Genomic DNA, 111,914 nt, shown 5'->3' on the forward strand with positions numbered 1-111,914 from the left:
GAACACCGCGAACACCTGAGCCAGTTCCTGGGCGTGCGCGGCTTCCTGCGCGACACCGTACCGCTGGCTGACTGGACCGGGGACTGACCGACCGTCAATCCGGCTTCCGGGCAGCCCTGTCGGGCGTCAGCCTCCGATGGCCGACATCGGCCGCTCGGGCTGGTGGAACTCTGGGTCGTCGATCCCGGCCCCGGCCTTCTTGCCCCACATCGCCGCCCGCCACAGCGCGGCCAGCTCGGCGTCGTCGGCGCCATCGCGCAGCGCCGTGCGCAGGTCGGTCTCGCCGGTCGCGAACAGGCAGTCGCGCACCTGGCCGTCGGCGGTCAGCCGGGTGCGATCGCAGGCCCGGCAGAACGGCCGGGTGACCGAGGCGATCACCCCGACGGTTCCCGGTCCGCCGTCCACCACCCAGCGTTCGGCCGGGGCGGCCCCGCGCGCGGCGGACTGCTCGGGGGTGAGGGTGAAGCGTTCGCCGAGCCGCTCCAGGATCTCGGCGGCGGTGACCATCCCGTCCCTGGTCCAGCCGTGCTGGGCGTCCAGCGGCATCTGCTCGATGAAGCGCAGCTGGTAGCCGTGGTCCAGGGTCCAGGCCAGCAGGTCGGCGGCCTCGTGGTCGTTGACCCCGCGCATCAGCACGGTGTTGATCTTCACGGGGGTGAGCCCGGCGGACTCGGCGGCGGCCAGGCCGTCCAGCACGTCCTGGTGGCGCTGCCGGCGGGTCAGGGTGTGGAAGGTCTCGGCGTCCAGGGTGTCCAGGGAGACGTTGACCCGGTCCAGGCCGGCCGCCTTCAGCGCCTCGGCGGTGCGGGCCAGGCCGACGCCGTTGGTGGTCAGCGACAGTTCGGGGCGCGGCTCCAACTCGGCGCAGGCGGCCACGATCGACACCAGTCCGGGGCGCAGCAGCGGCTCGCCGCCGGTGAACCGCACCTCGCGGATCCCCAGCTCGCGCACCGCCAGGCCGACCAGCCGGACGATCTCCTCGTCGGTCAGCAGGGTCGGCTTGGCCAGCCACTGCAGACCCTGCTCCGGCATGCAGTAGGTGCAGCGCAGATTGCACCGGTCGGTCAGTGAGACCCGCAGGTCCACGGCCTGGCGGCCGAACGTGTCGAGGAGCACGGTGCGCACCTTCCCCAGTCGCAAGTGGCGCCCGGCCCACCGTCGGGATGGACCGGGCGCCAGCTTAGACCAGGTGGATCTTCAGACCAGCTGGAGCTTTGGACCATGGCCACCTTTGGACCAGCATGATCTTTGGACCAGTGGCATCTTGAGACCTCGGCTCAGCGGGCCGCGATCAGTGCGCACCGATCCCCGTGAGGGAGCGGACTTCCAGTTCAGCGTACTTCCCCCGGTCGGCCGGACGGCGGGAGAGCACGGTGCCCAGCCAGCCGGCCAGGAAGCCCACCGGGATCGAGACCAGGCCGGGGTTCTCCAACGGGAACCACTGGAAGTCGCTGTGCGGGAAGAGTGAGGCGGGCCCGCCGGAGACCACCGGGGAGAACACCACCAGCACCACCGAGCTGACCAGCCCGGCGTAGATCGAGCTGACCGCCCCGGCGGTGGTGAACCGCTTCCAGTAGAGCGAGTAGAGCATGGTGGGCAGGTTGGCCGAGGCGGCGACCGCGAAGGCCAGCGCCACCAGGGCGGCGGTGTTCAGCTTGTCGGCGTAGATGCTCAAGCCGATGGCGATCGCGCCGATCACCACGGCGGCCAGCTTGGCCGAGCGCACCTCCTCGCGTTCGCCCACCTTGCCGCGGCGGATCACGTTGGCGTAGAGGTCATGGGCGAACGAGGCCGAGGAGGCCAGGGTGAGGCCGGCGACCACGGCCAGGATGGTGGCGAAGGCCACCGCCGAGACCACCGCCAGCAGGATCGCGCCGCCGGTGGTGCCGGCGCCGCCGCCGAGCGACTGGGCGAGCAGCGGGGCGGCGGTGTTGCCGGCCGCGTTGGAGGCCTTGATGGTCTTCGGGCCGACCAGGGCCGCCGCGCCGAAGCCGAGCGCCAGCGTCATCAGGTAGAACACGCCGATGATCCCGATCGCCCACAGCACCGACTTCCGGGCCGCCTTGGCGGTGGGCACGGTGTAGAAGCGGACCAGGATGTGCGGCAGGCCGGCGGTGCCGAACACCAGGGCCAGGCCGAGGCTGATGAAGTCCAGCTTGGTGGTGCCGCTCTCGCCGTACTTGAGCCCCGGCTGCAGGAAGGCGGAGCCCTTGCCGCTGGCGTGCGCGGCGGCGCCCAGCAGGGTGGACGGATTGAAGTGGTACTTGGCCAGCACCATCACGGTCATCAGCGCGGCGCCCAGGATGAGCAGCACCGCCTTGACGATCTGCACCCAGGTGGTGCCCTTCATCCCGCCGACCGTGACGTAGAGCACCATCAGCGCGCCGACCGCCACCACGGTCCAGGTCTTGGCGGCGCTGCCCTCGATGCCGAGTAGTAACGCGACCAGCGAACCGGCGCCGACCATCTGGGCCAGCAGGTAGAAGACCGAAACGACGATGGTGGAGATCCCGGCGGCGGTGCGGACCGGCCGCTGGCGCATCCGGAAGGCCAGCACGTCGGCCATGGTGTAGCGGCCGGAGTTGCGCAGCGGTTCGGCGATCAGCAGCAGGGCGACCAGCCAGGCCACCAGGAAGCCGATCGAGTAGAGGAAGCCGTCGTAGCCGGAGAGGGCGATGGCACCGGCGATCCCGAGGAAGGAGGCCGCGGACATGTAGTCGCCGGAGATCGCCAGGCCGTTCTGCAGACCGGAGAAGCCGCGGCCACCGGCGTAGAAGTCGGTGGCGGTCCTGGTCTGGCGGCCGGCCCAGACCGTGATGCCCAGGGTGACCAGGACGAAGAACGCGAACAGCGCCAGGGTCAGGTCGCGGTGGCCGGCGGCCGGGTTGGCCGCGAGGTCGGTCGCGGCCGGGTGGGTCGCGGCCAGGCGGGTTGCCGTGAGCTGAGTCCAGGTGGTCATTCGCCGGCCTCCTGCGGGGTCGCGTTGCGGGGTGCCTGCTCGGCTGCGGTGGGCGCGGCGTACCGGTGCCGCAGCTCCTCGGCGATCGGGTCCAGCCGGCGGTTCGCGAAGCGCGCGTACCAGGCGGCGATGGCGAAGGTGCTGACGAACTGCAGCAGGCCCATCAGCAGTGCCACGTTGATGCTGCCGAACAGCGTGGCGGCCATGAAGCCGTGCGCATAGCTGGAGAGCAGCACGTAGAGCAGGTACCAGAGCAGGAAGCCGACGGTCACCGGGAAGGCGAAACCGCGGGTGGTGCTGCGCAGGGTGCGTAGGGCGGGGTCCTGGGTGATCTGGTCCGCGAGGGCGGGGGCGGGGGCGGTTGCCGTGAGGTCGCCGCCGGCCTGGGGCTCGGGTTGAGCGGGATGGTCCACTCCATCTCTCCTGACGTCGTGATTCATCCAATCGGTTCTTCGGATCGATGTACCCAAACTCTGGCCGAAATACATCGTTTGGCGAATTTACGTACGCCAAAAGTCCACAGGGGCGGTGTCGACCCACGACACCGCCCCCGCTGGGGAGTTGAGCGCCCGTCAGGCGCTTCAGATTATCTGCTGGTCCGTTTAATAATGCCCATTAGTCGAGACCGGCAATCGAACCTGAATTCGATCCTCGAATGAGAATGCGAACGGAAGCGCGAATCAGAACGCGATCCGCACCTTGAGCGCCGAGCGGTCGTCCATCGCGCGGTAGCCGTCCGGCACGCCGTCCAGGTCCACCGTGCGGTCGAAGACCAGGCCGGGCTCGATCCGGCCATTCAGCACGTCGACGAGCAGCTCCGGGATGTAGGCGCGAGCCGGCGCGACGCCGCCGCCGAGCGCGACGTTCCGGCCGAACATCTGGCCGATGTCGACACCGGCGCTGCCGCCGTGCGGCACCCCGACGTAGCCGACCGCGCCGCCGTCCCGGGCGATCGAGATCGCGGTCCGCATCGACTCCTCGGTCCCGACCGCCTCCAGCACCGCGTGCGCGCCATGACCGCCGGTCAGCTCGCGCACCGCCTCGATGGCCGCCTCGCCGCGCTCGGCCACCACATCGGTGGCCCCGAACCGCCGGGCGATCGCGGTGCGCACCTCGTGCCGGCCCAGCGCGATGATCCGCTCGGCACCCAGCCGCTGCGCGGCCAGCACCCCGCACAGCCCCACCGCGCCGTCGCCGACCACGGCGACCGTGGCCCCCGGGCGCACCTTGGCCGCCACCGCCGCGTGGTGACCGGTGGCCATCACATCGGAGAGCGCCAGCAGGCTCGGCAGCAGCGCCTGGTCGGTGGCCGCCTCCTTGGGCAGCTGCACCAGGGTGCCGTCGGCGAACGGCACCCGGACCGCCTCGCCCTGCCCGCCGTCCGAACCCACGCTGCCCCAGAAGCCACCGTGCGGGCAGGAGGTCTGCAGGCCCTCGCGGCAGTAGTCGCAGACGCCGTCGGACCACACGAACGGAGCAACCACGAAGTCGCCCGGCTTGACGCCGTTCACCTCACTGCCGACCGCTTCGACGATGCCGAGGAACTCGTGTCCGATCCGCTGGCCGGCCTCACGGGCCGCGACCCCGCGATAGGCCCACAGGTCGCTGCCGCAGATACAGGCGTTGACCACCCGCACCACCGCGTCGGTGGGCTGCTGGACCACCGGGTCGGGGACCTCCTCGATCCGGATGTCGTTCGGGCCGTGGATCACGGTGGCGCGCATAAGTGCTGTTCCTCACATCGACAAAGAGATTGTGCCGCTTGTACGACTGATCCCATTGGTCACTTTATTCCCGAAGTCGGTAGCCCCCGCACTGCACCGAGCGCGCCAAAGCAACAGGGATTGGACATGAATTCACTCGATCGAGTGCAGGGAACGGGTCCTGCCGGATCGGATCCGCTCCACCGCGGCGCCACCCCCGGAGACGTCGACGACCAGCACCCCTGACGCATCCGCCTGCGCGGCTCCGATGTGACCGGTGGCCGTGCCGCCGCCCGGGCCGCCCGGCAACAGCACCGCGAGCGGCCCGTGATCGGCCCGTGAGCGCGAGGTTAAGCTGTTGCACCATGCATGCGCTCCAGCCGCCGGCCGGCCCGATCCCGTTCCAGCGCACCGGCCCGGCCGAGGCCACCGGTGCGGCGGTCGGCGCACCCTCGGAAGACCTTGCGGCTGCCGGCTACGTGGTGGTCGACGTCGAGACCACCGGCCTGGGCCGCACCGACCGGGTGATCTCGATCGGCCTCTACCGGCTGGACGCCGACGGCAACGAGATCGACCACTGGTACACCCTGGTCAACCCGCAGCGCGATCCAGGGCCGGTCTGGATCCACGGCCTGACCAGCGCGATGCTGGCCGACGCCCCGACCTTCCCGGAGATCGCCGAGGAGTTCGCGCAGCGGCTGCACGGCCGGGTGATGGTGGCGCACAACGCACTCTTCGACTGGAACATGATCTCGCGCGAGTTCGCCCGCGCCGGATCCCGCGCGCCGGTGGAGCAGCGGGTCTGCACCATGGTGCTCTCCCGCGACCTCGGCCTGCCGCTGCCCAACGGCCGACTCGCCACCCTCGCCGAGTACTTCGGCGTGCAGCAGCGCCACGCGCACAACGCGCTGGACGACGCCCGGGTGCTCGCCGAGGCGTTCCGCCCCAGCCTGCACCTGGCCCGCAGCGGCGGCGTGCCGCTCCCGCTGACCACCTGCGTGGCCGTCACCGACCTCGGCGAGGACACCGCCGCGGCGCCGCTCGCCCCGGCGCGCGGCTCCTGGTCCTCCTCCTACCGCCAGGTCCGCAAGCGGCCGCCGTGCCCGTACCCCAACCCGGGCCGCTGGCAGGAGGGCGGGCCGCTCGTCCAGGGCATGCGGGTGGCGATCACCGGCGACACCGCCACCGACCGCGAACTCCTTGAGGACCGGGCGATCGCCGCCGGGCTGCACATCGCCGCCTCGGTGAGCCGGCTCACCAGCCTGCTGGTCACCAACGAACCCGGCAGCTGGAGCGGCAAGGCCCGCAAGGCCCGCGAGGTCGGCACCCCGGTGATCGGCGAGGACGCCTTCCTCCAGCTCCTGTCCGACGTCGCACCCCACCCGGCCCGGGCCCCGGCCGCCGCTAGGCCCGGGCCGCACCCCACCCCCGTCGTCGGACGCAGCCACTCCGCCACCGTCCCCGTCGTCGGACGCAGCCCCTCCGCCACCTCCGCCGCCCCCTGCGGCAGGATGAGCACCATGGATCTCGGACTGCAGGACAAGGTGTACGTGCTCACCGGCGCCAGCCGCGGCCTCGGCTTCGCCGCCGCCCGCGAGCTGGTGGCCGACGGCGCCCGGGTGGTCCTGACGGGCCGTCACAAGGACCGCCTCGACGCCGCCGTCTCCGTGCTGGGCGGCCCCGACCACGCGCACGGCGTGGTGGCCGACAACGCCGACCCGGCCGCTGCCGGGCAGGTGATCGCCGCCGCCACCGACCGGTTCGGGCGCTTCGACGGCGTCCTGATCAGCGTCGGCGGCCCGACCGCCGGCCCCGTCCTCACGGCCGCCGACGACGACTGGCGCAGCGCCTTCGAGTCCGTCTTCCTCGGCGCCCTGCGCCTGGCCCGCACCGCCGCCGATTCCCTCACCGACGGCGGCGTGATCGGCTTCGTGCTCTCCAGCTCGGTGCGCCAGCCGATCCCGGGCCTGGGCATCTCCAACGGCCTGCGCCCGGGCCTGGCGATGGCCGCCAAGTCGCTCGCCAACGAGCTCGGCCCGCGCGGCATCCGGGTCCTCGGCCTGCTGCCCGCCCGCATCGACACCGACCGGGTGCGCGAACTCGACGCCCTCGCCCCGGACCCCGCCGCCGCCCGCGCCGCCGCCAGTGCCGCGATCCCGCTGGGCCGCTACGGCACCCCCGAGGAGTTCGGCAAGGTCGCCGCCTTCGCCCTCTCCCCGGCCGCCTCCTACCTCACCGGCGTGATGATCCCGGTCGACGGCGGCGCCCTGACGGCGCTGTAACCTGCCGCAACGGCGCCTCACTCAGCCCGGAGCGAGGAGCCACCGCAGCGCAGGGGGTACTTGATGGGCATGAACGACGCAGCCAGGGCCGAGTGGTGGGAGAGCCTGCCGGCCGGGATCCGCGACCAGGTCGACGGGTACGTCCTCCAGGACTCCGTCATGCGGGCGGTGCAACTGGTCTTCAAGGTCGGCCGCGCTTCCCACGGCATCGGCCTCAACACCGCCCAGGGAATCGTCGCCGACCGCTACGAGCACTACGGCGACCGCATCGCCCGCACCCCGGACAGCCCGCTCGACCTGGATTCCCTGGCTTACCGCGCCGCCGGCTTTCCCGGCCGCATCCTGGCGATCGAGGCGGTCTGGGACGGCGACACCGTCCACGACTGGTTCGTGGAGCTGCTGGCCGTCACCGACGAGCCCGCGAATGACCACCACCTCGCCACCGTCTACTTCTCCACGGCCAGGAACTACCTTGCCGCGCAGCACACTTCCGACCCCCGCCCGCTCCCCGCCATCGCCGCCGACCGGGCCGGCCGCGCCCTGGCCGCCCACCTCGCGGTCCCCTTCCACTTCGCCAGCCCGGACACCCCGGACGACGAAGCCCCCGCTGGCGGCCGTAGCCCTCCTACTTGTTCAGGTAGGCCAGTACCGCCCGCACCCGCCGGTTGCCGTCCTCGTCATCGGTGATGCCCAACTTGCCGAACAGCGAGGTGGTGTACTTGCCGATCGCGCTCTCGCTCAGGAAGAGCCGCCGCCCGATCGCCTGGTTGGACAGTCCCTCGGCCATCAGCCCCAGCACCGCGAACTCGCGGTCGGTGAGCCGCTTGAACGCCCGATCCGGGGAGCCGCTGGACAGCAGCTTCGCGATCACGGCCGGGTCCATGGCGGTTCCGCCCGCGGCAACGCGTTCCAGCGCCCCGACGAACTGGTCGGCGTCGAACACGCTCTCCTTGAGCAGGTAGCCGATCCCGCCGGAACCGTCGGCCAGCAACTCCCGTGCGTACAGCTGCTCGACATGCTGGGAGAGGATCAGCACCGGCAGCCCGGGCACCTCCGCCCGGGCGGTGAGGGCTGCGCGCAGGCCCTCGTCCGACTGGGTCGGCGGCATCCGCACGTCGATGACGGAGACGTCCGGGCGCCAGGTCCGCAGCGCGTCGAGCGTCTCGGGCCCGGTGGCGGCCGTCGCCACCACCTGGTGCCCGCAGGCCTCGATCAGGCGGACCATGCCGTCGCGGAGCAGGTAGAGGTCTTCGGCTACAAGGATTCGCATGGCACCGCCATCCTGGCACGGGTCGGGCCGCCCGGCGGGCTGGTGATCTCCAAGGTGCCGTCGAAGACCGCGAGTCGGCGGCGCAGGCCTTCGAGTCCGCCGCCGGCCCGTTCGCCGGCCCCGCCCCGGCCGTCGTCCTCGACCTCGGCGACGATGCCCAGGTCATCCCTCGTCAGGCAGACCCGCGCCCGCGAAGCCCCGGCGTGCCGGACGGCGTTGGTGAGCAGTTCGGCGAGGCCGAAGTAGACGGCGGACTCGATCGGCGGGTCCAGGCGCAGTGCGGTGTCGTCGGCGCTGACGGACACATCGAGCGGGATGTCCAGGGCGAGGGCCCGGACGGCGTCGGCGAGCCCTCGCTCGCTCAGTACGGGCGGGCTGATCCCCCTGATGAGTTCGCGCAGTTCGGCCAGCGAGGCGGTGGCGCCGGCCTGCGCGTCCCGCATCAGCGCCTTGGCCTGGTCGGGGTCGGTCTCCATCAGTCGCCGGGCGGTGGCCAGCGAGAGTCCCAGCGCGACCAACCGGGCCTGCGCACCGTCGTGCAAGTCCCGTTCGATGCGCCGGATTTCGGCAGCCTGCGCGACGGTGGTGTCCGCGCGCTGGGCGGTCAGCTCCGTCACCCGGTCCGCCAGCGCCATCGCGGGCGACGGGCGCAGGAAGCGGACGGCCACCGGCTCGATGGGTCGCCAGGCGTACGGGGCGGCGGCGACGGCCAGCACCGCGCCGAGCACCCCGACCAGGCGCGCGACGGACTCAGACCGCCCGAGCCCGAGCACCGCCGCAACCACGCCGGCCGGCGGGGCGCAGGCGACCAGGCCCGCGGTGAACGGGACGATCGCGATGAACCGCAGATCGCGCCAGTTGGCGGGATCGTGCCGGCGGGTCCGCCACTTCTGGTCCATCAGGGCGTCCCGGCGGGTGCGTTCATAGGAGAAGCCGTTCCACCAGAAGCCGGTGGACAGCCGCGTCAGCTGCCCGGGCTGCCGGTACCCGTCGGGGATGACGGTGGCGGTCCACCGCGCGACCAGGAGGCGGACGATCCGGCAGACCGGCCGGGACAGTGCCACCGTGCCCACGCACACCAGCACCACCGGCAGCAGCCACGACCACGGGTTCTCCGCACCCCACCAGATCCCCAGCGCGACGGCGGCGGCCCACACGGCGGGAACCAGCAGGCTCACCGCCACCACGACGCACGCCCGCCCGAACCCCACTGCGGCGCGCACCACCCACAAGCCGAGCTGTCCCACCCTGTCCCCCTCGCCATCCGTCCCGTCCGGTACTCCCACTCTGCACCGCCCGACACCCACCGCCACCATGATCAGCCCGGGAGTGGGGCTAGCCCCACCCACCCGTACGTCCAGGCCCATACCGGCCGGCTCGCCTGCTCCGTAGCGTCAATGACCATGGACACCAACGCGAACACCACCTCCGACTCCGCTCGCGGCTCCGCCCTCGCCTTCGGCTTCGGCAGGACGAAGAACAGCATCACCGTCTTCGGTGCACTCAGCGCCGCCGCCCTCGTCGCGGTCATCGCGCTGGCGAGCAGCGGCCATTCGGCGAACACCTTCATGTGGGTCCGGGCCGTGCTGCTGCCCGTGGTCGCCGTCCTGATCCACCGTCTGGCGGTCTCCGCCGCCCGGGGCTCCCGCCGCGCCTTCGACCGCCTGCGCGCCCTCGCCGTCATCATGCCGATCGCCATCGTCGGCGTCGACCTGATCCCCGGCGTCTGCCCGCCCTGGTACGCGGCGATGCAGGCAGTGTGCGTGCTGCCCGTCGTCCGGGTCGCCCTGCTGCTGCGCGCCGCCCGAGTTGCCCGGTGATCGTCAGGGCGTCAGGGCGTCAGGGCGTCAGGGCGTCAGGGCGTCAGGGCGTCAGGATGATCTTGCCGGTGACGGTCCCGGACTCCGCCAGCCGCAACGCCTCGCCCGCCTTGGCGAGCGGCAGCCGGGCGGCGACGGGGGCGGAGATGTCGCCACGGCGCAGGGCCGCGAAGACCTCGGCCAGGTCGGTGTGCAGCCGGGCGCGGAAGCGGTCCTGCTGGAGCTTCTTGCCGGCCCAGATGTTGAAGAAGTGGGCTCGGCGGCCGTTGGGCAGGGCGTTCCACAGCCAGGTGCGGGCGAGGATCTTCAGCACGGGCCACTGCTTGGAGCCGGTGTCGTCGCGGGTCGAGGCGCTGCCGTAGGCGACCAGGGTGCCGCCGGCGGCGAGCAGGTGCCAGGAGTCGATGACGCTGCGCCCGCCGACGTGGTCGAACACGGCGTCCACTCCGCCGGGGGCCAGCGCGCGGACCTGGGCCGGCACGTTCCCGGTGCGGTAGTCGATGGGGGTGACGTCCAGTGCCCGCAGCGCGTCGTGGTGCCGGGCGGAAGCCGTCCCGATCACCTTCACGCCTGCCGCGCGGGCGAGTTGGACCAGAACCAGGCCCACACCGCCGCCGGCGCCGTGCACCAGCACGGTCTGGCCGGCCCGTACCCGCGCTGTGCGGTGCAGCATCTGCCAGGCGGTGACGCCATTGAGCACCACGGTCTCGGCCTCGTCCGCGGTGAGGCCCTCGGGGACCTCGACCGCGTCCCGGGCGTCCACGAGCACGTGGCTGGCCCAGCCGCCGACCTTGGTCAGCGCGGCCACCCGCCGTCCGGTCAGGCCCGGATCGACTCCCGGGCCGGTCGACTGCACCCGGCCCACCAGGTCGTAGCCGGGCACGAACGGGAACGGGGGCTGGTCGTAGTACCGCCCGCGGCGCATCTGCTGCTCGGCGAACGAGACGCCGGTCGCCTCCATGGCGATCACGAGCTGGCCCGGGCCGGGCTGCGGCACGGAAGCGTGCCTGACCTGCAGGCCTTCCGGCTCCACGATGCCCGGCAGAAGCACCTCGACGAGGGTGTGGTCGGTCATGGCGACTCCTCTTTCCCTGGAAGACCTAGAGGGTCTTGCGTTCGTTAGAAGTTATAACACCTTTCGTCGGCGATGGGCAATCGCGCTGGTGATACCTTCTAACTGAACTGGTCGAGACGTCGGGAGAAGGTGGAGACGGTCGTGAACGAGTCGGAGGCGGCGACACCCAGGCAGCGCTACCGCGCCCAGGTGCGGGACGAAGTCAAGAAGCACGCCTGGGAGCAGATCGCCACCGCCGGAGCGTCTGCCCTGTCCCTGAACGCCATCGCCAAGCAGATGGGCATGAGCGGGCCCGCCCTGTACCGCTACTTCGCCAACCGCGACGAGCTGATCACCGAGCTCATCAGGGACGCCTACCAGAGCCTGGCCGACACCTTCCACGCCCGTGCCGCCACCGGCGCCGACCTCGCCGACCTGGCCCACGCCCTGCGCGCCTGGGCGCTGGCCGACCCCCAGCGCTACCTGCTGATCTACGGCACCCCCGTGCCCGGCTACCAGGCCCCCGAGGACACCGCCCGCACCGCCGACGAGGTCATGTCCGTCCTCCTCGACGCCTGCGCCGCCGACGGGCTCCCCGAGCTGCCGCAGTCGATGTTCCAGCCGCACCTGGCCGACCAGCCGGCCTGGGGCGGTCAAGGCTCCGCCGCATCATCGGCACGGCACCGCGCCCTCGTCTTCTGGACCCGCCTCCACGGCGTGCTCTCGCTCGAACTCGCCGGCCATTTCAGCGGCATGGGGTTCGACCCGGCCCAGCTCTACGCCGCCGAGGCAGCAGCCATCACGGGCCGCTGACCGCTGACCCTTCTGACACAACGGCAGAACGCCGGTCTCCAAGGCAAGCCTCGGAGACCGGCGTCGAGTTCGAGCCGCTCAGCGATCCGCTCGGTCAGCGGAAGGTACTCCCCGTGCCGAGCAGGCGGGCGGCGTTCCGCTCCCACGCACCGCGGAATGCTCCCGCGTGATGCGGGTGGCTGATCAGCCCTGCTGGGCGGTGTGCAGCTTGTCGAGCTGCTTCTTGACCAGCGCCTGGTCCGGCAGACCAGGGTCCGCGAGGGCCGAGTCGGCCATCATCGTGACCGTGTCACCGGTGCGGATGAAGACGTAGGCCTTGGTCTCCATCACCGAATGGTCACTGCCGTCCTGGTCGTACTCGGCCTGGAGGGCCACGGTGGCGTCGCCGAGGGCCTGGTAGGTGGCCTTGCTGAACTTGACCGCGGCCTTCGGCACGGGGGCGCCCGGGGTGGTGGTCTTGAAGCTCGCGCAGCCGGCGAGCGCGGACTCGGCGGCCGCCATGGCCTTCTCCGCCTGCCCGGGCGCGTACTGGGCGAGCTGGATCTCCTGGTACTCGCGGCCGTTGGTGGCGTAGTAGAAGCCCGTCGCGGCGCCGGTCGGCGCCGGCGAGGCGTTCGCGGCGTCGGTCAGGTCCACCAAGGGCTGGCAGGCGGGCTTGTCCGCGGTCGACTTGTGCTGCTTGCCGGCCGGGCCGAGGGTGGAGCGGTTCGCGTCCGCACCCATGTCCTGCACGGTGAGCAGCGCCTTGACGAGCTGGTCCTGGGTCAGCGCCTTGCCCGTCTTGCCCGCTCCGGACGCCCCGGACGCCCCCGACGTGGCGGGCGCGGCGCCCGTCGGGGCCTGTGACGCGGCACTGGTGGCGGCGGGCGTGGTCGAGCCGGACGCGGAGCCGGAAGAGCTGGTGTCATCGGGACCGCAGGCCGTCAGCGCCAGGGCGAGCGGAGCGACGGCGGCCATGGCAAAGGCAATGCGCAAAGAGTGCACGTAGGAATCCCCCGATTCAGAGCATAACTTGATTCGTTTCGCTGCTTAATGATCAAGCTACCGCATGATTCTCACACTCCGCACACGCCGCCTGCCCGCGTGGTGGCTTGGCCAGTCCGGCATGCTCGGCCTGGGGAGCATGCATCAGACGACGGCGAATCTGCTGCGTGAGCGCGAGTGCGTGCTCAACCTGCCGTCATCGTCGATGGTCGATGCCGTTGACCGGATCGCGCTCACTACGGGAACGCCCGTCCTTTCGGATTTCAAGCTGGAACGCGGCTACCGTTATGAGCCGGACAAGTTCTCGGTGGCGCAACTCACCGCGCAGGCATCGGAACTGGTCGCGCCGCCCCGGGTCGCGGAGTGCCCGATCCAGTTGGAGTGCAAGGTCGTCGCGGTGCACTCGCTCGCCGGCTCCTCCGATGTCACCGCATTCGAGGTCGAGGTGCTGCGCGCCCACGTCGAGGAGCAGCTGATCATCCCGGGGACGCACTACATCGACCCGCTCGGCTGGGACCCGCTGATCATGAAGTTCTGCGAGTACTTCGGCGGTGGGCACAACGTTCATCCGTCAAGCCTCGCCGAAGGCTGGAAGATGCCGCATCAGCTCGACCCAACCGCTGTGTGAGCTGGTATTCCTACCGCCGACGTGGCCCGGGCAGTTGTGCGGGCGCCGAGCCCGTGTCCGCCGTCAAAGCGTCAATAATGGCTCTGTAGAACGGAGTTGGACTGAAATTCGGACCAGGCGAGTGTTGACCGCACGTGGTCGCACACTTTAGATTCCAGGAGCCATCGTCATCTCGTCACGACCGGACCCGCTGCTTCCGCCCAACTAGCCTCACCTGGGCCCCGGTTGGTTCGTTGACTTCTTGACGTGGACTTTTCCGGGGGATCACCGACGCCCTTTGTGGCAGTCGGGCGAAGTATCAGGAGCAATCAGCCACATGCGCAGCTTCAGATTCGGCTTCACGCTGGCCAGCCACCGCACGCCCGCCGCACTGGCCGAGACCGTCCGCACCGCCGAGTCGTACGGTTACGACAGGGCGGTGACGGTCGACCACCTCGGCGCCAACCGCAGCTCGCCCTTCCTCAACCTGCTGGCCGCGGCCCATGCCGGCCAGCAGCTGCAGCTGGGCACCTACGTGCTCAACTGCGGTTTCTGGAACGCGTCGATCCTCGCCCGAGAGGTGGCCACGCTCTCCCGGCTGACCGAGCGCAGGATCGAACTCGGCATCGGCGCGGGCGTGGTGAAGGCCGAGTTCGACAACGCCGGCATCCCCTTCGCGCCCTTCCGGCAGCGAATGGACCGACTGGAGTCGACCCTGGACGAGTTGGACCGGCTCTTCGCCCTGGAGACCGACCTGACCCCGCCGTCGCTGCTGCTCGGCGGCACCAGCGACCGACTGCTGCGGATCGCCGCCGAACGGGCCGACACAGTCAGCTTCAGCGGCTGGGTGCAGGTCCCCGGCCAGCCGACCGGGACGCTCGGCGTCATCCCCGCCGAACACGCCGACGAGCGGGTGGGGTTCTTCCGCAAGATGGCCGGCGATCGGCTGCCGGCGATCGAGCATGACGTCTTCGTCCTGGACGTCCGGGTGACCGACGACCGTTGGGCCGAGGCCGAAGCGGTGGCCGCCGAAGAGCCGTTCCTGACGCCGGAGCAGGCGCTGGAGAGCCCGTTCATCCTGATCGGCACGGTGGAGGAGATCGCCGAGCAAGTCCTGCGCCACCGCGAGCGCTACGGCTTCACCTCGTTCACCGTGCAGCGCCCGGCGATGGAGGCGTTCGGCCCGGTGATCGAACTGGTCCGGAAAGCGGAACGCGCCGCCTCCTGCTGACCCCTCCCATCGCGCTCCAGGAGCGCGATGTACTCACGGCCGGTGCGGCAGGATCGTCACTCGACGGTCCTGCCGCACCGGCCGTTCGTGTTGCGCGCCCACAGCAACGCTTTCACGATGCCGAGGGATAGTACGGGGTGAAGTGTCCCCACTTGTACGAGGCGAGGAAGACCGTGAGCATCACCGACTGGATCGCTGAGACCACCCGTGACGCGAAGTCCCGGACGCTGTCGGGCGCCCCGGGGTACGCCGCAGTGGCGCGGCGTACGTATGCCGCGAGTCCCGCGGAGGTATGGGCGGCCGTCACCACCCCGGAAGGGATCGCGCAGTGGTTCCTCCCGGTCTCCGGGGACCTGCGGCAGGGCGGCACCTTCCAGCTGGAGGGCCACGCCGGCGGCGACATCCTGGAGTGCGCTCCGCTGCGCCGGCTGCACCTGACCTGGGTGTTCGGGGACGCGCCGGCCAACGAGGTCGTGGTGACCCTCTCCCCCGCCGGGGACGGGCAGACCACCTTGGAGCTGGAGCACGCGGCACCCGTGGAGGGCGACGAGGTCCCCGGGTTCGTCCTGGCGGTGGGCGCGGGGTGGGACCCCGCCCTGGTGGCGCTCGGACAGCTCCTGGCGGGTGACGCTCCCGACAAGCAGTGGTGGTTCGAGTCCGAAGAGGCCAGGCTGTTCACCCGGGAGTCGGTCCGCGCCTGGGCCGATGTGCTCAACCACCACCAGATCGCCAACCCGGCTGCGGTGGCCAAGGACGCCGACGAGACCCTCGCGTTCTACCTCGGCGAGTAATTACCGCAACCAAAACTGCTCAACCCTTGATAGCGGCCGGAAGTACGGCGAGCCCGCGCACCCGCAGGGTCAGTCGGTACTTCCGGCCGCCCTTTCTCGCGGCGGTCATTCGTAGCACCTTCGAGTTCGATCCCGCTGCGTTTGCTGGCCACTACCGCGCATTCCGTTGACGCCGACCCTGCACAGTCACAGGACTCAGGGCCCGGACCCGCCGTAGCCCGGCCGCGCCCGGCGTACTCACTCCCGCCACGGATCCTGCTCATACGGCGGATCACCGCCCTCCTGGGGCTGGCCACCTGCTCGGATCCGCCCGCCATATCTGGCGGGTCCGTGGCGTGGCGCGCTGACCAGCCGAAACGTCAACCTGATCCCAGGCGACGCCGCCAACAGCACTCCCTGGTGGGTGACGGAGTCACAGGCGCACCAGCAGCGCGGCGGCTCTGGTGGTCGCATCATCCGCCTCCCTCGCCGGCGCAAACCAGGCGGGCTTACACATCGCGAACCGAACGACTTTGACCATGGTGGCCACCAGCAAGCGTGGCCGCTGAACGAGACAGGGGTGGGAATTCATGAAGTCCATGCGCAGGGCGACCAAGATACTCATTGCGGGCGCGGCCGCGGTGGCAGCCGTTGTCGGTGTGTCCGGCAGCGCCTCGGCGACCGACATGACCGAGTTGCCGAGGGGTCAGTCCCTCTATCCCGGGGACTCGATCTGGAGCACGGACGTCGGCAGCGGGATTACCTTCCAGCTGATCCTGCAGACGGACGGCAACCTCGTCGAGTACAAGCACGTCGCCGGGGTCTCGGGCGCCGGAGTGTGCTGGGCAACGGGTACAAACGGGTCCGGTGCCACCAATGCGACGTACCAGACGGATGGCAACTTCGTCCTCTACAACGGCAACTGGGCGCTGTGGTCGTCGAACACCAAGGGGCAGCCGGGGAATACCGTCGACATCAGCTCGAACGGCGTCATGTGGGTCGGTCAAACAATGAAGCTCAGTGTGTGCTGACTGATCTCCTGGGCTGACCGGCGAGTCCCGCGAACAACTCGCCACTCAAAGCCATCGGGCCTCGGTGTGAAGTCTCACACCCGATGAGCCTTCAACTGCATGTACGCACGATCAATTCGATCCTGCTGACCACCGACAATCGTGGCAGCTGAACCAAGCAGGGGTGGGAGTCATGAAGTCCATGCGCAAGGCGACCAAGGTGCTCATCGCGGGCGCCGCGGCGGTGGCAGCCGTCGTCGGTCTCTCCGGAACCGCCTCGGCGAACACCACGAATGCCTTGTCCCGGGGCCAGAGCCTCTATCCCGGGGACTCGATCATCAACTACTACGACTCCAACATCAAGTTCGAGCTGACCCTGCAGACGGACGGCAACCTCGTCGAGTACCACGAGCAGCTCAACTTGAATACCGGCAACTGGGATCGTTACCCGTGCTGGGCAACGGGTACGAACGGGTCCGGTGCCACCAACGCGACGTATCAATCGGACGGCAACTTCGTCCTCTACAACGGCAACTCGGCGCTGTGGGCGTCGAACACCCAGTGGAAGGCGGGTTCGACCGTCGACATCAACACGTCTGGCGCCATATACGTCGGGGTCACGAAGGTCATCGACCAGTGCCAGCCCTGATTGACTAGATTGCGCGTCTCATCCGGGATCGCGATCGGATCGTGACCGGAAAAGCGAAAGTGCCTTCTGAGCTGCAGCTCAGAAGGCACTTTTTGCTTGGCTGATGACGGCTGGCCAGCCCACCTCGTGAAAGCGCGAGACCAACCGGCCACCGACCTGCACCGACACCTGGTCCCGCACGCCGCCGCTGCAGATGGGGACCGATCACCAGCATGGTGACCTGCGCCCGGTCGTCGCCGCGTCGGCCTGACCCGCCATACATGGCGGGTGCTCGCAACGACCCCACTACAGTGGTCATCCGCCGTAGGCGGATGACCAAGACGGGAGCGAGTTCGTCGAAGTGAGCAGTCAGATCGGTCCCCTGCTTCGTGGGTTACGGCTGGAGGTGGGGCTGACGCAGGAGCAGTTGGCTCAGCAGGCCGGGCTGGGAGTGCGCACTGTCCAGAGGTTGGAGACCGGCAAGCCCACGGACGTCCGGATGGGAACGGTGCGGCAGGTCGCCCACGCCCTGGCCGACACCTTGGGACGTGATCGCGACGAGGTCTGGCAGGAGCTGCTGACCGCGCACCGCGGCCAGGGTGAAGTCTCCGTCCCTGCTTCCCCCCGGCCTGCCCCCGAGGAGATTCACCGCCCCTCGACCGGACCGGTACCCGAGCCGGTCAGGCCAGGTGGGCGGCCGACCGGGGGCATGCTGGCCGAGGTCGCCGACACGCTGGCCCATGACGTGCGCAGCCGCTGGATACGTGAGGAGGAGCAGCGCCGGATCCATGACCCGTTCCCGCTGCCGGTGCGGTGGCGGTCGGCGCCTGAGGGGCTGTTGGACCACTGGGACAACATCAGCGGCGTTGCGCCGGGGCCCTCGTCGGGCCCGCTGTCCCTGGACGGCGACCTGGCCCAGATCACGGACATCTACCGGCGCATTGGGTCCAGGCGACTTGTAGTGCTCGGCCGAGCCGGTTCCGGCAAGACCATGCTGATGCTGCGGTTCGTCCTCGACTACCTGGGAACGCGGTCCAGCGACGATCCCGTTCCGGTCGTCTTCAGCATCGGATCATGGGACCCGGCCGTGACCGGGCTGCGCGACTGGCTCATCGACCGGTTGCTGCGCGACCACCCGAACCTTGCCGCGCGTACCGCTGGCCGCTCGACCTTGGCAGCCGCTCTGGTCGACGCCGGCTGGATCCTGCCGGTACTCGACGGTTTCGACGAGATCGCCGTGGGACTTCACAGGGCCGCCCTGGCCGAACTCAACGCGATATCCCTGCCCCTGCTTCTGACCAGCCGTACCGAGCAGTTCGCCGATGCGACCGCGATCGGCGTGCTCAGGAAGGCCGCCGGTATCGAACTGACCGACCTGACCACGACCGACCTGGCCCACTACCTGCCGCGCACCGCACGCCCGACCGGGCAGGGCGAGCTGCCAGACCGGGCCGCGACGGTGTGGGACCCGGTCCTGGACGAGCTGTGCGACCAGCCGAACAGCCCGGCCGGCATCAATCTCACCGCGGTGCTGAGAACCCCGCTCATGGTGCTGCTCGCCCGGACCCTCTACAGCGACACCCCGGGCCAGGACCCCGCCGACCTCCTGGACACCGCCCGCTTCCCGACATCGGAAGCCATCGAAGAACACCTGCTGGCCGACTTCGTCCCCACCGTCTACGCCCGACACCCGCCGGCCCGGCCTGACGCCGCTACTTTGCGCCCGCGCCGGACCTGGGACGCACAACGCGCCCAGCGGTACCTGGGCCACCTTGCCGGGCACCTCGACCGGCCCGGGCAGCGCGACCGCCAGGACCTGGCATGGTGGCAGCTGTCCAGCGCGCTGAGCCTGCCCTCTCGCATCCTCGCCATCGTCCTGGCCTGCACCGCAGTCATGACCGGGTCCACCATCCTCGCGACCAGCGCCCTGGAACTGACCAGCATCAACCGCCCGCTCAATCTGAGCGCCAGTCTTCTCGGCGGACTCGTGCTCGGCCTGAGCACCGGCCTGGCCTTGGGACTCCTCTACGGGATCGCCGTCGTGTTCGGAAAGGAAGCGTTCAACCCGTCCCGCGTGCGGCTGAAGCTACCGATCGGAGGCAGACAGAAGGCCGGTACACCCAGCCGCAGACTCCCAACCGCGTTCGGCGCGGGATTGCTGGTCGGCCTCGCCGCGGGCTTGTCGTACATACCCGCCCACTACGTGCTGCTGTTCCCGGGGGTGGTTGACGGGGCGCAGCTCGAAATCCAAGCGCCAGTCGAAACCGTACTGATCCGCTCGCTCCTGTACGCGTCCATCTACGGAACGGCGGGAAGCCTGGCGCTGGGGCTCATGGCTACCCTGGAGACACCACTCGATGTCGGATCCGCCGCGACCCCGGCAGGCCTGCTGGCCATCAACCGCAATACGGTCATCCGCCAGGCCCTGCTTGTCGCGCCGGTGATCACCATCGCCGTCGCGGGTACCTACCAAGTACTGGAAGGCTCTTCCGTCCAGGGCTTGTTGGGACCACCAGAGGTGCCTTGGGAATGGCTGGCACGCGGGGGCGAGTGCGGGCTCGCCGGCACCCTCTCCTATGTCCTCGCGTTCACCGCCTGGGGCCAATGGGTGCTGTTCACCCGCATCGCGCTCCCCCTGACGGGCCGACTCCCCTGGGCAACCATGGCCTTCCTCGACGACGCCTACCACCGAGGAGTTCTCCGCCAGGTCGGAGCCGTCTACCAGTTCCGCCACGCCCGGCTCCAAAGCCACCTCAGTTCTGTTCCCCACACCTCGGGACACGGGTGACCAGTGACCTCGGTGCCTGCTTCCCCGGTCATCTAGCACGTCTTTGCAGCGGCCCCCGCCGGAGGAGCGGGGGCCGCTGTGGGGTCAGCCGGTGAAGTCCCCGTAGTGGTCGAACTCGCCGGCCTTGACGCCCTGCAGGAACTTGGCGAACTTCACCGGGGTGGTACGGACGATGACGTCGCCGTCGTCGGACTCGCGGAGCTCGACAAGCCCATCGACCGTACGTACCTCGACACACTCGTTGGAAGCACCGCTGTAAGTGGACTTCTGCCACGGGGACTTACTCATACTTACTCTTCATCTCATCTCTGATCGATCGGATGAACCTACGTGACTCATCATCCGACAAGGCGACAGAGCCAAGGCGCGTGAAGGTTGCCCGATGGCTAGCCAGGTCTGCTGGGGCATCGAAGAACAGGACGCCAAGCGCCGTATCCATCTCCAGAGTCGCGAGCTCTGGCACCACCGCATCAGCAAACATGACGTTCTCGCCAGAGCCGGGGAAGGTGTCCATGTCGAACGGCACAACTCGGACCGAGATCCCCTCCACCTCCGACTCCTCTATGAGGCTGTCAAGTTGAGCTGCAAGTACCTCGGGTCCGCCGAACTGCATCCGCAGGGCAGCTTCATGGATGAACGAGACATACGGCGTCCCGTTGGCACGGATGGCACGTTGGCGCTGCACTCGGAAGGAGGTCCTGGCGTCGATGTCATGACGAGGCAGCGGCGGCGTGACTCGCGCGAACATAGCAGAGGCATATTCCGAGGTCTGCTGCAAGCCAGGGACATAGGTAGTCGCCCAGGTGTAGAGCTTGTGAGCGTGAGCCTCCATCTCCGCTACTTCCAGGAAGTCCGTGGGCAGCACCCCGCGATACTCCTCCCACCAGCCCTTTCCGGGCGTGGCAGCAAGGTCAGCGAGGGCCTCGATGAGTGGCCGGTTGACACACTTGCAGGCGGCCGCGATGGTCAACAGCCGGTCCACGCTGATGTTGGTCTTTCCGTTCTCCATCTGCGTCACGTAGGCCGAAGCAACACCGAGCTGGCGAGCGAGTTGACTACCTCCGATGCCGGCATGTTCGCGCATCCGTCGCAGCTCAGTACCCAGGCGGCGCTGACTGAGCGTGGGGTTGTGGCGACCGGGCATGGCATCCTCTCGGCGATTCGTGAGATCAGTGTGCCAAGTTGGGCGTGAACGAGGCCATCCATCACCCGAGAGAGGGAACCTTCTCCGAACCGGCTTAAGTTTAACTTCGCGTGCACTATGGTCGATGCCATACCGATCCGACGGACCGTCAGTAACGCCTTCCACCAGGGCAGTAGGCGCCCGCTGCCCCCGCACCGCAGAGCAACCAGACGCGGCAACCAGCCCCGTCCTGGCCTGGCTCACGGCGACGCACCCGCCGACGGATGACACCCATCACAGCACATCCCGGAGGTTCCCCATGTGTACCTTCACCCTGCCCAACGAGCCCCAGAACCCGCAGAACGCCACCACCCCGGTGCCGCCCGACTGGTCCGCCGCCCGCGACGAACTGCGCGAGCTGATGACCAGCGCCCACTGGCCCATCGACCTGATCCACGATGCCGAACTCGCCCTCCACGAGCTCTTCGTGAACGCATGGAAGCACGGCGGCAGTCCCGCGCCCATCGTGGTGGTCGCGCTCCTCGTCGACCGTACCCTGCGGACCCTCCGTGTCACCGTCGCCGACGACAGCCCGACGTTGCCCGAGCAGCGCACCCGGACCGCCGATCCGTACGAGCTGTCCGGCCGGGGCCTGCACCTGGTCCGCTCCCTCACCCACCGCTTCGGCGCCGAACCGCGCAAGCGCGGCGGCAAGGCGGTCTGGTTCGAGCTGGACGCCGCATGAACCGCCACGCCCTCGGGCTCGTCCCCCAGCTTCCGCACGTCGAGCGAACCACCGTCGCCCACCTGACCGTTGACGCCGTCGCCGACGCCACCCTCCAACTCCGCGCCGCCGTCGACCTCGACGTCCACGTCGGCCCCGGCGAACACCTCGCCCTCCCCCTGACCCACCACCAGGCCGAGGACCTCCTCCAGGACCTCGCCGCCCACCTCGGCCACCGTGTCATCGGAATCGTTCGCCGATGATCCGAGCGGCTCTCGCCATCCTCCTCACCGCCGCCCTCGTCAACACCATCCTCGGCGCCCTGGTCACCCTCAAGATGCCCAGACTCGACGAGTAGCCCAGTCCCCCCGGAGCCCCGAGTCGCCCACCGACTCGGACGGGGACTGTCACCACCCGCACCTACGCTCCGACCTCATGAGCATCCTCGGAATCTACGCCCGTCTGACCCCTGCCGAACTTGCCCGTACCATCGGCGACCCAACGTGGGAGTCCATCGAGGAGATCATCAGCGCCGAGACCGACGGGCCCGACGCAGCCCAACCTCGCCGCCTCGACATCGACAGGGCATGGGACATCCTGCGCCATCTGCTGGAGCGGATCGACCTCCCCACCGCCATCGTCTTCGGTGAGCAGGAGATCCCTGGCGCCAACGCCGAGGACTGGGGTTACGGGCCGCCCCGCTACCTCACCCCGGAGCAGGTCCGCACCTCTGCGGCAACGCTGGCTGCCACCCCGGGCGACAAGCTGATCGAAGGCGTCACCGCAGCGGAGCTCGTCCAAGCCGAGCTCTACTCGGTCGTCGAGGAGGACGAAGCCGAGCAGTGGCTGACAGCCATCGTCCACACCTACCAAGCCCTCGCACGGTTCTTCGAGTCCGCAGCCCACAGTGGCGATTCGATCGTCGTCTGGTTCTCCTGACGCACTGCCAACCCAACCGTCCTCCAGGACTGTTCGACGGGCGCAAGTGGCTGGCTGTCCCCCTGTTGCCTGCGTACGCACCGGAGTTGAACCCGGTCGAGTGCCTCTAGTGTGCTGCGCCAGAAATCACGAGGGTAAGTTGATACTCTTTTATGGTGTCGCATCCTGGGCCTTCTGCTGTGTCGATCGCGCTGTCTGACGATGAGCGTGCCGAGTTGCTGCGTCGGGCGGGCTCGTGGGACCGGAGAGCTGCGGAGCGGGCCCGGATCATTCTGGCGTGTGCTGACGGCATGTCGAATGCCGCTGTGGGGCGGCTTGTTGACGTCCAGGCCAAGACGGTGGGCAAGTGGCGTCGCAAGTTCGCAGCCGAGGGGCTGCCCGGTCTGCAGGACGAGGGCCGCATCGGCCGGCCCAAAGCCGATCTGGTCCTGAGCGACGCCGAACGGGACCAACTGGTGCGCTGGGCGAGGCGGGCGAAGACCGCTCAGTTCCTCGCCCTGCGGGCCAAGATCGTGCTGCGGTGCGCGGAGGGCGGGACCAACAAGCAGGCCGCGATGGACCTTGGCGTCGACGAGACGACCGTGGAGCGCTGGCGGGCCCGCTTCATCGCCAAGCGCCTGGACGGCCTGCAGGACGAGCCGCGACCCGGCCGGCCGCCGTCGATCCTGCTCGACCAGGTCGAAGATGTCGTCGTCGCGACGCTGGAGTCCACGCCGGGCAGCGACACGCACTGGTCGCGGGCCTCGATGGCCGCCCGTACCGGGCTGTCGAAGTCGACCATCGGGCGGATCTGGAGGAAGTTCGACCTCAAGCCGCACCTGCAAGACTCGTTCAAGCTGTCCACCGACCCGCAGTTCGTGGACAAGGTCGTGGACGTCGTCGGGCTCTACCACAACCCGCCCGAGAAGGCGGTCGTGCTCTGCGTCGACGAGAAGAGCCAGATCCAGGCGCTGGACCGGTCCCAGCCGGTCCTGCCGATGATGCCGGGCATGCCCGAACGCCGCACACACGACTACCTGCGGCACGGCATCACCAGCCTGTTCGCCGCTTTCAACATCGCCGACGGCACCGTCATCAGCGAACTGCACCGGCGCCACCGGGCCTTGGAGTTCAAGAAGTTCCTGGTCACGATAGACAAAGCGGTCCCTGCCGAGCTGGACGTGCACCTGGTGTGCGACAACTACGCCACCCACAACACCGCCGAGATCAGAGCCTGGCTGGAACGGCACCCGCGCTTCCATGTGCACTTCACCCCGACCGGCTCGTCCTGGATCAACCAGGTCGAGCGCTGGTTCGGCCTGCTGACGGACAAGCTGATCCGGCGAGGCGTCCACACGTCCGTCAAGGCTCTCGAAGACGACATCAAGGCCTGGATCGACACCTGGAACCAGGACCCGAGACCGTTCACCTGGACCAAGACAGCCGACGAGATCCTCAAATCCCTCGCCGACTACCTCGCCAAGATCAACCAGCCTGGCACGCCATCAGAGAAGTAATTGCCCTCGTGATTTCTGGCGCAGCACACTAGTGCTGTGACCGCGTAGGTTCGCCGGGTTAAGGTCGAGCTGTGCTTCACCCCGACCTACGCATCCTGGGCCAACCCGACCCTGGCCAACTCCCACCATCGCAGCCACCCCACACAAACCCAGGCACTGCACCGCTACCTGCGCTGGCGCAACGCCAACGCCCGCCACCCCGACGTACTTGCCGCCCAACGCAAGGAACGCGCCCACATCCGCGGTGAGAAGGGCATCCCCTGGGGCGGCCGCCCCCTCAACGCCGCAGCCCGACCGACCGCGAACCGCAGCCCCGGAGTGCCGAAAGGGACAAGTTCACGAGAAGGACAGCGACAGCAGGACGACTCAGGAGGCGGACGGCTCGATCTCCCCCGCAAAGACGATGACCTGGTCGATGCGGCTCCGCCGCAGATGGACGATGTCCGTTCCCGCCAGGCGGGGGCCTCCATCCGGCGTGGTGAAGACCCACTGGTACCGGGCCCACTCGTCAGGCATGTCCACCGCTGAGCACCGCGCCATCGTGCCGGTCCCCGCCGGGTGGCGCCGGATGTCCAGCACGAACCGCTCGACCGCCGCGATTCCTTCGCTGCGACCCAACGGCCCCCAGAAGACCACGTCTGAGGTCAGGGCCTGGGAAAGCAGGGCAGTCACATAGCTGTCGTCCGAGGCGTTGAACGCGGAGATGAACGTGTCGATCGCGGAACGTGCCGTCTCTTCCTGCATGCCCCAGTAATACCAGCCGTTGCGCGTGAGCAATACCAGCCGTTGCGCGTGCGCTCGTCCCGCGAGCCGCCTTCCGATCACGGTGGACCATCCCGGTCACAGCACCAGGAAGCCTGGGACCGGTAGCGATCGGTAAGGCTCCGAGCCGGGCGTGACGTGCCCGGTGCGTGTTCCTCACAGATCGGTAGCCCGTTCGTGGCGGGGCTCGTACATGCCCAGCTCGCCGCCGCCCGGCAGACGGAGCCTGGTCAGCCGCCCCCAGCGGGCGTCGGTGACCGGCTGGATGAATTCCACTCCCTTCGCGGCCAGAGTCCTCACCGTTGCGTCGACGTCGTCGCACATCAGGTAGAGCTCCTGCGCTTTGGGGCCCTCGGTGGGATGCACGGCGATCTCGGTCGGCGGAAGCTTGAAGATCAACCAACCAGCGCCCGCATCGACATGCGGATACTCCAGCACGTCCCTGAAGAAGGCCCGGTCCGCTTCCGCGTCACGGCTGTAGATGATGACGTGTCCGCCAGTGATCATGCGGTCAGGCTACGTCCTGGCGTGAACAATGTGCTCCTGCGACGCGGTACCGAGTGTCTGGCACGGCGTCCGGCACCCTCACGGCTTCATGGCCGGAACCGGGCCCTCCCCCTCCCCCGACACCGTCAACGTCACCTCGACGAGTCGAGGCCATCGTCATCAGCTCGGCCGGTAGTAGGCGTCGATGGGGCCGCGGGCCTCGTCGAACAGGGCCGGGCCGTCCTGCACCACCGTCGGCCAGGCACCCGATTGCGGGTTGAGTTCGACGAGTTGCTCGGTGGAGAGCGCGTAGACGACCCGGCCGATGCCCGAGCGGACGAGTCCGCCGGCGCACATGCCGCACGGCTGGCAGCTGGTGTACATGGTGCTGCGGGCTGCCGTGCCCGGGTCGAGCTCGCGGGCCGCCCAGCGGGCCAGCTTCAGTTCCGGGTGGGCGCTGATGTCGTTGTCGCGGCGCACCGTGTTGTGGGCCTCGGCGAGGACCGTGCCGTCCGGGCCGGCCAGCAGGGAGCCGTACGGTGCGTCGCCGTGGGCGATGGCGGCGGCCGCGATGCCGATCGCGCGGCGCAGGAGTGTCTCGTCGGCGGTGGTGATCACGATGCCGTCTTCCAGTGGGTGGCGACCTCGGTGAGCGCCCGCCAGGCCGTGTCGGGCCGGCGGGTCGCTTCCGGATCTCCGTGGTAGGGGTCGAGTACGACGGTGTCGGCGCCGAGCAGGCGGAGTTGCTCCAGGTCGTCGAGGATCTGCTCGATGGTGCCGACGCCGGCGAGCCGCTCGGGGTCGTCGACCGGGGTTTCGGTCACCCGCAGGGCGATGCGGGGTGCGAACGCCGGCAGCGAATGGTCCGTCAGGATCGTGCGCATCCGGGCCACGGAGAGCCGCAGCGGGTGCCAGGCGTCACCGAACCTGGCGGCGCGTCGGAGCGCCGCCGCGCTGTGGCCGCCGACCCAGACGGGAACCGGGGCGGCGCCGGGCTCGGCCTCGGCCTCGGTCTCGGTCTCGGTGCGCCAAACCTCCCGCAGGGTGGCCAGGTACTCGTCGGTCAGCCGGCCGCGCGCGGTGAACGGCACGCCGAGCGCGCCGAACTCCTGGCGGGCCCAGCCGACGCCGACCCCGAGCACGAACCGGCCGCCGCTGAGCCGGCTGAGGCTGGTGGCCATCCGCGCCACCAGCAGCGGATGCCGGTACGGCAGGATCAGCACGGTGGTGCCGAGGCGCACCGTGCTGGTGACCCCGGCCAGCCAGGACAGCGTGGTGAACGGCTCGTAGAACGGATCCGGGTACCGCTCGGCCACGTCCGGGGTGATGACCACGTGATCCGACACCATGAGGAGGTCGTAGCCGAGCCCCTCCGCGATCCGCGCCCATTCGCGCAGCATGCCGGGATCGGTGCCGGGCCCGAAGTTCGGTACGTTGACGCCAAGTTGCATGATCGGAGGCTATCGCGGCGATCATCGCGCACGGAACCGATCATTCCCGGCGTTGGCAGTGTTCTTCCGTGATTCTGCCGGTAGAGTCGCGATATGGCCGTGAATCTTGACGACACCGACTGGGCGATCATCGGGCAGCTGCAACGCGAGGCCCGAATCTCCCTCAGCGAGCTGGGGCGGCGGGTGAAGCTCAGCCCCTCGGCTACCACGGAACGGGTGCGGAATCTGGAGTCGCTGGGCGTCATCACCGGCTACCACGCCGTGGTGGACCTGGCCAAGGTGGGCTATCCCGTGCTCGCCGTCGTCCGGCTGAAGTACCCGGGCAACCGCCACCAACCGCTGCGCCGGCTGCTCACCGAGCGACCGGAGATCCTGGAATGCCTGCGCACGACCGGCGACGACTGCTACACCCTGAAGGTGGCCGCGACCTCCATGGAGCATCTGGAGACGCTCGTGGACGAGTTGGCCGGCTTCGGCAGCACGACCACCAGCATCGTCTACAGCCACACGCTGCCCTACCGCGGCCCCGACCAGCCCTGACCCCTGACCCCTGGCCCCGACCCCTGTGCCCTGGCCCCTGACGATCCGACGCCGCCAATGGCCGCCCGGGCGAAGCCGGCGCACCCACCGAGGGAGACAACCCCCGTGCCCGATCCCGTAGTTGCGATCTTCTCCCTCGGCGGCACCATCGCCATGACCACCGATCCGGCCACCGGCGGCGTGGTGCCCGCCCTGTCCGCCCAGGAGCTCCTCGACGCCGTCCCCGCCCTCCAGGGCCTCCCCCTCGACCTCCGCGTCCACGACTTCCGCCGCCTCCCCGGCGCCTCCCTCACCTTCGACGACATCACCGCCCTCTCGTCAGCCATCACAACCGCCTTGCAAACCGGGTGCGTTGGCGCAGTCGTCACCCAGGGCACCGACACCATCGAGGAGACCGCCTACCTCCTCGACCTCCTCCACTGCGGCGACGCACCCATCGTCGTCACCGGCGCCATGCGCAACCCCACCCAGCCCGGTGCGGACGGCCCGGCCAACCTGCACGCAGCCGTCATCGCCGCCGGCTCGCCCCAACTGCGCGGCGCCGGCGTCGTGGTGGTCCTCAACGACGAGATCCACGCGTCCCGCACCGTCCGCAAGTCGCACTCCACCAGCCCGGCCGCCTTCACCTCTCCGGCCACCGGCCCGCTGGGTCGCCTGTACGAGGGCCGCGTCCACCTCCACTCACCACTGGCACAACGCACGGTCACCCCAAGCGAGTTGACCAACCCTGCACCCCGCGTCGGCCTCTACACCGCAACGCTCGGCGACGACGGCACCCTCCTCGCCGCCATGGCCGACGCCTGCGACGGGCTCGTCATCGCCGCCTTCGGAGTCGGCCACGTCCCGCAGGACTTCGTCGCCGTCCTGGAGCGAACCGCCGCCCGCATCCCCGTGGTCCTCGCCAGCCGGATCGGCAACGGGCCGGTCCTGCAAGCGACTTACAGCTTCCCGGGATCGGAGAAGGACCTCCTGCAGCGCGGCCTGATCCGAGCCGGCCACCTCGACCCCTACAAGGCCCGCCTCCTCATCCACGTCCTGCTCGCCCAGGGCCGAACCAGCACCGAGATCGCCGACGCCTTCCACACCACCGCCGCCCACTGAGCCGCTCGCCGGCAGCCGCAACCGACCGCCATGGGCCTTCTGAGCCGTGATCACATGACGGCGGGAAAGCGGCTGGTGAGCCGATGATCAAGCTGATAGCTTTCAGTCGACCGTGAGACCGCCCGAGGAGGTGAGACCCCATGAACGCTGTATCGACGTGGGTGCTCCCCGTTCCCGTCACGGCCGGGCGGCTGACGTAGCTGTCGCCGGGAGCGCCTCGACAACAAGGCCCTCCCGAAAGGCAACAGCTATGTACTCTCTCCACTTCACTGCCGAGTCGGCGTCGAACGGCATGGTCGAGCGCGACTTCACCGTGGGCGGCGTCCCCGGCATCCCTGGCGTCCCCGGTGTCCTCTGGTCGCCGGCCTCCGACGCAGCCGACCACGCGCCCCTGATCCTGATGGCCCACGGTGGCGGCAACCACAAGAAGCACCCGGCGATGTCGGGCCGCGCCCAGCGCCTGGTGGCCGGCTGCGGCTTCCACGTCGCCGTCCTCGACGCGCCCGGTCACGGCGACCGGCCGCGCACGGCGCACGACGACGCCGAAATCGCCGAGCTGTTCCGGGCCCGGGCGGCGGGCGAGCCGGAAGGCCCGATCGTCGTGCGCTACAACGACCACCTGGCGGAGCTCGCCGTGCCCGAGTACCGGGCGGCCCTGGACGCCCTCCAGGAGCTCCCGGAGATCGGCACCGATGGTCCGGTCGGCTTCTGGGGCATCAACATGGGCACCGCGATCGGCATCCCCTTCGTGGCGGTCGAACCCAGGATCACCGCCGTGGTCTTCGGCCAGCACTGGCCCGACACCCTGGCCGAGAAGGCGCGGCAGATCACCATCCCGATCGAGTTCGACCTGCAGTGGGATGACGAGCACATCTCGCGCGAGGCCGGTCTCGCGCTGTTCGACGCCTTCGCCTCGAAGGAGAAGTCGCTGCACGTGAACTCGGGCAAGCACAAGGAGCTGCCCAGGTTCGAGGCGGACAGCGCGGTCCGCTTCTTCGCCCGGCACTTCGGCCGACCGGTCGTGTCGCCGGCCTGACCTGCGCGGTCGCGGCGCCCGGCTCACCGGCCGGGCGCCGCGCTGGCGCCCATCCCCGTTCAGGATCCGACGCACCCTGATCCCACACACCGTCAGACCTCCTCATCCCCATGACCATTGGACTGAACGAGTGGAGGCCGCGCCGCATCAGCGGTAGACCACCCGTTCAGCCGGACAGTCAATGTGCCTTGACGCCGATAAGAGGTGACACGAACTGTCCGCTTTGCTCCAGGGGATGATCGGCGATGCTCAGAAGGACCTTTCTCCGCGCCGGCTCGGTGACCGGTGCGCTGCTGGCCGGCGGTCTGCGAGCCGCACCGGCCGAAGCCCTCGCGCGGCGGGACCTGCCGCCGCGGATCCTGCCCAACCTGTTCCTGAACCCGATCGGGGACAGCGCCGCCATCCCCCGCTTCGTGAACACGCTCCCGCTGCCCACGCGGATCGACGCGCAGCACACGGACCGGATCGACATCGTGATGCGGCCGACCGTGCAGGACGTCATCGGTGGCGGCCTCGGACTGCGGACACCGGTGTGGGGCTACGGGCTGCACACCCCGCACGGCCCAGCGCAAGTGTCCTACCCCGGTCCCACGATCGTGGTCCGCAAGAACCGCCTTCTGAAAGTGAACTGGCTGAACGACCTACCCGCCCAGCACATGCTGCCGGTTGATGACAGCATCCACTGGGCGGGCTATCCCACCGAGGAGGGCGGGGGTGTGCCCACGGTGGTGCACCTGCACGGCGGCCACACCGAGGCGAGGTCCGACGGCCACGCCGAGGCCTGGTACACCAGCCCCGCGACCGGCCACACCGGACCGGCCTACCAGACGACCCTGTACCACTACGAGAACAGCCAGGAAGCAGCCACGCTGTGGTACCACGACCACGCGATCGGCCTCACCCGCTTGAACGTCTATGCGGGCCTGGCCGGGTTCTACCTGCTGCGGGACGAGAACGAAGACGAACTGGTCAAAGACCATCTGCTGCCGACCGGTCCACATGAGCGGGAGATCGTCCTCCAGGACCGGTACTTCTATCCGAACGGTCACCTGGCCTACCCGGACCAGGGTGCCGAGCAGAAGGCGCCGCCCTCGATCTTCACCGGCTTCACAGGAGACGTCGGGGTGGTCAACGGGGTCGCCTGGCCGCATCTGGACGTCGAGCCCCGCATGTACCGCCTGCGGGTGCTCAACGGCTCCAACGCCAAGACCTTCGATCTGCGCATGGTCGGGCCGGAGCTTTCACGGAATCCGTGGCCGCTCCCCGTGTACCAGATCGCCACGGACGGCGGCTTCCTGGAGCGGCCGCTCCGCCTGACCGACCCGCTGCCGCTGTCCCCGGCCGAACGCGTCGACCTCGTGGTCGACTTCACAGGCATGGTGGACGGGGAGTACACCCTCACCCACGACGCCAGCACCCCCGGCACGACGGACGCCCTCCCGTTCATGAAGTTCCGCGTCAACCAACCCCTGAACCGTGCCTGGCCGACGACCCGCCTGCCGAAGAGGCTGCGCCCGAAGCCGTTCCGGATCACCGAGTCGGCGACGGTCACACGCAAGGTCCTGCTGTCGTTCACCAAGGACGAGCTCCAGCGGTTCAAACTCATGCTGGGGACCGTGAAGGACGGCCGACTGACCTGGGACGACCCGGCCACCGAGACGCCCGTCCTGGGCGCCACGGAGATCTGGGAGATCTACACCACCATGGGGGCACGCACCCCATCCACCTCCACCTCGTCGAGTTCGAGGTGCTCGGCCGGTGGCCCTTCACCGCGGAGGTGAAGGACGACGGTTCCCTCACGGACATCAAGGTGGACGAGGCCCACGGACAGGAGCCGTTCCCGACCGAACGCGGCCCCAAGGACACCGTGCAGGTGCCCAAGGGCATGGTCACCAGGGTCAAGGCCACCTTCGACAAGCCGGGTATGTACATGTGGCACTGCCACATCCTCGAACACGAGGACCACGAGATGATCCGGCCGTTGGAAGTCCACTGACCTACGCACCAATCGCACATCCCCGACCCCGCGTCCCGGACCTCGGGCCTCGGAACTCGGGCCTCCCCGAAAGGACTTCCCGCATGCGTAGGCTCATCAGCGCATTCGCCACCGCCGGGTGCACCGCCGCCCTGATGCTGCTGCCGGCCGCAACGGCCCATGCCACGCCGGCCGGCTGCGTCTACAGCGACTCCACGGCGATCACTGCGGCCGACCCGACGGCCGTCACCAGCCTCACCTTCCCCGAAGGCGCCATCAACCCCGAGGGCCAGGTCTGCCACCACGGCACCTGGGTGGGCCCCAGCATCGACGACGGCAGCTACGACAGTGGCACCGGCGCCTGACCGCCACTGACACCTGCGATGCAGGGCACTCTCGCCGGGTGGACTGGGTGACCTGCATCACCTCTCGTCACAACCCTTGCTGCTGCGGTGTCTTGAGGCCGACCCCTTGGAAGCGAAGGAGCGCCTCATGAACCTCGCACTCTGGATCGCCGCCGGCCTGCTCGCCCTGGTCGCCCTGGCCGGCGGCGTCAGCAAGACCTTCGTGCCGAAGGCGAAGCTGGCCAAGGCCCATGGCGGGGAATGGGCCGGGGACGCCGGCACCGGCTTCGTCAAAACCCCGGGGATCCTCGAACTCCTCGCCGCAGTCGGCCTGGTGGCGCCCGCCGCGCTCCACATCGCGCCGGCCATGGTGCCGGTGACCGCCGTCTGCTGGGTCCTGCTGATGGTCGGCGCGATCATCACCCACCGCCGCTACGACGGGCAGGCCAAGTTCGTCGCGCTGAACCTGAGCTACCTCGTCCTCGCGGCATTCATCGCCCTCGGCCGCTCCTGACCCGCGCCCGATCCGCCAACTGCGCCAACCACCGCAGAGCCAACGCACCAAGGCACCCGCCGCCGCAATGGCAGCATGGGCGCAACAGCGATCATGAGGGGGATTGACCGAAGAATGGGCACCCACGCCACCTCCGACCCGGCCACCGACGCCTTCGTGGCCCACCGCAACCTGCTCTTCACCGTCGCCTACGAGATGCTCGGCTCGGCGGCCGATGCCGAAGACGTCCTCCAGGAAACCTGGTTGAGGTGGGTCAAGGTCGACCTGGCACAAGTGCGGGAGCACCGCGCCTACCTGGTGCGGATCACCACCCGCCAGTCGCTCAACCGGCTGCGCACCATGACGCGCCGCAAGGAGGCGTACGTCGGCCCATGGCTGCCCGAACCCATGCTCACCGCGCCCGACGTGGCCGAGGACGTCGAACTGGCGGAGAGCATGTCGATGGCGCTGATGCTCGTCCTCGAAACGCTGTCGCCGACCGAGCGCGCCGTCTTCGTGCTGCGCGAGGTCTTCGACGTCGGCTACGACGAGATCGCGGCCGCCGTCGACAAGAGCCCCGCGGCCGTCCGCCAGATCGCACACCGCGCCCGCCGGCACGTCGATGCGCGCCGGCCTCGCGAGACGGTCTCCGCGAGCAGGACCAAGGCTGCCCTTGAGTCGTTCCAACACGCGCTCGCCACCGGCGACTTGCAGGGCTTCCTCGACGTGCTCGCCCCCGAGGTCGTCATGATGAGCGACGGCGGCGGCATCAAGCAGGCCGTGCCGCGCCCGATCACCGGCGCCGACAAGGTGGCCCGCCTCATCATCGGCGGCACCGCCAAGTCCCATGCCACGCTCACCACTTCGCTCACCATGGTCAACGGCAGCCCCGCTCTCGCCCTGCACCTGGACGGCGAGCTCGACGGCGTGATGGCGGTCCGGCTGGACGGCGACCGCATCAGCGGCCTCTACTACGTCCGCAACCCGGAGAAGCTGACCCGCGTCGGAACGGAGACCGCGCTCTCCCTGCGCTGAACGCGAAGGCGGGGTAACTCCGGAACCTCTCCGCAGAGTTGCCCCGCCTCCCCATCTCCGCCTCTCACTCCTCGGCGATGAAGTCGCCCTGGAGGTTCTCCTTGGCCCACGCCTTGGCCTGCTCCGCCTCGGCCTCACGCTGTGCGGTGATGATCACCCGGTTCCCATCGGGGTCGTCGATGGTCACATCAGTGGTGAACCACAGCGTGTCCGTGGGACCTTCAATGCGGGCACCCTCCGGAGCGGCGGCCCGGAGCGCGGTCGCCAGCGCTGCCACGTCCTGGCCGCCGGCGTTGAAGCTCACCGTCACGCTGCCGCGCGACGCCGTGCCGGGGACGAGCAGGATGTCCTGGTACTTCATCCGCCGCAGGTGCACCAGCGCGGGGACCCCCTCCGGGCCCGGAATGGTCGCGATGGAGACGAACCCGACGGCGTGGTAGAACGCCTCGGCCGCCAGGATGTCCGCAACCTTGAAGCTGGCGAACATCGGCATGGGGTAGATGGTCCGGTCGACAACCGGTGCAGTGGTATCGGTCATGCCCCGGAACGTATGACCTGACGCTACGTCAGGGTCAAAGCCCACCACCCCACGCAACGCCTCCGCGCTCCCTGGCCCCAAAGCGGCTGCCCCGCCCCGTCACGCCACCCGCGGTTCCCGCTTCCGCCCCCGCCCACGGCGCGCGCGGCGTTCGCGGGTCGGGTGCTCCGCGGCCGACGGAGCCACCTGGATCCGCAGCTCGAGTGGCAGCTCGCCGCCCACCGCGGCGCACGCGTGCGCCAGTGGCCCGTCCCGGAAGGCCGTCACCGCTGCCGAGGGGTCGCTGCCCGGCTCCAGGAGCAGCTGTGCCCGCAGGCGGGCCCGGTGGGGGCTCCCGAACAGGCGGACCCGGGCTGCCGTCACCTCCGGCAGGTGCAGCGCTGCGTCCTGCACCGCGCTGGCCAGCGCCGCGCCCCGCAGGCGCAGCCGCAGGACGGGTCCCCCACCAGGCCCACTCCCGCCGCCACCCGTCGGCAGCTCGAACTCGGCGGGCGTGGACTGCCGCAGTTGCGCGGCCAGCCAGCAGACCGACAGCACCACCAGCAGCGCGAGGCCCGCCACCACCGCCGGCCACCACCAGCCGCGGTCGCGCCAGCGGGTGCGGGAGGCGTTGCTGAGCAGCGGCTGGTGCGGCGAGGTGAGCGGCCACCAGGAGGGCGGGGTGACCCCCAGCCGGTGGTAGGCGTCGAAGCCCCCGGCCAGCACCAGCAGCGCGCCGACCAGCAGCACCAGACCGACCACCGCGAGCAGCACGCGGTTCACCGTGGTCCGATTCACCATCAACCTCCAGCCGTCGGTCAGTGCATGTGCGGCCGGTGCCGGGCCCGCCGCCCGCGCACCGTCAGAGCGGGCGGCCGCACCAGGCCGATCCGGTCCAGCTCCTCGTTCAGCACCACGCGCGCCCGGTCCAGGTCGGCGCTGCCGTGCACGGTGACCCGGGCCCGCCGCCGGCCCACCCGGACCCGGGCGGACGCCACCATGGGCTCCGCGCAGACCCGCCGCTCCAGCAGTGCGGCGACGCCGAGCCGGTCGACCGCCGAGCCGGGGGCCTGGCGCAGCGGCAGCCAGCGCCGCTCCCCCGGTGCCACGGCCAGCACCAGCAGCCACAGGCCGAGCGCGGCCACCACCGCGGCGCCGGCCAGCGCCCAGGGCGAGTCCAGGTGGCGGGTGGACAGCTGGTGGGCGAGCCAGTGGCGCCAGCTGCCGGTGTGGTGGCCGGTCCACTCCGACACCGCGTCATAGAGCAGCGCCCCGGCCCCGGCCAGTACCGCCAGCGCGACCAGCGCCGACACCCGGGTGCGGGGGGAACGCGGACGGCCCGCCTCACCTGGCACTGGACGGCTCCACGGGCACCAGGTGCTCCACCACCACGTCCACCTCCCGCACCTCGATCCCGGTCAGCCCGCCCACCCGCTCGCCCACCTGCGCCCGCACCCGCTCGGCCCAGGCCGCCAGGTCACCGGGGAACGGCAGGTCCAGCCCGACCCACACCCGGGCGCCGCCGCCGAGCACGGCCACCGAGACCCGCGGGTGGCCGCCGACCGGGTCGGGCCCGAGCGCCTCCCGCGCGGCGACCTCGGCGATCCGCTGCAGCACCCGGTCGGCGATCCGCAGTCGGCCGCGTCGGGCGGGCGCGGTGTCCGGGCCGGTGTTCCGCCCCCAGGCGGCCCGCAGGAGCGAGTCCCCCGTCGCCATCAGCGGCGCCGGTCGTGGCTGCGCAGCAGGTCGCCGAGGTCACCCAGGTCGATGTCGCTCTCCATCAGCCGCCCGACCACGAAGCCGACGGCTCCGAGGGCGAGGACCAGCAGGAAGGCGGCGAACCCGCCGAAGTAGCCGGCGAACCCCAGGGCCATGCCGATCAGCAGGCCGAGATGGGCGAGATTCATCAGGTACTCCCGAGGGCTCTGAATGTGTGGCAGTTACTGGACCCGGCCCCGCCGTTCGGAGGAGATCAGCTCCTCTTCCTCCTCGGACTCGTCCGGCAGGTGGACGTCGTTGACCGCGATGTTGACCTCGACCACTTCGAGGCCGGTGAGCCGCTCCACCGCGCTGATGATGTTGCGCCGCACCGCGGCCACCAGCTCGGGGATCACCGCCCCGTACTCGACGATCAGGGCGATGTCGATCGCGGTCTGCCGCTCCCCCACCTCGGCCTTGATCCCGCGCGAGACGCTGGTCCGGCCGCCGGAGGCCCGGTCCCGCATCGCGCCGAGGGTGCGGGCCAGGCCCGAGCCGAGCGCGTGGATCCCGGGCACCTCGCGGGCGGCCATGCCCGCGATCTTCTCGACGACGCCGTCGGCCATCACCGTGCGGCCGCGCTGCTCGGCTCCGGTGTTGCCGTGCGGCGCGTGCGACTTGGTGATCAGATCGGACGGTTTGGGGGTCTCGGGCATGGGGGTGCCTCCAGCGGTGTGGCTCCAGCTATACCGTAATCAGCACTAACTCTGACATTTCGCCACGAAACGTGCCCCTGGAAGAGTCCACTCGCACACGAACAGCCTCCCGGTCACCGGACCTCCTGGTACTCCGGGAGAGCGACGGGCGTACTCCGGGTCGCGGGGCGCATGGTCAGGACGAGCACGGCCAGCCCGGCGAAGATCAGGGCGGCGACCAGGCCGGTGACGTGCAGGCCCGCGGTGAAGGCGGCCCGCGCGGTGTGCAGCAGGGCCGCGCCCTGACCGGCCGGCAGGCGGTGGGCGGCGGCGAGCGCGCCGGCCAGCGAGTCGGAGGTGCCGTGCGCCCGGTGGCGGTAGACCACCGCAGCCAGCACACCTAGCAGCGCGAAGCCCAGCGAGCCACCGAAGTAGTTGCCCGTCTCCGACATCGCTGCCGCCGAGCCGGCGCGCTCCGGCGGCACGGATCCGACCACCAGCCCGGTGCCGAGCGCGAACAGCGGGCCGGTGCCCAGCGCCAGCACGGCGATGCCGGTCATCACCAGCGGGAGCGCCCCGGCACCGTCGGCGCCGGCCAGCAGCAGGCCGCCCAGCGCCGACACCGCGAGCCCGCCGGCGATCGCGGTGGTCTGCTTCATCCGGCGGACCAGTTGCGGCGCGGTCATGGTGCCGACCGCCACGCCCAGACCCATCGGCGCGAACAGCACCGCCGAGGCCAGCGGCGAGTGGCCCAGCACGCCCTGCAGGTACTGGGTGACCAGCAGGCCGGTGCCGGCCATGGCGATGCCGGCGAACACCAGCGCGACGATGACGGCCGTGAACGGCCGCCCGCGGAACAGTCGAAGGTCCAACAGCGGCGTCTCCAACCGAAGTTGACGACGCACGAAGAGGGCCCCGAGGGCCGCGCCGAGGACCAGCGCCAGCGCCGGGACGGTCGGCGCGCTCGCCACGGCCAGCTGCTTGACGCCGTAGAACACCAGCAGCACCGCCAGCAGCGACTGCCCGACGCCGACCGGGTCCAGCCGCCCGGCCCGGTCGCTGCGGAACTCCGGCAGCAGCACCGGCCCGGCGAGCAGCAGCACCGCCATCGCCGGCACGGCGGCCAGGAACACCGATCCCCACCAGAAGTGCTGGAGCAGCAGCCCGGCGAGCACGGGCCCGAGCGCACCACCGGCGAACTGGCAGGTCGCCCAGATCGCGATGGCCTGCCCGCGCTGCCGTTCGTCGCGGAACATGGTGGTGATCAGGGCGAGGGTCGACGGGGCCAGGGTGGCGCCGGCGACGCCCAGCAGCGCCCGCACGACGATCAGCATCAGCGGGCTGACCGCGAACGCGGCCGGCACCGACAGCACGGCGAACGCCGCGGCACCGATCAGCAGCAGGCGTCGGCGGCCGATCCGGTCACCGAGCGTCCCCATCGTGATGACCAGGCCGGCCACCATGAGTCCGTAGCTGTCGCTGATCCACAGCTGCTGGACGCTGCCGGCACCCAGCTCGGCGCTCAACCGCGGCAGCGCGAGCAGCAGCGCCGTCGTGTCGATCGCGACCAGCAGTGTCGGCAGGCAGAGGACGGCCAGTCCCAGCCACGCCCGGTTGGCTCGCATCTCGAAGGCTCCGGTTTCTCTCGGGGTTTCGCCGGCTTCTCCCGGCGCTTCGCCGACCGGTCGGAGCGGGCGGGCGCGTCTTGACATCCCCTGCCGGGAATCCGCCGGAAAACCGGAGAAGCTCGTGCGAGATTTCCGCCGAGGGATGTCAAGACGAGGGCGGCGGCTCCGACCACCGGTCGAAGGGGCCCGGCGGGCCCACTGCCCATGAGGAGGACGAGATGCAGTTCCTGATCAGCCTGCACATCAACCCGGCCGTGCTGGATGCGTTGACCGACGAGGAGAAGGCGGCGATCGGCAGCGGCCACGGCGCGTTCATCGCGGAGCTCAAGGAGTCCGGCGAGCTGATCACCACCCAGGCGCTGGTCGACCCGTCGCAGGCCGTCGTGGTGTCCGTCGTGGGCGGCCAGCCGGTGGTGACCGACGGCCCGTTCCTGGAGGCCAAGGAGTTCCTGGGCGGCTTCTACCTGGTCGACTGCGAGAACAAGGAGCGCGCGATCGAGCTGGCGGCGCGGATTCCGGACGCCGCGATCACGGGCCTGGGCGTCGAGGTGCGGCAAGTGATGTTCGCTGACGGACAATTGGAGGCATGACAGGAGCGGACTTCGAGGGCCTGCTGCGCGAGCTCGCGCCGCAGGTCCTCGGCACCTTGGTACGGCGGTACGGCCAGTTCGAGGGGTGCGAGGACGCCGTCCAGGAGGCGCTGCTGGCCGCCAGCGTGCAGTGGCCGGGCGAGGGTGTGCCGGACAACCCGCGCGGCTGGCTGGTGACCGTCGCGTCCCGGCGGCTCATCGACCAGTTGCGCAGCGATCACGCGCGTCGGGAGCGGGAGTCGGCGACGGCCGCCGAGGTGGTGCCCGAGGAGGTGCCGGGCACCGACGACACCCTCGTGCTGCTGTTCCTGTGCTGCCATCCGACGCTGACGGCGGCCTCCCAGACCGCGCTGACCCTGCGGGCGGTCGGCGGCCTGACCACGGCCGAGATCGCCCGTGCGTTCCTGGTGCCGGAGGGCACCATGGCGGCCAGGATCAGCCGGGCCAAGCAGCGCATCAAGGCGGCCGGCAGCTCGTTCCGCCTGCCCGACGGCGGGGAGCGCGAGGAACGGCTCCGGGTCGTGCTGCAGGTGCTCTATCTGATCTTCAACGAGGGCTACACCGCCTCCTCCGGCGGGGAGTTGGACCGCGCCGACCTCGCACGGGAGGCGATCCGGCTGACCCGGATGGTGCACGCGCAGCTGCCCGAGGACGGTGAGGTGGCCGGGCTGCTGGCCCTGATGCTGCTGACCCACGCCCGCCGGGCGGCCCGGACCACGCCAGCCGGTGACCTGGTGCCGCTGGACGAGCAGGACCGCACCGCGTGGGACCGCGCGCTGATCGACGAGGGCATAGGGCTGGCCAAGGCGTCGCTGGCCCGGCCGGTGCTGGGGCCGTACCAGCTGCAGGCCGCGATCGCCGCCACGCACGCCGACGCGACCACCGCCGAGGAGACCAACTGGCCGCAGGTGCACGCCCTTTACCTGGTCCTGGAGCGGATCGCGCCGAACCCGATGGTCACCCTCAACCGGGCGGTCGCGCTCGCCGAGACCGCGGGCCCGGCAGCCGGGCTGGCCCTGCTGTCCACTTTGGACGGCGACGAGCGGATGGCCGGGCACCACCGGCTGCTGTCGGTGCGGGCGCACCTGCTGGAGAAGAGCGGCGACCCGGCCGGCGCGTACCAGCACTACCGGCGGGCCGCGAAAGCCACCGCCAGCATCGCCGAGCAGCGCTATCTCCAGGCCCGGGCCGCGCGGGTGAAACCCTGATCCTTCAGGCCCGGGCCCCGCGGGTGAAGCCCTGATCCTTCAGGCCCGGGCCGCGCGGGTGAAGCCCTGATCCTTCAGGCCCGGGCCCCGCGGGTGAAGCCCTGATCCTTCAGGCCCGGGCCGCGCGGGTGAAGCGCTAGGTGCGGCCCGGGCCGCCGCGTCGGCGTCAGTCGCCGATCCCGGCCAGGTCGCGCAGGCGGCGCGCCTGGGCCGCCCGCTCGGCGGCGATCTGCTCCTGGTAGCTGCGGTCGGCGGCGCCCTGGAGCAGCGCCTTGGTCTCGATCACCGCGTTGCGCGGCGCGGCCAGCAGGGCGGCGGCCAGGTCGCGGGCGGCCGCCTCCAGCTCGGCGGCGGGCACCACCAGGTTGGCCAGGCCCAGTTCGGCGGCCTCCTTGCCGTACACCCAGCGGCCGGTGGCGCAGATCTCCAGCGCGCGGGAGTAGCCGACCAACTCGGTGAGCGGCTTGGTGCCGGTCAGGTCGGGGACCAGGCCGAGCGAGGTCTCGCGCATCGCGAACTGCACGTCCTCGGCGCAGACCCGCAGGTCACAGGCGAGCGCCAACTGGAAGCCGGCGCCCACCGCGTGGCCCTGTACCGCCGCGATGGTGATCACGTCGGGGCGGCGCCACCAGCTGAAGGCGTCCTGGTAGCCGGCGATCGCGGCGTCCAGCTCCTGGTCGCTGGAGCCGGCCAGCGCAAGGAAGTTGGGCTCGCCGGGGATGCCCTCCGGGGTGAACATGGCGCGGTCGAGGCCGGCCGAGAAGGAGACGCCCTCGGCGCGCAGCAGCACCACCCGGACGGCGCCGGGCAGCTCCCGCCCGATCGCGGTCAGGGCGCGCCACATCGCGGGGCTCTGGGCGTTGCGCCGCTTGGGCTGGCAGAGGGTGACCACGGCGAGTTCGCCCTCGACCTCCAGCCGGACGCCGGCCGCCTCCCAGTCGGCAGGGCTGGCAGGGGTGGGTACGGGCGCGGTCATGGGCACCTCCGGCGAGTTCAGGGCAGGCCAGGACGCGCTGCCCACGGTTCTACCGGAGAGTAACTTATTGGCCCGGGCTTCTGAACCCCACCCGGCCGGCCCAGCGGAACGAACGTTCGGTCAGCCGACACGGAACAGTTGAGCGAACATGACGATCGGCGGCCGGATGAAGACGCCTCCCACCCATGGCGGAGGTGCCTGTCACGGTCGCCGATGCGTCGCGCGGAACTGACGGTCCGTCGGATCCAGTGGTGCCGCCTGGAGGGTCGTCCGCCGCTGCGGAAGCCGGCTCGTGGAGTCTGACGCGTCGTCAGGATCCAGCGGCAGCAGTCGCCTTGGCCTTGCCGCGCGTGGCACCACCGCGACCCCGGAGGTTCACCCCGGTCTCGCTCAGCATGCGGTGCACGAAGCCGTACGAACGGCCGGTCTCCTCCGCCAGAGCGCGAATGCTCGCCCCGGAGTCGTACTTCTTCTTCAACTCGGCCGCGAGCTTCTCACGCGCGGCACCAGTCACCCGGCTGCCCTTTTTCAGAGTCTCGGCCACCCGTGCCTCCTCGTAGCTGTGCTCGGTCAGATTCCCATGATCACCCATCCCCTGGCTCCTGGCCACCCATTCGACAAGGTCTGTCCGGGGAAAGGAGCGCGCATGGGGCGTATCGCCAGCGCATCGGGGCGCTCACCCTGGGTGTTTGCGCCCCAGCGGGAATCGGGCGCCCAGAGAGAAAGTGCTGATCAGCCGGGTCGCCCGGGCCGAACGCGCAATGGATCCGATTAAAACGGAATCTGAGACCCCCGCATTCCCGGATCGCCTCGGCTGATGAGATCGCATCGGCCGGATGCAGGAGCGTGTGTCTACCGAAGGTGAGCGGCCGGGTTGATCGTGTGACTGCCCGGGGCCGCCGGACGAGCAACGGGCGGCCCCGGCCTGAGCCGGGACCGCCCTCGCGGAAGCAATGGGCCGCCGACGCACGCGCGGCGGCGGTCGACGAAACGTCAGGCCAGCGCGACCAGGTCGTGGTAGGCCGGAGTCCACAGGTCCTCGACGCCGTCGGGCAGCAGGATGATCCGCTCCGGCTCCAGCGCGTCGACCGCGCCCTCGTCGTGGGTGACCAGCACCACGGCCCCGGTGAAGGTGCGCAGCGCGCCCAGGATCTCCTCGCGGCTGGCCGGGTCCAGGTTGTTGGTGGGCTCGTCCAGCAGCAGCACATTGGCCGAGGAGACCACCAGCGAGGCCAGCGCCAGCCGGGTCTTCTCACCACCGGAGAGCACGCCCGCCGGCTTGTCCACGTCGTCGCCGGAGAACAGGAACGAGCCGAGGATCTTGCGGATCTGCACCAGGTCGGTGTCCGGCGCGGAGGAGCGCATGTTCTCCAGGACGGTGCGCTCCGGGTCCAGGGTCTCGTGCTCCTGGGCGTAGTAGCCGATCTTCAGGCCGTGGCCCGGGATCACCTCGCCGGTGTCGGGCTTCTCGACGCCCGCCAGCATCCGCAGCAGCGTGGTCTTGCCGGCGCCGTTGAGGCCGAGCACGACCACCCGGGAGCCGCGGTCGATCGCCAGGTCGACATCGGTGAAGATCTCCAACGAGCCGTAGGACTTGGACAGTCCACTGGCCGTCAGCGGGGTCTTGCCGCACGGGGCCGGGTCGGGGAAGCGCAGCTTGGCGACCTTGTCGGAGGCGCGCACCTGCTCCAGACCGGACAGCAGCTTCTCCGCGCGACGGGCCATGTTCTGCGCGGCGACCGTCTTGGTGGCCTTGGCGCGCATCTTGTCGGCCTGGGCGTTGAGGGTGGCGGCCTTCTTCTCGGCGTTGGCCCGCTCCCGCTTGCGGCGCTTCTCGTCGTCCTCGCGCTGCTGCTGGTACTGCTTCCAGCCCATGTTGTAGATGTCGATCGCGGAGCGGTTGGCGTCCAGGTAGAAGACCTTGTTGACGACCGTCTCGACCAGCTCGACATCGTGCGAGATCACGATGAAGCCGCCCTTGTACGTCTTCAGGAAGTCGCGCAGCCAGGCGATCGAGTCGGCGTCGAGGTGGTTGGTCGGCTCGTCGAGCAGCAGGATGTCGGCGTCGGAGAAGAGGATCCGGGCCAGCTCGACCCGGCGGCGCTGACCGCCGGAGAGGGTGTGCAGCGGCTGGGCGAGGATCCGGTCCGGCAGACCGAGCGCGGCGGCGATGGTGGCGGCCTCGGCCTCGGCGGCGTACCCGCCCTTGGTGAGGAACTCGGTCTCCAGCCTGGAGTACTTCTTCATCGCGTTGTCGCGGGTGGCGCCCTTGCCGTTCGCCATCCGCTCCTCGTTCTCGCGCATCTTCTTCAGCACGGTGTCCAGGCCGCGCGCGGAGAGGATCCGGTCGCGGGCCAGCACGTCGAGGTCGCCGGTGCGCGGGTCCTGCGGGAGGTAGCCGACCTCGCCGGAGCGGGTGACCTGGCCGCCGGCCGGCAGGCCCTCGCCGGCCAGCACCTTGGTCAGCGTGGTCTTGCCGGCGCCGTTGCGCCCGACCAGGCCGATCCGGTCGCCGGGGGCCACCCGGAAGCTGGCGGACTCGATGAGGATGCGGGCACCGGCACGCAGTTCGAGGGCGTTAGCGGAAATCATGGCTGGTGGAGACTCCTGTGACGGGAAGCGGCGGGCGACAGATCGGACGGGCGGGTGCCGCCGCTAATACAGAGCGATAACAGCCATGCGGGCCAGTCTACCGGGCACGCCGAGGGTGCCCGGATGAATTATCCGGAGGTCCCGACCGGCTGCCGGGCGCGGTACCGGTCGGGGCCGGGCCGCCGGCGCGGGGTCGGTGCGCCGGCGGCCCGCCGTCAGTGCGTGGGCTGCTGGGCCGGGCTCGGGCAGCCGCCGGCCGCCGGCTCGGCCGCGAACGGCGCCGAGGCGCTGCCGCACGGGATCTCGGTGATGCCGGTGTCGGCGTCCACCACCCGGCTGCCGAGCAGCGGGCCGTCGTTCAGCCGGACCCGGTGGCCGTCCAGCCGGATCAGCTCCACGGCGGGGCCGGTGTTGAGCACGAAGCTGTGGTCGATCAGCTTGAAGCCGGTCACCGAGCCGGGCAGCTGCCGACCCGAGCCGGTGGTGCCGGTGCAGGCGCGCGGCAGCAGCACGGCGTCGTCCGTGCTCACGGCGCGCTGCGGGTCGTAGAGGCAGCCGGCCTGCGGGCGGGAGTTGAACCTGAGGTCGCCGTCACGGTCGCGGAAGCCCATGGTCAGCCCCGGGGTGAGCACCTGCACCCACGGCTCCGGGCCGAGCACGGTCTGCACCGCGGAAGCCGCCCGCTCCAGCTCCAGCTCCTTGCGCTGCACGTCGGTGCGCTGGGCGCCGCCCGGATCGTTGTCGCCGTGCAGCCAATCGGACAGGCCGGGCACCGAGCGGTGCCAGCGGACCTGGTGGTCGGCGACCCGCAGCGAGGTGACCATGCCGTCGTCCCAGACCACGACCGCGCTCTGCTCCGGCGAGCCGTTCTGTCCCAGCATCGACACGTGCAGCGCGGTGGCACCGTCCCGCCGGTACGACCAAAGGAGTGAACCGGTCGACGGGTCGTAGGCCTCCAGACCGGGACCGATCCGGAAGTCCGGAGTGACCGGGTCGGCCGACTGGGCGCTCACCGGGCTGGCCTCCGCCTTGCCGGGTGCGGAGACCTGATCCCCGAACGGCACCGGGCGGTTGGCATGGGCTGCCGCACCGGCGCCGAGGATCAGCAGCACCGCCAGCGCGGGCAGGGCGGACCGGGGGTCAGGGTTCGAAACGGCTTCCAGGACACCTCCGGAGGGTACCTGGCCCGTCCGTCAGCGTCAGCACGGCGGGTCTGCCCCGCACAGTGGCGGGAGGCGAACCGGACAATCCCAGGTCAGCTCTGGGCACCCACGCCAAGCAGGCCCGACCCGATCAATATCGGACGAGTGAGGCGCTGACAATGGACCACAGTCGTGTCTTTTTCCAACCGGATTAGTCCAGACTCGCTGAATGTGTCCACTTTAGAGTGACATTCGGCTTTTCCAGCACTTCGTCCCCTTACTGTCTGTGTCACCGCACACACGGTGCGCGCCCGCACGTCGCGGCCGGACCAGAGGAGAGACGATGCGCATCGGCCGCGTGGCCCTGGCCGGGTCCGCACTGCTGCTACTCACCACCGCGGGCATCTCCAGCAGCACCGACCCGCTCAGCACCGCCGACCGCGGGCTCGCGAGCGGCGCCCGCGACAGCGGTGCGGAGCCGGCCTCGCGCCCCGGAGTGCCCAAGCCCAACACCCGGCGGCTCGACCACAAGGTGCCGTTCGGTGCCTTCGTCGGCTCCTGGGACAACTACATCCCGCAGATCGCGCGGATGTCGGCCTGGCTGCACGGCGCCGACATGCAGGTCGGCCACACATATCTGGCCGGAAACAACTGGAACGACGTCGAGGGCGACAACCGGGTCCTCGCGCTCTGGGCGCAGTGGCGACTGGCCGACCGCAGCCGCACCCTGGTGCTGAATGTGCCGATGCTCACACCCAACGAGGGCAACGTGCCCGACGACCAGGTGGCCGACCTGCTCGGCCAGGGCGCCCGCGGCGCGTTCGACCAGCACTACCTGCGGCTGGCCCGCAAGCTGGTGGCACTCGGCGGCGGCGACACCGTGATCGTGCTCGGCTGGGAGATGAACGGCATCACCTACACCGGCCGCTGCCGCCCCGACCCGGCCGCCTGGAAGACCTACTGGCGCCGGATCGTCGACCTGATGCGCTCGGTGCCGGGGCAGCGCTTCCGGTTCGACTTCACCCCCAGCCGGGGCCTGGACGACATCGCCTGGACCAAGTGCTACCCGGGCGACGACGTGGTGGACATCATCGGCACCGACAGCTACGACCAGCCGTCCGGCGCCACCTTCGACGACATGGTCAACGAGCCCTACGGCCTCGAGGAGCAGGTGGAGTTCGCCGCCAAGCGCGGCAAGCCGGTCTCGTACCCGGAGTGGGGACTGTTCCGCAACGGGGACGACCCCGAGTACGTCCGGCGGATGGTCGACTGGATGCGCACCCACGACACCGCCTACCAGACCGTCACCGACTACTGCCCGCACGGCTTCTGGGAGTGCCACGACAACCCGCAGGCCAGCGCCGTCTACCGGGCTCTGCTGAGCGGTGGCCAGGAGGCGGCGGCCGGGCCCGACGACGACACCGCGGCGCGCCCGCCCCGGCCGCACCCCTCCATCGACGCCGAGACGCCGACCCGCCCGCACCCGCACCCCCACCCGCATCCCGACTCGGACGACACCCCGGCGGCGACCCGCGTCCCCTCCTCGGCCCCCAAGCCGGCGAGGCCGTCCGCGACTCCGACGGCCCCGCTGATGCCGGACCTGTCGATGCTGCCCAACCTGCTGCCCAGCATCCCGTCCGGCCTCACCGACCTGTCCGGCCTGGTCCCCGACCTGTCCAAGCTCCCGCGGGTGAGCCTGCGTCCGGGGAACGGCTGACATCGCGCCGCTGAGCCCGGGCGGCCCGCCCGGGCTCAGCGGCGCAACAGGGCCCGCAGCCGCCGGACCGGTCCGCGCAGGTGCGGCGCCAGTGCCACCCGGCTGCGGACCACGGCCAGCCGCAGGGTCAGCCTGACCGCGCACCGGCGCGGGCCGAGCAGCAGCCGCAGGTTGCGCTCACGGTCCGGCCGCCACCGCTCCTTGTACGGCTCCTCACCGCGCATCAGGCTGAGCTCCGGAACGCCCGCCTGGACCGCCTCCTGCAGTGATGTCCCGAACAGCAGTCCGGCGATGTCCAAGCGCTCGCGCAACCCCGGATGCGCGCCGTACAGGTAGAGCCCGGCGAGCCTGGGGCAGAGCATCAGCAGGTCCACCGCCATCAGCTCACCGCCGAGGTAGTAGCGGTAGACCACCGCCTGGCCGGACCGGGCCAGCCGCCCCGTCGACTCCACCAGGTGCGCCCGGAAGTGCTCGCTCAGGTGCTCGGGGGTGACGCGGCGGCTCTGCCACTGCAAGGCGTGCAGGCGCAGCAGGTCCGCCATCGCCGCCCCGGCCTCGGCGGCCGGCACCCGGCGCGCCTCGACGCCGGTGTCCGCCAGCTTGCGCTGCTTGGCCCGGCTGCGCTGGGCGGTCCGCCCGGGCAGCCGGGTCATGAGCTGCTCCATCGGCACAGCTGGAAGGTACTGGCACACCGAGTCCGCCAGTTGGTGCCGCCGCCCGGTCCAGGCGGCGTACAGCAGGTGCGCGGCCGAGCCGGCCCGCACCTCGCGCAACTCCAGCGCCTGCCACGGCCGGCGCACCGGCAGCGCGGCGGCCAGTCGGCTGGCCGCCTCAGCGGCGTGCTCGTCGTCCAGCAGCACATCGGTGTAGTCGATCAGGCCGCCGCCGAGCCCGGTGAGCGTGCCGGTGCGGGTACGGTGCAGGGCGACGGCCCCGACCAGCACGCCCTCCCGGCGCACCAGCACCACTCGCAGCGCGCCGGGCCGGCCGTACGCGCGCCACCAGGACGCCTGCCAGCCGACCGCTTGGAACGGCGTGGCGCTGCGGCAGCGGGCGGCCAACACGTCCCACTCCTCGGCCAGTTCGTCCAGCGCGGCGTCGTCGCAGCGCAGTTCGGTCTGCCAGTCGGTCGCCGAGCGGGCCGGTTCGGACAGCGGCAGCGGGCGGCGGCGCAGCGGGTGCGGCGGGTGCAGCGAGGTCACGGGGTTCTCCCGGCCGGCTCCTCGGTCCGCATGGCGGGCTCGTCCGCCCGGGCGGCCGGCTCGTCCTGCTTCGCGGCCGGCTTGGCCTCCTTGGCGCTCGGCCTGGTCTCCTTCGCGCTCGGCCTGCCGGCGTGCCTGCCCGACGGCCGGAGCGCCGACTTCGCGGTGCCGGCCTGCTGCCTGGCCGGCTTCGCGGCGGCGGGCTGCGGCTGCTGGGGCGGCTGCTCGTCCTTGGCCGGTTGCTCCTTCGCCGGCCGCTCCTTCGCCGGTTGCTCCCTGACCGGTTGTTCCTTGATCAGTTGTTCCGTGGCCGGCTGCTCCTTCGCCGGTTGCTCCTTGCGCGGCTGGTCATTGGCCCGTTGTTCTTTGGCCGGCGCAGGGACCACGGCGGTCTCGGGTGCCGGGGCCGGGAGCACGGCGGTCTCGGGTACCGGCGCAGGGAGCACGGCGGTCTCGGGTACCGGCGCAGGGACCACGGCGGTCTCGGGTACCGGCGCAGGGACCACGGCGGTCTCGGGTGCCGGCGCAGGGACCACGGCGGTCTCGGGTGCCGGGGCCGGGAGCACGGCCGCCACCGGCGCCGGGGCCGGCACCGCGGTGGCGGGCTCGGGGGTCACCGGTGTACCGTCCGCGGACCGCCGACGGACCATCAGCGCCAGCGAGCCGAGCAGCACCCCGGCAGCGGCGCCGACCGCGACGTCCAGCGCGCCGGTGGGGCTGGTCGGCTTGTCGGGCGCGGCGGCGGGCGCCAGCGGGACCAGACGCACCCCGGTGTCCCTGCTGGTGCCGTTGGCGAAGGCGATCAGCGCCCGGGCCACCGCGTCGGCCGTCCGAACCGCGTCCTTGGGGCGCGTGCCGGTGCCGTCGATCTCGATCACCGGGGCATCGGGCGAGGTGGTGGCGCTCACCAGGCTGGTCAGTTCGGCCGGGGTCTGCCCGGCGTCGCCGGCGGCCAGCGCCAGCACCTGCGGCTGACCGGCCAAACGCCCGTACGCCTGAGCGAAGTTGACCGCCTGGGTAGCCTCGGTGGCGGTCTCGGGGACCACCACCACATAGGAGTTGGCCGTGTACTGGGGCGTTGCCATGACGGCGTAGCCGCCGCCGACCAGCGCGCCCAGCGGAACGGCCGCGACCAGTGGCCACAGACGGCGAACCGAGCCGTGGATGAGGTGTGTTCGGTCGAACATCTCAGATCTCCCTCTCCGCCAGGGCCGGCGCCCCGCGCCGACCGAGCCGCTGGTACAGCTCACCCAGGCGGGCCGCTGTGTGGACGATGTCGTAGTGGGCCACGGCCGGTGGGCGCGGCAGCGGGCCGACCGGGCGGGCGGTGGCGAGGTCGAGCAGCGCCTCGCGGTAGGCGTCGGCGGTCGAGGCCAGCTTCCGGGCGCCGGGGGCCGCGTCGGCGGGCAGTTCCTCCAGGGCCGGGCAGCCGCTGTGCAGCACCGGCAGTCCCGCCGCCAGCCCCTCCAGGACGGCCAGCCCGAAGGTCTCCTCCACCGAGGGCGCGGCCAGCACGTCCATGGCGGTCAACAGCTCGGGCACATCGGCCCGTTCACCGGTGAGGACGGCTCTCGGGCCGGCCGCTCGGGTCAGCCGGTCCCGTTCCGGGCCCTCCCCCACCACCAGCAGCCGCACCTGGTCCGGCAGTCGGGTCAGCGCCTCGGCCAGCACCTCGAAGCGCTTGCCGGGAACCAGCCTGCCGACCGCGCCGACCACGAACGCCTGCTCGGGCAGCCCGAGTTCGCGGCGCAACCGGGCCCGCAGCGCGGACCGCTCGGGCTCGTCGTGCCGCAGCCGCCCGGCCTCGATGCCGTTCGGCAGCACCGCCACCCGCTGCCCGGGCACGCCCCAGTCGGCGAGGGTGCCGGCGACCTGCCGGGACACCGCCACCGTGGTGCTGCCGAGCCGTTCCGCCGCCAGGTAGAGGGACTTGACGCCGGCGCTGACCGGTCGGCCCTCGATGGTCCCGGCATGCAGCGAGTGCTCGGTGGCCAGCACCACCCGGACTCCGGCCAGCCGGGCGGCAAGACGGCCGTAGAGCCCGGCCCGGTAGAGGTGGGTGTGCACCGCGTCGTAACGACCGTGCCGGATCAACCGGATGAGCCGGGGCAGCACCCCGAGGTCGCGGTTGCCGCGCATCGCCAGGTGGTGCACCCGCACGCCCTCCGCACGCAGCGCCGCCGCCACGCTGCCCGGGTTGCTGAGGGTGGCCACCTCGCAGTCGATGCCGGGCGGCAAGTGGCGGATCGTCAGCAGCAGTTGCTGCTCGGCCCCGCCGGCCGCCAGGCCGGTGATGATGTGCAGCACTCTCATTCGGCCGCCCCCCGTCTGCGCAGGTCGGCGATGACCTCGCGCAGCCCGTGCCGCCCACGCTTGGCGCGCAGCCGCCAGGCCCCGTCCCGGTCGCCGACGTAGCAGCGGGGCAGGGCGTAGCGGCCGGCCAGCGCACTGTGCCGGATCGCCACCGCATAGTCGTAGCCGGCCCGTTGCACCGCCCGGATGGCGGCGGCGTCCAGCGCGCCGTACGGGTAGCAGAAGCCGCGCACCGGCTCGCCGAGCAGCTCGGTCAGCAGCGTCCGGCTGCCTTCCACCTCAGCCCTCAGCACCCCGGGCGGCACTTCGGGCAGCGCCAGGTGGCTCATGCCGTGCGAGCCGATCTCCCAGCCTGCGGCAGCGAGTTCACAAACCTGACGCTCCGTCAGCAGAGGTTTGCGCGGCCCCTCTGCGTCCCAGCAGTTGACATCGCCGAGTCGTTCGGTGACCACGAAGGCGGTGGCCGTGAAGCCGTGTTCGGAGAGCACCGGGACCACGTGCCCGGCGAAGTCCGCGTAGCCGTCGTCGAAGGTCAGGCCGACCAGCCGCTCGCGCCGACCGGCCGCCCTGGCGGCGAGCAGTTCGCGCACGCTCACGCCGCGCCAGCCGCGCACGGCCAGCCAGCGCATCTGCTGGGCGAACCGCCCGGGGCTGACGGTGAGCAGGTACGGATCCTCCTCCTCGTCGGCCACCGAGTGGTACATCAGGATCCACGGCATCGCTGGTCGGCGACCGTTCCCGGAGGGACCGCCCTGTTGGGGCAGATACGTGCGGCCCGTGAGTTCAGCGACCATCGCGCAGCGTTCCTTCCTGCAGACGTGGCGCCGGCCCGGCGCCCTCGGGGCCCCTGTTCAGGCGCAGCAGAGCCCGAACCCGGTTGGCCGGGCCGGTCAGCTCGCGCGCGCCGAGCAGCGCGCCGAGCACGAGATAGGCCGCCAGCACGGCGGCGCCGCCGGCCAGCACCGCGGGCAGGCCGGTGCCGACCGCGTCGCAGGCGGCGAGGCCGGCCGCGGTGGCACCGGCGGCGGCCAGGATCAGGCGGGCCTGGCCGATCAGCACCCGGCGGGTACGCAGCGCGATCCCGCGCAGCGCCAGGCCGCGCAGCAGCAGCACGGCGGTGGTGGTGATGCCCGCCGCATTGCCGCCCGCCACGCCGAGCGCCCCGAACCGGGCCGCGCAGGCCAGGCCGACCAGCGTGGTGACGGCCAGGCCGAGCACCATCGCGGCTACCGGGAACCAGTCGAACAGCCGCCCGCCGCCGCCGTCGTCGCGCGGGTCGTCGGCCCGCCGCACCGCCGGGCGCATCGAGAAGAACGGCCGGACCATCACCCCGATCAGGGCCTGGGCGAGCAGGCCGAAGCTGTAGACCCGGATCACCTGGGCGGTGGCGGCGGTGTCGGCGAAGCCGAACGCGCCGCGCTGGAAGAGCAGGTCGACCACGGCGGGCGCGCAGGCGAACAGGAAGGCCATGCCCGCCAGCACCACGGCCGCCGCGTGGCCGAGGTCCTTCTCCACCCGGTCCCGGGCCGCGGTCAGGTCGCCGGCGGCCAGCGCCCTGGCCACCAGCGGAAAGGTCACGGTGCAGATCAGGATGGCGGTGGTCATGGCGAGTTGGGAGACCTTGGCCGCGTAGTTGAGGTGCGAGATGGTGCCGGGCGGCAGCGCCGAGCCGAGGTAGCGCTCGATGAAGACCTGGGACTGCCGGGTCAGGGTGAACGCCGCAACCGGCAGCAGCGCCAGGGGACTCAGCAGCAGCGGGCGGCCGCCGCCGTCCTTGCCGCGGTGGCCGGCCCGGCCGCGGTGCAGCATCCTGGCGAACGGCCCGACCAGCACGCCGGCCATCAGCAGGCTGCCGAACGCCACTCCGAGCGCGGCCGACCGCACGCCGAGCAGGCTGTGGCAGACCGCCAGGACCGCCAGGATGCCCACGTTGTAGGCGACGTAGATGGCGGCCGGCGCGCTGAACCGGTGGTGGGCCCGCAGCGCCGCGGCGAAGTAGCCGGCCAGCCCGAACGGCACGATGGTGACGGCGGTGAACCGGGTGCAGGTGACCGCCAGCCGCGGACTGGCGAGCCCCGGGGCCAGCACGTGCACCAGCTGCGGCGCCCACAGCATGGTGGCGCCGGAGAGGCCGCAGAGCGCGGCGATCAGCCAGGGCAGGGTGGCCCCGGTGAGCTGCCGCACCGGGTCGGGCCCGTCGGGCCGCTCCTCGCGCAGCACCAGGGCCAGGCTGAACGCGGGCACCATGAGGAAGGCCATGGCGTCCTCGATCAGCAGCGGCGCGGCGGTCTCCGGCACCGTCCAGGACACCAGGAAGGCGTCGGTGCCCTTGTCCGCGCCGAAGTACCGGGCGAGCAGCAGGTCGCGTAGCAGCCCGAGCCCGGAGCCGGCCGCACTGAGCACTGCGGTGATGCCGAACGCCTTTGCCAAGAAGGATGGTTGACGGTCGGCCCGGGGTGCCGTGGCCAGCCGTTCGGTGGTGGTCACGCAGTCGCCTCCAGGGCCGGCGCACGGTCCTGCCCCGCCTGGTCGGCGGGCAGTGCCGACCAGGCGGCCAGGCCCAGGATCACCGAGGTGAGCACGGTGGTGGTGCCGCCGATGTCGGCGTAGAGGAAGTCCACCAGCACCCAGCAGAGCAGGCCGGCCACGACCGGCCCGGCCGGACCGCGGCGGCGCAGGCAGCCGAGCAGCAGCACCAGGAACAGCGTGCCGTAGGCGGTGAAGCCGAGCAGCCCCTGGTCGCTGAGCACCAGGAGGTACATGTTGTGCGGGGAAAGCAGCGGTTCGCGCTGGAAGCCGGAGCCGGCGCCGGCCGTGTCGCTGCCGGAGGAGAGCCTCAACGGGGCGTGGGAGTCACGCAGTTGGTAGAAGCTCTTCGGTCCGGCACCGGTGGCCGGGTGGTCGGCCCAGATGGCGCGGGCGGTGGCCCACAGGTCGTACCGGTCGCTGACCGAGTGGTCCTCGTTGCCGCCGGAGACCGTGCCGATGCTGCTGAGGCGCTTGGCGATCCCGCCGCCACCCGCGCCCACGCCGCCCGCGCCGGAGGCACCCGTGCCCGACGCGCCGAACAGCACGACGGCTGCGGCCAGTCCGACCCCGGCCCAGCGCAGCGCCAGCTTGGCATCCGCCTTGAGCAGCAGCACGGTGACACCGACGGCGGTGGCGATCCAGCTGCCTCGGCTGAACGAGACCGCCAGCGGGAACGCCAGGAACGCCGTCGACGCCAGCAACACCCTGCTGAGCCAGGCACTCTGACGTTCGATCAGACTGAGTCCCAACGCCGCGAGCAGTCCGAAGCTGACCACACCGGACATCGCCATCACGTCCAGCACCCCGAACGTGCCGACGGCGCGGATCGGTTGGCCGGTGTAGGAGGCGCCGGTCCTGGTGAGGTACTGCTCGGCGCCCACCGCGCCCTCGATCAGCGCGGCCAGCACGAACGAGCCGAGCACCAGCCGCAGATCGGTGCGGTCGCGCAGCGCGGCCAGCACCGCGAGCGGCACCAGCACGAAGATCTGCACCTGCCGGACGAAACCGCTGACGCTGAACTGCGGATCGATCGAGGTGATCGTCGCCACCGCACCGGCCACCGTGACGGCGCCGAACAGCACGGCGGCCGAGCGGCTCAGTTCGATCCGCCGCCCCCGCGCCACGTCGACGGCGAGCAGCAGCACCAGCAGACCCGACGCGACGTCGGCCGCCGTGATGTGGACGGCCGCCGACACGTCCTTCTCGCCGGTCGGCACGCAGACCAGCAGGATGGTCGCGGCGGCGACCAGGCTGGGCCGCCGCAGCAGCCCCACCGCCGGATGCGCCGACGCGCGGGCCCACGCGGGGCGTTGCGCGACCGGGGCGCGGTAGGGCAGGGACAGGACCACGGCGTGTCAGCTCCCGTCGGGTCGGAGCATCAGGGCCGCGGTGCGCAGCAGGATCTTGACGTCCTGCCACAGGCTCCAGCTCTCGATGTAGCGGTTGTCGAAGCGGGCCCGGTCCTCGATCGAGGTGTCCCCGCGCAGCCCGTTCACCTGGGCCAGGCCGGTCAGCCCGACCGGCACCCGGTGCCGGTCGGCGTACTCCGGGTCGGTCTTGCTGAACCGAATGACGAAGTACGGCCGTTCGGGGCGCGGCCCGACCAGCGTCATGTCGCCGCGCAGCACGTTCCACAGCTGCGGCAGCTCGTCCAGCGAGCTGCGGCGCAGCAGGCGGCCGATCCGGCTCATCCGCTCGTCCTGCGCGATGTTCCAGTGGGTGGCCGACTCGTGCTCGTCGGCGGGGCGCAGGGTGCGGAACTTCAGCAGTGTGAAGCCCTGGCCGTCGAGGCCGGTGCGCTGCTGACGGAAGAGCACGCCCGGGCCGGTGTCCAGCCGCACGGCGAGCGCGCAGACGGCCAGCACCGGCGAGATCAGCAGCAGGCCGGTGCCGGCGGCGAGCACGTCCAGCGCCCGCTTGGCCACCCAGCCGGGCCGGCGCATCGCCGGCCGGGGCAGCCGCAGACAGGGGTACCCCCAGAGGTGGTCGACGCCGCCGCGCAGGCCGACGGCCAGCCCGCCGTGCTCGCGCAGCCCGGGGACCAGCCAGACCTGGCAGCCGAGCCGGACCGCGGCGCGCAGGGTGGCGACCGTCTCCTGGTCGTCGGTGGACTCGGTGGTGACCAGCACCCGTCGCACCCCGTGCCGCCGCACCGCACGGGCGAGCATCGCGCGCCCGCCGAGCACCGGCACCGGGGAGTCGGCCGGCAGCCGGACCGGGTCGGGGTCGAGGAAGCCGACCGGCCGCATCCCGTACTCCGCCCGGTCGCGCAGCGCGGCGGCGATCCGCTGGCCGAGCGCCCCGGCGCCGAGCAGCAGCACGGGTACCGGCCGGCGGCGGTGGATCCGGCGGAACAGCCCGTAGAGCACGCTGCGGCCGAGCAGGGCCGACAGCACCAGCACGCCGAGCAGGAGCAGCAGTCGGATCCCGCCGGACGGGCCGCCGATCGGCCAGGGCGCGGGCAGGCAGAGGGCCGGCAGGCAGGTGGCGGGCAGGCATGCGCCCAGGGTGACCGCGAAGGCCAGCGCGACGGCGGCCCGCCCAAGCAGGGTGGGGAGTTCGTCCAGCGCCGAGGGGGTCATCCGGGTGCGGTAGAGGCCGGCGGCCAGGTTGAGCGGGAGTAGCACCGGCAGCAGCATGGCCGCGTCGGCGAACGGGCGGGCCGGGTCGACGGCGCAGCAGACCGACCCCGCGGCGACCGCCAGCAGGTCGACCACGAGCAGGCCGGCGGGCAGCGCGGCCCGGGAGCCCAGTCCCCGGCGGTGCCGCCGCCCGAGCTGCGCACCGGGGCGGATGCGGGACAGCGTGGGCCGGTTGGTCCGGTCGAGGAGCTCGATCCCGAGCCACCGACCGCCGGCCCCGGGTTGCCCCGGCCTCGGCACACTCTCGTGGTCAATGGTCATCTGCTCACGAACTCCCCTGGTGTGATGGGCGGCGCTCGTTCCATTCGCACAAGGGTCCGAGGCGAAATCGCGTACGCCATGTCGCGTGCTGGGTCGCACGCCGTTCCGCACGACGTGTTGCACGCTGTCTCGCACGTTCTCCCGCACTTTTCTCGCACTTTGGGAACGAAGCAGGCAAAGTCAGACGCTACCGAACGTGAGCCGGATTTCCGGAAGCTGACTTGCCATCATCATTCTGCTTGCCCATTAATATGAATAACCGATCTGATTCCGAGCCAGGGTCAGCGCGGGCCGTCACCCCGACCCTCCGACCCGGGTTCGCCGACCGCCGATCGCGGTGGTGGGTCCGGAATCTGTGAAGGTCCGGTGGGGATCTCGTCGGCTTCACTGCCTGAGAAACGATCAGCTGCGCGCGGGGACACGGGAAGTCACGTGGTCGGACTCGATCGACTCGATCGAGTCCCGGTAGAGCTTCGACACTCGCGCGATCACTGTCGAAATGTCGTGCCGCTCGCACACCCAGACCCGGGCCGCCGCGCCGCGCCTGGCGCACTCCAGCGGATCGGCCAGCGCCGCCGCCAGCGCGTTGGTGAGGGCCGCCGGGTCGTTCGCCGGGATCAGCCCCACCTGGTGGTCGCCCGGCGGCAGCTGCTCGCGGGCCCCGGGGACGTCGGTGAGCAGCACCGGCCGGCCTGTCGCCATCGCCTCCAGTGGCGCCAGGGCCATGCCCTCCCAGCGCGACGGGAGCACCACCAGGTCCGCCGCGGCCAGCCACGGGCGCGGATCCGGCACATCGCCTGCCAGCCGCACCCGGTACGGCTCCGGCAGCGCCCGCGCCTGGGCCGCCAGCACCGGCGCGTCCGGCCCGCCGCCGACCAGTGCCAGCCGGGCCCCGGGCACCCGTCGCGCCACCGCCGGCCAGGCTGCCAGCAGCAGGTCCTGGCCCTTCTGACGGCAGAGCCGCCCGACGCAGACGGCCAGCGGTTCATTCAGGTCAAGGCCGAGCGAGAGGCGGGCGGCGCGGCGCTCGGCGCGTTCGGCGAGGGTGTAGTGGGCCAGGTCGACGCCGTTGGGGATGACGGTGTAGTCGGCATTAATACGGGCCATTAGGCCGTCGGCGCGCTCCTGCTCGCTGACGCAGAGCACACTGGTAGCCCAGCGCGTCGCATACCGCTCCCAGCGGGTGCTGGCATCCGCCAACACGCCGGTGGCGGCGGCGAAGGACCAGGCGTGCGGCTGGAAGACGGTGGGGACGCGCCCGCGCACCGCCAGCCGCCCGGCCAGGCCCGCCTTGGCGCTGTGCAGGTGGACGACGTCCGGGCCGGCCTTGCGCACCAGGCGGCGCAGCGCCGCCGCCTCGGTGAGCACCGACGGCCCCGGCGAGCGCCGGGCCGGCCAGTCGAGCAGCTCCGCCCCGGCGGCCATCGCCTCGCGCGAGAGCCGACCGGTCGACGGGCAGGCGAGCACCACCCGGTGCCCCGCGGCGCGCTGCCCGCGCACCAGGTCGGTCACCACCCGCGCGACGCCGCCGTCCACCGGCTGGGATACGTGAAGGATCGTCAGATGCACGGCGGCGAGCCTAGGGTGACGGGGCGCTACGCACCGTGCACCGTCACCCCGGGGTGGCCGGGGTCCACTCGTACGGGGTGCTCGCTCGCACGGGCGTCCGGGGTGCCCCGGGTGCCCCGGGTGTGCCGAGGTGCCCGGCAGCGGTTAATACTGCCGATTAGTTAATGCCAGCCATTAGTTAATGCTGCTCATTAGTAATGCCGCCCATTACTCCAGGCGGCCGGCAGCAGCTAATGCTGCCCATTACTTAATGCCGACCATTACTTCAGGTGACCGGCGAGGCGGGCCAGCACCTCGTCGTGGATCCGGTTGAGGCCCTTGGGTGCGAAGGTGCGCTCGAAGAAGCCGCCGATACCGGTGGCGCCCTGCCAGGTGGTGTCGATCGCCACGGTGGTCTGCCCGGCGCCCGCCGCGGTCACCGTCCAGGTGATCACCATCGAGGAGTTGCCGTCGGTCTCCACCAGGGTGCCCGGCTTGGGCGCGCTGACCGTGAACAGGCAGTCGCGAACCCGCTTCTCGGTCGCCTGCAGCTTCCAGTGCACCTGGGTGCCCGCACCGATCCCGCCGGCCCGCACCTCGTACTCGCTGTACTGCGTGGGCAGCAGCTGCGGGCGGACGGTGTTGTAGTCGGCGATCGCCTCGTACACCTGCTCGGGCGTGGCGGTGTACGTCCGCTCGGTACGGGCGTGGACCTGGGCCATGGCGCTCTGCTCCTCGTGGTTGACGGCGGGCCCTCTGGGCCCGCGTGGCGGTGCCAAGCTTAGGCTGGTCCCTGTGCTGAACCAGGTGAAGGCCCTCCACTACCTGACCCCGCTGCGCGCCGGCGGTTCGGTTCCCGCGATCGTCGAGACCGACGACCTCGGCACGTACGTGGTGAAGTTCGTCGGCGCCGCCCAAGGGCGCAAGGCGCTGGTGGCCGAGGTCATCGTGGGCGAGCTGGCACGGCGGTTGGGGCTGCGGGTGCCGGAGCTGGTGGTCGTCGACTTCGACCCGGCGGTGGCCGCGCACGAGCCGGACACGGAGATCCAGGACCTGCTGCAGGCCAGCGCCGGGCTGAACTTGGGGATGGACTACCTGCCGGGGTCGACGGATTTCCGCCCTGGGCAGGCGGTTCCGATGTCGCCGTTGGAGGCAGGCGCGGTGGTGTGGTTGGACGCGCTGACCGCCAATGTGGACCGCACCCGGGCCAACCCCAACATGGTCGTCTGGCATGGCAAGTTGTGGCTGATCGACAACGGGGCGGGGCTGGTCTTCCACCACCGCTGGTCGACGGCACTGACGGCCGTGGACCGGGCGTACGACATGAGCAACCATGCGCTGGGCGGCTACTCGCCTGATGTCGCGGGCGCGGACCGGGAGTTGGCGGGCCGGGTGACGGAGCAGCTGGTGCGCGAGGTGGTTGCGCTGGTGCCGGGCGAGTGGCTGGAGTTGGAGGACTTCGCGTCACTCGACGCCGTGCGCGAGGCGTACGTTCGCCACCTGGTCGCCCGGGTGGCGGCGTCGGACCGCTGGCTGCCACGGGAGTTCGCGAGCGAGGAGCAGCTGCGGGCGGCGGAGGCGGCGGCAAGGGCGCGCAGCCAGGCAGGGCGGCCGGCCTGGCTGCAGCAAGTGCCGGATCTGCACGGGCGTTAGAGCGCCTCCCGCTTTGCGTTCTGACACCGCGGGCACCGGCAGGGCGGGTACTCCATGCTGAGCGGGCGAGTGTAGGGCTCGCCGTTGCGGATGACCTGGATGCCGAGCACGACCGTGGTGCCATCGGCGGCGATCCGGTAGACGTGCATCGTCATCACGCTGTCCGGGGGGTCTCTTCGCTCCGCACGTCTCACTGCTCCTGGGCGGTGATTCCGGCGAGGAGCAAGTCCGCGATCCGCAGCACCACGTCCGCCCGCGCCCGGCCAAGCTCGACAAGGACCGTCCCGGTGGTGAACGACGGGCCGGCGAGCCCGCAGGAGGGGAGCGCCAGCCCGTCCAGTGCGAGGGTGGTCCGGAGGTGATCGAGCGCGAACTCGGCGTCGGCGCGCTGGGGGGCGATGTGGGCCTGGTACCGGGAAGTCATGGAAGGCACCTCTCTTGAATGGTTTCACCGAGTGTGCCTCCAGCGTTGCTCCATGCAACTACGATTGCTAGAGGGGACCGCTTACTCTTCCTGCCGTAAAGCGAGAACTGAACTGATGAGCGAAGCAATTGATCCGAAGTCATCTCTCGCGGCCCTCTTCGCCGACCGCGCCCGCCGAGCGAGGGCGCGAAGAGGCATGACGCAGGTCCAGTCCGGCCGCGAGCTGCACACAGCGGGGAGCAGGGTCAACCAGATCGAACGCATGACGGGCAGCAAGCCGACCCTGCCGCTGGCTCGGGCGATGGACCAGACCTACGACACCGACGAGCTGTTCGAGGACTTGTGGTATCACGTGGACCGGGAACAGTACCCGGACTACGTGCAGGCGTTCATGAGCTATGAAGCGAAGGCCGTCGACATCCGGGAGTTCACTGGGTTCGTGATCCCAGGGCTGCTCCAAACCCGAGCGTATGCCCGGGCCGTCCTGCACGCCGCCCAACTCCCCCATGCCAAGCACAACGTCGAGGCTCTCCTTGCCGCTCGAATGAGCCGCCAGAAGCTGATCCTCCGCCCCAACGGGACCAAGTGGGAAGTAGTGCTGGACGAAGCAGTGATCATGCGAGAGGTTGGCGGACCACAAGTGATGCGCGCCCAACTCGCTCGCATCCTCAGGGCGGCTGAACGCCCCAACATCACCGTGCAGGTACTGCCGTTCAACGCAGGCGAGCACTACGCAATGGGCGCCTCGCTAACCCTCCACACGCTCGCCAACGGCAACCGAGTCGCATACATCGAAGGTTCCCGCCGTGGGCAGATCTACGACGACCCAGCCCAGGTCAGGCACTGCACAGAGGTCTACGATGACCTCCGAGCGAAGGCCTTGCCACCGATCATGTCCCTCGACATGATCCGATCTGTGCTGGAGGGTATCTACCGTGACCCAAGACTTCCTTAGCGCCTCTGACGCCCCCTCCTGGCGCAAGTCCAGCTACAGCAACGGAACCGGTGGCAACTGCGTCGAGGTCGCCACCAACCACCCCACCCACACCCCCATCCGCGACAGCAAGGACCCCCACGGCCCGGCCCTCACTTTCCCCGCCCCTGCCCTCACCGCCTTCCTCACCGCACTGCGCACCAGCACCCTCAACTGACCGTCCCCCAAGGCCCCTGCACGATCCACGCCATGCTGGAACGAGTCGCGCACCCGCGCTGAGCTACCCACCAGACCCGAGCGGCGGAAGTACGCCGATCTGCTGCAGCAGGCCGAGTTCGTCCTTGTCAGACCACTTCTCGGCCAGCTTCCCGCCTTCGATGCGGTGGATCACCACGGCCGTCATCTTCATCTGGTTCCCCGTAGCCGGCGCACCCGGGAGATCGCCCCGGTGAACTCCCGTCGCGGTCAGCCGAGTCACCACCTTGTCGCCTTCGGCGATCTGGTCCTCGATCTGATGACTTCCGGGCGTCGCATCCCAGAACAGCCGGAACGCCTCCTTGAGCCCATCCCGCCCAGGTGAGACCGGAAACGGCGGCGGATGGTGATCGACGTAATTCTCGGCGACAAGCTCGTCCATCGCATCGAGGTTGCCCGCGTCAATCTCCGCATAGAAGCGCCGAACCAGCGCCTTGTTGTCATCAGTGGACATGGCAGAAAGTCTTCCCACTCAAGCCCCGCCGGTCGACCCGGCACGCTTGGCCACCCCGCCAACTTCACTCGCAAGCACTGGAGCCGCCCGTCACCATTGCCTTACCTGGCCATCAGATGGCGTAGCTGCAACGCTCGATGCCGACCAGCGATCACGGCGCTGGCCCCTGACAAAGTCCGATCTGTGCCAGAGGGCATCTACCGTGGCTCATCAGATGAACGGTCCGCTGAGCACCTCGTACTCGCAAGAGGTGCCGATGACGTACTGCTTCGAGTACTCGCCCTGCTGCCCCACCTGAGTGGCAAGCCACTCATCCGGCCCCGGATCGAGATCGAGCACGCACCGCTCGTCCGTGCAGTCCAGCTTCAGCCCATCCGAGAGAACGAAGTACGAGTACTGCCTGCTGCACGGGAACTCGTATTCGTAGACGCCCCCGACCGTGATCTGTACGAGGCGCCAATCGTTGCCGGCTGCTCCGTCCATCGCCTGGATGTCGAACGACGCAGTCCACCCGGCGCTGGGTCCCCTGGGGATGTGGAGTCGAATTCCGGTGATCACGCCGTCTTCGAAGCAGGAGAACCTCTCGAGGAACCGCCTTTGGTCATGGGAGGAGACTGCTGTGGTGTTCATCAGATGTTCCCCCATGAGTGGGCTATAGCTTCCAACCGCACGGAACCTTCGTCTCCGGGATTCCTTGAAGACCTCGTCCGAGTAAAGCAGTTCGGCCACCGCAGCCTGCCAGCGGCCGCCCACCCGGCGCAGCAGCGACGACGACTAGGGCGCGTGTCTGGTCGTAGTAGAGGTCTGGCCGTGGCAGATAGCGATCGGGGTAGGCGGCCAGGATGTCGGCATCGGCAGGCGTCCCGAAGGTGGCGAGGGCAACGCAGACCGTAGCGTTTGCATAACCCTCTTGCCTCGATGACTGGCTCGGTGATCACAGTCATATCCCTTTCGCTGCTCCGGTGTTGGTACGAATGGTGTCGAGGAAGAGGGCTTTGATGCTCTCCTCGTCCAGTCCGGCGCCCCGGGCCTTTGCCAGCCAGCGCTGCAACTCCACTCGCAGCGGCTCGCGCTGGGATGAACCCGGATCGCCGAGGGTGCCGGTGACGAAGGTGCCGACCCCGGGCTTCGGAGAGACCAGGCCCTCGTTCTCCAGCTGCCGATAAGCCTTCAGCACGGTGTTGGGGTTGATCGCGACCTTGGCCGCGACCTCCTTGACCTTCGGCAGGCGGTCGCCTTCGGAGAGCAGGCCCAACCTCAGGGCCTGGCGGACCTGGTGGACCAGCTGCATGTAGGGCGCGACACCGGACCGGGCCTCGATGTGAAACTCGATCACCGTAACCTCATTTATCTAGCTTCCTAGCACTATAGGACTACGCCGCTGATGCAGTGTCAAGCGTGATGATCAACGCCGAGGCAGCAAACGCCAGTTCACCCCTGAGTCGGCCCCGCAAGGGGTTGGTCGGCGCCCGAAGACGCAGACCTCGCCATGGCAGAATGACGGCCATGTCCGAGGACGGCTCCCAGCAGCCCCGCATGGCGTCAGGCAGCACCAGCAACTCGCTGTCGGAGAGCACGGTCAATGGCCCAGTCCTGCAGGTGGGAGCGCTGAACGGCGACGTCCACGTCCACAGTCAGCCGGCGCCCCGCGCACCGGGGCCGGAGGCGGTGGAGATCCTGGTCGAGCAGCGGGATCCCGTGGGACGCTTGATACTTCTCCCGGCTCTCGACGACGCGCTGAGCGATCCGCCCGTTCCCGCGCCCGGGGCCCTCACGGGCAGCGAGGACATCGTGGGCTGGGCGCGAGCCCATGGGGGTGTCGACTTCGGCATCACGCTGCTGTTTGTGACGGTGACCAATCGCTCGGACACTCACCTCACCCTGCGGGCCATCCGCGCGCTCATCCTCGATCGCAGTGAGCCGATGACGGGAGCGTTGGTCAACAGGCAGACGGCGGGCAGCAGCGCCGTTCCCGAGCTGATCGTCGACCTCGATAGGGATGAGCCGGATCTGGTGCAGGTCGACGAGTTCACCCGCCAACCCGTCGGCGCCCGCCCGTACTTCGACCGCACCCACGTGCGGTTGGCGCCGGACGAGTCGGAGAAGTTCATCATCACGGCGGAGATCCACCGCTCGTGCTGCACCTGGCAGTTGGGGCTGATCTTCCATCCTGACGGCGGCCAGGAGTTCCTGGTCCAGCCGCCGGACCGGTTCCGCACCACCGGCCTACCGATGCAGGGCCTGGCCCCCGTCCTCACCTGGCAATGGCACTTGAAGCCTCCCCGGTTCGTCCCCCGGGAGTGGCAACTCGACTGGTGCCGGCTGGGCGCCGCAGAGCCGCAGCCGCTGCCGCCGCTGCCGGAGGGCGTCGAACTGCCGTCCTGGGCGGCGCACCCCAAGGTCGCCCCGTTCCTACCGGCGCTCAATCACTTCCTCACCGCCGGCACCCTCGACCCCGAGGCGGACTGGCGGCTCGCGGCCGCCTTGGAGGCGCGGAAGGCCATCCAGACCGCCGCGCGCGCCACGGCAGACGGGTCGATGGATGGGGTGCGAGCGGTGCGCGCCGCCGTGCAGGACCAGGCCCATCCAGCCGTGCTGGAGCAGGCCACGGTCCTGATGGTGCTGTGCCACGGGCTATCCGAAGGGCGGCTACCGGCCCCAGTGCACGACGGTCTGCGCACTTACATCGAGCGGACGCCCGCCGCGAACGTCCTGCGCCCGGCGCTCGCCTCGATCGAGCGGGACGCCTGACTGCTCGGGTGGCGCGGGGCCGCACTCTCGGAGAGTACGGCCCCGCAGTGGGTCAGTTGGCCGGGTTCTCGGCGATCCAGCGGGCCAGCGACACCAAGGTGGCCTCGACGCTGCCGGTCATGAGGTCGCGCATGTTGTCCACGTCGGCGCGGGTCTTGCCCAGCACCGGGTCGGTGCGCAGCAGTTGCCAGGTCTGGCGGACCTCGCAGCCGCTGCCGGACTCCTGGAAGGTCCACTCCCACTGCACGATGCCGTTGTCGACACCGGCCACCACGTAGCCGAAGCCAACGCCCGGCTCGGCCCGGCTCACCTGGGAGCGGCTGGTCCAGCGGGCGTCACCGGCCTCGTTGTGGCCCGTGAACCAGTCGCCCTCGCGGGGACCGGCGCCCTCGTCGTAGACCGCATCGGCAACGTTCGGGCTCCACTTGCTGACGTTCCCGACGTTGCTGATCAGCTCATAGGCGGCAGCGGGCGTCGCGTTGACCCAGGTAACTCGGCTGAACCGGTAGGGCTTCGGGTCGATCTGGTCGATGCTGTCGTCGGGGTGGGCGATCGACATGTGAGGTCTCCTGAGAAGCGTCCGTTTTGCTGCTCAGGCTAACTTCGTATGCAGCAGCACAAGATATGTGACGGCCCGTCACATGGATCACGTCATGTTCCCGGCACCGCGACGCAGCCCCTCCACACGGCAGGCGACGGGGTCAGTGGTCAGCCCTGTTCTGCAGCACCCTTGCCCCTGACGGCCGGCAACTCATCGGCCCGCGCGTCGAGCGGGCGCACACGGAGCAGGCCTGTCCTGATGTTGTGAAGTCCCGGTGAAACTAAGGCCGTCACACCCCTATGACAGGGATAGGGCGGCGTCTAGCATGGATGAACCAGAAGGCATCATTAGCCAAGGTGAATGGGAGACCTCCTCATGACCACCCAAGTCCTGGACATCCGCGACGCCGGCCCGCTGGACATCAACGACGACCTGATCGCGTTCGAGGACGAGTTCGACGCCGCCCTGACCCCGGCGGCGTGCCTCCGCGACCCCTACGTCACCTGGGTGCCGACGCACTTCCCCTGCAACGGCGACATCTGATCCGCTCACCGGACGTGAGCCAGGGCGGCGGACTCGCGGCTTCCCGACCGCAGAGCCGCCGCCCGTGCACACCCGCGAGTTCCTAGCATGGGAGGTCGTCGACTCATGGCCCCAGCGGCACCGATCCCCGGTAGTGCCGAGGATCTGCTGGCCCGGATCACCGAACGGGTGAAGTCATCAACCTCCAGGCGAGGCCTTCTCGTTGACGACACTTGGTTGTATCTGCGGAACCCTGACATGCCGGTGCTGGAGCACGGCTGGAAGTTGCACATCTCGGCCCGGCCCGAGCAACTCCCCGAGCTGGTCGACCTGGTGCTCCCGGTGCTGCTGCGCCACCCCTGCGACGCCAAATTCGCCGCCGGCGCACAAATGCTGCGTTCGATGAACAGCGGTGTGCTGAGCGCCGCCGCCGTCGGCAAGGCCGTCACCGTCTACCCGGCACCCGAAGCCCTGGTCACCGTCGGGCTGGAGCTGGCCGCCGCGCTGGCCGGTCGACCCGGGCCGCGGGTGGTGAGCGATCGACGACTGCGGCCGGATGCCCCGGTCTACTACCGGTACGGCCCGTTCCACGTTGCCAACGGGGACACCGAACCCGTCATCGCCGGCCCGGGCGGTGCGACGTTCGCGGGCGCGGCAACGGAGCGCTACCGCCAACCCGCCTGGGTGACCGACCCGTTCGGCCATCAGGCCGCACCTGCGGGCGGGAGCGTCCAATTGGGCGACGGCCGGTACCGGATCACCGCCGGAATCACCCGGTCGCCGAACGGCCATGTGTACCGTGCGGTCGAGACCGCCACGGGACGCCCGGTGGTGATCAAGCAGGCGCGGGCCTTTGTTGCCGAGGACAGCAACGGAGTTGACGCGCGGGGCCGCCTCCGGCATGAACGGCAGGTACTGTCCGCGCTGGCGGGCCTACCCGAAGTACCGGAGCTGGTGGACCACTTCAGGCACGGCGAGGACGAGTACTTGGTGACCGGCGACCGTGGGCCACGGGACTTGCGACGGGACGTGCTGACTCGTGGACCGTACCGGGCGGTTGCGGACGCCGAGCGCGACGGGTGGGCGCTGGCGCGCGCACTGCTACGGGTGCTGGACGCAGTGCATGCGCGCGGGGTGGTGGTCTGCGACCTCAAGCCGGCCAATGTCGTACTCGACGACGCGGGGCGGTGTTCGCTGGTGGACTTCGGCGTCAGCGCCTTGGCCGGCGAACGGCCTGAAGGGGTCACCCCGGGCTATGCGGTGCCGAGTCGGCATCCCGTCCAACTCGCGGACGACTACTACTCCTTGGGAACAACCCTGCACTATGCGCTCACCGGTCTGGATCCCGTGGTACTCGACTCGGATCCGGCCGTGAACCGTGATCGCACCCTGGCTTGCCTAGCAGGCGCGCTCCCTGCACCAGGGCACCCGGCCGTCGAATTGGTGGCAGGGTTACTGAGCTTCGACACCGAGGAGCGGACTGCGGCCGCAGCCGAACTTCGATGCGGGCAGGCCGCAGTGCGTTCACGCAGCTGCCCGCGGCCACCCACCGTCGACGCCCGACTGGTCGCCGCCATCGTCGACCACACCGTGACCACCTGCGTGCAGATGGCCCACGAACTGGTCACCGCGCCCCGCCGCAGCGGCCTACCCCACACGCTCCTCTCCCTCTACAACGGCAGCGCCGGCCTGGGCCTCGAACTGCTGCAGCATGCCGACCGCCCGGACGCCCGGGAGGCCGCGGCCGCCCTGGCCCGTTGGACGACCGCCCATCCCGACCTCGACCGCCTCACCCTCGGCCTGTACGACGGCCGCACGGGCGTGGACCTCTTCGTGACCGAGGCCGCCGATCTCCTGGGCACCGAACTACCGCCTGAGTACCTGACGTTGACGGCGTCGACCGCCAGTGCCCCGGCCATCACCGACGGGCCGGTCGACAGTCGCCGGACGGATCAGATCTCCGGCCTGGCCGGTATCGGCACCGGCCAGTTGCTTCTGGCCCGCCGAGCTCAGACGGCCGGCCGGCACGCGGACGCCCGGCACCACGTCGCACTCGCGGCCTCGTGCGCGCGCGACCTGGTCGCCGAACCGCCCGGCCCCCTCCCCGAGGAGCCCAATCCGGGCACGGCGGCGCTGGCTGAAGGCTTCGCGCACGGCCAGGCCGGGCTCGCGCACTTCCTCATCGAGGTGCCCGCCTCACAGTCCGTGGCCAGGCGGCTGGTTGACGGCCTCGCCGCCGAACTCCCCCGCATCATCGCCGACGCCACCCGCCCCGGCGCCACTCGGCGCTACGCCTCCTGGTGCCGCGGCCTGGCCGGCATCGGCGCCGTCCTTGTCCAAGCGGGTCACCGCTGGCAGGACGAGCAGTTCGTCAAGCTGGCCGCCGATGCGGCTGACGCCTGCCGCACCCTCGCACCGCACATGGGCCTCGCCGTCCAATGCTGCGGTCTGGCCGGAGTCGGCGAGTTGTTCGTCGACCTGGCCGTGACCACCGGGGAGGATCGGCATTGGCGCGCAGCCGAGGAGATCGCCGCACTGATCCTCACGCGCAGCGCTGGACCGATCGAGCAACCGCGCTTTCCCGGCAAGGCAGTTGACGGAGAGTCGGCTGCCTGGGCACTCGGAACCCCGGGTGTTCTCTCCCTCTTCCGCCGACTCCACCGCCGGGGCGGGCCACGGCTGGGCCTACTCGGACTCGACTGAACCCGCGGCAGCTGCCCGCAGCATCAAGAACGGTGGTAGCCCGGCGCGTTGGGGTTGTTGGGCTGCCACCGCGGCGGTCGGGGACGGTTCGGCGGCGTACTCCAGTGCGTAGCCGTGCCGCAGCAGCGCCCTCAAGTAGCCGGTGAGCGTGCGGTGATGGTTGCCCGCGCGGCGGACGGCCTCGGGGTTGGTGGAGCGCCAGAAGCCTTCCGCGAGGTAGTCGCCCACCACCCGGCGGGCGGTGCCGTCGGCGGCCTGTGCCCTACTGTCGTGCGTCCAACTGGCTTGCGGCGCCTCGAAACAGGGATGCGGGACGGTGAAGACCAGGCTGCCGGCCGGTCGCAGCACCCGCCGTACCGCGAGCAGGGCGGCGTCGAGGTCGGGCACGTTGTTGAGGGCGAGGCCGGCGATGACCCAGTGCATCGAGTCGTCGGCCACGGTGGCGAGCACGCAGGCATCGTCCACGGAGTAGGCCACGCTGCCGGGTTCCACTCCCCCGCCTGACCGGGCGTGCTCGATCATGCGGGGCGAGGGGTCGATGCCCAGCACGGCGGCGCCGCGGGCGGCGACCGCGCGGGTGATGATGCCTTCTCCGCAGCCGAGGTCGAGGACCCGTTGGTCCGTCAGGTCGGCGGGAAGCTGGTCGAGCAGGATGTCACGATTGAAGTCGTTCAACGCGGACCCCGCGCGCAGGAGATCGACGTACCAGTCGGCGATGCTGTCCCAGGTGTCGGTGTTCTCGGCGCTCTCGCTGTTCTCATTCATCAAAGTAGGGACGTTAGCGGTCGGCCCGGCACCGAACCAGCGACTTTCAGGCCTCGCCTGGGGCTGGCACCACATTCCGTGGTGTAGCTAGGTACACCTGAGAGATGGGGGTCAGCGCCATCGTGGCGGCCATTGCCTGCGGGATAGCGTCGTTGGTGTCGCCAGCCGCGGTGGGTGGCGAGCATCGAGTCATCGAAATCGTCGAGATTCTCTTCAAGGTGGGAAGCGCCATGCAGCACAGACTCCGTTACCTCGGGGCCCTCGCCATCGCCGGGGCTGCGCTGAGCGTGCTCACGGCCTACGACCTCGGCCTGGGGCCCCATCACGAGCTCCACGACGACGCCGCGGTCTCGGGGCAGATCACCGCCGTGCGGCTGGACAGCGGCTCGGGCAGTGTCACGCTCAACGGGCAGGCGGGGGCAACCACGGTCTCCGTGCACCGCGACGTCGACTACCAGGGCGGCCGACCGACCGCGCCGACGACCCAGGTGGACAACGGCGTGCTGGTGCTCCACGGCTGCGGGCAGCACTGCTCGGTGTCGTACACGGTCGCGCTGCCGGCGGGGCTTCCGGTCGGCGGGCAGACCTCGAACGGCGAGATCTCGCTCTCCCAGGTCGGCAATGTCCAGGTGTCCACGTCCAACGGGAGCATCACGTTGAACGGTGTGAACGGCACGGTGGATGCGCACAGTTCCAATGGGACGATCACCGGCCGCGGGCTGAACGGCACCCGGGTGCAGGCGCAGACCTCGAACGGCGAGATCGACCTCGCGCCGAGCAAGGCACAGGACGTGCATGCGAGCACCGACAACGGCGCGATCACCGTGGTCGCCCCCGCCGCCAGCTACAAGGTCTCCAGCCAAAGCGACAGCGGTGGAACGAACATCAGCGTTCCCAACGATCCGTCAGGGCAGTTCCTGATAGACCTGCGAACCGGCAACGGGCAGATCGCCGTCAAGTCCGCCTGAGGCGCCGTCGCCCACGGAGGCCGCAGGAGTGGCGGGAACTGCGAGAACTGCGGGAGCTGCGGGAGCTGGGGGGAGCTACGGGAGCTGGGGAGCCACAGGGGCTGTGAAGGCTATGGGAGTGCGAGCAGCGCCGTCAGGTCGGCGATCTCCTGGATACCGGCTTCCGCGGCAGTGCGGGATTCGGGGCAGGGGCCAAGGCGGTTGAGCCAGCAGGCCTGGAGGCCGGCCGCCCGGGCGGCGACCGCGTCATGGGCCAGGTGGTCGCCGACGTGCAGCACCTGGCCCGGGTCGACACCGAGGCGCTCGGCGGTGCGGTGGAACATCCGCGGGTCGGGCTTCTGGTAACCGCTCTCGTTCGCGGAGGTGACGCAGCTGAAGTAGTCCAGCCCCACCCTTGCCGGGTCGGTGTTGCCGTTGGTGGTGACCGCCAGCGGGTAGCGCTCGGCCAGCGCACCGAGTACCTCAACCACTTCCGGGAACGGCTTCATGGCAGCCCAGCGGGTCTCGTTGTAGGTGGTGAACATCTCGGCGATCCGCTCCGGGTCCGCCGGCTGTCCGCACTCCTCCAGGGCCAGCGTGAACGACGCCTTGCGGATCACCTCCAGTCCGGTGCCGGGCTCGGCGGCGGCCTCGGCGACCGTCCACAGCTCGGCCAGCCACTCCCCCGTCACCGACCCGCTGGGGCGGCGCAGGCCCTCCGCCCGGAGCCGCTCCGCCGTCGCAGAGATCGCTACGGCGAAGGACGCGCCGAAGTCCCACAGGGTGTCGTCGGCGTCGAAGGAGATCGCGGCGATCGGCGGGAGGGGGGAGAGCTGGGGCGTCGCGGCTTGGGCAGGCGTGACGGGTATCGCAGGCACGGGAACCATGGAGGGCGTTGGAGGCACGGTAGGCATGCGAGCGACTCTAGGGCCCGCACGTCCGAGCTGTCGCACCCCATCCAGTGGGCGCCGCCGACGGCCTGGACCACTTCGTGCCACAGCCGGTGAGCGGAGCGGGTGCCGAGGATGTGCCTGCCCGGGCTTTGGCCAAGCGCCTGCTCAGCCGCCAAGGGGCAGCCAACGCGCCCGGCGAGATGGTGTGATCAGCATTTCGTCATCCACGATCGACCTTGATCGGCTAGCTTTCGCTTCTGTTGCTGTAGTCCCAGGCGTGGAAGGACGTGACAGGGTGGACGAGCGTGACTGGCTGGCCGCGCAGTTCGAGGAGCACCGGCCGCGACTGCGGGCGATCGCCTACCGCATCCTCGGTTCGCTGAGCGAGGCCGATGACGCCGTGCAGGACACATGGCTGCGGTTGAACCGCACTGACGCCCAGACCGTGGAGAACCTGGGCGGCTGGCTGACCACGGTGGTGTCCCGGGTCTGCCTCAACGCACTGCGCTCACGTGAGCACCGCCGCGAGGACCCGCTCGATGCGGTCGTGGAGCGGGACGGCCTCGACGACCGCCGCGAGCGCGGCATCGACCCCGAGGAGGAGGCGCTGCTCGCGGACTCCGTCGGACTGGCGCTGCTGGTGGTGCTCGACACCCTCTCGCCCGCCGAGCGAGTGGCCTTCGTGCTGCACGACATGTTCGCGGTGCCGTTCGAGGAGATCGGTCCGCTGATCGACCGCACCCCCGCCACCACGCGCCAACTCGCCAGCCGCGCCCGGCGCCGGGTGAAGGGCAACCCGCCACCGGAGTCCGACCTCGTACGGCAGCGGAAGGTGGTCAGCGCCTATCTGGCTGCCACCCGCGCCGGCGACTTCGACGCACTGCTCGCGCTGCTCGACCCCCAGGTGGTGCTTCGCGCGGACACAGCTGTCGGCCCCAGCCCCACCCCGATCCTGCTGCGCGGCGCCCAGACCGTGGCCAAGGCCGCCCTGGCCTCCACCGGCCGCGCCCTCACCACCCAACTCGCCCTGCTCGACGGCTCGGTGGGCCTCGTCATGGCCCCGCACGGCCGCTTGGCACTGGTGCTCGCGTTCACCATGGCGGACGGGAAGATCACCGAGATCGACGTCATCGCCGAGCCCGAGCGCCTGCCGGAAGTGGAGCTGGCAGTACTGGAGGACTGAGGCCATCTCAGGGCCGGCTCCCTGTCCGGCCCGCAGCCTGCTCGGCCCCACCCCACCTCGGTCCAGCCCTACCCCAGCCCGGCCCGGCCCGGCCCGCGCAGTGCGCTGCGCTGCGCGAGCCGGGCCCTGACGCATCGTCGGCCGCTGCCGCCCCGACGGGCCACCGCATTTGTGGTGGCCCGTCGGGCACCGCCTTCGCGGTCCGCATAGCGGCAGGGCGGAGTCAGCGCCGGCTGGGGCCCGGTCGCCGCCGTCATGGGTGGACTGCGCAAGCACCACCGGGCTCAGGGGGACCAACCAGCCGGGGCATTCACCTGGCCGCCTTTGCAATAGCCCCTTTGCTACAGCCCCTCGGAGGTTCGCGCATCGGGGAAGAGCCGGCCGAGGTGGTAGTGCAGGACGGCAGCAGCGTCGTCCGCCGTCCGCTGCCCGAGCAGGACGCTGAGGCCGAGGCCGGCTGAGACCGCCAGGAGGACGACGGCCTCTTGGCGGGCGTCCAGGCACGGGTCGGTATCACCAGCCTGCTGGGCGGCGGCCAGTTGGCCGACCAGGAAGCCCTCCATCTCGTTGGGTGCCGCGAGGAACGACTGGCCGGCGAGTGCGGGGTCAGTGACGGAGAGCACCGCGTACTCGGTGTAGACGAGGTGGAAGGTCCGGCTCTCCTCGTCGGTCGGTATGGCTTCGAGCAGGACCGCCTCGATGATGTCGCGCGGAGCCGTCGAGGATCCGGCCGCTCTGACCCGGTCGCGGACCCGCTCGCCCATGCGCACGGCCAGGCGCGTGAGTGCGGCGAGGAGTAGTTGCTCCTTGGTGTCGAAGTAGTACTGCACGAGCCGCACCGAGACGCCCGCCTCGATCGCCACGGACCGCATGGTGACGGCGTGCAGTCCGCTGTCCGCCGCCGTGCGGAGCAGCGCGTCGATGATGTGGGCTCGCCGCTCCTCGTGGTCCACCAGCTTCGGCATCAGGTTCCCTTCGAACGTTTTTATGGTACAAACATACCATCAAGTGCTGCGGCTTCATGCACCGGGAGGGATCATGACCAGGACCAGCGTCGGACACTTCGTCAGCGAGGAGGCCCGAGCGAAGTTCCTTGCGGCATACGACCGCGCGATGGAGCTGTGGCCGAGCCCGCGCCGGGAACTCGATGTCGAAACCGCCTACGGCACCGTCCACGTCCACCACTACGGGCCGCAGACCGGCGAGCCGATCGTGCTGCTGCACGGGCACGCCGGGCACGCGTCCAACTGGTACCCCCAGATCGCCGCCCTGGGCGAGAATCACCCGGTCTACGCGATCGACACCTTGGACGACCCCGGTCGCAGCGTTCAACGCGCCGTCGCCACCGGCTCCGAGGAGAACGCCGCCTGGCTCAGCGAGGTCTTCGCCGGCCTCGGACTGGAACGGATCCATCTGGTCGGCCTGTCCTATGGTGGCTGGCTGACCCTCAACCAGGCCATCCACGCGCCCGAGCGCCTCGCATCGATCGCGCCGCTGGACCCTGGCGGCATCGAGAAGGTCCCCGCCCGGTTCTACGCGCACATGATCGGCGGCCTCTTCGGAATGCTCGCCCCGCGGCCGCTCCGTCCGGCGTTGGGACGGCTGCTCGCCAACCCCGCGCTCAGCTCACCCCCCGAGATGATCGCTCCCCTGATGCTGGGCATGCGCACCTACAAGCCGAACGCCCGCCCCGCGGCCAGGCCGTTCACCGACGAGGAACTGGGCTCCATCACACTGCCCACCCTCGTCCTGCTGGGAAGCCGAAGCGCCCTGGTCCGCCCGCGCCAGGCACTGAAGAGAGTCACCGCGCTGATCCCGGGGGTCCAGGCCGAGATCGTGCACCGGGCCGGCCACGGACTCAACTTGGAGCGCCCCGACCTGGTCAATGAGCGCCTGCTGCGGTTCGTCGCCTCGCGCCGGCAGGAGGCACGGAGCTGAGCGACAGCCCGCACGAGAAACCGCATGACAGGCCGCAAGCCAAGCCGCACGAGAAACCGCACGCCAAGCCGCAGACCAGCCGCTTGAGAGGCCGCCCGGCCGGCGCTCGCCGTCACCCCGCGGTCAGGCCACCGGGAACCGCGCCACGTACTCCGCGAAGGGCGGGATACCGACCTCGGCGCGGCGGTCGTCCAGGCGATCCGGGTCCTCGCACGGGAACGGGACGGGGGCGCCGTCACGGATGCCGGCGATCTGGGTGCCGTAGATCTGCGGGCGACCCTCGTTGACCAGGGTGCGGTCGCGCAGGAAGGCGAGGTCCCGGGGGCTGGCGGCGCCCTCCGTGACGGCGGCGGTCATCAGGGCCAAGGCCCGCCGCTGGACGTCGAGTTGGCGGTCCGCGTGCTGGGCGATCAGCCAGGCGGCGCGGGCGCCGTCCGCACCGACCAGGGCCTCGGTGGGCCAGCCGTGCTCGTCCATGATCTCGGTGAGGCGGTCGGCGTGCTGGGCGGTGAGGCGACGCCAGGCGAGTTGGGCGGCCGGGTCCTCGCCGTGCGCCTGGGCCGCGCCCTGGTGATCGGCGGCGGCCATCTCGGTGAGTTCGGCGGCAAGGCCGGCCAGAGCAACGTCCACTGATGACTCCAAGGGAGAGGCGGGATATGACCCTGCCAACCTAAGGCCAGCAGCGATACTCAAGATCATTCCGAAGGACGGTGACAGAGGCCCTGTTCCATGGGGATAATGGATCTACGGCGAAACGCAGAGCGGGGGAAGTCGGCCCCGCCGACCTCCCCCGCTACGTGCACCAGCTACGGGCACCAGCGAGTACCTGCCGAGTACCCGGCGCCTACCTAGAGCCGCACCGCCGCGTTGGCGTCCACGAGCCCATGACCGTAGAAGCCGTTGTCGAGCGGCGAGCCCTCGCAGGTGGCCGCCCAGGCCCCGGTGCCGCCGGGGTTGAAGGGACCGGTGGGGCAGGCGATCGGGTGAGCCTCGGCGGTGAGCAGCGCGGTCAACTCCGCCGGGCTCGCGCCGGGGTGGGCACTGGCGAGCAGTGCGACCACGCCGGTGGCATGCGGGGTGGCCATCGAAGTCCCCTGCATGTAGCCGTACTTGTTGCCGGGCAGGGTGGAGAGCACCCGCCCGTTGCGGTCCGGGGTGTCGGGGATCTGGAACTGCGCGTCGCCGCCCGGCGCCGCCACCGTGACCACGCCCGCGCCATAGCTGGAGTAGTAGGACTTCACGCCCTGGCTGCCCACCGCCGACACCGCGATCACGCCCGGCAGTTCGGCCGGAAGCTCAAGGCAGCTGTCGTCGACGGGCCGGCTCACCGGGGTGGTGTCGTCGGGGCTCAGGGCGTCCGTGGTCTTGTGGGCCAGGTCGGTGTTGTAGTTGCCGGCCGCCGCGACGTTCAGCACACCGTTGCCCTGGGAGTACTCGACCGCGCGCCGCACCGCCGTGACGATGGCGGCCTGGTCCGGGTCGCCCTGGCAGTTGTAGAGCCAAGGGTCGATGAAGTAGCTGCTGTTGGTCACCTGGAAGTGGTGCTCGGCCGCCCAGACGAAGCCGCAGACCGCGTACTCCGGGTAGATGAAGCCGCCGTTGTCCACCACCTTCACCGCCGCCAGCCGCACGTCGGGCGCGATGCCGACGATGCCCTTGCCGTTCTTGGCCGCGGCGATGGTGCCGGCGACGTGCGTGCCGTGCGGGCTGCTGGTGGGCTGCCACGACTGCCAACTGGTGTCCGGAGCACCGCCGTTGATGCATGAGGCGGAGAGCGACGAGTCCACGTTGGCGGCCAGGTCCTCATGGGTGGCGTCGATCCCGGAGTCCAGCACCCCGACCACCACGTCACGGCTGCCGAGGGTGACCTGGTGCGCCTTGTCGGCGCCGATCTCGCGCAGGTCCCACTGCTCGGCCTGCAACGGCTCGCTGCCGTCGGCGGGCGCGGCGGCGGGCGGAGTGGTGACCTCGGCGGTCTCCACATCACCCTGCGGGATGCCGGCGGTACGGGTGGCGCCGACCGAGTCAATGCCGTTGAGGCCACGGAGCGTCGTGGCGAAGGCGGTGTTGGTCGAGCGGGCGATGATCACGCCGATCTGCTCGTAGGCATAGACCACGGTGCCGCCGGCCGCGGTGATCTCCCGTTCGGCCTTCTGCACCTGGCCGTGGTTGGCCTTGGTGTTGACCAGGTAGCTGAGCAGCGGCCCGGTGCTGCCCGCGGGCGCCGGGGTTGCCGCCGAGGCGACTCCGGCGGGCAGGGCGAGGGCGACCGCGGTGGCCAGGGCGAGCCCGGCGGCGGCACCGCGCACCTTGCGTATTCGACGAACTCCCATAGGGATTTGCCCCTCCCGGTTGCGTCGGCGCGACGGCTGTGGCCGCCGTGCTTAGGTAGCCGAAAGGTAATGACCCAGCAATGAGCAGCACAAGGGCTGGGACTGATGGGAGTTCGGTAAACCCGTGAGAAATCCGGCCAGTTTGGCTGGAGTTGAACGATCGGTCAGACCTGCGGACCGATCGGATCCTGCGGGACCGGCCCACCCGGCGCCGGAACGCCCGACGCGACGGGCACCGAGTCGAAGCCGCCCGACAGCGCCAGCGGGTCGATCCGGACCAGGTGCGACGGCGCGTAGTAGTGGTACTCGTAGTGCCGACGGGCCCGGTTGTGGGCGTCGACGGTGGGCTCGGCGCTGCCGTCCTGCGCGGTCACCACCAGGCCGGTGTGGCTCCTGGTGCCGCCGGGGCCGGCGTAGGTGACGACCACGTCGCCCGGGCGGGCCCGCCCGGGTTGGTCGCCGACGTCGCTGCCGAGGCGGCTGTCCATCAGATAGTCGTAGAGGGTGTGGTACGGCGGGAGATCGCTGATCAGCAGCAGGTCATAGGTGGTGCCGCTGGGCGCGGTGTAGTGGAAGTAGGAGTCCTGCGGATCGTCCGCTCGCAGCCCGGGAACCAGGCCGGCCGCGGCGAGGGCCCTGGCGACGTACTCGGCGCACTGGTACTTCGGCTGGTCGGCGCCGAACGCCACCGGGGTGGGGTCGTTCCACTCGGTGTCGGCCCAGTGCTGCTCAGCCCACTCGACCTCGACCGCCCGCAGCAGGCCACCCTGCACTGCAACGGAAGCCGGCACGGCAACGCCACCCGGCGCGGCAGCCGAAACCGGCAGGGCAACGGCACCCGCCACGGCAACCCCAGCCGGCGCGGCCGCGAAAGCGGGAGTGGCGGCGAATTCCGGAGTGGCGGCACCGGCGAGCACGAGCACCAGAGCAGCGCCGAATACGCGAGAAGCATGTAGCTGACGCACAGTCACATTCCTTCCTCCCAAGCGACTATGGAAGGTGATAGAGCTCCCGCGCGTTCTCCTCGGCGAGCAGCAGGGCGAGGCGCTCGCCGTCGACCGCGGTACAGGCACCGGCGCGCCGCCACTGCCAGGTGAGGTCGGCGACGGCGTGGTGGAACTGGGCGGCGCCGGCCAGGTGGAGTTCGGGCAGGCCGTACCCGTCGGTGGAGGCGAGCACCTTGCCGAACGGGGCCAGCTCCAGCAGTTCGCCGAGCACGGTGGTGGCGCGCGGACCGACGTGGTTCAGGGTGAGGCCGGTGTCGGCGTAGACGTGCGGGAAGACCTGCGCCAGGTAGCCGGCCTGTCGGTGGTACGGATAGCAGTGCAGCAGCACCAGGGGGACGCCGGTGGGCTCGACGGCTCGGATGAACGGGGTGAGCAGCGCCGGATCGGCGCGGTGGAGCGTCAAGTCCGGGTCGCCGAAGCCGGTGTGGAACTGGATCGGCAGCGCGGGGCGGCGCTCGGCGCAGAGGTCGACGGCGGTCCAGAGCAGCTGGCGCAGCAGCACCTGGTCGGTGAGCCGGGCCGGCTGGTCCACCAGGAACCGACCGGCGGCCTCGATCACCTCAGCGGGGCTCGGCCGCTCGGCGGGTATGTCCAGGCCGTGGCGGTAGGCGAGCACCGACTTCACGGCCAGGGCTCCGGCCAGTTCGGCGGTGAGCGCCTCGGTGAGGGCGGCTGACCAGTCGGCGGCCGCGGGCGCCCGGGCGGCGAGCCGCTCGGCGACGCTCTCCAGCCGGACCACCTGGTGCACCGGGGCGCCGGCCAGCGCGCTCAGTTCGGGCAGCGGCAGCAGCGGGTGGCCGGCGGCGGCAACCAGGCCGGTGTCCACCAGCAGGGTGCTGAGGCCGGCGGCGCCGAGCAGCCGTTTGGTGGCCTCAGCGGGGCCGAGGGCTCGTCGGCGGGACAGATAGGCGTCGGCCGTGGCGTGCTCCGACAGCCCCAGGGCGGGCGGGCACCAGCGGCGCACGGCCAAACCGAGGGCGCTGTCAAAGGGGTCTGCAACGGGTGCCCGGTCGGACTCGGTGAGCAGGGAGCGGAAGGCGTCGGGGGTGAGGTCGGCGATCACCACGCTGTGCGTGTGGTGGTCGATGAGTGGTGGGAGCACGTCGGTACCTCCAGATGTCAGCCCCTCCGGTCTGCTGCGCGTCAGTACCGCCAGCGGGTGGCCGCCGCCAGTTCGTCGGGCGTGTGGCGGGCGAAGAGCTCCAGCTCGGCTTGCCGAACCGCACCGACGGCCTCGAAGAGCGGCTCCCCCAGGGCCTCGCGCAGCAGGCCCGAGGTGCGGAACTCGGCGAGCGAGGCGGCCAGGCTGCCGGGAAGCCGGGGGATCTCGCCCTCTGGTCGGACGGCCGGGTCTTCGGGCACCTCGGTGGGGAGCGAGCGGCGGGCGTCGATCCCGGCCAGCCCGGCGGCCAGCACGCCGCCGATCAGCAGATAGGGGTTGGCGGTGAGGTCGAAGCACTTGAGCTCGGCGTTGGCGCTGCCCGCTCCCTCCCCCGCCGGGCCGGGGATCAGGCGCAGCGCCGCCTCCCGGTTCTCCCGGCCCCAGCACTGGAACGACCCGGCCCAGTGCTGCGGGACCAGCCGCAGGTAGCTGGCGGGGCTGGGGGCGCCGAGCGCGAGCAGCGCCGGCAACTCGGCCAGCACACCGGCCAGGAAGGATTCGTTCTCGCCGGTGAGCCCGTAGGGCCCGGGGCCGCCCTTGCCGAGGTTCTGCCCGTTGCGCCAGAGGGAGAGGTGCAGATGGCCGCCGTTGCCGACGCCGCCGGCCTCGACGGCGGGGGCGAAGGAGGTGCGCAGGCCGTGCCGGGCGCCGACCGCGCGGACGGTCTGGCGGACCAGCACGCTGGTGTCGGCGGCGCCGAGCGGGTCCTCCGGGGCGGTGGAGACCTCGAACTGGCCGGTGGTGTACTCGGGATGGAGCTGCAGCACGGGCAGGCCCTGTTCGTCCAGGGCGTGCAGCAGATCGCGGAGGTAGTCGGAGAGGTCGATCAGGCGGTTGAAGCCGTAGGCCGGGCCGTGGGACGGGTAGACCGGCGGTTCGCTGGGCGGGCCGGCCAGCGCAACCACCCATTCGATCTCGATGCCGGCCCGCAGCTCCAGCCCGCGGGCGGCGGCCGCGGCGATCATGCGCTGGGCGAACCGGCGCTGGCAGCCGGGGTGTTCGGAGCCGTCCTGGTCGAACCGGTCGGCGGGCGCCCAGGCCCAGCCGGGCTGGCCGGCCAGCTTGGTGAGCCGGCCGAGATCGGGGATCAGCCGCAGATCGCCGACCGGACCGCCGATGTGGTGACTGGTGGTGAAGCTGTCGTCGACCAGGACCACGTCGAAGCAGGGGGCGGCGCCGACCCCCCAGACGGCCGCGTGCTCCAGTCGGCGGACCGGGACGGTCTTCACCCGGGCCAGCCCCGCGTTGTCCACCCAGCTGAGGATCACCCCCTCGACACCCTCCGCGCTGAGCCGGGCGGCCGCGACCCGGGCCCGAGCGGCGCGGTCGGCCCGCGCGTCGGCAGCGGGCAGCCGCTCGGCGATCGGCTCCCCGGCGGGCCGGCCGTCCGGCAGGCCGGTCGAGCCCGAGCCGTGCGCCGATGCATCGAAGGAGCCCTGCTCAGCGGTGGTGGTACTCATGCGATCCATCCTCCCGCTCACCCATTGGCGGAGGAATTACCCGTACGAGTGCATTGGCGAACCGAAAACTGACGGTCGATCAGCTGATAGCACCGCGTCACGTTTTCCCGTCGCCAGCCTCTTCCTACCTGCCGGTAACTTCGCTACAGTGACCGGCACGCACCACCGCCGGGCTTCGGGAGCCGCACCGGCGGGCGTCGCACGTCTCGCGTGCGGCCGGGTGTCATCGCACGGTCCGCCGGTGATCCACCGCGTCGGGCCTGCCTTCAGCCGGGGCCGCGTGCCCCGAGTCACGCCACCTCGCGGTCCGGCCAGAGCGGACTGGCCGCCGTCGAGCGCGTACCAGCACCGAGCACCAAGCGCCGAGCTCCGTCGTCCCAGACACCGCCAAGCGCCCGTCCCGCAAGCCCAGCGCGGCGCCAAGTGCGCCGGCAGCCAAGCACATCGCCGAGCAAGTGCACCGCGAACCACGTGCACCGCCAAGCGCATCCAGAAAGCGCACCAAGAAAGCGCACCAGCAAGCGCACCGCCGGCCGCCCCGAGCGCGCGCCGGTGCTCCACGCCTCCCTCACGCGCCACCGCGCCACCACCCGCCCGCCCCGCCCGGCCGTCGCCCCGGCCGCGTTCGCCGACCCCCTGATCACACCGTGCCCTGATCACACCGTGCTCAGGCCCTTCGGCCTCCCCGAAAGGACCAGCAACGATGCAGGCTCCCGAGACCGCAACCACCGAAAGCGCCGCAACTCCCGAAGGCAGCACCCCCTTCCCCACCGTCGCCGTGGTCGGCGTGGGCACCATGGGTGCCGGAATCGCCGTCGCCGTGGCCCGCTCCGGCCGCCGGGTGATCGGCATCGAGGCCGACGGTGCGGCCGCCGCCAAGGCCCTGGCCCGGATCGAGGAGGCCACCGCGCACGCCGTGGCCCGCGAGCGGCTGACCGCCGAGGAGCGCACCGCCGTGCTCGCCCGGATCACCGTCGGCGAGCAGCTGTCCGCCGCCGCCGAGGCCGACCTGGTGATCGAGGAGATTCCCGAGCAGCTGGAGCTCAAGCGCGAGCTGTTCGCCGAGCTGGACCGGATCTGCCCGCCGGAGACGGTGCTGGCCACCGGCACCACCTCGCTCTCGGTGACCCGGATCGCCGCCGCCACCGGCCGCCCGGAGAAGGTGCTGGGCCTGCACTTCTTCAACCCGGTGCACGCGATGAAGCTGGTCGAGGTGGTGCGCAGCGTCCTCACGTCCCCTCAAGTTGCCGAGCAGGCCGCCGAGTTCGCCCGCGAGCTGGGCAAGGAGCCGGTGGCGGCGGGTGACCGGGCCGGCTTCGTGGTCAACGGGCTGCTCTTCGCCTACCTCAACCAGGCCGCCGCGATGTTCGAGTCCCGCTACGCCACCCGGGAGGACATCGACGCCGCGATGCGGCTGGGCTGCGGCCTGCCGATGGGCCCGCTGGCGCTGCTCGACCTGATCGGCCTGGACACCGCCCGCACCGTGCTGGAGGCGATGTACGAGCAGTCCAGGGACCGGCTGCACGCCCCGGCGCCGATCCTCGGCCAGCTGGTCTCGGCGGGCCTGCTGGGCCGCAAGACCGGCCGCGGTTTCTACAGCTACGAGGCGCCCGGCTCGTCCCGGGTGGTGGCCGAGCCGAGCAGCGGCGCGGCGGCCCGGGTCGCCGGGCGCCCGGTGCACGGGGTCGGCGTCTGCGGTTCGGGCACCATGGCCACCGGCATCGCCGAGGTCTTCGCCAAGGCCGGCCACCCGGTCACCCTGGTCGCCCGCAGTCAGGAGAAGGCGGACCGGGCCAAGGCCCAGCTCGCCAAGTCGCTCGACCGCTCGGTGGCCAAGGGCCGGCTGACCGCGGAGCAGCGCGACACCACCCTGGGCCTGGTCACCGCCAGCGGTTCGCTGGCCGACCTGAACCAGGCGGACCTGGTGCTGGAGGCCGTGGCCGAGGATCTGGCGGTCAAGCGGGAGCTGTTCGCCACCCTGGACAAGATCGCCAAGCCGGGCGCGGTGCTGGCCACCACCACCTCCAGCCTGCCCGTGATCAGCTGCGCCACCGCGACCTCGCGGCCGCAGGACGTGATCGGGATGCACTTCTTCAACCCGGCCCCGGCGATGAAGCTGGTCGAGGTGGTCTCCACGGTGCTGACCGCCCCGGAGGTCACGTCGACCGTGCTGGAGCTGTGCGGCGGGATCCGCAAGCACCCGGTGGAGTGCGGCGACCGGGCCGGGTTCATCGTGAACGCGCTGCTCTTCCCGTACCTGAACGACGCGGTGCGGATGCTGGAGGAGCACTACGCGACGGTGGACGACATCGACACCGCGATGAAGCTCGGCTGCGGCTACCCGATGGGCCCCTTCGAGCTGCTGGACGTGGTCGGCCTGGACGTCTCGCTGACCATCGAGCGGGTGCTGCACCAGGAGTTCCGGGAGCCGGGGCTGGCCGCCGCACCGCTGCTGGAGCACCTGGTGGCGGCGGGCTGCCTGGGCCGCAAGACCGGTCGCGGGTTCCGCGACCACGCCCGCCGGTGAGCGGGGGCGGGCCGGCGGGGGTGCCGGCACCTGACTCCGAGCGTCCCCACCCGTTCTGGGTGAACGGCGCCGGGGCCCGACCGCTGCCCCGGACCGGGGCTGAGCGGGCCCGGGGGGCGTGTAGCGTTCCAGGCATGGACCGGGAACAGTCATCCGCTGAGCAGGACCTCCGTACCGTCGACAACGGGCCCGGCAGCCGCCGGGCGGCGGCGCAGCGGCAGCAGATGCGCCAGGACCTGGCCACCGCGGCGATGGAGCTGTTCGCCACCCAGGGGTACGAGGAGACGACGGTCGATCAGATCGCCGCCGCCGCCGGGGTGGCCCGGCGGACCTTCTTCCGGTACTTCCGGTCCAAGGAGGAGGCGATCTTCCCGGACCACGACGACACCCTGGTGCGGGTGGCCGACCTGCTGGCCAGCGCCGAGCCGGAGGAGCACCCGCTGGACGTGGTGTGCCGCGGCATCAAGGAGGTGCTGCGGATGTACGCCTCCACGCCCGGGGTCTCGGTGGCCCGTTACCAGTTGATCCGTCAGGTGCCGGCGCTGCGGGAGCGGGAGATCGCGGTGGTGTCCCGCTACGAGCGGCTCTTCACCCGCTACCTGCTGGGCCGGTTCGACGCCTCGGACAGCATTCCGCCGGGCTGGCAGCACGGCGGGGACGACGACTCGATGCTGGCCGAGGTATCGGCGGCGGCCGTGGTCGCGGCCCACAACCACGTGCTGCGGCGCTGGCTGCGGGCCGGCGGGCACGGGGACGTGGAGGCGCAGCTCGACCACTCCTTCGAGGTGATCCGCGGGACCTTCTGGGCGACCCCGCCGAGCGGGGTGCGGCGCCGTGGCACTGCTGTGACACCCAGTGCCAGTGGGAATGGCACGCTGCCTGGTGATCTCGGGGTCGCCAGCGCACTGAGTGCCACCCCTGGCGGTGAGGTGCTCATCACAGTGGCCCGGACCGATGCCCCGCTGGACGTCGTGCTGGACAGCATCAAGGCCGCCTTCAACCGATAAGGGCAGCAAAACCGCAGGTCAGAAGGCCCGTCACGGCAATCGTGGCGGGCCTTTCCGCGTCCCTGCCAACACCCGGAACAGGCGCGGGAATACGCCAAAAATCATGGCACCCAGTGTCTTTACGAGTGGCACAGGGTGCCAGTAGCTTGTTACTCACCAGTCGCGGCGCCGCGGCTCCCCACCTCGGCGCGCCGTCGTCCGGCGTCCCCACACCCCGGGGACGAACCCACCAGGCCAACCCACCCAATCCCACTGCGTAGCCGGTGTCCGCTCCCGGCTCCCCCAGACGCCCTGTGCGCCCTCACACAGGTACGCCTTCGGAGGCAGCCATGAAGGAAATCCTCGACGCGATCCTCAGCGCCGACAGCACGTCCGCGGACTTCGCCGCGCTCAAGCTCCCCGAGTCCTACCGGGCGGTCACGCTCCACAAGGACGAGGAGCAGATGTTCGCCGGCCTGGAGAGCCGCGACAAGGACCCGCGCAAGTCGCTCCACCTGGACGACGTGCCGCTGCCCGAACTCGGCCCCGGCGAGGCCCTGGTGGCCGTGATGGCCAGTGCCGTCAACTACAACACCGTCTGGTCCTCGATCTTCGAGCCGGTCTCGACCTTCGGCTTCCTGGAGCGCTACGGCCGACTCTCGCCGCTGACCAAGCGCCACGACCTGCCGTACCACGTCGTCGGCTCCGACCTGGCCGGCGTGGTGCTGCGCACCGGCGCCGGGGTCAACGCCTGGAAGCCGGGCGACGAGGTGGTCGCGCACTGCCTGTCCGTGGAGCTGGAGAGCCCCGACGGCCACAACGACACCATGATGGACCCGGAGCAGCGGATCTGGGGCTTCGAGACCAACTTCGGCGGCCTCGCCCAGCTGGCGCTGGTGAAGACCAACCAGCTGCTGCCCAAGCCCAAGCACCTCACCTGGGAGGAGGCCGCCTCCCCCGGTCTGGTCAACTCCACCGCCTACCGCCAGCTGGTGTCGCGCAACGGCGCCGGCATGAAGCAGGGCGACAACGTGCTGATCTGGGGCGCCAGCGGCGGCCTCGGCTCCTACGCCACCCAGTACGCGCTGGCCGGCGGCGCCACCCCGATCTGTGTGGTCTCCAACGACCAGAAGGCCGAGATCTGCCGCGCCATGGGCGCCGAGGCGATCATCGACCGCAGCGCCGAGGGCTACAAGTTCTGGAAGGACGAGCACACCCAGGACCCGCGCGAGTGGAAGCGCCTGGGCGCCAGGATCCGCGAGTTCACCGGCGGCGAGGACGTGGACATCGTCTTCGAGCACCCGGGCCGCGAGACCTTCGGCGCCTCGGTCTACGTGACCCGCAAGGGCGGCACCATCGTCACCTGCGCCTCCACCTCCGGCTACATGCACCAGTACGACAACCGCTACCTGTGGATGTCGCTCAAGCGGATCGTCGGCTCGCACTTCGCCAACTACCGCGAGGCCTTCGAGGCCAACCGCCTGATCGCCAAGGGCAAGATCCACCCGACCGTCTCCAAGGTCTACTCGCTGGAGCAGACCGGCCAGGCGGCCCTGGACGTGCACCACAACAAGCACCAGGGCAAGGTCGGCGTGCTCTGCCTGGCCCCGCAGGAGGGCCTGGGCGTGCGCGACCACGAGCTGCGCGAGAAGCACCTGCCGGCGATCAACCTGTTCCGCGAGCTTGACGAGCGGACCATCAAGCCCAGCCGGGACATCTGAGATGACGGACCGTCAGAAGCGCGACCGCCCCTGGCTGATGCGCACCTACGCCGGCCACTCCACGGCGGCGGACTCCAACGCGCTCTACCGGCGCAACCTGGCGAAGGGCCAGACCGGCCTCTCGGTCGCCTTCGACCTGCCCACCCAGACCGGCTACGACTCGGACCACGTGCTGGCCCGCGGCGAGGTCGGCCGGGTCGGCGTGCCGGTCGGCCACATCGGCGACATGCGGACCCTGTTCGACGGGATCCCGCTGGAGCAGACCAACACCTCGATGACCATCAACGCCACCGCCATGTGGCTGCTGGCGCTCTACCAGGTGGTCGCCGAGGAGCAGGGCGCGGACATCGCCAAGCTGACCGGCACCACCCAGAACGACATCATCAAGGAGTACCTGTCGCGCGGGACGCACGTCTTCCCGCCCGGCCCCTCGGTGCGGCTGATCACCGACATGATCGCCTACACCGTGGCCGGCATCCCCAAGTGGAACCCGATCAACATCTGCAGCTACCACCTGCAGGAGGCCGGGGCCACTCCGGTGCAGGAGATCGCCTTCGCGATGTGCACGGCGATCACCGTGCTGGACGCGGTGCGCGACTCCGGCCAGGTGCCGGCCGAGCGGATGGGCGAGGTGGTCGGCCGGATCTCCTTCTTCGTGAACGCGGGCGTCCGGTTCGTCGAGGAGATGTGCAAGATGCGGGCCTTCGCCCAGCTCTGGGAGAAGGTCACCCGCGAGCGCTACGGCATCAAGGACCCCAAGCAGCGCCGGTTCCGCTACGGCGTGCAGGTCAACTCCCTCGGCCTGACCGAGGCCCAGCCGGAGAACAACGTCCAGCGGATCGTCCTGGAGATGCTGGCCGTCACCCTCTCCAAGGACGCCCGCGCCCGCGCCGTCCAACTCCCGGCCTGGAACGAGGCGCTGGGCCTGCCCCGGCCCTGGGACCAGCAGTGGTCGCTGCGCATCCAGCAGGTGCTGGCCTACGAGTCGGACCTGCTGGAGTACGGCGACATCTTCAACGGCTCCGAGGTGATCGAGGCCAAGACCGCCGAGCTGCTGGCCGGCGCGGAGGCGGAGATCGCCAAGGTGCTGGAGCAGGGCGGGGTGGTCGCGGCCGTCGAGTCCGGCTACCTGAAGTCCGCACTGGTCGCCTCGCACGCCGAGCGGCGGGCCCGGATCGAGGCCGGCGAGGACAAGATCGTCGGCGTGAACTGCTTCGACACCACCGAGGAGAGCCCGCTCACCGCCGACCTGGACACCGCCATCATGGTGGTGGACCCGGCCAGCGAGCAGGCCGTGCTCGACAACCTCAAGCAGTGGCGGGCCGACCGTGACGAGGCGGCGGCGCAGCAGGCGCTGACCGAGCTGAAGCGGATCGCGGCCACCGAGCGGAACCTGATGGACGCCACCCTGGCCTGCGCCCGGGCCGGGGTGACCACCGGCGAGTGGGCCTTCGCGCTGCGCGAGGTGTTCGGCGAGTACCGGGCGCCCACCGGGGTCGGCGGCGCGCCGATCGCGGTGGCCGCCGAGCCGGGCGGCGAGCTGGCCCGGGTGCGGGCCAAGGTCACCGCCACCGCCGCCGAGCTGGGCACCGCCAAGCTGCGGCTGCTGGTCGGCAAGCCGGGCCTGGACGGGCACTCCAACGGCGCCGAGCAGATCGCGGTGCGAGCCCGCGACGCCGGCTTCGAGGTGGTCTACCAGGGGATCCGGCTGACGCCGGAGCAGATCGTCTCGGCGGCCGTCGCCGAGGACGTGCACTGCGTGGGGCTGTCGATCCTCTCCGGCGCCCACCCCGAGCTGGTTCCGGACGTACTGCAGCGGATGAAGCGGGCCGGGGTGGAGGATGTGCCAGTGATCGTCGGTGGCATCATCCCCGCTGCGGACGCCGAGGCCCTGCGGGCCGCCGGTGTCGCCGCGGTCTTCACCCCGAAGGACTTCGGCATCACCACCATCATCGGCCGGATCGTCGACGAGATCCGCACGGCCAACCATCTCGGCCCTTACCAGGAAGAGACCCTCGCCCAATGACGAACGCCCACCCGTCGCCCGCCACCACCCTTGCAACGAGCGGCTCCGCCGCCACCCCTAATCGCCTTCGCCCCCGCCGCTCCTGCCTGGCGGTGCCGGGCAGCAACCCGCGCTTCCTCGAGAAGGCCCAGGGCCTGCCCGCCGACCAGGTCTTCCTGGACCTGGAGGACGCCTGCGCCCCCGCCGTCAAGGAGAGCGCCCGGCTCAACATCGTCGACGCGCTGAACAACGGCGACTGGGGCAACAAGACCAAGGTGGTCCGGGTCAACGACTGGACCACCCACTGGACCTACCGTGACGTGATCACCGTGGTCGAGGGCGCCGGGCCGAACCTGGACTGCATCATGCTGCCCAAGGTGCAGGACGCCGAGCAGGTCAAGGCGCTGGACCTGCTGCTCACCCAGATCGAGAAGACCATGGGCTTCGAGGTCGGCCGGATCGGCATCGAGGCGCAGATCGAGAACGCCAAGGGCCTGATCAACGTCGACGCGATCGCCACCGCCTCGCAGCGCGTGGAGACCATCATCTTCGGCCCGGCCGACTTCATGGCCTCGATCAACATGAAGTCGCTGGTGGTCGGCGAGCAGCCGCCCGGCTACAACGCCGACGCCTACCACTACATCCTGATGCGCATCCTGATGGCGGCCCGCGCCAACGACCTGCAGGCGATCGACGGTCCGTACCTGCAGATCCGCAACCAGGAGGGGTACCGCGAGGTGGCCGGCCGCTCGGCCGCGCTGGGCTTCGACGGCAAGTGGGTGCTGCACCCGGACCAGGTCGCCGCCGCCAACGAGATCTACTCGCCCTCGCAGGAGGACTACGACCACGCCGAGTTGATCCTGGACGCCTACGACTGGTGCACCTCGGAGGCCGGCGGCTTCAAGGGCTCGGCGATGCTCGGCGACGAGATGATCGACGAGGCCAGCCGCAAGATGGCGCTGGTGATCTCCGGCAAGGGCCGCGCCGCGGGCATGCAGCGCACCTCCAAGTTCGAAGCCCCGGAGGCCTGATCATGCAGTTCGGACGCACCTACGAGGAGTTCGAGGTCGGCGCGGTCTACAAGCACTGGCCCGGCAAGACGGTCACCGAGTACGACGACCACCTCTTCTGCCTGCTCACCATGAACCACCACCCGCTCCACATGGACGTCAACTATGCGGAGAACACCACGGACTTCAAGAAGAACGTGGTGGTGGGCAACTACATCTACTCGCTGCTGCTCGGCATGTCCGTCCCGGACGTCTCCGGCAAGGCGATCGCCAACCTGGAGATCGAGTCGCTGCGGCACGTGGCGCCGACCTTCCACGGCGACACCATCTACGGCGAGACCACGGTGCTCGACAAGTGGCCCTCCAAGTCCAAGGACGACCGGGGCATCGTCTACGTCGAGACCAAGGGCTACAAGCAGGACGGCACGGTCGTCTGCATCTTCCGCCGCAAGGTGATGGTGCCGACCGAGACCTACATCAAGGCGCGGGGCGGCGAGCAGCCGGGCCGCCCGACGCCGCTGTCCTGACCCCTCCGATACCCCCGGGGGCGGGCGCCGTCATCGCCCGAGCCTCCGGTCACGGGGGCGCTGCGAATGTCACGCTTCGCGGCGCCCCCGGCCCCTCGCCCACCCGTCGCCCGCCACCGCCCTTCCAAGGGCGCGCTGCGCGCGACACCCCGCCCACCCGTCGCCCGCCACCGCCCTTCCAAGGGCGCGCTGCGCGCGACACCCCGCCCACCCGTCGCCCGCCACCGCCCTTCCAAGGGCGCGCTGCGCGCGACACCCCGCTTTTTCCCTCAGAGACTTACGGAGCCGCACGATGGGACGCCTCGCACAGACCGACGGCCTCACCGAGATCCAGCGGGACATCCTCGCCACCGTGCGGGAGTTCGTCGACAAGGAGATCATCCCGGTCGCCACCGAGCTGGAGCACAAGGACGAGTACCCGACCGCCATCGTCGAGGGCATGAAGCAGCTCGGCCTGTTCGGGCTGACCATCCCCGAGGAGTACGGCGGCCTCGGCGAGTCGCTGCTCACCTACGCCCTGGTGGTCGAGGAGATCGCCCGCGGCTGGATGTCCGTCTCCGGCATCGTCAACACCCACTTCATCGTGGCGCACATGATCAACGCGCACGGCACCCAGGAGCAGAAGGACTACTTCCTGCCCAAGATGGCGGCCGGCGAGATCCGCGGCGCCTTCTCGATGTCCGAGCCGGCGCTGGGCTCCGATGTCGCCGCGATCTCCACCAAGGGCGTCAAGGACGGGGAGTTCTACGTCCTCAACGGCCAGAAGATGTGGCTGACCAACGGCGGCAGCTCCACCCTGGTCGCGGTGCTCTGCAAGACCGACGAGGGCGGCAGCACCCCGTACAAGAACATGACCACCTTCCTGATCGAGAAGACGGCCGGTTTCGGCCCGAACCCGACGGTCCCCGGCCTGACCGTGCCCGGCAAGATCGAGAAGATGGGTTACAAGGGCGTCGACACCACCGAGCTGGTGCTCCAGGACGTCCGGATCCCGGCGGACCGGATCCTCGGCGGGGTCCCCGGCCGCGGCTTCTACCAGATGATGGACGGCGTCGAGGTCGGCCGGGTCAACGTGGCCGCCCGGGGCTGCGGCGTCGCCCGCCGCGCCTTCGAGCTGGGCATCGCCTACGCCCAGCAGCGCACCACCTTCGGCAAGAAGATCGCCGAGCACCAGGCGATCCAGTTCAAGCTGGCCGAGATGGCCACCAAGGTCGAGGCCGCCCACCAGATGATGGTGATGGCAGCCCGCAAGAAGGACAGCGGCCAGCGCAACGACCTCGAGGCGGGCATGGCCAAGTACCTCGCCTCCGAGTACTGCAAGGAGGTCGTGGAGGACGCCTTCCGGATCCACGGCGGCTACGGCTTCTCCAAGGAGTACGAGATCGAGCGGCTCTACCGGGAGGCCCCGATGCTGCTGATCGGTGAGGGTACGGCGGAGATCCAGAAGATGATCGTGGGTCGCCGTCTGCTGGAGGAGTACAAGCTGGCCGAGTAGGCCACATCCGGCCCCTGAGCAGGGCGCCTACGGGTCCCGGCGACGACCGCGCCGGGGCCCGTGCGCAGTGCTGGGACAGGGCTGAGAGAAGACTCACTGATCTTGACCGACCCCTTGGGAACCGCTCCGGGGCCCGCTACGGTCGTATACATAGCGCGTGCACTCCGGCACGGCAGGAGTCAGTTGAACGAGCAGGCGGGTTGCCCACCCACCACCTGCTCCCGATAGCATCCACCGGGACAGCAGCTGTCCCCTTCTCACCCGATCCCCGCGGTGGCCACCCTCTCGGTCGGCCATGATCCCCCGCGACGAAGGTCTTCGATGCCCATCAGCCCGTCCCCTCACTCCTCCGTCACGGAGCGCGATCCCTTCGCTCCCGAGACGGCCGGTCGGCGACCCCGCGTGACCATCGCGCGCGGAGCCACCCCCTGGTTCGTCCCGACCCTGGCCACCGCCGCCCTGACCACCGCTCTCACCAAGCGGAACGGCAAGTGGGCGCTGGCCGCGGTACCGGCCTGCGCGCTCAGCGCGGGCATGCTGTGGTTCTTCCGCGACCCGGAGCGTGAGATCGGCACCGGCAGAGTGATCTCGCCGGCCGACGGCGTGGTGCAGAGCATCGACGCCTGGCCGGACGGCCGGACTCGGGTCGCGATCTTCATGAGCCCGCTGAACGTGCACGTCAACCGGGCCCCGCTGCCCGGCACGGTGACCTCCGTCGAGCACATCGCCGGCGGCTTCGTGCCCGCCTTCAACAAGGACAGCGACCGCAACGAGCGGGTCGTCTGGCACTTCGACACCGAGATCGGCGACATCGAGATGGTGCAGATCGCGGGCGCCGTGGCGCGCCGCATCGTGCCGTACGTCCCGGCCGGTACCAAGGTCGAGCAGGGCGAGCGGATCGGTCTGATCCGCTTCGGCTCCCGCGTCGACACCTACCTGCCGGCCGGCGTCGAGGTGGGCGTCACGGTCGGCCAGAAGACGACGGCGGGGGTGACACGCCTTGACCGTGACTGATCCCGAAACCCTGGTGGGCATCGACGACTCGGAGGAGACCGAGCTGCGTCGGCGCCGCTGGGCGCGCGACCGCGAGCTGCGCGCGCCCCGTCCGCCGCAGGCCCTGTCCACGGCCGACTTCCTGACCCTGGGCAATGCGGTCTGCGGCTTCCTGGCGATCTACTCCGTCACCACCAACATGCTGATCCCGCACATCACCGGGAGCAGCAGCGGTGGTGGCACCATGCGGCACGGCGCGGCCACCGCGGTGACGCTGCTGCTGCTCGGCGCGATGTGCGACCTGTTCGACGGCCTGGTGGCCCGCAAGCTGCGGGCCTCGGCGCTCGGCGCGGAGCTGGACAACCTGGCCGACCTGATCAGCTTCGGCATCGCGCCGGCCTACTTCGTCGCGGTCTGGGGCATCGTCTCGCCCGGCTCCAACCAGGGCCTGTCCGCGTTCATCGCGCTCACGGTGCTGCTAGCGGTGGTGCTGCGGCTGGCCCGGTTCTCGGCCGTCAAGATGCGCCCCGGGGTCTTCCAGGGCATGCCCTGCCCGATGGGCGCCCTGACGGTGATCGCCATCGTGCTGCTCGACCCGCCGTTCCTGCCCGGTCTGCTGGCGATCTTCGGCGTGGCCTACCTGATGGTCAGCCAGGTCGAGTACCCCAAGCCGCAGGGTCTGCTGGCCACCGCCACGCTTGGCTGGATCGTGGTCTCGATCGGCTGCCTGGCCGCCTGGGCCGCCGGTCTGCCCGGCGGCGACGTGCTGATGCACATCGGCGCCTTCGCGCAGATCGCGCTGGCCGCGATGGCACCGCTGCTGGTGATCCGCCGCAAGGTCGGCCAGAAGGTCGGCGATGTGCGGGCCCGCCGTGCGGAGTCCCGCGGCTGCTGAGCCGCCCGTAGCAAGCCCGAGGGCCCCGGAACGATCCCGTTCCGGGGCCCTCGGTGTTTCTCCGCTCTGATGGGCCGTCAGGCCCCGCCACGGGGCTCGCCTCAGGTCCGGCCGCGGCGCCTGTCGCGGTTCCGCGCAGCGGTGGACGCTTCAGGCCCCACCGCGGTGCACGCTGAACGCCGAGCGGCGGGCCGCCCGGGCGACGGCCGGGTCGGGGTGCACCGAGGAGACGGCGGTGAGCACCGAGGCGGCCCGCGGGTGCCCCGACTGCCGGGCCCGGGCGAACAGCCGCACCGGGTCGCCCGCACTGGCGCCCTCGACATGGCCGACCAGCAGCTCGGTCTCGCCGTGGTCGAGCACCGCCGCGGCGGTGTCCACCCAGAGCCAGGCGGCGTCCTCGGCGCTCAGCACGTCCGAGGGGATCACCCCGCCCTCGTCCAGTTGCTCGGCCAGCCACAGCAGCGCGTAGGGGCGCAGCACCGGCTCGTCCACGGCGGAGCGCACCACCTGTTCGGCGGTACCGCCGGCCACCCGCAGCGCCTCGAAGGCCAGGCCGCGCAACAGGGCGTCCTCGCCGCGGGCGACCTCGAGCAGCTCGGCCACCGCGCGGTCCACCGGCCGGGCCGCCACCCAGGCGCGGTACTCGGCCCGGGCCGGGCCCGGGGTGTAGTTGGCGCAGGCGTCCAGCAGCTCCAGGGCGCTCTGCTCGATGTGCCCGGCAGCGGTCTGGGCGACGGTGCAGATCTCCTCCAGCTTGGCCCGCACCGCCCAGTGCCCCAGCGGGGAGAGCTCGGCGGCGGCGTCCCGGCGGACCACGGCGCCGACGGCGGTCAGCCCGTCCAGCATCCAGTCCAGCACGGCGGCCACGTCGGACACGGACGGCGGGGTGTCGATCTGCGGCTCCCGGCAGGTGCCGCGCACCGCGGAGACGGCCGAGGCGGCGTGCGGGACCGGGGAGAGCGCGGCGAACTCGCCGCCGCCGCGCCGCCGCTCGTCCAGGCCGCGGCGGAGCAGCTCCATCAGCTCGCCGTCGGCGACCGGACCGTCCACCAGGTGCAGGAAGGAGAGCAGCTGCGGCGCCTGGTCGACGGCCTGGCCGGCCAGCAGCGCGAAGACCCCGCGCAGCGCGGCCGGCGGCACCGGGGCGAGCAGCGTCCAGGCGTCGAACAGCGCGGACCAGCCGCGCAGCACCGCCTCGTCGTCGTGCTCCCAGGCGTGCAGCCGCCAGCCCGGGGCGGCGCCGCCGTCCCGGGGCTCGATCAGGCCGACCATCAGGGCCTGTCCCCAGGCCTTGGCGGCGGCGCCGACGGTCATGGCGAGGGCCCGCCCGGCGGCCCGGGCGTCGTCGGGCAGCAGCTCGCCGCGCTTGTCGACGGCTTCGAGCTCGCCGGCCCAGCGGGCGATCCGTACTGCGTCGGCCAGCATCCGGCGGGCCAGCGGCGCCAGCTCGCCGGGGCCGGGGAAACCGTCGGGCACCGGGACCCGGCCGCGCCCGGGGGCGGGCTTGGGGGTGCGTCGGCGGTTGGCGGAGCGGCCCGGCTGGGCGCCGTCGGCACGGCGGGCCGTGCCGGGTAGACGGGTCACCGTCGCGCCGGTGCCCGTGGTCGGCGGGAGCGGGGCATCACGGTCGCGCGGATTCCGAGACGTCACGCCGTGCAGTCTTCCCCGTGTACGGGGCGGTTGTCACATCGAGTTCGGCGCGTCTTGTACAGAAGCAGGTTGCGCGGGGCCGTGACTCGGGGCAAGAGCGGCCAAACCGGGCCTCCCGGCGGCCGGTGATCTGTGCACGACAGTAGTGGGTGGAACCGAACGTGGTCAAGGGGTCACCCAACGCGCGCGGACCGCAGGGGGTTCGGGGCTCAGCGGCGCGGAGCCGGGACGGGACCCAGCGGATCGGGGCGCAGAGGATCGGGGCTCAGAGGATCGGGGTGAGGAAGCGCCGCAGCAGTTCCTCGTAGCGGGCCGGATCGGCGTTCCAGAGCCCGGCGTGGCCGGCCCCCGGGAAGGCGTGCAGGGAGACCAGATCGCTTCGGCGGTCGGCCAGCCGCTCGGCGTCCCGGAACGGCGCCACGCCGTCCTGCGGGCTGGCCAGCAGCAGGGCCGGGGCCGCCAGGTCGGTGCCGTCGGTTATCCGCGCCAGGCCCGCCAGGTCGACGCCGGTGCGCCCCTGTGCGGCCCAGGCGCCCAGTTGCCCGGCCACCGCCCCGGCGCCCGCCCTGGCCGCCACCCCGCGCACCGAGGCGGCCGGCTCCAGCACCGGCGAGTCCAGCACCAGGGCGGCCAGGTGCTCCCGGAGGTCGGAGCGGGCGGCGGTCTGCAGCACCGTGGTCGCGCCGACCGACCAGCCGTACAGCACGATGCGGCCGGCCCCGGCCTCCTTGGCGAACCGGATCGCCGCGTCCACGTCCCGCCACTCGGTCTCGCCGAAGTGCCCGATGCCGTCCGGCGAGGCGGGCGCACCCTGGTCACCCCGGTAGCTGGCCACCAGCGCCGGCAGCCGCAGCCGCTGCAGCACCGGCAGCACCGGGAGGGCCTGCCGGCGGTCGGCCAGCGCGCCGTGCACCAGGATCACCCAGGTGCCGCGCACCGCCGGCACGTACCAGGCGGGCAGCCCGCCCAGTTCGCCGTCGACCACCACGTCCATGTAGTCCAGGCCGCAAGCGGAGCCCGGGTCGCCGCGCAGCACCCGGTTGCTGAGCTCCACCTCGGCGCCGTCGGCCGGCGGGCTGCCGGCGGACCGCTCGATGCGGCGGGTGACCGTCTGCGGGTCGGTGGCCAGGACGTCGCCGACCACGGCGTGGCCGCCGGGCCAGTCCAGGGCGTAGATGCCGCGCCGGCCGCTGTCCACCGTCCGGGTCAGGGTCACCTCGTGGGCCGTCATCCGGTGCACCCGCAACGCCGGCTCGGCTATGACCGGCCCGTGCTCTGCCGTCTCCGGACGCAGTGCGAGGTCGGAGACCCGGCGGCCGACCAGCAGCACGGCCGCACCCGCTCCGGCGACGACGGTGGCGGCCGCGGCAAGGACGGTTCCCCAACGCATGGCTCTCCCCGGTGGTGACGACGGCTGCGGACGTCACCAGTTCACCCCGGAGCGCCCGAACCCGCCACCGCAGCACGGCAGCCCGCACGGACCTTGGCATGACGCGCTCCCGCGCCACCGGCCGCGATCTCCCCCCCCCGGGCCCGAACAGCCACCCCGGCACCGCCCGTAGCAGTGCCGCCCGCACGGACCTCGGCATGACGCGCTCCCGCGCCACCGGCCGCGATCTCCCCCCGGGCCCGAACAGCCACCCCGGCACCGCCCGTAGCAGTGCCGCCCGCACGGACCTCGGCATGACGCGCTCCCGCGCCACCGGCCGCGATCTCCCCACCCAGCCCGAACGGCCACCCCGGCACCCTCGGCCCGGCGCGGCCGTAGCCGTGCCCCCCCGTAACGGTGGCGACCGTCGGCCCGCTGATCGCGGCGCCCGGCGCCGGCTTCGCCGTCGGGCCGGCCGGGGCCGCCGATCAAGCAGACCGCATGGCTCGGGCGCGGGCTGCGCCGGGCGGGCGTCGCGGAGGGCTGGTTGACGCCCGGAGAGCGGGCGTGATGGGATCGCTGGGCCATACGGAGGCATAGGAGAGGAAGCCCGGTGCGAATCCGGCGCGGTCCCGCCACTGTCACCGGGGCGCGGCAGGTCGGCCGCCCCGGGAGCCAGGAACTCTCGCCCCCGTTACGTCGATCCGGGGCGCGGACCCTGAGTGAGGACACGCTTCGATGCAGCGCGCCGTCGCTGGCTATGCCTGCGGCGCGGTGGCCGGCTATGCCGCCGACGCCGTGTTCGCCGACCCTCGACGCGGTCACCCGGTGGCCGCGTTCGGCCGGGCCGCGACCGCCCTGGAACGCGCGCTCTGGCGCGACCACCGCGGCGCCGGCGCCCTGCACACCGCGCTAGCGGTGGGCGCGGTGGCCACCGGGGCGGCGCTCCTGGAGCGCGGTGCCGGGCCCGCCCGCCGGGCCGCCAATGCCGCGCTGGCCACCTGGACGGTGCTCGGCGGCACCTCGCTGACCCGGGAGGCCCGCACCATCGGCGGCCATCTGACGGCCGGTGACCTGACGGCGGCCAGGGAGCGGCTGCCGCATCTGTGCGGGCGGGACCCGAGCGGCCTGGACGAGCAGCAGATCGCCCGCGCGGTGGTGGAGTCGGTGGCCGAGAACACCGCGGACGCCGTGGTCAACGCCCTGGTCTGGGGCGCACTGGCGGGCTCCCCCGGGCTGCTGGCGTTCCGGGCGGTGAACACCCTGGACGCGATGGTGGGCCACAAGTCGCCGCGCTACCGCCGGTTCGGCTGGGCGGCGGCCCGGCTGGACGATGTCGCGGGCTGGCCGGGCGCCCGCCTGGCGGCGCTGCTCGCGGTGGCCGCCGCCGAGGACCGCGGGCGGGCCTGGCGGATCTGGCGGCGGGACGGTTCGGCGCACCCGAGCCCCAATGCGGGTCAGGCCGAGTCGGCGTTCGCGGGTGCGCTCGGTGTGCGGCTCGGCGGCACCCTGCAGTACGGAACCCGCGTCGAGCACCGCCCGGTGCTGGGCGCCGAGCAGCGCCCGGTGGCGGTCGGCGACATCGAGCGGGCCTGTCAACTGTCGCGCCGCATTGGGTTGTTGGCACTCACCAGCACGGTATTGACACGCACGGTGGTGGCCCGCGCGCTGTGGAAGGGACGTCGATGAGCAACGCGATCCTGATCGCCGGCACCACCTCGGATGCCGGCAAGAGCGTGGTGACCGCCGGGATCTGCCGCTGGCTGGTCCGGCAGGGCGTCAAGGTGGCGCCGTTCAAGGCGCAGAACATGTCGCTCAACTCGATGGTCACGGCGGACGGCGCCGAGATCGGCCGGGCCCAGGTGATGCAGGCGCAGGCCGCCCGGGTCGAGCCGGAGGCGGCGATGAACCCGGTGCTGCTCAAGCCCGGCGGCGACGGGCGCAGCCAGGTGGTACTGCTGGGGCGCCCGGTCGCGGAGGTCGGCGCACTGGACTACCGGGAGCGCAAGCCGTATCTGCTGGAGCGTTCGCTGGAGTGCCTGGCCGATCTGCGCCGCCGGTTCGACGTGGTGGTGTGCGAGGGCGCGGGCTCACCGGCCGAGATCAACCTGCGGGACCGGGACATCGCCAACATGGGCCTGGCCCGGGCCGCCGAGCTGCCGGTGCTGGTGGTCGGCGACATCGACCGCGGCGGGGTGTTCGCCGCGATGTACGGGACGCTGGCGCTGCTCAGCCCCGAGGACCAGCGGCTGGTGGCGGGCTGGCTGGTGAACAAGTTCCGCGGTGACGCCCGGCTGCTGAAGCCCGGCCTGGACATGCTGCACGAGCTGACCGGCCGTCCGGTGCTGGGCACCCTGCCGATGCTGGCCGACCTGTGGCTGGACGCGGAGGACTCGCTGGACCTGACCACGGCCGTGGAGCGCGGCGCGACGGCCGGTCCGCACGGCCGGGACGTGCTGCGGGTGGCGGTGCTGCGGCTGCCCCGGCTGTCCAACTTCACCGACGTGGACGCGCTGGCCCAGGAGCCCGGGGTGCTGGTGCGCTGGGCGACGCGGCCCGAGGAGCTGGCGGACGCCGATCTGGTGGTGCTGCCGGGCACCCGGGCGACGGTGGCGGACCTCGCCTGGCTGCGCGAGCGTGGCCTCGAACAGCCGCTGCGGGAGCGGGCGTTGGCGGGTCGGCCGGTGCTCGGGGTGTGCGGCGGCTACCAGATGCTGTCCCAGCGGATCACCGACTCGGTGGAGTCGGGGGCCGGCGTGGTCGACGGGCTCGGGCTGCTGCCGGTGCGGGTGGAGTTCCAGGTCGAGAAGACGCTCGGGCGGCCGGTCGGCGAGGCGTACGGCGAGCGGGTCGAGGGCTACGAGATCCACCACGGGGTGGCCCGGGTGGACGGCGGCGAACCCTTCTTGGACGGCTGCCGGGTGGGTGCCGTGTGGGGCACCACCTGGCACGGGGCGCTGGAGAACGACGGGTTCCGCCGGGCCTTCCTGCGCGAGGTCGCGGCGCTGGCCGGACGGGACTTCACGCCGGCGCCCGGCACCTCGTTCGCGGCGGCCCGGGAGGCCCGGCTGGACCGGCTGGGGGATCTGATCGAGGAGCATGCCGACACCGACGCGCTGTGGCGGCTGATCGAGGGCGGGGTGGACGGCGCCCTGCCGTTCGTTCCGCCGGGGGCTCCGACGGCGCGTGCTGTGGAAGGTGACCTGCTGTGAGTGACGTCCGATATCCGTTCACCGCGATCGTCGGCATGGCCGATCTGCGACTGGCGCTGCTGCTGAACGCGGTCTCGCCGGCGGTCGGCGGCGTGCTGGTGCGGGGTGAGAAGGGCACCGCGAAGTCGACGATGGTGCGGGCGCTGGCCGGACTGCTGCCGTCGATCGCGGTGGCCGACGGGTGCCGGTTCGCCTGCGACCCGGCGGCACCCGATCCGCAGTGCCCGGACGCGCCGCACTCCGCCGGCTCCCATGACCGGCCGGCCCGGCTGGTGGAGCTGCCGGTCGGCGTCACCGAGGACCGGATCGTCGGCTCGCTGGACCTCGAGCAGGCGCTCGCCCAGGGCGTGAAGGCGTATGAGCCGGGGCTGCTGGCCCAGGCGCACCGCGGTGTGCTCTACATCGACGAGGTCAACCTGCTGCAGGACCACGTGGTCGACCTGCTGCTGGACGCGGCGGCGATGGGGCGCTCCTACGTGGAGCGCGAGGGCGTCTCGGTGCGGCACGCGGCGCGGTTCCTGCTGGTGGGGACGATGAACCCGGAGGAGGGCGAGCTGCGGCCGCAGCTGCTCGACCGGTTCGGGCTCACCGTGGAGATCGCGGCCACCCGGGATCCGCAGGAGCGGGCCGAGGTGGTGCGGCGGCGGCTGGCGTACGACGCGGACCCGGAGGGCTTCGCGGCCGACTACCGGGACGCCGAGCAGGAGCTCGCTCAACGGATCGGCGCGGCGCGGGAGTTGCTGCCGTCCGTGGTGCTTGGCGATGCGGCGCTGCGTCAGATCACCGCGGTCTGCGCCGCCTTCGAGGTGGACGGGCTGCGCGCGGACATCGTGATGGCCCGCGCCGCCGTCGCCCTGGCCGCCTGGGCGGGCCGCACGGCGGTGGCGGAGGAGGACGTCCGCAAGGCCGCGCAGCTGGCCCTGCCGCACCGTCGCCGCCGCAACCCGTTCGACGCGCCCGGGCTGGACGAGGAGCAGTTGGACCGGACGCTGAGCGAGCACAGCGAGCCCGACACCGACCCGGACAACGAGCCCGACGACGACCCGGACGGCGAAGGGCCGGGCGACGGCGGCCCGGACGGCGGGGGCCCCGGCGGGGCTCCGGAGCCGTCCGACGGCGGGGTGCCCGACACCGCGTCGACCGAGGAGCTCCAGGAGGCCGGCCCCAAGCTGCCCGCGCCCGGCGGCGCCCCCGCCCGCGAGTCCACCCCCGTGGCGGCCGGCGAGCCGTACCGCACCCGCCTGTTCAAGGTCCCCGGCACCGGCCACGGCACCCAGGGCCGCCGCTCCCCCGCCGAGACCGACGGCGGCCACACCATCCGGGACCGCCGCCCGCAGGGCGCCCTCACCCGGCTGCACCTCTCGGCCACCCTGCGCGCCGCCGCCCCGCACCAGCGGGCCCGAGGCCGCTCGGGCCGGTCCCTGGTGCTGCGCTCGGACGACTTCCGCGAGCAGGTGCGCCGCGGCCGCGAGTCCAACCTGGTGCTCTTCGTGGTGGACGCCTCCGGCTCGATGGCCGCCCGGCAGCGGATGACCGCCGTCAAGGGCGCCGTGCTGTCGCTGCTGATGGACGCCTACCAGCGCCGCGACAAGATCGGCATGATCACCTTCCGGGGCAGCGGCGCCGAGCTGGCGCTGCCGCCCACCTCCTCGGTGGAGGTCGGCGCCGCCCGCCTGGAGCGGCTGCCCACCGGCGGCCGCACCCCGCTGGCCGCCGGCCTGCTGCGCGCCCACGAGGTGCTGCGGCTGGAACGAGTGCGCGACCCGCTGCGCCGCCCGCTGCTGGTGGTGGTCACCGACGGCCGGGCCACCGGCGGCCGCACCGCGCTCGCCGAGGCCGGCCGGGCCGCCGCTCTGCTGGCCGCCCACGGCACCGCCGCCGTGGTGCTGGACTGCGAGTCCGGCCCGGTCCGGCTCGGCCTGGCCCGTACCCTGGCCACCCAGCTGAACGCCAACGCCGTCTCCCTGGACGAGCTGCGTGCCGAGGGCGTGGCCGCCCTGGTGCACGCCCACCGCCCCTCCACCTCACGAAAGGCAGCGTGATCCCCGTGCCGCAGGGCCAGCCCGAGGTCGTCCCCGACGACGGCCTGACCACCCGTCAGCGCCGCAACCAGCCGATCACCGCCGTGCACACCGGGCCGGGCAAGGGCAAGTCGACCGCCGCCTTCGGCATGGCGCTGCGGGCCTGGAACCAGGGCTGGCCGATCGGGGTGTTCCAGTTCGTCAAGTCCGCCAAGTGGAAGGTGGGCGAGGAGAACGCGCTGAAGGTGCTGGGCGCCTCCGGTGAGGGCGGCAGCGTCGCCTGGCACAAGATGGGCGAGGGCTGGTCCTGGGTGCAGCGCGACCTGGAGTCCAGCGAGGAGGCCGCCAAGGAGGGTTGGGAGCAGGTCAAGCGCGACCTGGCCGCCGAGAGCTACCGGCTGTACGTGCTGGACGAGTTCACTTACCCGATGAAGTGGGGTTGGGTGGACGTGGCCGAGGTGGTCGAGGTGCTGCGCAACCGCCCGGGCAACCAGCATGTCGTGATCACCGGCCGGTACGCGCCCGAGGCGCTGCTCGAACTGGCCGATCTGGTCACCGAGATGACCAAGGTGAAGCACCCGATGGACGCCGGCCGCAAGGGCCAGCGCGGGATCGAGTGGTAACTCCCCGACCGCCCTACCGGTAAGGCTCTGACGCACGTGCACCTCCCCCGGCTCGTCATCGCCGCCCCCTCCTCGGGGGCCGGCAAGACCACCGTCGCCACCGGCCTGATGGCCGCGCTCACCGCGCGCGGCCTGGCCGTCTCCCCGCACAAGGTGGGCCCGGACTACATCGATCCGGGCTACCACGCGCTGGCCACCGGCCGCCGCGGGCGCAACCTGGACGCCTTCCTGTGCGGCCCGGAGCGGATCGAGCCGCTGCTGCGCCACGGTGCGGCCGGGGCGGACATCGCGGTGATCGAGGGCGTGATGGGGATGTTCGACGGCGCCTCCGGGCGTGGCGAGTTGGCCTCCACCGCGCAGGTCGCCAAGCTGCTGCGGGCGCCGGTGGTGCTGGTGGTGGACGGGTCCTCGCAGTCCCGCTCGGTGGCGGCCCTGGTGCACGGCTTCGCCACCTGGGACCCGCAGGTGCGCCTGGCGGGGGTGATCCTCAACCGGGTCGCCTCCGACCGGCATGAGCAACTGCTGCGCGAGGCACTGGAGGAGGGCGCCGGGGTGCCGGTGCTGGGCGCGGTGCGGCGCACCGCCGCCGTGGCCACCCCGAGCCGGCACCTGGGCCTGGTGCCGGTGGTGGAGCGCTCGGCGGCGGCCCTGCAGGCGGTCGCCGACATGGCCGAACTCATCGCCGCCTCGGTGGACTTGGAAGCGGTGCTGGCACTGGCCCGGTCCGCCCCGCCGCTCACCGCCGCCCCCTGGGACCCGACCGCCGAGGTCGCCCGGGTCACCACCACCGCCCCCCGGATCGCGCTGGCCGCAGGCAGAGCCTTCTCGTTCAGCTACGCCGAGAACGCCGAACTGCTGGCCGCCGCCGGCGCCGAGGTCGTCCCGTTCGACCCGCTGCACGACCAACGGCTTCCTGATGGCACGTCAGGTCTGGTGATCGGCGGCGGCTTTCCCGAGGTATACGGGGAACAGCTCAGCGCCAACGGCGAGTTGCGGTCGGCGATCGCCGAACTCGCCGCCACCGGTGCGCCGATCGCCGCAGAGTGCGCCGGACTCCTGTATCTGGGGCGGGAGTTGGACGGCCATCCGATGTGCGGCATCCTGGGCGCCACGGCCCGGATGACCGAGCGGCTCACCCTGGGCTACCGCGAGGCGGTCGCCCTGCACGACAGCCCGCTGGCCCCCGCCGGCACCCGGGTGCGCGGCCACGAGTTCCACCGCACCGCCTGCACCCCGGGCGCCTCCCCCGCCACCCCCGCCTGGGCCTGGCGCTCCCCCGCCAACGCCACCGTCACCGAGGGCTTCACCACCGCGAACGTGCACGCCTCCTACCTGCACCTGCACTGGGCCGGCGCCCCGCAACTGGCGGAGCGGTTCGTGCGGGCGGTCGGCCGGATCCCGCTTTACCTGGACGATCAAGGACGGTAAGAAGTACCTCGCTCCGGCCTCACTCCGGAGCAGGAACTGTCCGAGGGGGACATCATCAACACACCCAGACGACTCGTCGGCACGGCGGTGGCCGCCGTGCTCGCCTTCACCGGCCTGACGGTCTCGGCCGGCGCGGCCCACGCGGACGCCACCAGCTGCGTGACCGACACCACCGGCACCCCGACGCTCACGCCGATCAACGCGCTCGGCCCGGGCCAGAGCGCCACCAGCCCGAACACCATCTCCACCTACCAGGGGCGGGTGGCGAAGAACCCGGTCACCAAGCTGGTCATGCAGACCGACGGCAACCTGGTCCTCTACCTGCTCACCCAGACCGGCGGCCAGGGCCCGGCCGTGTGGAGCAGCGGCACCTGGGGCCACCCCGGCGCGCACGCCGTCTCCCAGTCCGACGGCAACTTCGTCGTCTACGACAGCAGCGGGCAGGCGCTGTGGAGCTCGGGCACCTGGGGCCAGAGCGGCACCGCCGGCCTGCTGAGCACCGGTGGGCTTCGGGCCGGCGATCCCCACAACTTCAAGGTGTGGTACTCCCAGGGCATCGAGCAGCAGTCCCAGTGGTGCCCGACGAGCACCCAACTGCCGGGGACCGAGGGAACCGACCTCACCTTCATCACCCCCGGCTGCTTCCTGCAGTCGGCCAACGCCTGGTTGGTGCTGCAGTCCGACGGCAACCTGGTGATCTACCGCAAGCGGGACAACGCCCAGCTCTGGAGCAGCGGCACCAGCGGCACTTACTACCCCCACCTGCAGCTGCAGGCCGACGGCAACCTCGTCCTCGCCGGTCCGGGCGGGAACCCCTACTGGTCCGCCGGCACCTACTACCACGCCGGTGACCGCGCCGTCTTCCAGAGCGACGGCAACTTCGTCGTCTACGACAAGAACGGCACCGCGCTGTGGTCCACCAACACCTGGCTGACCGCTAACCAGTGACCGACACTCAGGGCCCTGTCCGCCGCGTGGCGGACAGGGCCCTGAAGCCTCTCAGCGGCCGGTGATGGAGCCGCCGTCCAGGTGGAAGACCTGTGCGGTCAGGTGGCCGGCGGCCGGAGAGGCAAGGAAGAGGGTGGTGGCGACCACGTCGTCGGGGTGGCCGGCGCGCTTGTTGAGGGACTGGGCCACGTTGTAGGCCAGGCGCTGGGCGGGGATGCCGTCGGGGCCGAAGAAGTCGGTGTCGCTGATGTAGCCGGGGGCGATGACGTTGGCCGTGATGCCCTCGGGGCCGACCTCCTGGGCCAGCGAGAGGTTCCAGTTCTCGATGGCGGCCTTGGCGGCGCCGTAGGAGCCGCTGCCGCCGCGGTGGGCGGCGATCGAGCTGAAGTTGATCACCCGGGCGCCGGGGTTCAGCCGGTCGCGCAGGGCCGCGGTGACCAGCACGGCGGTGAAGAGGTTGGCGTCCAGGTTGGCCTGCCAGCGCGCGGCGAGCCCGGCCAGGCCGGGCTGCGGGGTGAGCGGCGCGCTGGTGCGGTCGCGGTTGCCACCGGCATTGTTGACCAGGACGTCGACCCGCTCGGGCAGGTCCGCCAGCGCCGCCTCGACCTGCGCCGGGTCGGCGGCGTCGAAGGCGACGGCCCGCACGTTCGCACCCAGCTCGGCGGCGGCCTGGTCGAGCACGTCCTTGCGGCGGCCGGTGATCACCACCTGGTCGCCCTGTGCGGCGAAGGCCGCCGCGATGGCCTTGCCGAGCCCCGTGCCGCCACCAGTGACGATGATCTGACGCATGCTGCGCCACTCCCCTCGTTTAGACCTAAACGCCACTGGCACACTAGCACCATGAGTGCACCTGAAGAAGATCTTGCCGAGCGGATCGCCAGTGCCTGGCAGCGGGAGCGACCCGGGCTGCCGGTGGGGTCGATCCGGATCCTGACCCGGATCCGGCAGGCCGCCAAGCTGCTGACCGACGACCGGCGCCGCACCCTGGCCCTGGTCGCCATGGACGCCGCCACCCTGGACCTGCTGAGCACGCTGCGCCGGGCGGGTGCGCCGTACTGCCTGCCCACCCGCGAGCTGGCGGCCCGCTCGCTGATCTCCGCGGGGCGGTGACCCAGCGGGTGGACCGCGCCGAGGCCGCCGGGCTGGTCGAGCGCCTGCCGCCCGAGCCGGTCGGCCGGGCGGTGCCGGTGCGGCTCACCGAGGCCGGGCGCCTCGCCGTGGACGCCGCGGTCGGCGACCTGCTGCACCACGAGCAGCAGCTGGTGGACCAGGCGCTGAACGCCGACGAGCAGGCGGACCTCGCCCGCCTGCTCGCCAAGTTCCTTGCCAGGATTCAGAACTGATGGATCATCAGTTCCAGATGCCGGTGATGTCGGAGGCGGTGGCCGCGTTGCCCGCGTGGCCGGTCAGCCCGGCCAGGTCCTCCAGGGTGCGCAGCACGTTGTAGTGGTTGTAGGTGGCGGTGGCACTGCTGCCCGGGATCACGTGCTGGCCGTAGACCAGGGTCGGGATGTGGTTGGCGGAGGTGGTGCTGTCGTCCTCGTCGAAGGTGACCACCAGCAGGCTGTTGTGGGTCTGCGCCCAACTGGCGTATGCGCCGAGGTGGTTCTTGACCCAGGAGTCGCCGGTCTTGATCGAGCAGTCGTGCATGTCATCGCAGAGGTTCGGGATGACGAACGACTCCTTGGGCAGCTTCGTGTAGTCGGTCGGGAACTGCGCGAAGGTGTCGGCGGTGTTCAGCGGGACGTTGGCGAAGCCGAACCACGGGTTGTGCTTCTGGGCGTACTCACCGCTGCTGCAGACGGTCGAACCCTGGCTGGGCAGCGACTCGTTGTAGCTGAGCCAGCTCTTTCCGGCGGCCAGCAGCTCGGAGCCCAGGTTGGGCGTGGTCAGCGACTGGACGCCGATGCAGCTGTCGTCGGTGCGGCCCTGGGTGCTGCCGGAGAACAGCGCGTAGTAGTTGGGCTCGCTCGGGTGCGTGATGGCGTACGAGTTGGTGAGGTTGGCGCCGCCGGCCTTGAGGGTGCCGTTCAGGTACGGGGCGCTGGAGCTGCCGATGATCTGCGAGTAGCCGTGGTTCTCCAGGACCACCACGATCACATGGTCGGGGCGGGCAGCCCGGCGGTGGTCGCATGGCCGGCGGGGGTGGCCTGGGCGCAGCCGGCGCCCGCGGTCAGAGCGGTCAGGGCGGCGGCGGCCAGCGCGGTCAGGGCGCGGCGGGGCAGGGTGGTCATGGCTGATCCTCCGTACGAGGGGACGCATCAGGGAGAACGTGCCGAACTGTGCGGAGCCTACGAGCTCCATGGTGGCATGGACAGCACAGGCCACATGAAGAAGCGAGGAACGGCACACCACCATCGATTGACTCGTGTTCACGCACCGTGATGGGATTTCCCGGCCTGGAGGAAGGAACAACGCGGTGAGCAGCGAAAACGCGGTTGGCGTGGTGGTAGGGGTCGGCGCGAGCGCCGGGGTGGCGGCTTCGGAGGTGCTCACCCTGATCACCGAGGTGCTGGCCGAGGCGGCGCTGCCGGCGAACGCCGTACGGCTGCTCGCCACCGTGGAGGCCCGCGCCACCGAACCCGGACTGCTCGGCACCGCACGGCAGTTGGGGGTGCCGCTGGTCGGGCATCCGGCCGCCGAGCTGGCCGCGGTGGCGGTGCCCAACCCGTCCCCGGCGGTGCTGGCGGCCAGCGGCACCCCGAGCGTGGCAGAGGCGGCGGCGCTGCTCGGCGGCGGCGAACTGCTGGTCGCCAAGCGGAAGTCGGCCCGGTCGACGGTGGCGGTGGCGACCCTGCACGCAGCCGAGCACGATCTGCGCCACCACGGGGACGCCGAGGTCCGCCAGCCCGGGCTGGTGGACCTGGCCGTCAATGTACGCACCGGCACCCCGCCGCAGTGGCTGCGCTCGGCGCTGGCCGACACCATGGGCGAGCTCGCCGCCTACCCGGAACAGAGCGCGGCCCGGGCGGCGGTGGCGGCCCGGCACCGCCGCCCCGAGTCGGAGGTGCTGCTCACCTCCGGTGCGGCGGAGGCCTTCGTGCTGCTGGCCCGCACCGTCCGGCCCCGGCACGCCGTGGTGGTGCACCCGCAGTTCACCGAGCCGGAGGCGGCGCTGCGGGACGCCGGGGTCGACGTGCACCGGGTGCTGCTGCGGTCCGAGGACGGCTTCCGGCTCACCGCCGGCACGGTGCCGGAGGGCGCCGACCTGGTGGTGATCGGCAACCCCACCAACCCCACCTCGGTGCTCCACCCGGCCGCCGCCTTGGCCGAACTCGCCCGGCCCGAACGGACGTTGGTGGTGGACGAGGCATTCATGGACACCGTGCCCGGGGAGACCGAGTCGCTCGCCGAGCTGCGCGAACTCCCGGGCCGGGTCGTGGTGTTGCGCAGCCTCACCAAGACCTGGGGCTGGCCGGCCTGCGGATCGGCTACGTCCTCGGCCCGGCCGGGCTGATCGCCGAGCTGGCGGCCGCCCAGCCGCTCTGGCCGGTCTCCACCCCCGCCCTGCGGGCCGCCGAACTGTGCAGCGGCGAGCGGGCGTTGACGGAGGCCGAGGCAGCCGCCGCCGAGCTGGCCGAGCATCGGACCTATCTGCTGGCGCAGTTGGGCCGGTTCCCCCAGATCCGAGTGCACGGCACCCCGGCCGCGTCCTTCCTGCTGATCGAACTGCCGGGCGCCGCCGACGTCCGGGAACGGCTGCGCACGGCCGGCTACGCGGTGCGGCGCGGCGACACCTTCCCCGGCCTCGGCACCGGCTGGCTGCGCCTGGCGGTGCGCGACCGGGCCACCACCGACGGGTTCATCGCGACGCTCGGCCAGGTGCTGCGCGCGGCAGTCAACTGACCAGGCGCACCTGGTCGCCGGCCCGGATCCGACCGGCGGCCAGCACCTGGGCGTAGACGCCCGCACACGGGAACTCGGCCATGCCCGGCAGCGGGACCAGCCGGTTGTGGCGGGCCGGGATGCGCAGCGCGTCCGGGTAGGGGTCGAGATGGCCGTGCCGCAGCGTCGGGACGGCGCAGCGCGGAGTAGGGGCGATGATCTCCAACTCAAGCTGACCTATCGTCAACTTCTTTCCGAGCCAGTCGTTTTCGACGAAACCCGGATCACCGGGCGTCTCGATCACCAGGTTGGGGCGGTAGCGGGGGGCGGCGGTGCCGACCCGCTCCAGGGTGGCGGTGCTGACCAGGTGGAGCGGGGCGAAGTCGAAGAAGGTGCCGGCCCGCAGGCGGCTGACATCATGGGCGACCTCGGCCAGCGGCCCGGCGGACAGCACCTCCTCGGGGCGGGCCCGGTCGATGGTGGCGTCCTGCGGCGGCGTGCCGGTCAGCAGCACCTCGCGGCCGAGCAGCGCGGAGAGCTCGGCGGCGACGCTGCCGACCACCGCCGAACGCAGCGCCCGCGCCGCCTGCCCGGTGAGCAACTCGCGCCAGAGCCGGGGCTGCTTGGCGCTGACCACCTTGCCGGTGGCCACATCGACCAGTGCGAACCGCCGGTCCCCCGCCACCCCGCGCTCGGTCACCTCCGCCGTCCGCAACCGCTCCCCCGGCATCGACTTCACCGGATACCGCCACAGTTCCCGTACCACCCCGACGATCATCCGGGCAGCCTACGCCGACCGGGGCCCCGGGGCACCCGAGTACCCCCGGGGGTCGAGCACCCGTCAGCCCGCCGCCGCCAGGAGGGAGTCGGCCAGCTGGGTGCGCTGGTAGAGGACGGAGCGGCCCAGGCGCTGGGAGGCGACGATGCCGGCGGCGCGCAGGGCGGTGAGGTGCTGGGAGACGCCGCCGGCGGACATGCCGGTGCGGTGCGAGAGTTCGGTGGTGGAGGCGGGGGCGGCGAGTTCGGCCAGCAGCAGCGCGCGGGAGCGGCCCAGCACGGCGGCGACCGCCTCCGGCACCTGCGCGGGCCCCTGCTCCCAGAGCAGGGCGACGCCCCGGCTCGGGTAGCAGAGCTGCACCACCTCGCTCGGCCGGTTGACCATCATCGTGGTGGTGGGCCCGACGAACGCCGACGGCACCAGCAGCAGCCCGCGCCCGGCCAGGCTCCCGGAGGTGCCGCAGCAGGACAGCGGCAGCGTCAGCTTCTCCCCGCACCACTCCACGCTGGAGTGCAGCCCGCGCAGCACCCCCGCCGACCCCTCGGCCGCGAACCGGCGCGACTGGTGCAGCACATCGCCCTCCAGCACGGTGCGCAGCCGCGTCCAGTGCGGGGCCAGCGCGGCCTGCCAGTAGCCGCGCACCTCGTCGAGCAGTTGCGGCAGGACGGCCACCGGGTCCTGGTGGAAGGCGCGCACCCGGGGCGTCCAGACGGCGAGCCGCTCCAGGTCGGCGCGGACCCGCTCTGGGGTCGTCCGGGCCACCACCGCCAGCTCGGCCTCCAGCGCCTGCTCGGGCTGGGCGCTCGGGGTGGCGGTGCCGGGCGGCGGGTTGAGGAAGTCGGGCAGGTAGCCGTGCACCGGGATCAGGTCGGCCAGCAGGCCGGTGCCCAGCCCGGCGGCGGCCAGCTCGGTCCTGGCCTGCGCGGCCCAGCGGCGGTGCAGCGGGCTGACGGTGCGCCGGGTCAGCAGCCGATGGCTGGTCACCACCTCCCAGAGCGGCGAGAAGGCCAGCCGGGTGTGGGCCAGATCACGGGCCGAGAAGGCGAGTTCCAGCACGTGTCCCCCGTGGATTCGGCTGTGGCTGAATGAATGGTGCAACGGTAGCGCCAGGCCGACGATTCCCGCATGACCTCAACTCTCACTCCCCGCCCCACCAGCACCATTTCGACGGCCAGCACCGTTTCGACGCCCGGCACCGCCTCGACGTCCAGCGCCGTTTCGACGGCCAGCACCGTTTCGACGCCCAGCGCCCCCGCCGTCCACGCGCTCCGCGCCCGGTTCGCCGGCTTCGGCGGCCCGTTCTGGGTGGTGATCAGCGGCACCGCCGTCAACCGGATCGGCAACATGGTGCTGCCGTTCCTGGTCTTCTACCTGGGGTCCCGACATATCGCCACCGACCGGATCCCGTTCGTCCTGGGCGCGTTGGGCGCCGGCGGGCTCTGCGGTCCGGTGCTCGGCGGTCTGCTGACCGACCGGTTCGGCAGCCGGGTCGCGATGGTGTCCGGCATGCTGGCCACCGCCGCCAGCCAGGGCCTGCTGTTCGTGGCGCCCGACCTGGCCACCCTGGTGCTGGCCACCCTGGCGCTGGGCGCGGGCGGCACCCTGCACATGCCGGGGGCCGGCGCGGTGGTGGCCGGCGCGGCGCAGGGTGAGCGGCGCCGGGTGGCGTTCGGGCTGTTCCACTGGTCGATCAACGTCGGCACCGCGGTGGCCGGGGCGATCGGCGGCTTCCTGGCCGAGCACGGCTACGGCTTGCTGTTCGCGCTGGACGCCGCGACCTGCCTGGCGTACGCGCTGCTGGTCGCCACCCGGCTGCCCCGCGGTACCAAGCGGTCGGGGCAGCAGGCCCGCGGCGGTTACGGCGTGGTGCTGCGGGACCGGCTGCTGCTGGCCCTGCTGGCGCCGGTGGTGATGGGCGAGGCGATCTACGGGCTCACCGAGTTCAGCCTGCCGCTGGCGATCCGCGACCACGGCCTGCCGCCCACCGTCTTCGGCCTGGCCGCGGTGGTGAACGCGGCTCTGGTGGTGGCCCTGCAGCCGATCGCCTCGGTCTGGCTGACCCGGTTCGATCGCGGCCGGCTGTGGGCGGTGGCCTGCGCCTTGATCGCGCTCGGGGTGGCGCTGACCGGAGTGGCGAGCAACGCCTGGGAGTTCGCGCTGACCGTGGTGGTGTGGAGCCTGGGCGAGGTCGCCGGCAGCGGCCTCTACGCCTCGATGGTGGCCGACCTGGCTCCCGAGGACGCGGTGGGCCGCTACCAGGGCGCGGCGGGCTGGGGGCGCGGCCTGGCCCGCTTCGGGTCGCTGCTGCTCGGCTCGGCCGCCTACGCGGTGCTGGGTGCGGCCGTGCTGTGGTGGACGGCGCTGGCGGTGGGGCTGGCGGGCGCGGGGCTGGCACTGCTGGTGGGCGCGAAGGTCCGGGCCCGCACCAGCTGACCGGCGGCAACGCAACGGCCGCCCGTCCCCCCAAGGGACGGGCGGCCGAAGCTCGTTCAGCGCGGCGGGATCAGACCTGGCCGGCCTTCTCCAGCGCCGTGCAGCAGGTGTTGACCAGCAGGCGGGTCACCACGTACGGGTCGATGTTGGCGTTCGGGCGACGGTCCTCGATGTAGCCCTTCTTCTCCACCTCGACCTGCCACGGGATGCGGACCGAGGCACCGCGGTCCGAGACGCCGTAGGAGTAGACGTTCCACGGGGCGGTCTCGTGCTTGCCGGTCAGGCGGGACTGGATGTCGTCACCGTACTGGTTGACGTGCTCCATGACCTTCTCCTGCGACTCGCCGAGCGACTCGCAGGCGGTGATGATCGCGTCGTAGCCCTCGCGCATCGCCTTGGTGGAGAAGTTGGTGTGGGCACCCGCGCCGTTCCAGTCGCCACGGGCCGGCTTGGCGTCCAGGGTGGCGTCGATGCCGAACTCCTCGGCGGTGCGGTAGAGCAGGTAGCGGGCGACCCACAGGTCGTCGGAGACCTCCAGCGGGCCGACCGGGCCGATCTGGAACTCCCACTGGCCGGGCATGACCTCGGCGTTGATGCCGCAGATGGCCAGGCCGGCCGCGAGGCAGCGGTCCAGGTGCAGCTCGACGATCTCGCGGCCGAAGACCTCCTCGGCGCCGACGCCGCAGTAGTAGCCGCCCTGCGGGGCCGGGAAGCCGCCTTCCGGGAAGCCGAGCGGGCGGGAGCCCTTGAAGAAGGTGTACTCCTGCTCGATGCCGAAGATCGACTCCTGGGCGGCGAACTGCTCGGCGATCGGGCGCAGCAGGGCGCGGTTGTTCGACGGGTGGGGGGTGCCGTCGATCTCCATGACCTCGCACAGCACCAGGATGTGCTCACCACCGCGGATCGGGTCCGGGTAGACCTTGACCGGCTGCAGCACCCGGTCCGAGGCGTGGCCCTCGGCCTGGTTGGTCGACGAGCCGTCGAAGCCCCAGGTCGGCACGTTGTCGGCGGACTTCAGGACCCGGGTCTTGGAGCGGAGCTTGGCGGTGGGCTTGGTGCCGTCGATCCAGATGTACTCGGCCTTGATAGCCACGGGTTACCTCACGTACTCGGTGGTGGGTGCCCCCGTAATCTCGCAAACCGCCGTTTCCCGGGTGTTCCTCTTATGTAACCGGCATGTGAACCAACCGTCCGAGTCCACACCCTCACGCTACGCAAGCGGAACCGCAGGTGCGGATTGCGGGCGTCGCACCCCCACCGGGCAACAGCTGCCCGGCGTTCAGCTCAGCGGCACGATCTCGGGGGCGCCGAGCCGTACCGCGTCCGCCGTCAGGTCGTCCGGCTGGTGCTGCGCCTCGCGCTCGGCCTCGACCCGCTTGAGGTAGTGGTCGACCTCGCGCTCGATCTGCTCCGGGCCCCAGCCGAGCGGGGCGGCCATCAGCTCGGCGACCATGCGCGCGGAGTCCACGCCGCGGTCCCAGGTCTCGATCGAGATCCGGGTGCGCCGGGCCAGCACGTCGTCCAGGTGCCGGGCACCCTCGTGCGTGACCGCGTAGACGGCCTCGACCCGCAGGTAGTCGTCGGCGCTCGGCAGCGGCTCGCCGAGCGAGCGGTCCTCGGCGACCATCGCGAGCAGCTCGTACACGAGCGAGCCGTACCGGCGCAGCAGGTGCTCGATCCGGGCGACGTGCAGGCCGGACTGCTCGGCGAGGGTGTGCCGGGCGTTCCAGATCGCGTGGTAGCCGTCGGCGCCGATCAGCGGGACGTCCTGCGTGGTGCTCGGCGGGACCTTCTCGTCCAGGTTGCGCACCGCCTCGTCCACCGCGTCCTCGGCCATCACCCGGTACGTCGTGAACTTGCCGCCCGCGACCACGACCAGACCGGGGACGGGGTGCGCGACCAGGTGCTCGCGGGAGAGCTTGCTGGTCTCGGCGGCCTCGCCGGCCAGCAGCGGCCGCAGCCCCGCGTAGACGCCCTCGACGTCCTCCGGCGTGAGCGGGGTGACCAGCACCTTGTTGACGTGTTCCAGCAGGTAGCCGATGTCGCTGGAGCTGACGGCCGGGTGGGCCTTGTCCAGGTCCCACGCGGTGTCGGTGGTGCCGACGATCCAGTGCCGGCCCCACGGGATGACGAAGAGCACGCTCTTCTCGGTGCGCAGGATCAGCCCGGTGCGGGAGTTGATCCGGTCGCGCGGCACCAGCAGGTGGACGCCCTTGGAGGCCCGGACGTGGAACTGGCCGCGGGTGCCGGCCATGCTCTGCGTGTCGTCGGTCCATACGCCGGTGGAGTTGATCACCTGCTTCGCCCGGACCTCGAACTCCTGCCCGCTCTCCAGGTCCCGGACCACCGCGCCGACGACCCGCTCGCCCTGCCTCAGGAACCTGGCGACCCGGCTGCGGTTGGCCGCCAGCGCGCCGTAGCAGGCCGCCGTACGCACGATGTCGACGGTGATCCGGGCGTCGTCCACCTGCGCGTCCCAGTACTGGACGGCGCCGACCAGGGCGTCCGAGCGCAGCGCCGGCGCCTCGCGCAGCGCCTGCCGCTTCAGCAGGTGCCGGTGGTGCGGCAGGCCGCGCGCGGTGCCGGAGGTGATCCCCATCGTGTCGTAGAGCAGCACGCCGGCGCCGACGTACGGTCGCTCCCAGATCCGGTGGGCCAGCGGGTAGAGGAACGGCACCGGGCGGACCAGGTGCGGGGCGAGCCGCTGGATCAGCAGGCCGCGCTCCTTGAGAGCCTCGGCGACCAGGCGGAAGTCGAGCATCTCCAGGTAGCGCAGGCCGCCGTGGATCAGCTTGCTGGAGCGGCTGGAGGTGCCGGACGCCCAGTCGCGGGCCTCTACGAGTCCGACGCTCAGGCCCCGG

General features: G+C 71.3%; 109 protein-coding genes, 6 pseudogenes and 1 riboswitch (2 of these 116 only partly in view). Of the genes and pseudogenes, 58 read left to right on the plus strand and 57 right to left on the minus strand.

Going from position 1 to position 111,914, the window contains the following annotated elements; genetic code table 11:
• Positions 1-87, plus strand: the end of a protein-coding gene (locus E6W39_RS12565) for a hypothetical protein (protein ID WP_101382868.1). It extends 156 nt beyond the left edge of the window; only the last 87 of its 243 coding nucleotides appear in the window; its start codon lies off the left edge, out of view; it ends in the stop codon at positions 85-87.
• 39 nt (positions 88-126) lie between these two features.
• Here the strand turns inward: E6W39_RS12565 and moaA are convergent, their stop codons facing one another.
• The 5 genes from moaA to E6W39_RS39310 all read right to left on the minus strand — a co-directional run bounded on the left by moaA (position 127) and on the right by E6W39_RS39310 (position 4,977).
• Positions 127-1,116, minus strand: a complete 990-nt coding sequence (moaA, locus tag E6W39_RS12570) for a GTP 3',8-cyclase MoaA (RefSeq protein WP_141633623.1) — start codon at positions 1,114-1,116, stop codon at positions 127-129.
• Positions 1,117-1,291: 175 nt separating this feature from the next.
• A complete protein-coding gene (locus E6W39_RS12575; protein ID WP_141633624.1) occupies positions 1,292-2,959 on the minus strand; it encodes a solute symporter family protein in 1,668 nt (555 codons plus the stop codon).
• The gene (locus E6W39_RS12580; RefSeq protein ID WP_407658384.1) at positions 2,956-3,372 is read right to left on the minus strand and encodes a DUF485 domain-containing protein; all 417 of its coding nucleotides are present in this window, start codon (positions 3,370-3,372) and stop codon (positions 2,956-2,958) included. The genes E6W39_RS12575 and E6W39_RS12580 overlap by 4 nt, the downstream gene beginning before the upstream one ends.
• 267 nt (positions 3,373-3,639) lie before the next feature.
• Positions 3,640-4,683 carry a zinc-dependent alcohol dehydrogenase family protein gene (locus E6W39_RS12585; RefSeq protein WP_141633626.1) on the minus strand — a complete coding sequence of 348 codons (1,044 nt, stop codon included), beginning with the start codon at positions 4,681-4,683 and terminating at the stop codon, positions 3,640-3,642.
• 132 nt (positions 4,684-4,815) lie between these two features.
• Positions 4,816-4,977 (minus strand): hypothetical protein, encoded by a 162-nt coding sequence (locus tag E6W39_RS39310; protein WP_181799238.1) that lies wholly within the window; start codon positions 4,975-4,977, stop codon positions 4,816-4,818.
• 50 nt (positions 4,978-5,027) lie between these two features.
• On the opposite strand from E6W39_RS39310, the pseudogene E6W39_RS41480 reads away from it, so the two are divergent.
• From E6W39_RS41480 to E6W39_RS12595, 3 genes and pseudogenes are all read left to right on the plus strand, one after another.
• Positions 5,028-6,041 (plus strand): annotated as a pseudogene (locus tag E6W39_RS41480) (DEDDh family exonuclease); the annotation flags it as partial.
• A gap of 141 nt (positions 6,042-6,182) precedes the next feature.
• Entirely contained in the window at positions 6,183-6,944 is a 762-nt protein-coding gene (locus E6W39_RS41485; RefSeq protein ID WP_228718658.1) for an SDR family oxidoreductase, read from the plus strand.
• A gap of 69 nt (positions 6,945-7,013) precedes the next feature.
• A complete protein-coding gene (locus tag E6W39_RS12595; RefSeq protein WP_228718119.1) occupies positions 7,014-7,631 on the plus strand; it encodes a hypothetical protein in 618 nt (205 codons plus the stop codon).
• Here the strand turns inward: E6W39_RS12595 and E6W39_RS12600 are convergent.
• Positions 7,570-8,214 carry a response regulator transcription factor gene (locus E6W39_RS12600; RefSeq protein ID WP_141633628.1) on the minus strand — a complete coding sequence of 215 codons (645 nt, stop codon included), beginning with the start codon at positions 8,212-8,214 and terminating at the stop codon, positions 7,570-7,572. The genes E6W39_RS12595 and E6W39_RS12600 overlap by 62 nt on opposite strands.
• Positions 8,199-9,461, minus strand: a complete 1,263-nt coding sequence (locus E6W39_RS12605; RefSeq protein ID WP_228718120.1) for a sensor histidine kinase — start codon at positions 9,459-9,461, stop codon at positions 8,199-8,201. Before E6W39_RS12605 ends, E6W39_RS12600 begins: the two co-directional genes overlap by 16 nt.
• Before the next feature lie 156 nt (positions 9,462-9,617).
• On the opposite strand from E6W39_RS12605, the gene E6W39_RS12610 reads away from it, so the two are divergent.
• The gene (locus E6W39_RS12610) at positions 9,618-10,034 is read left to right on the plus strand and encodes a hypothetical protein (RefSeq protein ID WP_141633629.1); all 417 of its coding nucleotides are present in this window, start codon (positions 9,618-9,620) and stop codon (positions 10,032-10,034) included.
• A gap of 43 nt (positions 10,035-10,077) precedes the next feature.
• Here E6W39_RS12610 and E6W39_RS12615 read toward each other — a convergent pair whose 3' ends face one another.
• Positions 10,078-11,109 (minus strand): medium chain dehydrogenase/reductase family protein, encoded by a 1,032-nt coding sequence (locus E6W39_RS12615; protein WP_141633630.1) that lies wholly within the window; start codon positions 11,107-11,109, stop codon positions 10,078-10,080.
• 141 nt (positions 11,110-11,250) lie between these two features.
• Between E6W39_RS12615 and E6W39_RS12620 the strand changes: the two genes are divergently transcribed.
• Complete coding sequence (locus E6W39_RS12620) at positions 11,251-11,901, plus strand: TetR/AcrR family transcriptional regulator (RefSeq protein ID WP_141633631.1); 651 nt, start codon at positions 11,251-11,253, stop codon at positions 11,899-11,901.
• A gap of 183 nt (positions 11,902-12,084) precedes the next feature.
• Here the strand turns inward: E6W39_RS12620 and E6W39_RS12625 are convergent, their stop codons facing one another.
• Positions 12,085-12,858 carry a hypothetical protein gene (locus tag E6W39_RS12625; protein ID WP_141633632.1) on the minus strand — a complete coding sequence of 258 codons (774 nt, stop codon included), beginning with the start codon at positions 12,856-12,858 and terminating at the stop codon, positions 12,085-12,087.
• A gap of 91 nt (positions 12,859-12,949) precedes the next feature.
• Here E6W39_RS12625 and E6W39_RS12630 point away from each other — a divergent pair, with 91 nt between their 5' ends.
• The 6 genes from E6W39_RS12630 to E6W39_RS12655 all read left to right on the plus strand — a co-directional run bounded on the left by E6W39_RS12630 (position 12,950) and on the right by E6W39_RS12655 (position 19,919).
• A complete protein-coding gene (locus E6W39_RS12630; protein WP_141633633.1) occupies positions 12,950-13,513 on the plus strand; it encodes a flavin reductase family protein in 564 nt (187 codons plus the stop codon).
• A 316-nt stretch (positions 13,514-13,829) separates the two neighbouring features.
• Entirely contained in the window at positions 13,830-14,723 is an 894-nt protein-coding gene (locus E6W39_RS12635; RefSeq protein WP_141633634.1) for a TIGR03621 family F420-dependent LLM class oxidoreductase, read from the plus strand.
• A 173-nt stretch (positions 14,724-14,896) separates the two neighbouring features.
• Entirely contained in the window at positions 14,897-15,514 is a 618-nt protein-coding gene (locus E6W39_RS12640; RefSeq protein ID WP_181799239.1) for an SRPBCC family protein, read from the plus strand.
• A 569-nt stretch (positions 15,515-16,083) separates the two neighbouring features.
• A complete protein-coding gene (locus tag E6W39_RS12645; protein WP_181799240.1) occupies positions 16,084-16,524 on the plus strand; it encodes a hypothetical protein in 441 nt (146 codons plus the stop codon).
• A gap of 172 nt (positions 16,525-16,696) precedes the next feature.
• Positions 16,697-17,152 carry a hypothetical protein gene (locus E6W39_RS12650; protein ID WP_141633636.1) on the plus strand — a complete coding sequence of 152 codons (456 nt, stop codon included), beginning with the start codon at positions 16,697-16,699 and terminating at the stop codon, positions 17,150-17,152.
• A 340-nt stretch (positions 17,153-17,492) separates the two neighbouring features.
• Positions 17,493-19,919, plus strand: coding sequence for a helix-turn-helix domain-containing protein (locus E6W39_RS12655; protein ID WP_141633637.1), 2,427 nt, complete (start codon positions 17,493-17,495; stop codon positions 19,917-19,919).
• Between the two features lie 84 nt (positions 19,920-20,003).
• Here E6W39_RS12655 and E6W39_RS12660 read toward each other — a convergent pair whose 3' ends face one another.
• Positions 20,004-20,207 carry a DUF397 domain-containing protein gene (locus E6W39_RS12660; RefSeq protein WP_141633638.1) on the minus strand — a complete coding sequence of 68 codons (204 nt, stop codon included), beginning with the start codon at positions 20,205-20,207 and terminating at the stop codon, positions 20,004-20,006.
• On the minus strand, positions 20,200-21,063 hold the full coding sequence (locus E6W39_RS12665; protein ID WP_141633639.1) for a helix-turn-helix domain-containing protein: 864 nt from the start codon (positions 21,061-21,063) through the stop codon (positions 20,200-20,202). The genes E6W39_RS12660 and E6W39_RS12665 overlap by 8 nt, the downstream gene beginning before the upstream one ends.
• Positions 21,064-21,361: 298 nt before the next feature.
• Between E6W39_RS12665 and E6W39_RS39315 the strand changes: the two genes are divergently transcribed.
• From E6W39_RS39315 to E6W39_RS41490, 5 genes and pseudogenes are all read left to right on the plus strand, one after another.
• On the plus strand, positions 21,362-21,787 hold the full coding sequence (locus tag E6W39_RS39315) for an ATP-binding protein (RefSeq protein WP_181799241.1): 426 nt from the start codon (positions 21,362-21,364) through the stop codon (positions 21,785-21,787).
• On the plus strand, positions 21,784-22,029 hold the full coding sequence (locus E6W39_RS12675; RefSeq protein WP_141633641.1) for a hypothetical protein: 246 nt from the start codon (positions 21,784-21,786) through the stop codon (positions 22,027-22,029). Before E6W39_RS39315 ends, E6W39_RS12675 begins: the two co-directional genes overlap by 4 nt.
• A 172-nt stretch (positions 22,030-22,201) precedes the next feature.
• A complete protein-coding gene (locus E6W39_RS12680) occupies positions 22,202-22,705 on the plus strand; it encodes a YfbM family protein (RefSeq protein ID WP_141633642.1) in 504 nt (167 codons plus the stop codon).
• A gap of 179 nt (positions 22,706-22,884) precedes the next feature.
• Positions 22,885-24,201 carry an IS630 family transposase gene (locus E6W39_RS12685; RefSeq protein ID WP_141633643.1) on the plus strand — a complete coding sequence of 439 codons (1,317 nt, stop codon included), beginning with the start codon at positions 22,885-22,887 and terminating at the stop codon, positions 24,199-24,201.
• A 54-nt stretch (positions 24,202-24,255) separates the two neighbouring features.
• A pseudogene (locus E6W39_RS41490) lies at positions 24,256-24,474 on the plus strand (IS630 family transposase); the annotation flags it as partial.
• A gap of 93 nt (positions 24,475-24,567) precedes the next feature.
• On the opposite strand, the gene E6W39_RS12695 reads toward E6W39_RS41490, so the two are convergent.
• The 4 genes from E6W39_RS12695 to E6W39_RS12710 form a co-directional block, all read right to left on the minus strand.
• Positions 24,568-24,945 carry a nuclear transport factor 2 family protein gene (locus tag E6W39_RS12695; RefSeq protein WP_141637701.1) on the minus strand — a complete coding sequence of 126 codons (378 nt, stop codon included), beginning with the start codon at positions 24,943-24,945 and terminating at the stop codon, positions 24,568-24,570.
• 174 nt (positions 24,946-25,119) lie between these two features.
• Positions 25,120-25,470 carry a VOC family protein gene (locus tag E6W39_RS12700; protein ID WP_141633644.1) on the minus strand — a complete coding sequence of 117 codons (351 nt, stop codon included), beginning with the start codon at positions 25,468-25,470 and terminating at the stop codon, positions 25,120-25,122.
• Positions 25,471-25,629: 159 nt separating this feature from the next.
• On the minus strand, positions 25,630-26,067 hold the full coding sequence (locus tag E6W39_RS12705) for a nucleoside deaminase (protein WP_141633645.1): 438 nt from the start codon (positions 26,065-26,067) through the stop codon (positions 25,630-25,632).
• Positions 26,064-26,900, minus strand: a complete 837-nt coding sequence (locus tag E6W39_RS12710; RefSeq protein ID WP_141633646.1) for a TIGR03619 family F420-dependent LLM class oxidoreductase — start codon at positions 26,898-26,900, stop codon at positions 26,064-26,066. Before E6W39_RS12710 ends, E6W39_RS12705 begins: the two co-directional genes overlap by 4 nt.
• 93 nt (positions 26,901-26,993) lie before the next feature.
• Between E6W39_RS12710 and E6W39_RS12715 the strand changes: the two genes are divergently transcribed.
• The 8 genes from E6W39_RS12715 to E6W39_RS12750 all read left to right on the plus strand — a co-directional run bounded on the left by E6W39_RS12715 (position 26,994) and on the right by E6W39_RS12750 (position 33,424).
• A complete protein-coding gene (locus tag E6W39_RS12715; protein WP_141633647.1) occupies positions 26,994-27,440 on the plus strand; it encodes an Lrp/AsnC family transcriptional regulator in 447 nt (148 codons plus the stop codon).
• 105 nt (positions 27,441-27,545) lie between these two features.
• The gene (locus tag E6W39_RS12720; protein WP_228718121.1) at positions 27,546-28,541 is read left to right on the plus strand and encodes an asparaginase; all 996 of its coding nucleotides are present in this window, start codon (positions 27,546-27,548) and stop codon (positions 28,539-28,541) included.
• Between the two features lie 250 nt (positions 28,542-28,791).
• Positions 28,792-29,577 (plus strand): alpha/beta hydrolase family protein, encoded by a 786-nt coding sequence (locus tag E6W39_RS12725; RefSeq protein ID WP_141633649.1) that lies wholly within the window; start codon positions 28,792-28,794, stop codon positions 29,575-29,577.
• A 245-nt stretch (positions 29,578-29,822) separates the two neighbouring features.
• Entirely contained in the window at positions 29,823-31,358 is a 1,536-nt protein-coding gene (locus tag E6W39_RS40385; protein WP_220140208.1) for a multicopper oxidase family protein, read from the plus strand.
• The gene (locus E6W39_RS40390) at positions 31,325-31,573 is read left to right on the plus strand and encodes a multicopper oxidase domain-containing protein (RefSeq protein WP_220140209.1); all 249 of its coding nucleotides are present in this window, start codon (positions 31,325-31,327) and stop codon (positions 31,571-31,573) included. The genes E6W39_RS40385 and E6W39_RS40390 overlap by 34 nt, the downstream gene beginning before the upstream one ends.
• Positions 31,574-31,656: 83 nt before the next feature.
• Positions 31,657-31,917: a hypothetical protein gene (locus E6W39_RS12740; RefSeq protein ID WP_141633650.1), complete on the plus strand. Its 261-nt coding sequence runs from the start codon at positions 31,657-31,659 to the stop codon at positions 31,915-31,917.
• A gap of 127 nt (positions 31,918-32,044) precedes the next feature.
• Positions 32,045-32,410, plus strand: a complete 366-nt coding sequence (locus E6W39_RS12745) for a DoxX family protein (protein WP_141633651.1) — start codon at positions 32,045-32,047, stop codon at positions 32,408-32,410.
• A gap of 114 nt (positions 32,411-32,524) precedes the next feature.
• The gene (locus E6W39_RS12750) at positions 32,525-33,424 is read left to right on the plus strand and encodes an RNA polymerase sigma-70 factor (protein ID WP_141633652.1); all 900 of its coding nucleotides are present in this window, start codon (positions 32,525-32,527) and stop codon (positions 33,422-33,424) included.
• Positions 33,425-33,488: 64 nt separating this feature from the next.
• Here E6W39_RS12750 and E6W39_RS12755 read toward each other — a convergent pair whose 3' ends face one another.
• The 7 genes from E6W39_RS12755 to E6W39_RS12785 form a co-directional block, all read right to left on the minus strand.
• Positions 33,489-33,962 (minus strand): VOC family protein, encoded by a 474-nt coding sequence (locus E6W39_RS12755; RefSeq protein WP_141633653.1) that lies wholly within the window; start codon positions 33,960-33,962, stop codon positions 33,489-33,491.
• Between the two features lie 99 nt (positions 33,963-34,061).
• Positions 34,062-34,742 (minus strand): alkaline shock response membrane anchor protein AmaP, encoded by a 681-nt coding sequence (locus tag E6W39_RS12760; RefSeq protein ID WP_141633654.1) that lies wholly within the window; start codon positions 34,740-34,742, stop codon positions 34,062-34,064.
• A 17-nt stretch (positions 34,743-34,759) separates the two neighbouring features.
• A complete protein-coding gene (locus tag E6W39_RS12765) occupies positions 34,760-35,296 on the minus strand; it encodes a DUF6286 domain-containing protein (protein ID WP_141633655.1) in 537 nt (178 codons plus the stop codon).
• Positions 35,286-35,657: an Asp23/Gls24 family envelope stress response protein gene (locus tag E6W39_RS12770; RefSeq protein ID WP_228718122.1), complete on the minus strand. Its 372-nt coding sequence runs from the start codon at positions 35,655-35,657 to the stop codon at positions 35,286-35,288. Before E6W39_RS12770 ends, E6W39_RS12765 begins: the two co-directional genes overlap by 11 nt.
• On the minus strand, positions 35,657-35,848 hold the full coding sequence (locus E6W39_RS12775; protein WP_141633656.1) for a hypothetical protein: 192 nt from the start codon (positions 35,846-35,848) through the stop codon (positions 35,657-35,659). The genes E6W39_RS12770 and E6W39_RS12775 overlap by 1 nt, the downstream gene beginning before the upstream one ends.
• A gap of 33 nt (positions 35,849-35,881) precedes the next feature.
• On the minus strand, positions 35,882-36,355 hold the full coding sequence (locus E6W39_RS12780) for an Asp23/Gls24 family envelope stress response protein (RefSeq protein ID WP_141633657.1): 474 nt from the start codon (positions 36,353-36,355) through the stop codon (positions 35,882-35,884).
• A gap of 113 nt (positions 36,356-36,468) precedes the next feature.
• Positions 36,469-37,959 carry an MFS transporter gene (locus E6W39_RS12785; protein WP_141633658.1) on the minus strand — a complete coding sequence of 497 codons (1,491 nt, stop codon included), beginning with the start codon at positions 37,957-37,959 and terminating at the stop codon, positions 36,469-36,471.
• Between the two features lie 221 nt (positions 37,960-38,180).
• Between E6W39_RS12785 and E6W39_RS12790 the strand changes: the two genes are divergently transcribed.
• Both E6W39_RS12790 and E6W39_RS12795 read left to right on the plus strand, forming a co-directional pair.
• Complete coding sequence (locus tag E6W39_RS12790) at positions 38,181-38,552, plus strand: YciI family protein (RefSeq protein WP_141633659.1); 372 nt, start codon at positions 38,181-38,183, stop codon at positions 38,550-38,552.
• Positions 38,549-39,760 carry an RNA polymerase sigma factor gene (locus E6W39_RS12795; RefSeq protein WP_141633660.1) on the plus strand — a complete coding sequence of 404 codons (1,212 nt, stop codon included), beginning with the start codon at positions 38,549-38,551 and terminating at the stop codon, positions 39,758-39,760. Before E6W39_RS12790 ends, E6W39_RS12795 begins: the two co-directional genes overlap by 4 nt.
• A 166-nt stretch (positions 39,761-39,926) precedes the next feature.
• Here E6W39_RS12795 and E6W39_RS12800 read toward each other — a convergent pair whose 3' ends face one another.
• The 4 genes from E6W39_RS12800 to E6W39_RS12815 all read right to left on the minus strand — a co-directional run bounded on the left by E6W39_RS12800 (position 39,927) and on the right by E6W39_RS12815 (position 44,440).
• The gene (locus E6W39_RS12800; protein WP_141633661.1) at positions 39,927-40,736 is read right to left on the minus strand and encodes an enoyl-CoA hydratase/isomerase family protein; all 810 of its coding nucleotides are present in this window, start codon (positions 40,734-40,736) and stop codon (positions 39,927-39,929) included.
• Positions 40,737-41,046: 310 nt separating this feature from the next.
• On the minus strand, positions 41,047-41,280 hold the full coding sequence (locus E6W39_RS12805; RefSeq protein ID WP_181799243.1) for a helix-turn-helix domain-containing protein: 234 nt from the start codon (positions 41,278-41,280) through the stop codon (positions 41,047-41,049).
• Positions 41,281-41,729: 449 nt separating this feature from the next.
• Positions 41,730-43,328, minus strand: a complete 1,599-nt coding sequence (locus tag E6W39_RS12810; protein ID WP_141633663.1) for an ABC-F family ATP-binding cassette domain-containing protein — start codon at positions 43,326-43,328, stop codon at positions 41,730-41,732.
• 215 nt (positions 43,329-43,543) lie between these two features.
• Complete coding sequence (locus tag E6W39_RS12815) at positions 43,544-44,440, minus strand: PQQ-binding-like beta-propeller repeat protein (protein ID WP_141633664.1); 897 nt, start codon at positions 44,438-44,440, stop codon at positions 43,544-43,546.
• A 373-nt stretch (positions 44,441-44,813) separates the two neighbouring features.
• Here E6W39_RS12815 and E6W39_RS12820 point away from each other — a divergent pair, with 373 nt between their 5' ends.
• On the plus strand, positions 44,814-46,187 hold the full coding sequence (locus tag E6W39_RS12820) for a glycoside hydrolase family 26 protein (protein WP_141633665.1): 1,374 nt from the start codon (positions 44,814-44,816) through the stop codon (positions 46,185-46,187).
• A 35-nt stretch (positions 46,188-46,222) separates the two neighbouring features.
• Here E6W39_RS12820 and E6W39_RS12825 read toward each other — a convergent pair whose 3' ends face one another.
• The gene (locus E6W39_RS12825; RefSeq protein ID WP_228718123.1) at positions 46,223-47,389 is read right to left on the minus strand and encodes a GNAT family N-acetyltransferase; all 1,167 of its coding nucleotides are present in this window, start codon (positions 47,387-47,389) and stop codon (positions 46,223-46,225) included.
• A gap of 30 nt (positions 47,390-47,419) precedes the next feature.
• On the opposite strand from E6W39_RS12825, the gene E6W39_RS44130 reads away from it, so the two are divergent.
• Positions 47,420-48,364 carry a pentapeptide repeat-containing protein gene (locus tag E6W39_RS44130; protein WP_141633666.1) on the plus strand — a complete coding sequence of 315 codons (945 nt, stop codon included), beginning with the start codon at positions 47,420-47,422 and terminating at the stop codon, positions 48,362-48,364.
• 213 nt (positions 48,365-48,577) lie between these two features.
• Here E6W39_RS44130 and E6W39_RS12835 read toward each other — a convergent pair whose 3' ends face one another.
• The 7 genes from E6W39_RS12835 to E6W39_RS12865 all read right to left on the minus strand — a co-directional run bounded on the left by E6W39_RS12835 (position 48,578) and on the right by E6W39_RS12865 (position 57,404).
• Positions 48,578-49,702: a glycosyltransferase gene (locus tag E6W39_RS12835; RefSeq protein WP_141633667.1), complete on the minus strand. Its 1,125-nt coding sequence runs from the start codon at positions 49,700-49,702 to the stop codon at positions 48,578-48,580.
• Positions 49,699-50,496: a polysaccharide deacetylase family protein gene (locus E6W39_RS12840; protein ID WP_141633668.1), complete on the minus strand. Its 798-nt coding sequence runs from the start codon at positions 50,494-50,496 to the stop codon at positions 49,699-49,701. Before E6W39_RS12840 ends, E6W39_RS12835 begins: the two co-directional genes overlap by 4 nt.
• Entirely contained in the window at positions 50,486-52,189 is a 1,704-nt protein-coding gene (locus E6W39_RS12845) for a lipid II flippase MurJ (RefSeq protein ID WP_181799244.1), read from the minus strand. Before E6W39_RS12845 ends, E6W39_RS12840 begins: the two co-directional genes overlap by 11 nt.
• A complete protein-coding gene (locus E6W39_RS12850; RefSeq protein ID WP_141633670.1) occupies positions 52,186-53,580 on the minus strand; it encodes an O-antigen ligase family protein in 1,395 nt (464 codons plus the stop codon). Before E6W39_RS12850 ends, E6W39_RS12845 begins: the two co-directional genes overlap by 4 nt.
• 6 nt (positions 53,581-53,586) lie before the next feature.
• The gene (locus tag E6W39_RS12855; protein WP_141633671.1) at positions 53,587-55,134 is read right to left on the minus strand and encodes a sugar transferase; all 1,548 of its coding nucleotides are present in this window, start codon (positions 55,132-55,134) and stop codon (positions 53,587-53,589) included.
• Positions 55,135-55,536: 402 nt separating this feature from the next.
• Positions 55,537-56,703, minus strand: coding sequence for a glycosyltransferase (locus E6W39_RS12860; RefSeq protein WP_323809012.1), 1,167 nt, complete (start codon positions 56,701-56,703; stop codon positions 55,537-55,539).
• 260 nt (positions 56,704-56,963) lie between these two features.
• Positions 56,964-57,404, minus strand: a complete 441-nt coding sequence (locus E6W39_RS12865) for an SRPBCC family protein (RefSeq protein WP_141633672.1) — start codon at positions 57,402-57,404, stop codon at positions 56,964-56,966.
• Positions 57,405-57,477: 73 nt separating this feature from the next.
• Here E6W39_RS12865 and E6W39_RS12870 point away from each other — a divergent pair, with 73 nt between their 5' ends.
• Entirely contained in the window at positions 57,478-58,335 is an 858-nt protein-coding gene (locus E6W39_RS12870) for a HipA family kinase (protein WP_141633673.1), read from the plus strand.
• On the opposite strand, the gene E6W39_RS39320 is transcribed toward E6W39_RS12870, so the two are convergent.
• Positions 58,332-58,490, minus strand: coding sequence for a hypothetical protein (locus E6W39_RS39320; RefSeq protein WP_181799245.1), 159 nt, complete (start codon positions 58,488-58,490; stop codon positions 58,332-58,334). The genes E6W39_RS12870 and E6W39_RS39320 overlap by 4 nt on opposite strands.
• Positions 58,491-58,525: 35 nt before the next feature.
• Positions 58,526-58,759 carry a hypothetical protein gene (locus tag E6W39_RS12875; RefSeq protein WP_141633674.1) on the minus strand — a complete coding sequence of 78 codons (234 nt, stop codon included), beginning with the start codon at positions 58,757-58,759 and terminating at the stop codon, positions 58,526-58,528.
• Between the two features lie 115 nt (positions 58,760-58,874).
• On the opposite strand from E6W39_RS12875, the gene E6W39_RS12880 reads away from it, so the two are divergent.
• Together E6W39_RS12880 and E6W39_RS12885 are read left to right on the plus strand one after the other, a co-directional pair.
• A complete protein-coding gene (locus E6W39_RS12880; protein WP_181799246.1) occupies positions 58,875-59,714 on the plus strand; it encodes a DUF5753 domain-containing protein in 840 nt (279 codons plus the stop codon).
• Positions 59,695-59,910 (plus strand): DUF397 domain-containing protein, encoded by a 216-nt coding sequence (locus E6W39_RS12885; protein ID WP_141633676.1) that lies wholly within the window; start codon positions 59,695-59,697, stop codon positions 59,908-59,910. The genes E6W39_RS12880 and E6W39_RS12885 overlap by 20 nt, the downstream gene beginning before the upstream one ends.
• A gap of 63 nt (positions 59,911-59,973) precedes the next feature.
• Here E6W39_RS12885 and E6W39_RS12890 read toward each other — a convergent pair whose 3' ends face one another.
• The 4 genes and pseudogenes from E6W39_RS12890 to E6W39_RS12900 all read right to left on the minus strand — a co-directional run bounded on the left by E6W39_RS12890 (position 59,974) and on the right by E6W39_RS12900 (position 61,738).
• Entirely contained in the window at positions 59,974-60,402 is a 429-nt protein-coding gene (locus E6W39_RS12890) for an ester cyclase (protein ID WP_141633677.1), read from the minus strand.
• Between the two features lie 210 nt (positions 60,403-60,612).
• The gene (locus E6W39_RS12895; RefSeq protein WP_181799247.1) at positions 60,613-61,032 is read right to left on the minus strand and encodes a hypothetical protein; all 420 of its coding nucleotides are present in this window, start codon (positions 61,030-61,032) and stop codon (positions 60,613-60,615) included.
• 22 nt (positions 61,033-61,054) lie between these two features.
• Positions 61,055-61,300, minus strand: a pseudogene (locus E6W39_RS44135) (DUF6000 family protein); the annotation flags it as partial.
• 42 nt (positions 61,301-61,342) lie between these two features.
• Positions 61,343-61,738, minus strand: a complete 396-nt coding sequence (locus E6W39_RS12900) for a GntR family transcriptional regulator (protein ID WP_141633679.1) — start codon at positions 61,736-61,738, stop codon at positions 61,343-61,345.
• Positions 61,739-61,908: 170 nt separating this feature from the next.
• Between E6W39_RS12900 and E6W39_RS12905 the strand changes: the two genes are divergently transcribed.
• Positions 61,909-63,153 (plus strand): hypothetical protein, encoded by a 1,245-nt coding sequence (locus tag E6W39_RS12905; protein WP_141633680.1) that lies wholly within the window; start codon positions 61,909-61,911, stop codon positions 63,151-63,153.
• Between the two features lie 52 nt (positions 63,154-63,205).
• Here E6W39_RS12905 and E6W39_RS12910 read toward each other — a convergent pair whose 3' ends face one another.
• Positions 63,206-63,712: an SRPBCC family protein gene (locus E6W39_RS12910; RefSeq protein WP_141633681.1), complete on the minus strand. Its 507-nt coding sequence runs from the start codon at positions 63,710-63,712 to the stop codon at positions 63,206-63,208.
• A gap of 357 nt (positions 63,713-64,069) precedes the next feature.
• Here E6W39_RS12910 and E6W39_RS39325 point away from each other — a divergent pair, with 357 nt between their 5' ends.
• Entirely contained in the window at positions 64,070-64,237 is a 168-nt protein-coding gene (locus tag E6W39_RS39325; protein WP_181799248.1) for an SflA family class IV lanthipeptide, read from the plus strand.
• A 105-nt stretch (positions 64,238-64,342) separates the two neighbouring features.
• Entirely contained in the window at positions 64,343-66,919 is a 2,577-nt protein-coding gene (gene lanL / locus E6W39_RS12915; protein WP_141633682.1) for a class IV lanthionine synthetase LanL, read from the plus strand.
• Here the strand turns inward: lanL and E6W39_RS12920 are convergent.
• Positions 66,902-67,684 carry a class I SAM-dependent methyltransferase gene (locus tag E6W39_RS12920; protein ID WP_181799249.1) on the minus strand — a complete coding sequence of 261 codons (783 nt, stop codon included), beginning with the start codon at positions 67,682-67,684 and terminating at the stop codon, positions 66,902-66,904. The two genes, lanL and E6W39_RS12920, sit on opposite strands and share 18 nt — an antisense overlap.
• A 104-nt stretch (positions 67,685-67,788) precedes the next feature.
• Between E6W39_RS12920 and E6W39_RS12925 the strand changes: the two genes are divergently transcribed.
• Positions 67,789-68,652, plus strand: coding sequence for a DUF4097 family beta strand repeat-containing protein (locus E6W39_RS12925; RefSeq protein ID WP_228718125.1), 864 nt, complete (start codon positions 67,789-67,791; stop codon positions 68,650-68,652).
• 110 nt (positions 68,653-68,762) lie between these two features.
• Here E6W39_RS12925 and E6W39_RS12930 read toward each other — a convergent pair whose 3' ends face one another.
• Entirely contained in the window at positions 68,763-69,509 is a 747-nt protein-coding gene (locus tag E6W39_RS12930; protein WP_181799250.1) for an HAD family hydrolase, read from the minus strand.
• Positions 69,510-69,819: 310 nt separating this feature from the next.
• Between E6W39_RS12930 and E6W39_RS12935 the strand changes: the two genes are divergently transcribed.
• Positions 69,820-70,707: a sigma-70 family RNA polymerase sigma factor gene (locus E6W39_RS12935; protein ID WP_141633685.1), complete on the plus strand. Its 888-nt coding sequence runs from the start codon at positions 69,820-69,822 to the stop codon at positions 70,705-70,707.
• A gap of 341 nt (positions 70,708-71,048) precedes the next feature.
• On the opposite strand, the gene E6W39_RS12940 is transcribed toward E6W39_RS12935, so the two are convergent.
• Positions 71,049-71,672: a TetR/AcrR family transcriptional regulator gene (locus tag E6W39_RS12940; RefSeq protein WP_141633686.1), complete on the minus strand. Its 624-nt coding sequence runs from the start codon at positions 71,670-71,672 to the stop codon at positions 71,049-71,051.
• A 73-nt stretch (positions 71,673-71,745) separates the two neighbouring features.
• On the opposite strand from E6W39_RS12940, the gene E6W39_RS12945 reads away from it, so the two are divergent.
• Positions 71,746-72,645 (plus strand): alpha/beta fold hydrolase, encoded by a 900-nt coding sequence (locus E6W39_RS12945; RefSeq protein ID WP_228718126.1) that lies wholly within the window; start codon positions 71,746-71,748, stop codon positions 72,643-72,645.
• A 123-nt stretch (positions 72,646-72,768) separates the two neighbouring features.
• Here the strand turns inward: E6W39_RS12945 and E6W39_RS12950 are convergent, their stop codons facing one another.
• The 5 genes from E6W39_RS12950 to E6W39_RS12970 form a co-directional block, all read right to left on the minus strand.
• The gene (locus tag E6W39_RS12950) at positions 72,769-73,233 is read right to left on the minus strand and encodes a DUF6624 domain-containing protein (protein WP_181799687.1); all 465 of its coding nucleotides are present in this window, start codon (positions 73,231-73,233) and stop codon (positions 72,769-72,771) included.
• 260 nt (positions 73,234-73,493) lie between these two features.
• Complete coding sequence (locus E6W39_RS12955; RefSeq protein ID WP_141633688.1) at positions 73,494-74,978, minus strand: S8 family peptidase; 1,485 nt, start codon at positions 74,976-74,978, stop codon at positions 73,494-73,496.
• A gap of 164 nt (positions 74,979-75,142) precedes the next feature.
• The gene (locus E6W39_RS12960) at positions 75,143-75,769 is read right to left on the minus strand and encodes an amidase domain-containing protein (protein WP_141633689.1); all 627 of its coding nucleotides are present in this window, start codon (positions 75,767-75,769) and stop codon (positions 75,143-75,145) included.
• Positions 75,770-75,968: 199 nt separating this feature from the next.
• Positions 75,969-77,087 (minus strand): amidohydrolase family protein, encoded by a 1,119-nt coding sequence (locus E6W39_RS12965; RefSeq protein ID WP_228718127.1) that lies wholly within the window; start codon positions 77,085-77,087, stop codon positions 75,969-75,971.
• Positions 77,088-77,128: 41 nt separating this feature from the next.
• Entirely contained in the window at positions 77,129-78,607 is a 1,479-nt protein-coding gene (locus E6W39_RS12970; RefSeq protein ID WP_141633690.1) for a type I glutamate--ammonia ligase, read from the minus strand.
• A 703-nt stretch (positions 78,608-79,310) separates the two neighbouring features.
• Here E6W39_RS12970 and E6W39_RS12975 point away from each other — a divergent pair.
• The 9 genes from E6W39_RS12975 (at position 79,311) to E6W39_RS13020 (ending at position 90,766) form a co-directional block, all read left to right on the plus strand.
• Positions 79,311-81,134: a 3-hydroxyacyl-CoA dehydrogenase family protein gene (locus E6W39_RS12975; RefSeq protein WP_141633691.1), complete on the plus strand. Its 1,824-nt coding sequence runs from the start codon at positions 79,311-79,313 to the stop codon at positions 81,132-81,134.
• Positions 81,135-81,268: 134 nt separating this feature from the next.
• Positions 81,269-82,141 carry a TetR family transcriptional regulator gene (locus tag E6W39_RS12980; RefSeq protein ID WP_101382807.1) on the plus strand — a complete coding sequence of 291 codons (873 nt, stop codon included), beginning with the start codon at positions 81,269-81,271 and terminating at the stop codon, positions 82,139-82,141.
• 329 nt (positions 82,142-82,470) lie between these two features.
• Positions 82,471-83,841 carry a crotonyl-CoA carboxylase/reductase gene (gene ccrA / locus E6W39_RS12985; protein ID WP_141633692.1) on the plus strand — a complete coding sequence of 457 codons (1,371 nt, stop codon included), beginning with the start codon at positions 82,471-82,473 and terminating at the stop codon, positions 83,839-83,841.
• A 1-nt stretch (position 83,842) separates the two neighbouring features.
• Positions 83,843-85,867: a protein meaA gene (locus tag E6W39_RS12990; protein WP_141633693.1), complete on the plus strand. Its 2,025-nt coding sequence runs from the start codon at positions 83,843-83,845 to the stop codon at positions 85,865-85,867.
• The gene (locus E6W39_RS12995) at positions 85,864-86,877 is read left to right on the plus strand and encodes an HpcH/HpaI aldolase/citrate lyase family protein (protein ID WP_141633694.1); all 1,014 of its coding nucleotides are present in this window, start codon (positions 85,864-85,866) and stop codon (positions 86,875-86,877) included. Before E6W39_RS12990 ends, E6W39_RS12995 begins: the two co-directional genes overlap by 4 nt.
• A 2-nt stretch (positions 86,878-86,879) precedes the next feature.
• Complete coding sequence (locus E6W39_RS13000; protein ID WP_141633695.1) at positions 86,880-87,383, plus strand: MaoC family dehydratase; 504 nt, start codon at positions 86,880-86,882, stop codon at positions 87,381-87,383.
• Positions 87,384-87,675: 292 nt separating this feature from the next.
• The gene (locus E6W39_RS13010; protein WP_101382802.1) at positions 87,676-88,878 is read left to right on the plus strand and encodes an acyl-CoA dehydrogenase family protein; all 1,203 of its coding nucleotides are present in this window, start codon (positions 87,676-87,678) and stop codon (positions 88,876-88,878) included.
• Positions 88,879-89,199: 321 nt separating this feature from the next.
• Complete coding sequence (locus E6W39_RS13015) at positions 89,200-89,892, plus strand: phosphatidylserine decarboxylase (protein ID WP_180356639.1); 693 nt, start codon at positions 89,200-89,202, stop codon at positions 89,890-89,892.
• Positions 89,879-90,766 carry a CDP-alcohol phosphatidyltransferase family protein gene (locus E6W39_RS13020; protein WP_407658385.1) on the plus strand — a complete coding sequence of 296 codons (888 nt, stop codon included), beginning with the start codon at positions 89,879-89,881 and terminating at the stop codon, positions 90,764-90,766. The genes E6W39_RS13015 and E6W39_RS13020 overlap by 14 nt, the downstream gene beginning before the upstream one ends.
• 150 nt (positions 90,767-90,916) lie before the next feature.
• On the opposite strand, the gene E6W39_RS13025 is transcribed toward E6W39_RS13020, so the two are convergent.
• Complete coding sequence (locus tag E6W39_RS13025; RefSeq protein WP_228718128.1) at positions 90,917-92,416, minus strand: hypothetical protein; 1,500 nt, start codon at positions 92,414-92,416, stop codon at positions 90,917-90,919.
• A 265-nt stretch (positions 92,417-92,681) separates the two neighbouring features.
• Positions 92,682-93,806 (minus strand): alpha/beta hydrolase, encoded by a 1,125-nt coding sequence (locus E6W39_RS13030; protein WP_141633697.1) that lies wholly within the window; start codon positions 93,804-93,806, stop codon positions 92,682-92,684.
• Positions 93,807-94,344: 538 nt separating this feature from the next.
• A riboswitch (cobalamin riboswitch) is annotated at positions 94,345-94,490 on the plus strand.
• 33 nt (positions 94,491-94,523) lie between these two features.
• Here E6W39_RS13030 and E6W39_RS13040 point away from each other — a divergent pair.
• From E6W39_RS13040 to E6W39_RS39330, 6 genes are all read left to right on the plus strand, one after another.
• A complete protein-coding gene (locus tag E6W39_RS13040) occupies positions 94,524-95,474 on the plus strand; it encodes a cobalamin biosynthesis protein (protein ID WP_141633698.1) in 951 nt (316 codons plus the stop codon).
• Entirely contained in the window at positions 95,471-96,997 is a 1,527-nt protein-coding gene (locus E6W39_RS13045) for a cobyric acid synthase (RefSeq protein WP_141633699.1), read from the plus strand. Before E6W39_RS13040 ends, E6W39_RS13045 begins: the two co-directional genes overlap by 4 nt.
• Positions 96,998-97,032: 35 nt before the next feature.
• Positions 97,033-99,039, plus strand: coding sequence for a putative cobaltochelatase (locus E6W39_RS13050; protein ID WP_267286749.1), 2,007 nt, complete (start codon positions 97,033-97,035; stop codon positions 99,037-99,039).
• Positions 99,040-99,044: 5 nt separating this feature from the next.
• A complete protein-coding gene (gene cobO, locus E6W39_RS13055) occupies positions 99,045-99,641 on the plus strand; it encodes a cob(I)yrinic acid a,c-diamide adenosyltransferase (protein ID WP_141637710.1) in 597 nt (198 codons plus the stop codon).
• 27 nt (positions 99,642-99,668) lie between these two features.
• Positions 99,669-101,069 (plus strand): cobyrinate a,c-diamide synthase, encoded by a 1,401-nt coding sequence (locus E6W39_RS13060; RefSeq protein ID WP_141633701.1) that lies wholly within the window; start codon positions 99,669-99,671, stop codon positions 101,067-101,069.
• Positions 101,070-101,165: 96 nt separating this feature from the next.
• The gene (locus tag E6W39_RS39330) at positions 101,166-102,017 is read left to right on the plus strand and encodes a hypothetical protein (protein WP_181799251.1); all 852 of its coding nucleotides are present in this window, start codon (positions 101,166-101,168) and stop codon (positions 102,015-102,017) included.
• A 51-nt stretch (positions 102,018-102,068) separates the two neighbouring features.
• Here E6W39_RS39330 and E6W39_RS13070 read toward each other — a convergent pair whose 3' ends face one another.
• A complete protein-coding gene (locus E6W39_RS13070; RefSeq protein ID WP_141633702.1) occupies positions 102,069-102,806 on the minus strand; it encodes an SDR family NAD(P)-dependent oxidoreductase in 738 nt (245 codons plus the stop codon).
• A 51-nt stretch (positions 102,807-102,857) separates the two neighbouring features.
• Between E6W39_RS13070 and E6W39_RS41505 the strand changes: the two genes are divergently transcribed.
• The gene (locus tag E6W39_RS41505) at positions 102,858-103,127 is read left to right on the plus strand and encodes a hypothetical protein (RefSeq protein WP_228718129.1); all 270 of its coding nucleotides are present in this window, start codon (positions 102,858-102,860) and stop codon (positions 103,125-103,127) included.
• Entirely contained in the window at positions 103,124-103,360 is a 237-nt protein-coding gene (locus tag E6W39_RS41510) for a MarR family winged helix-turn-helix transcriptional regulator (protein WP_228718130.1), read from the plus strand. The genes E6W39_RS41505 and E6W39_RS41510 overlap by 4 nt, the downstream gene beginning before the upstream one ends.
• A gap of 7 nt (positions 103,361-103,367) precedes the next feature.
• Here the strand turns inward: E6W39_RS41510 and E6W39_RS13080 are convergent.
• Positions 103,368-104,251 (minus strand): annotated as a pseudogene (locus E6W39_RS13080) (alkaline phosphatase family protein).
• Between the two features lie 254 nt (positions 104,252-104,505).
• Between E6W39_RS13080 and E6W39_RS42920 the strand changes: the two are divergent.
• Positions 104,506-104,748 (plus strand): annotated as a pseudogene (locus tag E6W39_RS42920) (cobalamin biosynthesis protein); the annotation flags it as partial.
• Between the two features lie 63 nt (positions 104,749-104,811).
• A pseudogene (gene cobC / locus E6W39_RS13085) lies at positions 104,812-105,863 on the plus strand (Rv2231c family pyridoxal phosphate-dependent protein CobC).
• On the opposite strand, the gene E6W39_RS13090 reads toward cobC, so the two are convergent.
• Both E6W39_RS13090 and E6W39_RS13095 read right to left on the minus strand, forming a co-directional pair.
• Positions 105,856-106,620, minus strand: coding sequence for an MOSC domain-containing protein (locus tag E6W39_RS13090; RefSeq protein ID WP_141633703.1), 765 nt, complete (start codon positions 106,618-106,620; stop codon positions 105,856-105,858). The pseudogene cobC and the gene E6W39_RS13090 overlap by 8 nt on opposite strands.
• A 63-nt stretch (positions 106,621-106,683) precedes the next feature.
• Complete coding sequence (locus E6W39_RS13095) at positions 106,684-107,676, minus strand: ArsR/SmtB family transcription factor (protein WP_228718131.1); 993 nt, start codon at positions 107,674-107,676, stop codon at positions 106,684-106,686.
• Between the two features lie 69 nt (positions 107,677-107,745).
• Here E6W39_RS13095 and E6W39_RS13100 point away from each other — a divergent pair, with 69 nt between their 5' ends.
• Entirely contained in the window at positions 107,746-109,053 is a 1,308-nt protein-coding gene (locus tag E6W39_RS13100; protein ID WP_141633704.1) for an MFS transporter, read from the plus strand.
• A gap of 70 nt (positions 109,054-109,123) precedes the next feature.
• On the opposite strand, the gene glnII is transcribed toward E6W39_RS13100, so the two are convergent.
• Entirely contained in the window at positions 109,124-110,146 is a 1,023-nt protein-coding gene (gene glnII, locus E6W39_RS13105) for a glutamine synthetase (protein ID WP_141633705.1), read from the minus strand.
• 186 nt (positions 110,147-110,332) lie between these two features.
• A protein-coding gene (locus E6W39_RS13110; protein ID WP_141633706.1) for a glycerol-3-phosphate dehydrogenase/oxidase crosses the window boundary here: on the minus strand, positions 110,333-111,914 show its 3' portion. It continues 131 nt past the right edge of the window; the window shows 1,582 of its 1,713 coding nt (coding positions 132-1,713); its start codon lies off the right edge, out of view; its stop codon occupies positions 110,333-110,335.

Source organism: Kitasatospora acidiphila, from assembly GCF_006636205.1.
Classification (GTDB): Bacteria; Actinomycetota; Actinomycetes; order Streptomycetales; family Streptomycetaceae; genus Kitasatospora; species Kitasatospora acidiphila.

Excerpts from the sequence above, each read along its gene's own strand:
- E6W39_RS12800 (WP_141633661.1), bottom strand. The coding sequence starts at position 40,736 with ATGACCGCGCCCGTACCCACCCCTGCCAGCCCTGCCGACTGGGAGGCG.
- E6W39_RS12880 (WP_181799246.1), top strand. The coding sequence starts at position 58,875 with ATGAGCGAAGCAATTGATCCGAAGTCATCTCTCGCGGCCCTCTTCGCC.
- E6W39_RS39320 (WP_181799245.1), bottom strand. The coding sequence starts at position 58,490 with ATGACGATGCACGTCTACCGGATCGCCGCCGATGGCACCACGGTCGTG.
- E6W39_RS13000 (WP_141633695.1), top strand. The coding sequence starts at position 86,880 with ATGCAGTTCGGACGCACCTACGAGGAGTTCGAGGTCGGCGCGGTCTAC.
- E6W39_RS13030 (WP_141633697.1), bottom strand. The coding sequence starts at position 93,806 with ATGCGTTGGGGAACCGTCCTTGCCGCGGCCGCCACCGTCGTCGCCGGA.
- ccrA (WP_141633692.1), top strand. The coding sequence starts at position 82,471 with ATGAAGGAAATCCTCGACGCGATCCTCAGCGCCGACAGCACGTCCGCG.
- E6W39_RS12775 (WP_141633656.1), bottom strand. The coding sequence starts at position 35,848 with ATGAATCTCGCCCATCTCGGCCTGCTGATCGGCATGGCCCTGGGGTTC.
- E6W39_RS12995 (WP_141633694.1), top strand. The coding sequence starts at position 85,864 with ATGACGAACGCCCACCCGTCGCCCGCCACCACCCTTGCAACGAGCGGC.
- E6W39_RS12950 (WP_181799687.1), bottom strand. The coding sequence starts at position 73,233 with ATGGCCGCCGCCGATCACCAGGGCGCGGCCCAGGCGCACGGCGAGGAC.
- E6W39_RS12700 (WP_141633644.1), bottom strand. The coding sequence starts at position 25,470 with ATGATCACTGGCGGACACGTCATCATCTACAGCCGTGACGCGGAAGCG.
- E6W39_RS12905 (WP_141633680.1), top strand. The coding sequence starts at position 61,909 with ATGTCCGAGGACGGCTCCCAGCAGCCCCGCATGGCGTCAGGCAGCACC.
- E6W39_RS12810 (WP_141633663.1), bottom strand. The coding sequence starts at position 43,328 with ATGATTTCCGCTAACGCCCTCGAACTGCGTGCCGGTGCCCGCATCCTC.
- E6W39_RS44130 (WP_141633666.1), top strand. The coding sequence starts at position 47,420 with ATGGCGGGCTCGTCCGCCCGGGCGGCCGGCTCGTCCTGCTTCGCGGCC.
- E6W39_RS12835 (WP_141633667.1), bottom strand. The coding sequence starts at position 49,702 with ATGAGAGTGCTGCACATCATCACCGGCCTGGCGGCCGGCGGGGCCGAG.
- E6W39_RS12725 (WP_141633649.1), top strand. The coding sequence starts at position 28,792 with ATGTACTCTCTCCACTTCACTGCCGAGTCGGCGTCGAACGGCATGGTC.
- E6W39_RS12855 (WP_141633671.1), bottom strand. The coding sequence starts at position 55,134 with ATGACCATTGACCACGAGAGTGTGCCGAGGCCGGGGCAACCCGGGGCC.
- E6W39_RS12625 (WP_141633632.1), bottom strand. The coding sequence starts at position 12,858 with ATGGCCGCCGTCGCTCCGCTCGCCCTGGCGCTGACGGCCTGCGGTCCC.
- E6W39_RS12945 (WP_228718126.1), top strand. The coding sequence starts at position 71,746 with ATGACCAGGACCAGCGTCGGACACTTCGTCAGCGAGGAGGCCCGAGCG.
- E6W39_RS12710 (WP_141633646.1), bottom strand. The coding sequence starts at position 26,900 with ATGCAACTTGGCGTCAACGTACCGAACTTCGGGCCCGGCACCGATCCC.
- E6W39_RS13045 (WP_141633699.1), top strand. The coding sequence starts at position 95,471 with ATGAGCAACGCGATCCTGATCGCCGGCACCACCTCGGATGCCGGCAAG.
- E6W39_RS12795 (WP_141633660.1), top strand. The coding sequence starts at position 38,549 with ATGACAGGAGCGGACTTCGAGGGCCTGCTGCGCGAGCTCGCGCCGCAG.
- E6W39_RS41505 (WP_228718129.1), top strand. The coding sequence starts at position 102,858 with ATGAGTGCACCTGAAGAAGATCTTGCCGAGCGGATCGCCAGTGCCTGG.
- E6W39_RS12695 (WP_141637701.1), bottom strand. The coding sequence starts at position 24,945 with ATGCAGGAAGAGACGGCACGTTCCGCGATCGACACGTTCATCTCCGCG.
- E6W39_RS39325 (WP_181799248.1), top strand. The coding sequence starts at position 64,070 with ATGACCACCCAAGTCCTGGACATCCGCGACGCCGGCCCGCTGGACATC.
- E6W39_RS12575 (WP_141633624.1), bottom strand. The coding sequence starts at position 2,959 with ATGACCACCTGGACTCAGCTCACGGCAACCCGCCTGGCCGCGACCCAC.
- E6W39_RS13015 (WP_180356639.1), top strand. The coding sequence starts at position 89,200 with ATGCCCATCAGCCCGTCCCCTCACTCCTCCGTCACGGAGCGCGATCCC.
- E6W39_RS12750 (WP_141633652.1), top strand. The coding sequence starts at position 32,525 with ATGGGCACCCACGCCACCTCCGACCCGGCCACCGACGCCTTCGTGGCC.
- E6W39_RS13090 (WP_141633703.1), bottom strand. The coding sequence starts at position 106,620 with ATGATCGTCGGGGTGGTACGGGAACTGTGGCGGTATCCGGTGAAGTCG.
- E6W39_RS13070 (WP_141633702.1), bottom strand. The coding sequence starts at position 102,806 with ATGCGTCAGATCATCGTCACTGGTGGCGGCACGGGGCTCGGCAAGGCC.
- E6W39_RS12585 (WP_141633626.1), bottom strand. The coding sequence starts at position 4,683 with ATGCGCGCCACCGTGATCCACGGCCCGAACGACATCCGGATCGAGGAG.
- E6W39_RS12940 (WP_141633686.1), bottom strand. The coding sequence starts at position 71,672 with ATGCCGAAGCTGGTGGACCACGAGGAGCGGCGAGCCCACATCATCGAC.
- E6W39_RS12760 (WP_141633654.1), bottom strand. The coding sequence starts at position 34,742 with ATGGTGAATCGGACCACGGTGAACCGCGTGCTGCTCGCGGTGGTCGGT.
- E6W39_RS12865 (WP_141633672.1), bottom strand. The coding sequence starts at position 57,404 with ATGGCCCAGGTCCACGCCCGTACCGAGCGGACGTACACCGCCACGCCC.
- E6W39_RS12920 (WP_181799249.1), bottom strand. The coding sequence starts at position 67,684 with ATGAATGAGAACAGCGAGAGCGCCGAGAACACCGACACCTGGGACAGC.
- E6W39_RS12890 (WP_141633677.1), bottom strand. The coding sequence starts at position 60,402 with ATGTCCACTGATGACAACAAGGCGCTGGTTCGGCGCTTCTATGCGGAG.
- E6W39_RS12970 (WP_141633690.1), bottom strand. The coding sequence starts at position 78,607 with ATGAGTACCACCACCGCTGAGCAGGGCTCCTTCGATGCATCGGCGCAC.
- E6W39_RS12770 (WP_228718122.1), bottom strand. The coding sequence starts at position 35,657 with ATGGCGACGGGGGACTCGCTCCTGCGGGCCGCCTGGGGGCGGAACACC.
- E6W39_RS12980 (WP_101382807.1), top strand. The coding sequence starts at position 81,269 with ATGGACCGGGAACAGTCATCCGCTGAGCAGGACCTCCGTACCGTCGAC.
- E6W39_RS12645 (WP_181799240.1), top strand. The coding sequence starts at position 16,084 with ATGAAGTCCATGCGCAGGGCGACCAAGATACTCATTGCGGGCGCGGCC.
- E6W39_RS12875 (WP_141633674.1), bottom strand. The coding sequence starts at position 58,759 with ATGACTTCCCGGTACCAGGCCCACATCGCCCCCCAGCGCGCCGACGCC.
- E6W39_RS12790 (WP_141633659.1), top strand. The coding sequence starts at position 38,181 with ATGCAGTTCCTGATCAGCCTGCACATCAACCCGGCCGTGCTGGATGCG.
- E6W39_RS40385 (WP_220140208.1), top strand. The coding sequence starts at position 29,823 with ATGCTCAGAAGGACCTTTCTCCGCGCCGGCTCGGTGACCGGTGCGCTG.
- E6W39_RS12650 (WP_141633636.1), top strand. The coding sequence starts at position 16,697 with ATGAAGTCCATGCGCAAGGCGACCAAGGTGCTCATCGCGGGCGCCGCG.
- E6W39_RS12675 (WP_141633641.1), top strand. The coding sequence starts at position 21,784 with ATGAACCGCCACGCCCTCGGGCTCGTCCCCCAGCTTCCGCACGTCGAG.
- E6W39_RS12630 (WP_141633633.1), top strand. The coding sequence starts at position 12,950 with ATGATTCTCACACTCCGCACACGCCGCCTGCCCGCGTGGTGGCTTGGC.
- E6W39_RS12680 (WP_141633642.1), top strand. The coding sequence starts at position 22,202 with ATGAGCATCCTCGGAATCTACGCCCGTCTGACCCCTGCCGAACTTGCC.
- E6W39_RS12910 (WP_141633681.1), bottom strand. The coding sequence starts at position 63,712 with ATGTCGATCGCCCACCCCGACGACAGCATCGACCAGATCGACCCGAAG.
- E6W39_RS12955 (WP_141633688.1), bottom strand. The coding sequence starts at position 74,978 with ATGGGAGTTCGTCGAATACGCAAGGTGCGCGGTGCCGCCGCCGGGCTC.
- E6W39_RS12660 (WP_141633638.1), bottom strand. The coding sequence starts at position 20,207 with ATGAGTAAGTCCCCGTGGCAGAAGTCCACTTACAGCGGTGCTTCCAAC.
- E6W39_RS13040 (WP_141633698.1), top strand. The coding sequence starts at position 94,524 with ATGCAGCGCGCCGTCGCTGGCTATGCCTGCGGCGCGGTGGCCGGCTAT.
- E6W39_RS12610 (WP_141633629.1), top strand. The coding sequence starts at position 9,618 with ATGGACACCAACGCGAACACCACCTCCGACTCCGCTCGCGGCTCCGCC.
- E6W39_RS12975 (WP_141633691.1), top strand. The coding sequence starts at position 79,311 with ATGCAGGCTCCCGAGACCGCAACCACCGAAAGCGCCGCAACTCCCGAA.
- E6W39_RS41485 (WP_228718658.1), top strand. The coding sequence starts at position 6,183 with ATGGATCTCGGACTGCAGGACAAGGTGTACGTGCTCACCGGCGCCAGC.
- E6W39_RS12740 (WP_141633650.1), top strand. The coding sequence starts at position 31,657 with ATGCGTAGGCTCATCAGCGCATTCGCCACCGCCGGGTGCACCGCCGCC.
- E6W39_RS13050 (WP_267286749.1), top strand. The coding sequence starts at position 97,033 with ATGGCCGATCTGCGACTGGCGCTGCTGCTGAACGCGGTCTCGCCGGCG.
- E6W39_RS12635 (WP_141633634.1), top strand. The coding sequence starts at position 13,830 with ATGCGCAGCTTCAGATTCGGCTTCACGCTGGCCAGCCACCGCACGCCC.
- E6W39_RS12820 (WP_141633665.1), top strand. The coding sequence starts at position 44,814 with ATGCGCATCGGCCGCGTGGCCCTGGCCGGGTCCGCACTGCTGCTACTC.
- E6W39_RS12925 (WP_228718125.1), top strand. The coding sequence starts at position 67,789 with ATGGGGGTCAGCGCCATCGTGGCGGCCATTGCCTGCGGGATAGCGTCG.
- E6W39_RS39315 (WP_181799241.1), top strand. The coding sequence starts at position 21,362 with ATGTGTACCTTCACCCTGCCCAACGAGCCCCAGAACCCGCAGAACGCC.
- E6W39_RS12600 (WP_141633628.1), bottom strand. The coding sequence starts at position 8,214 with ATGCGAATCCTTGTAGCCGAAGACCTCTACCTGCTCCGCGACGGCATG.
- E6W39_RS12615 (WP_141633630.1), bottom strand. The coding sequence starts at position 11,109 with ATGACCGACCACACCCTCGTCGAGGTGCTTCTGCCGGGCATCGTGGAG.
- E6W39_RS12715 (WP_141633647.1), top strand. The coding sequence starts at position 26,994 with ATGGCCGTGAATCTTGACGACACCGACTGGGCGATCATCGGGCAGCTG.
- E6W39_RS12595 (WP_228718119.1), top strand. The coding sequence starts at position 7,014 with ATGAACGACGCAGCCAGGGCCGAGTGGTGGGAGAGCCTGCCGGCCGGG.
- E6W39_RS12990 (WP_141633693.1), top strand. The coding sequence starts at position 83,843 with ATGACGGACCGTCAGAAGCGCGACCGCCCCTGGCTGATGCGCACCTAC.
- E6W39_RS12665 (WP_141633639.1), bottom strand. The coding sequence starts at position 21,063 with ATGCCCGGTCGCCACAACCCCACGCTCAGTCAGCGCCGCCTGGGTACT.
- E6W39_RS12755 (WP_141633653.1), bottom strand. The coding sequence starts at position 33,962 with ATGACCGATACCACTGCACCGGTTGTCGACCGGACCATCTACCCCATG.
- E6W39_RS12780 (WP_141633657.1), bottom strand. The coding sequence starts at position 36,355 with ATGCCCGAGACCCCCAAACCGTCCGATCTGATCACCAAGTCGCACGCG.
- lanL (WP_141633682.1), top strand. The coding sequence starts at position 64,343 with ATGGCCCCAGCGGCACCGATCCCCGGTAGTGCCGAGGATCTGCTGGCC.
- E6W39_RS12785 (WP_141633658.1), bottom strand. The coding sequence starts at position 37,959 with ATGCGAGCCAACCGGGCGTGGCTGGGACTGGCCGTCCTCTGCCTGCCG.
- E6W39_RS13100 (WP_141633704.1), top strand. The coding sequence starts at position 107,746 with ATGACCTCAACTCTCACTCCCCGCCCCACCAGCACCATTTCGACGGCC.
- E6W39_RS12745 (WP_141633651.1), top strand. The coding sequence starts at position 32,045 with ATGAACCTCGCACTCTGGATCGCCGCCGGCCTGCTCGCCCTGGTCGCC.
- E6W39_RS12840 (WP_141633668.1), bottom strand. The coding sequence starts at position 50,496 with ATGGTCGCTGAACTCACGGGCCGCACGTATCTGCCCCAACAGGGCGGT.
- E6W39_RS12895 (WP_181799247.1), bottom strand. The coding sequence starts at position 61,032 with ATGAACACCACAGCAGTCTCCTCCCATGACCAAAGGCGGTTCCTCGAG.
- E6W39_RS13010 (WP_101382802.1), top strand. The coding sequence starts at position 87,676 with ATGGGACGCCTCGCACAGACCGACGGCCTCACCGAGATCCAGCGGGAC.